The organism is Wylensekiella montiformis (genome assembly GCF_009697385.1).
GTDB lineage: Bacteria > Bacillota > Negativicutes > Selenomonadales > Selenomonadaceae > Selenomonas_A > Selenomonas_A montiformis.
On sequence record NZ_VUNL01000001.1, the window covers coordinates 115,344 to 230,686 of the forward strand.

Here is a 115,343-nt window from a genome sequence, read left to right on the forward strand (position 1 = left end):
ATCTCCTCCCATGACTTGAAGCTGAGATACCGGTGTTCCAAAAGCATCAGGCAGTTGGTATCCTGCACCTTGCTGAGTGTCTTCATGACATCCCGCTTCAAATCCACCAGATGGTCAATGTCATCGTTGATTTCATTCTCCAAGGCAATGATGTTGTCGATGGTATCTGCCATCCGCTGAACATTTCTCGTGCCGCTGACAGGCTCCGTTCCCAAGGTTGATGTGGCCTTTGTCGCCATGTCCTTAAGTGATGCCAGCTGATTCAGTTTGCTGTTTATCCGCTGGTCAGCCCAGTATGCCTGCTTCAGATATTCCTTTGCTGTCATTTCTGATTTCCTCCCATGTTCGCTTTTACTGCATCAATCAAGGCTGTCTGCGTCTTGTCCTTACGCTCCAGCGCCTTCATGACATCCTCATCAATCGTGCCTTCGGTGATGATGTGGATGATGCTGACGGTGTCTTTCTGCCCTTGGCGGTAGAGCCGGGCGTTGGTCTGCTGGTAGAGTTCCAAACTCCATGTCAGACTGAACCAAATGAGAATGGAACCGCCTGCCTGCAGGTTCAGTCCGTGCCCTGCCGAGGCTGGGTGGATAAGTGCCACAGGAATCTTCCCTGCGTTCCAGTCGGCGATGTCCTGACTGGTCTTTATCTCCCTGACCTTCAGACGTTCCTTGATGCGTTCGGCTTCATGCTTGAACCAGTAAGCCACCAGCACAGGCCTGCCGTTAGCACTCTCCACCAAGTCCTCTAAGGCATCCAGCTTTTTGGCATGGATATCATGAGCCGTCCCCTCGCCATCGTAGACAGCACCGCCAGCCATCTGCAGGAGCTTATTGGACAGAGCCGCTGCACTCACGGCATCAATCTCGGTGTCGCCCACGGACACCACCAAGTCCTTTTTAAGACTGTCGTAGGCGCGGCGCTCCTTTGCCGTCATGGCTACAGTCTTGGTGCTCACCACCAGCGGTGGCAGCTTGAGATAATCTGCCGACTTCATGGAGATGGTCACATCGCTTATCCGCCGATAGATTTCTTCCTCTGCCCCAACCTTGGGCTTGTAAGAAAAGACTATCTGCTGATTGCGCCTGTCCGGCAGGAAGAACTCATCGCGGTAGTGACCAATGAACCTGCCCAGCCGCTTGCCCATGTCCAGCAGGCGAAACTCTGCCCACAAGTCCATAAGCCCATTGGAACTTGGTGTTCCCGTCAGCCCCACAATTCTTTTCACCATAGGACGTACCCGCATAAGTGCCTTGAACCTCCGAGCCTGTCTGGACTTGAAGGAACTCAGCTCGTCAATGACCACCATGTCAAAGTCAAAGGTGTTGTGGCTCACCAGCCAGTCCACATTTTCTCTGTTGATGATGGTGATCTCGGCCTTCTGCCGAAGGGCAGCTATCCGCTTGGCGGTACTGCCCACAGCCACGGCATAGGTCAGATTGGACAGGTGACTCCACTTCTGTATTTCTGTCGGCCATGTGTCTCTTGCTACCCGAAGGGGGGCAATAATCAGCACCCTGCTGACCTCAAAACTATCATGCAAGAGTTCTTCAATCGCGGTCAGGGTGATTACCGTCTTGCCAAGACCGCAGTCAAGAAAAATGGCTGCGACCGGATTCTTCACAATGAAGTCAGTGGCAAAGTCCTGATACTGATGCGGTGAATAGTCCATCATGCCATCTCCTTCTTGTAAAGCGGCCAGCCGATGCCGTTCACCTTCTTGATGCTGTCCCAATGGACACATTCCCTTGCCACCTTCAGCTTTACCAGCACATAACGGGGATAGACCTTCAACACCGTGCCAACGGCAGGAATAGCAGAACTGCTGCTCCTGCCCAGTCTGATTGCGCTATCGCAGGCTCCGTAGCTGTTGAAATCAATCTTGTCACCGGGCTTAATGCCAGCCATCATTTTGTCTACATGGCTAAGTTCCATTTTGCTCACTCTCCAATCGCATCCAGCACAGAGCCAATCTGCTCTACGCCATCAATTACAAATACCTTAAAACCCATTTTTCTCATCTGCTGTATGCGGCGTACCTGTATCGGTCTGGGCTTTTTCCCAGGAGCCTTGAGTTCCACAAAGCCCATCTTGCCATCAGGCAGCATCACGATGCGGTCAGGAACTCCAATGCAACCCGGGCTGACAAACTTCAATGCCACACCTCTGCGCCGTACCGTTTCCACCACGAGTTTGCGTTCGATATCTCTTTCTTTCATAATGTCCTCCAAGCCACGTCATTGTATAATTTCTGGCCTAAGGGTGCAGGTCGATGAAGGTCGATACATAAACTTCTCTATATGGCTTTTTTATGCTAAAATTTCGCCCTAAAGGGGGTTTTATATACGACTTGCACCGACCTGCACCCTAATGCTCTTAGGCCAGGAATTCTCTGCCTTCCAGAAGCATCAGACCTTCTACTACCATTCCTTTCTTTGTCTTGCGTTTGATGAATCCACGCAGTTCTAACGCAGAATAAAAGTCTGTGGTGCTACGCACATACTCCCCAGTGCTAACGGCATAGGCCCGATATGCGTTATAGAGCTCACCAGACTTTTCCTTGTAACTCTTATCCACCAAGCAACAGTCATCAAGGAAATGTCCCAGCCAGTCATTATTGTCACGATAGGCATCTATGGCTCTCTCCACACAGGACGGCTTTGAGAGGTGGAATCCACTCTGAATGACCTTCTGCGCCCCTTCAACTACCCAGGCAAGCACCGCAGGCCCAGCCTCCTCAAAGAGGTAATCCGAATAGTTCTTGATGTCGCTATTCCCTTCAATGACAGCGTCAAAAGGAATTACCAACAGCCGCCGCCAAGTACCTGGGTCATTGGCACCTACCCTCGGCAGATGGTTAGTGTAGAGCACCAGGGTATGGCTCGGCGTAAAATGGAACGGGTCTTTGTACTTCTTCTCAGCCTGGACGGCATCCGTGGAACAAAGCTGCTTGATGAGTGATGTGTTGAGCCGCATACCCTCGTCAAGCTCTGCCGCAATCAGCATACGTTTCCCCTTGGCCTCGGCCAGTTCAGGCTTCACGTTACGCTTGCAGCCAACGGTCAAAGTGTCCGCTGAGATATTGCCACTGTACGTTCCCAGCACTCTGGCGATAGTGTTCCAGAATGTGGATTTGCCATTGCGACCATCACCATAGGCAATGATGAGAGACTCCACATACACCTTGCCCACTGCTGCCAGCCCAACAATCTGCTGCACGTAATCCATTAGTTCGATGTCACCACAGAAGAATGTTCCAAGGGCATCCTGCCAAATCTTCGCCCCCTGCTCCCCTGGTGCGACAGAAGTAACCTTGGTAGCATAGTCAGAAGGCGAATGTTCCTTTCTGCCAAACAGCCCCAGCCGCAGGTCGTATGCTCCATTCGGTGTATTCAGCAGAAAAGCGTCATGGTCAAGGTCATCCACCTTGATTTCCAGCATAGGTTTTGCCGCCTGCAGGGCAGACAGTACATACTTCATGTCCCGGCGTTTCTGTACAAAGGCAAGGTAACTCATAGCCGACTGATAACGGGCATATGCCTTCATCTGTGCTTCCGTGATTTCCTTTTCCAGCGTCCTGCCGCCCTTGGTCAGTTTTTCCTGTGCCACGCCCAAGTCTGTAAGTTCCTTGACTGCCGCCTTAACTTCATCCTGAGCATCAGCCAGTTGCAAATCCAGGAATTCCTCCATGGCACCAATGGCCTGTGCCCTTGATTCATTCCAGGTAACGCCGTCATAGCGAAGATAATCTGTGGCGGGCGTGTACTTGAGTTCATCTCGGTATTCCCTGGCCAGTACCTTGGCCTGTCCGATGTCGCTGTAATCAGCAGGTTTCAAAGAAACATGTTCATACTGCTCCGGCGGCACATATCCCGGCTGTTCCTGAACCCTCCTGGCAAAGCCCTCTGCACTATGCCAAATCTTGTCCAGTTCCTCATCGGACAGAGGCGGCTCACACTTGGCGGCTTTCTCAAGAAAAATCTCATGAGCCCGTTCCGTTGCTCCATAGCGTTTCACCAGTTTTCCGGCAAAATGGGAAAGGGTGCTGTTGCGCTGTCCCTGCGGTATGCTGCCCTCTGTCTGGCAGGCCAGCACCAGCTGCTCAATCGACTGTTCCCCTTCGTGCCAGACTACCTTTTCACAGGGATGTCCATAAATGAACCGCGCCGCATCAAGAGCGTTGCCATCAAAAAAGGGAAACCTTGCCTGAATGGCACGTTTCAGCCCGGCATATTCCCCTGCCTCCTCTATAGGTTCATGAGGAAAATACACATGGAACCTGGGGCGTGGTGACTTGCCGTCCTTTACTTCCCCATCATGCCGGCTGGGAGCCAGTACATAACTCACATCCGGCAACAACTCTGCCAGCTTTTCCGGCGTTATCCATTCAGCAGAAACATCTGAATGGTCATTATCGCAATCCATCACCAGCACATCCGCGCTCTGGAAATTTCCCACGCTGCGCCTCCCCCCTTGGAATGCAGCACAAACATGGTCAACCGCCACTGCTGACTGGAATTCTGCCATACTGCTAATCCGGCATTCATGCGGATAGCACACATTCTTCTCATTGCCACGGCAGTCAGCCGTATGTAACGTAAACCTCATACTCTTGTTACCTCCTTCAAATCACGGGTGAAATACCGCACCCGCTTGCCCTCATCTGCTGCCATCTCGATTTCCATGGACATCCCCTCGGTAATCTCGCCAAAGGCCCAGACTTCATCACATCTGCGCAGAAGCAGGCAGTCCATCTTCATTGCTAGTCCCCGCTCTGTTGCCTCAGTGACAAACTGTGGAAAGAGCAGATGCGGTGCTATCGGCACACGCTTCTTGCTCACCACAAACCGGCAGTAATTCCTTGCTCTCAGTACATTCACCCGCTCATTGCCGCGATAGGCAGAGCAGACATACACCACCGGCCATGCATTTTTCCGTTCTTCTGCCTCGACCTTTGCCAAAGCGAACTGGGCGGTGCGGTCTACATACCCCTCTGAATTAAAGCGTTCAATACACATATATCAACCCTCCCGTTCGATAAGTGGCAGAATGCCACGCGCCTTCAAAAAATCGTAAAGGAACAGTCTGCCTTTCTGCGTCCAGTACGTATGCGGCTTGGCATGCTGAGTGCCATCTTCGCCGGCATAGTTATGGGTCTTGGTGCTGGTATACCCCTGCTCTGCATATTGCTGGTACAAAAGCCAGATGCCACTCTGCTTGAACTGAATCCCCTGCTCGTGCAAATAGGCATTGAGCCGTTTTGCCGACCAGCCATAATCCTTGGCAATGGTTGTAATGGGCATCAAATCCGGGCACTGCAGGATAAGGTCGTAATAGCTGACTTTCGGCTGCATTTCGGCAATCTGCTGATTCTGCACGGCCACCGTTCCTTCCAGCGACCTGCGCTTTTCACGCTCGGACTTGAGTTCCTGTAAAGCCTTGATGGCAATATCCGGATTTGCCAGAATCTCATCCACTGCATAAAGACCATGCTTGCGGATAGACGGCAGCACCTCGGAGGTTACCCAACGTTTGAATGCCTTCGCCTTCGGCAGCTTGCTGGTAAGGATGAGACTATAAAGCCCAGACTCATTGATAAACCAACCACCACGCTGTCCCAAACTCAACGCCGTTTTGTCGTTGAGTTTATCTTCCTCATCCACATGCATGGCGATTGCTTTGTTGGTATCAGCGTATCCGAGGATTTCTGCCACATCCTTGCCCACGAAAAACGGCTCACCGTTGACCGCCATGGTACGCACCTTGCCGAACTCTTTGTTCTCGAAAACCTGAATCATAATGTTGTCCTCCTGCCCTATGGGCGATAGAATTGTTAACTCCTACATATAGAGGCGAAAAAATCAACCCCTTCATAGGTAAGAGGACAAAATAGGCCACCTTGGTCACCCAAAAATAAAAAAAGGAGCAGATTTTTCTGCCCCTGCATAACTCAGTCTTTTTTGTAATACCGGCACTCATAGCCATCTGCTCGAAGAATCAGCCCCGGTGCCCATGGCGGTGTGCGCCCCATTTTATCGCAGACTTCCTCCAATGAGGACTCCTGCTCTGCCTCAATAATCAGTTCATCATGGACGTGCATGACGATTCGCGCATCCCCAAGAGTCTGCATGGCATAGCAGAGCACATCTCTGGCTACTGCTTGAGTGATATTTTCCACCAGCTTACCAGCAAAAGTCTCGATGCGTTCCCACTTCTTGGCAGCACCACTGCCCATATAAGTGACGGAATCGCCACCGAACCGATTCTCACCTATCCGTGGCTGCACATAGGATAAATGCCTGCCGCTCGGCAGTTCAATGAACAGCATGCCACTCCGGCAGACAAACTGTATGCCATGAGTTTCCGTAGTGGTTTTCTTCTTCACAGCCTCCTTGGCGGCCCTGTCCACATCCCACCAAAACTTCACGATATTAGGATTGGCCTCCCGCCATGCGTCAACCAATGGCTGAAGTTCATCTTCCTTCATGCCAGCCTCCAGTGCTCCCATAGCCTTTAAGGCACCGACGGAGCCGCCATAGCCACAGGACAAAGTTGCCTGCTTTCCCTTTTGTCGAAGTTCACCGTTCTGGCCATGCTTTACCACTGGCACATGAAACATCTTTTCGGCACAAGCGCAGTAAATATCACCGTTATTGGCAAAAACATCCAGTACCCACTGCTCCCCTGCCAGCCATGCCAGTACCCGGCACTCAATGGCAGAGAAATCGGCCACAATGAATTTATAACCTGGTTTCGGCACAAAGGCTGTGCGGATAAGCTGGGAGAGCACATCCGGCACGGAATCATACAGAAGATGCAGCGCATCATAGTTTCCCCGCCTTACCAGCTGACGGGCTTCATCCAAATCTAGCATACTGTTTCGAGCAAGATTTTGTAACTGTACCAGCCGCCCTGCGAACCTGCCACTGCGATTGGCTCCGTAAAATTGGAAAAGGCCACGTGCCCTGTCATCTGCTCCAGCCACATTGACCATGGCGGTGTATTTCTTGACGCTGGATTTAGAGAGTTGCTGCCGCAAGGCAAGCAGTTCATGTACCTGCCCCGTAGTCTCCTTAAGCAGGCGTTCCACCTCTGATTTTGCCAGTGAATCCACGGATATGCCGTTACTTGCCAGCCATTCCTTGAGCTGGATTGGAGAGTTTGGATTTTCCAATCCTGTGATGGCCTGTGCACGTTTAAGATTCTCCTCCGTACACTTCTGACTGATAGCTATGGCATTTCGCACCAAAGCCATATCTACCAGAATGCCACAGTCATTGATTTCCTGATCCTGATGGTATTCCCGCCAAACTGAGTCTGGCACAGGAAACTTGGCCAGCCGTTCCTTGATGGCAAGTTCCACTTCCACATCGCGACAATTGTATTTTTTGAACAGCTCCCACTTATCTGGGGCATCGGCGGGCAAGTTACGTTTGCGGCCACCATTGGTCTTGGTCGGCTTGCAGGGACAACAAAAGTAGCGGATAAGGTCTTGTCCTTCTGCCATTTTCTGCTGCTCCAAGCCCAGCACCGCACCTACTGACTTCAGCGACAGCGGCAGTCCCATATAGGCAGACCACACCATAGAACAATACCACGATGCCGGGTCTAGAAACTTCCCCTCTGCCAGCAAGCCCTTATCCTGCAGGAACCTGGCAATACAGGTACGCTCAAAGGTACAATTAAATGCCCACTTTGGGGTCTTATCATCCAACAGCGCCGACAGAATTTCCTGCGGCAATTTCTCTCCATGGGTGAAGTCCACCACATGAACAGCACCGCCATCCACCGAATAGCCAAAGAGCAGGATTTCAAAATCCGAGCTTGCGGCGTATTTATACACCCCGGATTTTGATAAATCCACGCTGCTGAATGTTTCAATATCTATGCTTAAAACCATTTTGTGCCTCCTATGCAAAAGGCAGCGACCCTAAAGCCGCCGCCCTGCAAAACTTAATTACTTTTAGGACAGGAAGTCCTCATCTGCACCGTCCAAAGCGGTGAAATCATCCGTGGCACTGGTATGCCCGCCCAAAGGCTCACCATCCTTAACCTTCTGCAGATTATTCAGCCCACAGGCAACGCCCTTGTTGCCGTTGCTGTTAAATGCATAAAGGGAAATCGAGGCACGGACATAGCAGCCACTATAAACCTCGTTCCTATCCAGAATAGGACGCACGGCACGGTCGACAATCTGCGGAGCCGTTTTGCTATTGGCATTGATGAAGAAGGCATCCTTATATGCCTCATCCTCGCGCTCCGTATCCCCATCACGGAGAGGCAGTTTCAGTGCAGCTTTGTTTGGCTTCTTGCCGCCAAACTTGCCAATGCCTTCGGTGATAGCAGCCTCAACGGCCTCCTCAATAGCCTTTACGGTCTTCTTGTCGCTCTTAGGGATGATGAGCGATGCAGAATACTTAGGCTCCCCGCCATTGATGCTGGCAGGCTCCCACACATGCTCATAGCTGAGACGAACGATACCGGTAATAACCTTAGTTTTGCTGTTGTTAGCCATTTTCTTTTTCCTCCAAATTCGTAAACTCTGAACCTACATCTATTGCCGGACGCTTGTCGCTCTCAGGCACAAGCGTAGGCTTGCCTTGCGGCTTAATAACCAAGCCGCCTAAGACCTCGTTGAATGTTGCCTTGCCCATTAGCTTTTCCATACTGGTAAGGGTGATGAGCTTGTGCTCGAAGATATCCTTAAAACCTGCTGCCTGTGCGGCTTCGACCACCTTTTCTTCGTCAGCATATTTCCTGACTGAACGGCCTGCCACAAGTTTGTAACCCTGCCATTTCTTCCCATGGTTGACTGCTGCCTCAAGGGCATAGGCCGAAACTGCATTAGCCCACTTGACCAGCTCCGGCAGTCGAGGCAACAGGTCTGCTATCTCCTCATCTGTTAATAGTGGTGGCAGGCGAAACTCATCCTGCGCCACAGTCAGCTGGGCTTCGGCTCTTGCCCTGCAACGGGGAGACGCCCGGCAGAACTGACACCAAACACCTGCCGCAAACTCGCCTTCACCCTTAAATGCCATCTGTGCTCTGGGCTTTACCGTTTTCTCGGCCCAGGTCATAAGTTCATCAGCAGCGATAGACCAGGTGGACACGTTCTCACGACGGGGCTGGTAGATGGACATTCTGACCTCGGTTACATCATAGAGACTGCCAAACATGGTCAGTGCTCCCAGCGCATAAAGCATCATCTGCGGATTGTGCTCGGCATCCACCAGCACCCCAAGACCATATTTGAAGTCAATGACGTGGAGAATGCCATCACCTACAATAAGGCAATCTGCCGTACCAAACGCCTCCGGCACGAATTCCTGCAAATCCAGCCGCTGCTCGATGCACACCATAGCATTGGGTATTTCCTGCATCTGCTCCAGCACAAAGGCCACATAACCATCAGCGCATTCTTCCATCTCATCAGAATCAAAATCCGAGTGAGGCCGACGGCTCCGGCGTTTCAGTGCCTTCTTCAGCTTGTGCTCACAAAGAGCATGAGCAGCTGTTCCTTCTTCTGCCGCCTCCCCAGCAGAGTTAGGAAACTGCGTTTCAAGACTTGCTGACGGTGTACAGTGGATAAGCCATCGGTCTGCCCCGGAGGGAGACAATTTTGCATGTGCTCTTGCCGCCATCTCAAAGCACCTCCGCTTTGGCCTTGAGGGCTGCATAATCCTTAGGGTCTACTGCTGAAAGCTTTGCAGCACCAAAATACTGCAGGAGTTTACGCACCTCGTCTGTATGCCCAGCGCTGCTTTTCTCGGCCAAAACTGCCCGGACTTCTTCCAGCGTCACCTTAGGCTGAGCAGGCTCAGTTTCTTTTGCCGCCTTTGAGTCCGATACTGCCTGCTGTTCGCCAGCATCGCGCAACAGATAAATCGCCAGCGTTTCCAGCCCCTCGGCCAGTTTGTGCATGCTGTCCACTACGCTTGCCAGCGTTTGCATTTCATCTTGCTTCATCATTTGCGGTACCTCCTCAGAATTTTCCTTGCGGCGTTCCTTGCTATGAGGCTGATAACCAAAAGGACTGCCGCTGCATACTTGGAATTTTGCATTTCACATTCCTCCTTCACTATAAAGAGGACATTTTTGCCCCCTTTGGTCACCCTTCGAGCAATTTTTTCTTCAAATAATTTAAGATGCGCACTTTTCTCTTATGAATGCCTGTCTTTGAACGTCCTGTTCTAACAGCAGCATCGCGCTCTGTTTCGTCACCAATCAGTACGCCCAGCAGGTCATAGTCTTCATCATCCAGCTGGTCTATAGCTTCATGCAGTTCCTCTATTGCCACCTTTTTAAGGTAATCTTTCGCTAAATCCCTGTGACAGGGGACATCCTTGATACCATCCTCTTCCATACGATTCAGCGAATACTGCCTATACACTGGATTAGTACAACCATCACAAATGCCATCGCACTGAGAAGTTCCTTTATAGATGCAGTCCAAGCTACGCTGTTCAGCTTTTTCCTCACTCCACTGCGGACGCATGATCAGCTTGTAGAAATCTTCTGACACCGGCACATAGAGGCCACGCTCTTTAATGTAGTAAAATCTGTGATACTTGCGCTGCCAACGCTTAAACTGCTTTTTCTCCACCATGACGATTTTGTTGCTGACATAAATGCGAACCATATCCATGATGCTGTTCCTCCTTGCCGAGGAGCCCCCAGGCAAGGAAAACCAACGAAACAGCATCAGGGATGCACATACCCGTCCAGCATAAAAAGGCTGCAACAAAGGAAGGCTACCCCGGCAAATTTCACCTCACACTTCAACGTGATAAATGAAAATTCCGTCTGGTATCCCTGCCTAGGTTGCAACCTCTTTGACAGATGATTTATTTTCGATAATTCAATTGTAGCAAGAACTGTTTCATGGTGTCGGACAGCCCGTGTCCAACCGTCAACCCGTATAAATACACGGAAAAAGCGCCCTCCGACAATAATTCATATCGTCAAAGGGCGCTTTTTCGCCATTTTCAAGGACACGAAATGTCCCTATGCAGTTAGTTTTGAAATCCGCTCACGAATATAAGACATCTTATGTCCATAGAAATGTCTGAGCACTTCTCGCAAGGCACGGTGTTCCTTGTTACGCATATCAAAATTCCACGGAGAACGTTCTATCAGATATTCGCTGAGAACCGGATGAAGCTGCAGAGACAAGCAAAAATATGCCAAATTCTCTATACTGCCAGCTTCCCCATTCAAAATGCGATTAACTGTCTTAGGCGAAACACACATCTCATCAGCAATTTCGTCCTTAGTCATTCCACTTTTGTCAACAAGCACAGCTAATGCTTTTGCATAATTACCTGGCAATTCGTCAAGCATATCGTATGCCGCATTAAGTTCCCTAAGTTCTACTTCGTCCTGCGACATTTTTCCCGCATGGTCCAGACCAGCTGAAAATTCCAGATTGAACACCAATCCGTTATCCTCATCCCTGTTCAAATAGCATATAGAATGATACCTATCTTCTTCTATTTGCGAGTCAAGTTCCAAATTGAATACTAAACAGCATTCATCCATATGAGACAATGCATATGGTGTCATTTCCACACCATTATCTGTATGGTTAACATACTTTGGCCTATCATAAACCAAATGCGAATCTACATAGACATATTCAAGACTACGCTTATCTTCCCTCAAGTCATAATCCTGCAAACTCAATCGTAAAAAATCCTTGACACCAATTGAGAATGTTTGGTTATCTTGCAGGAATCCCGCCTTATAGCCGTAAGGCCGTACATACTTACCATCAATGTAAATGAATGCACCTCTGGCAACTTCATAGCCAAGTTCTATCATGCGTATTTTTGCCGACAGCTTGGACACCTCGAAAAATTCAGCCAACTGCTCTATTACTGTTTCAATTACATCCAACAGCGAATCTGTCTCGTAATCGTTTAATGCCTTCACAATAAGAGCATTCGCCTTCTTACGGAATGTCCGAGCGGGCATTTGAATCCTTGGTGTCAGTGCATTTGCCTGCCACTCAATCGTCCTTGCTGTCGACCACTTCCGTCCACGGATGCCGCCGGCAATAGCACAATCAATTTGCTTAAGGGAAGAATCTGATATCTTTTCAAGCACAAACAGCGGCCTATGAAATAACCAATGAATGCATTCATGTATGATGGTATTATTGACAGACCCCATATTCCTCAAAAAGAACACCATAGGGTCCACCATAATTGTCCCGGCCTTGACCGGCACCGTTTCCAGTCTTTCTGTATCATCATTGTAGAACGCAGATTCAGCATCTTCAAAGTATATACGCCCAAAAACAGAAGCATCCTTTGAAATCCTGCGCTCTATCTTGAAAAGCCCCATCCTTTTTAGGAGAATATCTGTATCTATTGCCATCGGCTGCTTAAGAGCCTCTGGATAGTACCTCGTCAGAACCCATTCTGCAACATTATCCAGATTCTCCTTTTTGATATCCGGAACAAAGGTATCCTTCAATGCACGAGCAGAATGGCGTTTTCCCTTGAGGTAAGGCGCGACATTTTGAATACTGAAATCCTCCAACAGGTTGTCCAAACTACCAGTTCCCTTGACAGTATACCATTTATATGTACTGCGCGTGTCATCGTAATGATGATTCCCCTCATCGCAGTCTACCGTAGCACACGCGGAAATTTCAAATTGTAACTCATTTTCAGAATTCCACTCCGTGTAAACATTCATTACCTTGACTTCTTCCAAGGTAAGTTCGCCCATGCGACGCAGTTTACTAAATTGTTCTTCAAGTTCTTCTGGATGCTCATCGATGCGACTGCAGATTGCATCATAAATTTCATCCTCATGTTCTTCTTGAAAATACAACTTCACTGACTGTGCCAAGTACAATTCCCCCTTGCCAATCCCCTATAATCAGTTTAATATTCATAGTCAATCTTTGTTAACCATGCATTAGTATACGCTTGCCGATGTACACTGTCAATAGACATAATTGATATTTGTAATCAAACAACACTATATCCCGCAAAATAAAAAATAAGCATAATCGCTGACACGATTATGCTTATTTTTTATTCATAACACACTAGTGAGTATTGCACTTGCAGCATTTCAAAATTGCTCTCTAATAACAGAATCAGCCTTTGGAAGTGCATATTTCAAAAGTTTATCGGATACAACTACTACACCATCTGTTGTAAGTCTTATATACTGTGTACTCCACATTGCTGGGTAGGCTATAATCTCACGCTTTTTCCCGCCTATGCTTATATAATGCTTTTTCCCATCAGCTTCAATAGAATACTCTGCTCCAAGGAAGTTCAGAGGATTCAAGAGCTCATGTTGCTTTGCATACGATAGTTTCCCTGGAAGCTTTGAGTGCTGACACCAATCAAGTAAATCCAATGCAGCGAATCGATCCAAAATTCCATGAACACGCTGATTCCAATAATGCATCAAACATTCATGACACGCACTATCACATTCAGCTGAACAAGAATTTAGAACATTTCTAGTTTCCTGCATCAATTCTTCTGTACGATCAGCCAACGCTGAACAATAACCTGCACCACTTGAAAGACTATCAAACAGGAACACATCTACAAATGTCTTTTTCTTTTCCTTATTGTAACGTAAACGATAACCACTCTTGATTTCATTGAATTCAATATCTAAAAGTCTGCCACCAGCTAAGGTCATAGCTTCCGCTAATGTTTGACCTGCTCTCTGAATCCACAATCCACTTGGCTCTACATTGATTTTGTCATTATCCAATGAAATTTCATAAACTACCATATCTGTTAAAAATTGATTACCTAAAAAGGTATTAACCCTACGAGATGATGGATGATGACAATTATAATCTTTATGCGGATGCCTATATGGTTTCCTGATTTTATCCAAAGCCGCAGGTTCATCCCCCGGCACCGCTGCTCCACAATCCTCGCAAACCATAAAACCTTTTCCTTTTGGCCCTTTATTCAATATAATCAACGGGTCATCAGAACGTTTTGAATATCTAAGATTATCATATGTTACTACATTGACCATTTCATCTTCAGCTGGCGTAATTGAATAACTCGGTGTCTCTGCGTAAGATAATTCAGCATTCTCATCTCCTGTCATCTGTTTACTTCCTGCTATAGGTGCAAATCCCCATGGCCTTAAAAGATATTTCTCTTGAATACTTTCTCCTCCACAAAATGGACATTTCTTAGTATAACTTAATCCCATCCAATTACATGACGGTTCATCACAATAATAGAGTGGCTTGTAATAATCTTTACTATCGAAATATGGTCTTGCTGGATGATCTTGCTCCTCTGGCTTAAATTTGGAGTGAAAACTATATATTCCACCAGACTTATATGTTTCCTTATTAATAACAATAATCCGACCAGGAGCATATTCACTTATTGCCATATCCAAAGAACGTTCTGGTTTTTGAACAATTCTCTTTCCATACTGATCCTCTACATAAAATCCAACAACATCTTTTGGGAAAGAGTATGTGGGAAAAATCCCCACTTCAAGCAAAGTATCTAATACCTTTTTATACGAATTATCATCCTCCTTATAGTTTTCTGGGAAACTCTTTACTTTCTCCTTCAATTCGTCCATTTCTGAAATAAATTCTTTCTTGTACGCTCCAAAGTCAAAAGATATCCCACTAGGAACTAGAGCCTTAATGTTAAAGTCTTCATGCCTTTTATCTTGTACAAATGTTTTAAACTGTCCATACCAATTCGCAAAAAAACTTTCTATTTCTTCACGATCTGCTCCCAATCCAATGCTATCAAAAAACTCTGTAACAAGAATAACATTAAAATGTCTAAATACTAATTTTAGATTATTAACATCAATCCATGGAGTTCTTGGTTCACCAGAAATAATTCTCTCGGGACTGTGAAAATAGTAACTGTCATGCGGACGATTATCTGCAAAAGTTACAATAGTTGATATAGCCGCACTTTTACGACCTGCACGACCTGCTCTTTGTTGATAATTCTCTCTCATAGGAGGGATATTCCTCAGTCCCACCGCAGTCAAAGAACCAATATCAATGCCAACTTCCATAGTCGTTGTACAACTTAGAATATCTACTGGGCGATCATTATTCACATGAACATTTTGAAATCGCATTTCAAAATCTTCAGTTGTTGACCAAGTATTGTCTCTTTGATCTTTATGTGACAATTGTGCTGTATGCTCTTCCGTATTAATTCTTGTCATAAGTGCCTGAGGGTCACCATCTATAGCTCTTAAAACAGGCCCTCTCCAAAAATCAATTCCTTTAAAATCATCCCCTATCATTAGATGCGGTTCACCTTTTCCACAATGAGCACACTTGCCCCATATAGTATACGGGAATATACCACTACACCGAGGACACTTATACCATTCGTGCTCCACACCATAACGAAGTACGACCGTTTCCATATTTAAATAGTAATTCGATGTAGATGTATCTGTACCCTTGGCAAGGAAATTTGACAACAATTTTGTAACGACTGTAATTTGTTCTGTCGAAAGCCCATGCTCAGATAGAAAATCTCTAATACGTGGAGGAAGCTTTGATATATCCTCTACCCCCATTCGCTGTCTGTATGCTGTAATATTTCGTCTTATTGAATCTGGAATATCTGAACCGATTGCATATTCTGAAGTCATTATTTCCATAGCCCACGCTGCGAACAGTATTTTAAACTCGCTAAGGGACATATCGACATCTTCAAGAGTTTCTTCTATTTCTTCAAAATCATCTTCATCAATATCGCACGGCTCTATCCAACACAATCCAGCATCTGTCAAAGAGCGAAAATTGCTACACAATTGACGCAAAAGATGTTCGCTATATTGTTCTGGCTTATGGTAAAAATATTTTTTTGCAATAGTAGTATATCGTAGTTTATCACCTTTCTTCTCATATCGCTGTGCCATTGTTTCAAGGTCTTCTAACAGATCTTTTTCGTTATTACCATAAAAGAAACGAAGCTTATTCAAATATGCAACTTTTAGGAAAAAAACATATAACAAGCTCATAGTTGGCTGCTCACCATGTGACGATGCCCATTCCTGCAACTCCTTAGCAGCAACAGTAAGTGCTTTCTTCATTGCATCCTCATCTGCTGCTTTTGTCAAATCACGTGCTAACACAGCCGCTCTTTGTCTACTATCAGAGAACAACAATACTTTCCTGCCTTGATTTATCAAATTTGAATACTTCGGAACAGATGGTTGTACATAAAATTGCTCAGATACAATATTAAAAAAAGGTTCATTTCCTTTAGTAACAAAATCAGTTGCAACAAAATTTCGTTTTTCACATTTTGGGCAAGTTTTAAATGTCCATTGGTTAGAACGCTCTTCTGTTTCATTAACACTAAAAGCTACTTGAATGAATCCCTCCTCATTTGCATGGTCATTACAAGTATCCAATCTCCCTGCAACTGTATTAAGCCATCCAATCTTTATATCCTTTTTACGTTTAAAACTACCATCATTTGGTATTATATAAAAAAACACTTCTTTTAGGTTATCAGATAACTGTGCCCCCATCTCACTCCATACAAAAGGATTATTGCCCTCAGATGGATCCACATACCCATGCAAAAATAAAGCACCACAAGAACGTTCATTGAATAATTCATATATCATACTGCCACAACTGCAGCGTATTCCTGGCCTTTTTAGATATATTCTTCCTAGCCCCATACTACCATCATGATTTTTACATTTGCAGGCAGGATTTGAACAAGCATATATACCTTGCAAACCACGAAACATCATATGTAATCTTGCCGGATATAAAACCTGATTGTCTTTATTTTTTGCCAACGGAGCAATAGCCAGCAACGTACTGGTAGCTTTCTGAGCAACATCAACCTCTACATCCGGAAAAGCTTTTTTAGCAAGCTGCTCAAAGCTTGTAGCATTCCCTCTCGTCTCCTTCATAATTCTTCTCATAGGATTTATGTCAGATAATTGTTTGTAGAGCCAAATTTCTACGTCCTTACTATCATTAAAATCACAATTTTCTTCCAGACGTAGCCGTTGAGCAAAATCTTTTATTGCAAGACCTTTTCTATCCCATTCTGACTGCAAAGCATCAATATTATAATCACTTAATTCTTCTGGATTTATCTCTTTTCCAGTCAGGTCAATAGGAGTGTCCTTCCCTCTAATAATTACAAAAGAATTATCCTTCACATCCTGTGCACTCAGCTCACATGCGAATTCATAAATGCTTTCTTCCGCGCCAGATGGGACACTAGCACTTGTCAGTATAAACTGTATTCTGTCACGTCCTATACCCAGTTTATGCAACACTCTGCGAATAAGCAAAGCAACTTCACCGCCAGCAGAGCCACGATACATATGTGCTTCATCGATAACAAAGAGTAACTTATTCTTTTCTGAACTATCCAACCACTCACGAGTTGACTCCCATATTGTTTTTTCAATAGGACGCATGAGCATATATTCAAGCATAGAATAGTTAGTTATCAATATATCCGGACATAAATTCTGCATTTCTTGCCGTGTAACCAATTCTGCATCCCGTGAATCTGTAATAACACTAGACTCTGACTCAAGACGATTTGCAAAATCTTCCAAACTGTATTTTGAAGGATATTTCCCCAATTCATGAAGTTTATTTTTCACCTCATCTGATTGTGCGAGGATATCCCTCCTTATTGTGTCTGCGTATTTAATATCCTCTTTCTTATCTCTTATACCGGGATAAGGTGTACGTCCTGTATACATACCAAATTGTGGAATTCTCGACCCAGGGGCTAATTCTTGAATAAGATCATGAAAACCATTTTCTCCATTTCCAATCATCTTCCTCAAACGCCCCATCTGATCAGAGACCAATGCATTCATAGGATACAACATTATTGTCCTTATACCACGCTTTTTCCATGTATCAGGCGAATGCATCTGCTCAATAACCAATTTTGTTGCCATTGGCCACATGAAACACTCAGTTTTACCAGAGCCAGTACCGGTTGAAACAAATAAATCATTGCCCTTATAATAGTTCTCCAAAGATTCTACCTGATGTAGATATGGATTTGCGAAAACACCAAGTTTTCGCTCCACCATCCCCTTTAGAATTCTTTTCACATCATCTGGAATATTAGCCGAATCTATACCATTGTGCATCTGCACATATGCATGATTGGCCTCAATATAAGGTTCTTGAAATAGCACCCCTGTTTTCTCTAACTCACTCATACACGCAGAACGGAGTGCATCATTCTTTCCTAGATAAACAGTGCTGATATAATCTACCAGTTTTTTCTTAATTGCCTCATGAGTACTTTTGACACCATACTTATCCATTTTTGCCCTCCTTAATTCGTATACCTAAACTCTCAATAAAAGGCTTTACAAAATCCCAGATGAATGGAGTCATAATCCAAGCCGATATGTCATTTACATGACGCAATGGCCAAGCGTATCTTTCCAGTAGAGAGTTCTCTTTTTCCGGAAGATGTGCATTAAGTCTCAAATATACATGTGAATCATACACTTTTATGGTTGCTTCAGAGGAATTATTTACACTATCTCTCAGCGCATACATAATCCTTTTATGATAACCTTGATTTTTAAGAAATGGATCTATCCTATGCAACAATTTCATCTTAGGTTTTAACAAATAATACTCATACTCTGATTTATTTATACAACTCCGACCAAGTATTATTCCACATACATCTTGTGGCAATGATTCCTGCCATGCAGAACTGTTATTTTTTACATAAGTCGCTGGATTAAAAAACTGCCATCCGTTTGTATTAGGGAACTCTTTCGACCACCATAATTCTTTTAAAAATTCATTTAGCCAGTCCTGAATTCTTATTAATTTTTCTGCCGGATTAACTATAGCGTTTCTTCTAATGGTAGCGACGCCAACGTACTCTATATCATCTCCTAACAATTCTCCGTATAAAGTTTCCACCCCTGTTGATAGTTGCTTTGAATATGAATGTGACAATGCTATATTTGTATTGAATCCTTCATTACGAAGGTCACCATGTTTCAACAGTCTTGTTCGAATTAAATTTACAGGATGGTGTTCTGTTTCTGATAAATTAAACCAAAAGGACAACTCAGGATATATTTTACATATATTCTCTAAAATTACTCGACTTCTTTCATATATATGTCTTCTACTTACACCTATAAAATTTGAGTCCCTATTACCGACTGGTCGATCCATTGCTATTGCTTTTATCCAACAAGACATTGCAGAATAAACAACTCTACTTCTATATTCAAGAGAAGATTCATCTTGAAATGGAATTATTCCCAAGTCCATTGCCATCTTATCTACTTCTTTTTCAGCCAATCAATTCACCTCAAAGAAATTTCTCGATTAACTTTTCACCATACGAAATTCCATTTTCGATAAAACAAGAATTTAACATTTCTTCCTTTCCTAAGGAAAGTGCGACAGCAATCATTTGTTTCAAAATTGTATAGCTTTCATTCAAATCAAGATTGTAATAAGATAAGTATAATGCATATAAATTTGCCTGCCTATTACCAATTATCGATGCAAATGGAGTTAATTCCTTCTTCTTTACCTTAAATTCCTTATCATTATTTTTACGTTTAAAACTCATTGAGATATCAAATGAATTAACAGTTTCGCAAGCCATCATATCTAGACCTTCATCGCCATTAATATAAAAAGAAGTTGACCAAACATTGGAAGGAATCATATTTAAAGATATCCCTTCAATAGAGAGAAATACCACGAGCTCTTCTTCCATGCATTTAAGTCGGTTAACTAAAACATTATAAACGCCGATACTATAACTATCAAAAACACCATGAATAAGAATTACTCGATTTTCATGTTCTTGTATTTCATTTCTTATAGTTTCAGTCAAGCTATCAACATTAATTTCTGGACTACTTATAAAGATTTCAGATAATTCCCCGCCCTTAATAGTGGCAGCAACACATTGACCTATAGATGTAGAATTATCACCAATAACTATAGGAATATGATTGCCAATTCCAAAAGAAATAGTTTGTGCCATCTCTATCGAAACTTCTTCTCGATACCCTATTATATTGAAATTTGCTATCAATTCTTCTTCAAAGGTATCTATGTCATCTATATTTCCACCGTTAACACATGGCATTAAACTTTTGTAAACATTAATTTTCTTTCCATTACTTTTCTCACTCGAGCTTTGTTCTCGTACAGGCGAAACGAATGCCATTTGACTGATAAATTCTGCAGCATTCTTTTTAGCCTCTTCAATGCGTATGGCAATCTTACTTTCTACTTCTAATGCCAGTCTCTTTTTCTCTTCTATTTTATTATTAATTCCATTTATTTCTTCAGCGAGTTCAGATTTTTGTTTTATAAGCACTTCTGCATCTTTCCGCTCTTTAACAGTTGCTTTTTCAGCTTCCTTTAATTTCTCTTGTGCCAATTCAAACATTGTTGAATTTTCTTTTCTCCATTCGTCAGTTAACTGTTCTTTACAACGCATAATCAAATCCGTGTTTCGTTCTAAAGCTACAGCTAAAATCTGCGTATCAAAATCAGATGATGTTAAATAGGAATCAACACTATTAAAGAATGAATCAACATATTCTTTTGCTTCTTGTTCTTTACATGCAAATGTTTCTGCCAATTCTTGCACAATTGTTTGCTTAGGAATATTTTCCAGATAATTCCTACACCTTTGAGCTTCTTTTTTTGACCATCCATTCTCCCGAAGATGCGTTATCGATGCTCTGGAAAGGAGCATTTCTTTTATAGCATCAAACGGTGTACGTACTCGGTAAACGGACTGGGGAATTCCTAAATTCATCTTACGGAAAACACGGATACCTGCTAACTTTATTGTATCAGTAAATCGCACAGTATAATGTGGCAACATAAAAACAGATTTATCCAGTCTCACCTTCGTCCCTGAACATTCTAAATTTCCCGGAGAACACAGTAATCCCTCTTTTATGCCACTAGACGTAGTACAAACGAACAAAACTTTGTCACTGATAAATGTTTTTTCGAACCATTGAGTTATATACTTTGCAATATCAGTCAGATTCTTACATTGAGGAAATTCAATAACCTCAGTAAATTTCGTATTCCGATTATATTCACTTTTAATATAATCCTTAGATGGATCAACATCACGAGGATCTGCTCTCCAACTCCAAATTGCAATTTCCCCATCTGTTGCTGGTCCATTTTTCCAATACAATCTATCTCTGTTCTCAAAATAATGTGGTGCATTATCATCAGGTATAAATAACTGTATTTCACCATCACTTATATCTGCCAATCTATTAATCCAAATTTGGCCATTATAATCGTGACTAATTTGTCCAATTGACACGTATTGGAATTGCCGAAATTCATCCTGTCTAAATTCATCATCCACATATTCACAAAGGCGCTTATAATGTTCAAGCTCGGATTGCATATTATATAAATTTTCTTCTGCTTTTTTAAGCTTCGAATTTATATTCTCAACTTCATCATTACATGTTTTAGTATGCAATTTTAGCTCTTTTATATTATTATTTAATATTTTTTCATGTTCTTTGTATCTTTCTATTTCAGCATTTAATTCATCAATTTTTACATTTGCCTCATTAAGCAAAATTGATGTACTTATGTTTTTTTCCTCAGAAGCACTTTTATTTTTTGATATTTTTTCAGCAAACGAAAGAGCATCTTTTAATAGTTGTATATAATCATTATTAACATCCCGATTTACTAATTTAAAGTATAAGCTAGGACAGTCTGCAAAAAAGCAATTAGGTATTGTCTTGAGTAATGCCTCTCCAGCAGAATATCCAGCATTTTCAAGTTCATTAATATTATCTTGAATTTGTTCTAACCATCTAGTAACAGTAGATTCTATAAACGCTGTGACAAACGGCTTATTGGCATTTTTTACAAACGTATCCAGGGTATCTCTATCCGATAACGTTTCTGGTCTAAACCCAGATTTTATTTTACCAAACTCTTTCGGATTTTTCTGAAAATAATTTCTTATTACATCAAGAGGTATTCGCTCACAGATATATTCTAGTTCCTTTTGCGACAAATCACCAAGATTTTTCATAACTATATATCCTTCCCTATTTGTATTTCCCATATATTTCTTTTTTTATCTCTAAATCAATCAATCGAAGTTGTCTCAACATTTCCAAGTGAATTTTTCCGTTTCTCATTGCGTTTAACATTAATTCATAAATCCTAGTTTCGTGATTTCGCTTAAACATCCTCAATAATGAATTAATCCAGTGAGGTATCGGAACCATCAATCCCTTATTCATCGATTTCATAAGTTTATAATAGAAATCATCATAGTCATAAGAACATATTTCTTTCTTAGGTATATAATATTCAAAAACTGTATTTTCTACTACACAGAGCAATTCTGTATAGCTATCATTTGATGGAATCATTGTGATACAATCCCTAATTGGCATATGCCTATAAATTCTATTATTTTCCTTTATATAAAAATCAAATTTAGCATTCGTTTCAATAAAAAAACCTTCTCTAAGTAATGAAGGATATATATCCTTCCAGAAAAAACTAACTCCTTGATTATTCGTAATTTTTATACTATGATGATATGTACTACTATGAACTTCTCTCGCTTCAAATATCACTTCTCTACCTACATATTTTCTATCAACAGATAGCGCTATTGGTTCTCTCCCTACTAGTACATTTATCATCTTGATACCGACAGGTAATATTTCTATCTCTTTATTTTTTACCCCTGTATTGGAATAAGTATACACCTTGGGGTCTGAGTTCCCACTTGATACAACACAACATAGTGCCGATTTCGTCTCTATCGGAATCATGACATCTCTTTGAATAACTGGTGGCCATATTGGAATTATTTCAGGCAAACATTCTAAAAGCCAAACACCAAATGTTTCTTTAAGATAATCATTTATTATCGAGAAATATTTTATATCATCTGCAGATACTTTTATGTTAAATCTATATACTTTATATAAAGTATTTCCTATTGCTAAATCCCCAACAAGTTCTTGTTTAATTGCTGAATATGAGTGCAACTTACTTCTTACTACAGCATAATAATCTCTATTTGTGGAAATACTATCTCCACAACGTATCTTTTTTCCTCCCATTTCGCTATAGGAAAAGATAGCTCCTCCCCTTCCGAATCCGTCAGCATAGTCAGACCACTTCCGTTGAAGCCCCACTATATTTCCTTCTCCATAAGCAAAAATTTCAAAATTTTTACTAGATGGTGGAGTGAAATCTACAGGTATTAAAGTCATTTCATCTTCAATAAAATTTGTCGGATTCAAACCTACCGTTCTAAAGCAATTACCTCCAGAGATTTTTACTTTGTATCCTAGCTTTGAGGCTCTCCCCAACATCTCAGCACCTAAAGCAGGAAAGCCAATGTTCAACTGAAACTGACCGGATACACTACTAGTCAAAAAGACAGGCAGGCCAACTCTCTGGCTCAGAGTTAACCCCGACCTGCCATCCACTCTTTTATCACATTCTGGTGCTTGTGCTGTCTTTTCTTGATGATAAAACTGACTTGGATGATTTCCCCCTCTATTTCTATAGAAAACCCGTTCGCCACATTCCGGGCAAAAGAAGCGATTTCGGCGCTCCGGTATATTTTTATCCTCAAATTCTACCGCAGTAACTTCCTTTTCTTTTCCTACTGCATAACGATCAACTGCATACTGCACGCCTTTCGCCTACCTTCTTATGGAAAATCAACTATTGTTAATCGCCAGAATTGAACTCAACCAAACTCTCCCAGTCAATACTGCCGTCTTCCTTGCAGAACTTGATGGAAAACTCTCTGACCAGCCGATTGAATGCTTTGTTGTAACTTTCCTTGTAGGAGGCCACATACTGTTCCGGCAAATCCCCCATGAACTGGATGATTTTCAGATAGAAGTCTTCCTCGCCGGTAAGTTCAGCCCAAAACTGCTTGCCTGCAATTTCCCTGTACATTTTCGGCTTTCCACGACCCGTTACTTTCTTTTTGCCATAGCCATAGCCGATAATTGCCTCATACCTGGCCTTTGCCTGCTGAGCCAGTTTAGATGCTGCCGTAAAATTCTGCTCTTGGCGTTTCTTGCTGTCTGCGTTGAAAACAGCTGGACCGCTCTTTACTGCCACGGCATAAATCGTATTGGTGGCGTTATCCTGAACCATTATATCAATCCCCTCGGCCAAAGCCTTGTTCCCGCCACTGGCAGCAATGGCCAGCGGCTCAAAGAAGCAGTTGCCGAAGATAGTTTCTTCGCTGGATGTAACAAAGGCACTAAGTACATTTTCCACGATTTCCGATGCGTTTTCCATCGCCTTGGCCCGATAGAGGTATGGATTCTTCCGCTTCATGATTTTCACAATATCCAGTCCGTCTATCTTTTCAATCAGGGTGCCATAAAAGTCTTCCATAGCCTTTGCAATAGCTTTTACGACTTCATCCTCATGATATTCTTTTCCAATCGCCATATCTTTCACTCCCGTTATAGCATAGCTGCTGCAATTTTTCCGGAATAGGTGCCCAGCTCAAGGGCATTGCGAATTCTGTTATGGATACTTGTCCCTCGGAAACGCTTCGTTTCCACAACAGCATTTTTGTCCGCCACGGCAATGACGGCTTCACCAATAGCCTTGGCCAGTCCCACGGGGACGGCATTTCCTATCTGCTTGTACTTGGCCGCAGTCGTGCCTGTGAAAATCCATCCCTCGGGGAACTGCTGGAGTCTCGCATATTCATGGACGCTTAACGGCCTGTCTTTTACTGGATGGCATAACATGGTAGCCTTTTGGGCTGGGGCTGTGGTTATGGTCGGCGACGGCTGGGCGTAGCTCAATCTGCGATAGAAACCCACTTTTCCGCCACCGGATTCATAGGCACCGCCCATAGCCACCGGAATAATATCCTTAGGTAAATCCTTCCAGTTACCGCCCTCGGGAACCATGCGCAGATACTTCTTGCGTTCCGGCGTCAGTTTTCCACATTCGCCATCTTCATCTTCCAAATCCTTTATAGCCTCGCCGACAGTTTTCCAACGATAATTTGGGTCTTGGTGCATTTGGAAGTGAGTAGGAACCGGCAGGAATACGTCTTCGTTATCTCTGCTGCCAATCAGGATGAACCGCTCCCGAAATTGGGGGACACCATAATTCACGGCATCCAGTATGCCATATACGGTTTTATAGCCCAGCTTGTTGAATTCGGAAAGAATGACATCCAGCACTGTTCCCAGCTGCTGTTCCGGATCATTGCCATCACGTTCATCCGCAGGTACATGTTTCAAAGGGGCCGAAACAATGCCCTTTACATTCTCCATAATAAAGAAGCGTGGCTTTATGTAGTCAATCATGCGGATAAAGTCCATGAATAAGCTGCCACGAGGGTCATTGATACCCAGTCTTTTTCCTGCCGTAGAGAAAGGCTGGCAGGGCGGGCCGCCGCATATCATAAATGGTTCCCCGACCTTCAAGCCAGTCATTTCCAAAAGCGTCTCCGGCTTGATTTCCCGAATATCGCCACCGAGCACGTTATGCCCATTGGCCTTCATGGTTTTTACGCAGGCAGGTTCAAAATCCTGGCCTATGGCCACATTAAGACCGGCCTCCTGCAATCCAATATCGAGCCCCATTGCACCGGAAAACAGGGAAATCACATCCCGATTATCATAGTATTTCTTGTAACTCATCATACAGTCTCCCCATTCCTCAGAACGAACTCCCTTTTAAAGGTTGTTCCTGTAACTTCTGCAATACGTTCCATATCAACAACAGAGAAGGACTCCCTGCGCATTTTTCCATTAAAGTTCTGAGGGGTTGTTCCGAGACGCCGAGCTAGTTCTGACACACTAATATTATTTCTGACGCACAGAACTTTAATCTGTTCGGAGATTGTCATCATGGTACTCCTTTCAATATTAAAACTTAGGTGTTCAATTATAAACTTTACAGTTTATAATGTCAACCACTCCTTACAGATTTTTTGTTATTGTTACCACTACTTTTCACTATGACATTTCGTCACTGATGGTATAATTCCTGCTTTTGCACCTATATTGCATACCATGCAAACACCCCTCTACTGCGTACCTGCACACTACAAACGGAGCATTTTCAGCCATGCAACCCCTCCAAGCCGCAAACTCTAAATTCCGGCATGCATTAGCCGCTCCTAGCCTATAATCCTCTGCCTCACAATACAAAAATCCCTCGAAGCCCTTATTTTATAGGGTTTCGAGGGATTTCTCTTTCCGTATGCTTGTATCAATTCTGCTATGATTTTGTCCACAATACCAAAATCCGGCCCGAAGTGGCCGCCGTGAATACTGGCCCGCTTCAACATAGCCTCCCGCATTTCACGGGCCAGTACCTTACGCTGCTCCGGGGAAAAACCTTTGATGTCCTGAGGACCATTGACTTTCTCTAAATACATGAATTTACTCCTTCGCTATATCTTACAAACATCTTTCGTTCAGCTGATGTCTGTAAGTCTATACCTTGGAGCGGACTCTAAGTCAATACCCCCTTCGAGAATTTTTTACTATGTAAATCCCCAAGAACGCAAGCCGCAGGCGCAGCGCGATTGGTTGGATTTACTGTAAGGGCGGGCGCACAATGTCCACGAAGTGAACGTTTGTGCGTTGAGTTTGCTATAAAAAGAAAAAGTGCGAACCGTTCCAGCCCGTGCCATTTCGGCAATTGTGATATTTATTACTGCATAGCTATGACAATCTTGTTAGCATGAAGCCAGATAAACAACGAGGAGGAATGGCTATGAGCGCGTTTTTAGGACCGATACACTTTTGGATGTATGATAAAATTCAGGTACAGGAGGAGATTATCCGCCGGCTGGCAGCTGCCGCGGAAAGAAATGGCTGGCTGACCGCTGAGGAAGCGGCAGCATATATAAACACGGAAACCCGTCCATTAGATGAACTGATTGACGAATCCAATATTCACGGCTGGTTATCCGCACGCATTGAACAGGTTGAAACCCGCTATGCAGCTTTGGCGACAAAACTGCTGACACAGCATGAAGACCGTCTGGATACGATGAAGGATATTCTGTTCCAGTTTGGCGCAGAAAAAAATACGGGAACGAATCTGACCGCGCAGGAGTGCTATAAACTCATCGACAGCTGCACGCTGGACGGCATGCCCTGCGACGGTGTCAACATCGTGACGGATAAACATGAGGATTCCTTCACCTGGGAGCGGCGTTCCGATGTCCACAGTATGTATTGGACAAAGGCAGGCGGCAAGCCGGAGTATTACGACAGCCTTCGAAATCGTTTCGTAGCAGGACTGCTGTCCAACACTTCTTTTTCGCTGGTTACAGAAGCCGGCCGTTACAAACTGCTTGCCTGAATCCCCATCCCTATCTCTGACAGGTAAAGCAGGCAAACGAACCGATATTCGTCACCTGTACCTCTTGATAAAGCAGCCGCAGTTTATCCTGCAGGCTGTCCAGAGTATCAAAAGGCGGGGTAAAATAACCGCGATAACTGCAGAACGTCTTGACAAACCAATCCGTTACGGCATTTTGACCGCTGATGTAAACGCAGCCGGTCAAAATGCCGTTTTTTTTCAGCACTCTCCGGGTTTCCCGAAAAGCAGCCGGCTTGTCGGGAAAGGCGTGGAATCCATTGATGGACAACACTAAATCAAAGGTATTATCCGCAAAGGGAAGGCGTCCCACATCCCCGGCTAAGAATTTCAGGCGGAACAAATTCATAGCCGCAGCTCTTTCCCGTGCTTTGGACAGCATCTCTTCGGAAAAATCCAGACAAGTGATGTCTGCGCCCGGCAGGTCACGATAGACAGGCAGGGACAGAGCGCCAGTTCCCACCGGCACTTCAAGCATTTTTCCGTCAAATCCTGCCGGTATACCGCGAAAAGCCTGTGTGATATATTTATGGTAATTCGCTTCGGACAAGCCCCAAAAGAGCCGCAATGCCATCCGTCCCAAAAATGAGCTATTGGTCATCATGCCATCATAACGGGAAGCACGAATCCCCACCCGCCGATAAGCCTTCCTTACCACTGCATCGCGCTGCACACTCATTCCCCCTTAAAAATCCTTTCTATCTGGTATTATAGAATAGAGCCCTCCTTTTCTCTGTAATTTTTTGCACAATGTATACGGCTTTTTCCCCTTTGCCCGGAGGAATGGAGATTACCCTCGTAAATTTTTCTTGACTTGGAGGGGACTCCAAATGCTACACTAGAGCCATTGATATACCGTTCTTCACAACGAGGTGAGAAAAATGACCATCAAAGAAGTAAGTGAAAAATACGATTTATCCGCTGACACCATCCGCTATTACGAACGGATCGGGCTCATCCCGCATGTCCCCCGCAAAGAAAACGGCATCCGGGATTTTGACGAGGCCTCCTGCGGCTGGATCGAATTTGCCAAATGTATGCGTGGCGCCGGAGTACAGGTCGAAGCCCTCATCGACTACGTTTCCCTGTTTTTCCAAGAAGGTACTGAAGAAGCCCGCAAGGATATTCTGGTTGAACAGCGTGCCCGTCTGCAAGAGCAACTGGAAGCCTTGCAAGCCACCATGGAGCGGCTGGACTACAAGATTTCCCATTACGATGAAATACTCAAGTGCTCGGAAAAACTAAAAGGATAATCTCTATATTTCCTATTGTCCATCATTTCTGCAGCTCATGGAACATAACCGATGCCAGAGCGGTCATGATGGCATGACAGCGCTCATCTGAAGGGCTATTGATGGCAAAATCGCCTTCTTCACTAATATACCCCTGAATCGGACGTTTTTGTTTCACCGTCCAATTCAGGGGTATTCCATCAAGACATATCGCTCTTTTGATCGTTCGTTCCGTCAGCGCAGGAAAACGACCTTCGTCTCATCGAGGAAATGCGCTGCGCCATTTTCGATCAGAACCCGGTTGGCATCGGCCATCGACAAAATCGGATTGCTGTGCTGTTTGTCCAGCGCCATGGCCCGGACGACTAGCGGATGGGAACCGGCACGTCCCGCCGTGCTCCAATCGTAGGCATAGCCCGCCATACCGTTTTCCACAACTTTATCATAATCCAGATTTTTATAGCCGTAAATCGGCTGTCCGATTTCATTTTTAATGACCGGACTCATAACGGGTTTTAAGCCAAATCCGCGGCAATCGACAATCAGCCCGGTAAATCCTCCGATAGCACGGCCGGCCGGAGTCTCCGCCGCAGACGACCCGGACGAAGAGGCCGCCGAGCCGGTTGTCGTCACCGGACGATTCACTGCCGGAGCACCCGTGTCTACGCGAACCTCTACGTTTACCGAGGACGGGGCAACGGAAGCATCCGGAGCCGGAAAGGACTGCACCGAATCCGGCCGGTCTAAAACCGCGCCGGCCAGAGAGGAGACGCCATACAGCGGTACTTCTACCGTCACCTCATAACCGCCGTCCGACGTCGCCTTTTCGGAAACGATCCGCGCCCCGCGCACCACGGCCTGAACCTTTGTTTTGACCACATCACTGCTCACCGAAGCCATATCTACCGTCGTTTCCGCATCGATGTTTACTCCTCCGGCGGATTCGGCCAGCTGCCGGTACGCGTTGACAATCGCGGCCCGCCGGGCCATCATTCTTGCCTGCGCAGCATTGCGCGCCCCGGCGGGAGCCACGCCGCCGCCTGTTGCGCGAATTACGTTTTTGTTCCAGTCTACCTTTTCTCCCGATGCGAACGCTGTCGTCATAGAAAAGATCAGCAGCGAAAGCACGGCGATAATCATTCGGAACGCTTTTCCTGTATTCCTCATTGTTCTCCCCCTCATTTCCGGGCATCTGATCGGACCCCGACAAATCTTTCCTTACCTGCCGCTATATTATTCCCTGCAGATTAAAATCCCCTGATAAACAGATTGAATTTCCGTTAAATAGTTGATATACTCAACGAATTAAGCCGGCACTATGCAGGTGGTACAGATTGCCAATCATCCCCGCCGCATTGCCCAGACGAGCAAATTCGATGCGCGTTCCCGAGCGCATGGCCGGAACCACCAGCTTTTCGATACGCTGAACAATCCGCGGACGCAGGTATTTCTCCTGCGCCATCACGCCGCCGCCCAGCACGATAACTTCCGGATTTAACAAACAGCAGATATTGGCCAGTCCCTCCGAAAGGTTATCGATCATGTGTTCAATGGCCAGAACCGCATCCGCATCGCCGTCCTCCGCCCAGGCAAAGACCGTGCTTCCTTTCAGTCCGGCCGGGGAAACATTATGCGACACGGCGGCTTCCTGAATCATCGACCGGGTGGACGCAGTCTCCTCAAACAGCCGATGTTCACCATGAACGCGCATAAATCCCGCTTCACCAGCGCTGAATCCGGCGCCATGCCATACCTTGCCATGGAGGAGAAAACACCCGCCGATGCCGGTTCCCACGGTCATGACAAAAACCGATTCCGCGCCCTTTGCCGCGCCCTGCCAATATTCGCCCAAAGCGGCCGCATTGACATCATTTTCAACCACACAGGGAATCCCGCAGGCTTCGCTGACCCGGCGGCCCAGCAAAATGCCGCTGTAGCCGGGAAAGCTGGTCTCTCCGGCAAAGACAATTTCGCCATCTAAGCCGGGACGCACGATGCCCGCCGTATCGATCCCGACAGCTCCCAGCGCATACCGCTTCTGATACTGCTGAACAATCTCCACTGCCTTGCGGACAATCCCTTCGCCGCCCTCCTCTTTGGCCAGTGTCGGGCGGGAGTCCCGTTCCAGCAAGCGGCCATCCGCATCCGCCAAACCGAACTTGATCGCCGTACCGCCAATATCAATGGTTGCATACTTTTGCTCGCTCATCATCCTGCCTCCTCCGCCCATGATGCCGGAACCCTTTGTCCGCGGCCACAAAACGCCCCATAGCCCGAATGCGCCCGCCCATACAGGCCCGGCAGTCGGCGGGCGTATCCGCTACGCAAATCTTCCCGGGATAAAGTGCATATTTCCGGCGAAAATCCCCCTCGGTCACATTAGGCATCACCACATTCGCACCGGAATTCAAAATGACCTCCCGGCCGTGGGGAACCATCGTCTCCATCGCCGTCGTCGCGGGAATATTGGCCTCGGGCAGAAGCAGGCGCAGCAGCGAAACCATCCGGCGCGTCAAATGCCAGTCGCCCGGCGCCGCTTTTCCCAGCGGCGTATCGCCGTTTGGGATCAGCGGGCCAATGCCGACCATATCCGCATCAATCTGCTGATACCACAAAATATCCCGGGCGATCATCGCCGGAGTCTGCCCCGGCAGGCCGACCAGCGTCCCCGTGCCGACCTCATAGCCCAGTTTCTTTAAATCCAGCGTACATTGTATTCGCCGCGCATGGCTCATCCCCGGGTCCCAGCGCTCGTACAACGCCGCATCCGTTGTTTCAATGCGAAGCAGGTACCGGTCAGCCCCCGCCTCGCGGAACGCCTGATACTCTTCATAGGAACGCTCGCCGACAGACAGCGTCACCGCCAGATCCATCGCCTTGATCCGCCGAATGATCCCGCAAAGTACCGGAGCGGTAAACTGCAAATCTTCACCGGACTGCAGGACTACGGTATGATAACCATACCCCCGGGCCTTGTCAGCCAGCTCCACGATCTCATCCGGAGATAACCGGTACCGCTCGATCTTGCTGTTATCGCACCGCAGCCCGCAGTACATACAATGACAGCGGCAGATATTGGAAAATTCGATCAGCCCGCGCAAATGCACGCCGTCGCCCACAAACTCCTGACGGACGCGATCCGCCGCCGCCGCCAGAGCTTTCTCCGCTTCGTCATCGGTCAGAAGGCTTTCGATTTCCGACGCGTTCAATACATGATCCCGCGCGGCCCGGTCAATAAGATCCTGCCGATATTCCCCCATGGTTCTCCCCTTTTCATCCGATACCTTCCGACAGTCAGTGCGCCGCCGAAGAGCGATGCCCCGCCGACGACTTTTTATGCGCTTTCCGCCCTTTCGCCGGCGCAGAGGAGCCGTTGCCGCCGGTATTTTCGGCCAGAACCGCTCCCTTCATCTTCTGCGTCCGCGTCAGGATCTCTTCCGCATGATCATCGGCATAGCGGAGGATGGCCCGGTAAAACCGACCGTCTACATCCTTCTCGGAAAGGTCTGCGATCCGGATCAGTTTTTGGGGCTCCGTCGTATCGAGCACCCCCCAGCCGCTGTCCAGATCCTGATGCTTCGTGACCTGAACCGTCTGCTCCTTCAGATGAAAGCACAAATACTCCGCCGCTCCGACCAGATCGCCGTAACCGCTCGTCGATTCCATCTTCCAGCGCCGCTTGGAAACCACATCCTGAATCTGAATCGAGTCGTATGTCTTGAGCACCGGAACCAGAAGAATATCCCGGTTAATATGTTTCTGCGCATCGACATCATAATAAATCTGCTGCTTATTGAAGTAATAATTTTGTCTGGAAGTCGACTGCACCCACTGATAAATATCCTCCGGAACCGCTTCTGCCGCTTCGGTCTGCGGCGCAGCAGCAAAAAACACCACTGCCGCCAGAAGCCCTGCGCCCCATCGCATCTTCATATACGAATTCCTCCTGCACTGCTTTCTCGTTTTTATTTAAACGTTATCATTTTATCATCAGCAAATGAAAATGGGATGAACAAATTCGGTTTTCAGTCCTCGGGCTCCTTGTACAAGGTATCCAGTTCATACGGCGTTTCCTGATAAACATAATAGTTCAGCCAGTTGGCAAAGAGCAGATGTGCCACACTTCGCCAGCGCACGATCGGCGGCTGGGATGGATCATCATCCGGATAATAATTCTGCGGGATCTTCGGATTCAGTCCGGCCTGCTTATCCCGGTCATATTCCTGTTTCAGCGTCGTCGGATCGTACTCCGCATGACCGGTGATAAAGAACTGGCGCCGGGGCAGATTCGCAATGATATAAGGGCCGGCCTCGGAATCCGATTCCGCCAGAATCGTAAGCTCCGGCACTTTTAGAATATCTTCCCGATGCTCTTCCGTATGGCGGGAATGCGGCACATAAAATTCATCATCAAAGCCGCGCAGCAGGCGCTCATGCTCGACACAGACATGATGCCGGAACACCCCGAATATCTTCTCGGACACCGGATATTTCGGAATCCCATAATGATAGTACAGGCCGGCCTGCGCCCCCCAGCAGATATGAAACGTCGAATAAACATGAGTCTTGCTCCACTCCATGATTTCGGCCACTTCATCCCAGTAAGCCACTTCTTCAAACGCCATATTTTCCACCGGAGCCCCGGTGATAATCATGCCATCGTATTTCTTGTGGCGCACCTCATCAAACGTTCCATAAAATTGCGCCAGATAATCCATCGGCGTATGGCTCGGCGTATAGGTTTCCGTATAGATAAAATCCACTTCGACCTGAAGCGGGCTGTTTCCCAGCAGGCGCAGCAGCTGCGTTTCCGTGATATACTTGATCGGCATCAGGTTCAGAATCAAAATCTTCAGCGGACGGATATCCTGACTGTACGCCCGGTCAGCATCCATCACAAAGATGTTCTCCCCTTCAAGAATATGCGCTGCCGGCAGCGCATTCGGTATTTTTATCGGCATAAATCCACTTCCTCCAATATTCCTCTGTCGGCCGCAGTGCGGCAAGCTCCGACGCGGCGGGATAATGTTTTTATTATACCATAAATCACCAATGCAAAGCGATTCCGTGCGCCGCAAAATCTTCACGCAAAAAAACCTTCCCGGCACAAAGGCGCGGGAAGGCTGGTACCGCTCACTCCAGACTGTAGCGGTTCACCCATTTGCTATTGGCCTGCACATAGCTGCGCAAAGCCCGGATCATCTTATATTCCGATGAGGTCTTGCTGATCATCCGGTACTGACCGTCCAGACTTTCGTCCATCGACTGCCAGCCCGTCTGCGCTGTCCATGACTTTCCACTGATGATCTTGGCGGTAGCCTGCGGCAGATTCACCGCCATTTTCAGGAACTGGATTTCAACGACTTTGCCGTTCGCATCCTTGGTTTCCTGCCAGGCCCAATACACCAGATTGTCTCCGCGCATACGCATCGTCGTCGTATCCGCGGTAATATGTACCCTCACTCCATCTGCCGACGCTTCATCGTAAATGGTAGTCCAGCGATCCTTGGCAGCGGCCCGCTCGGTCTCCGCTGACTGATGAAAGGCCTGATCGACAGCAGCATCATAAAACGCCTCATCAAACTGCTGGGACGTGATCTCCTTTTCTCGCTCCGTTCCGTCAGAACGGGACCAGATGACATTCCCGGCCGAATCATAAAACGATTCCTGTAAATAACGGACGGTACGGTACTGCGGACGGATCAGAAGCTGCGCTGTACTATATGCCAGCGAAGCCGGATTGGTGATTTTCCGATTCAGCCCGTAATTTTGCAGCGTTTCCTGCGCGCCGCCATAGCTGTAGGCTGTTTTCGTCCACACTTGAATCTCCGTCGGCACCAGTCCCCGCGCCGTATCCACCTGATTCGTCACCACGACGGATTCGGGATCAAAATACTTGCTGTAATGATCGTCAGAGCTCAGCCAGTACCAGCCCGCTTCGGCCCGGTCAGGCATCCCGCCCAAAAGGGGCAGCACCATAAGCAAGAAAAGGACAAAACCCGTTCGAAAAAAAACGTGTCGATTCATATTGTTCACCTCGTCATTTGAAACCGATGGACGTCCTTTTCATTGTAACGTATTTATCCGGGAACGGCAACCGGCAGACCTTTAAAAATCCGCCGCGCCGTCACATGCTTTCCCGTTGATCTGCATCCCCGTCAGATGGATATTTTCCGCCGGCGTCTCTTCCAGCCGGAAAACCCTTCCGCCCGATGATCCCGCACGGCGGACCACGCAATCCTTCCATGTGAAATCATACACCGGATTGCGCGCATAGGTCCGAATATCCGCCAATGGAGTACGGCAGGCATCCACGGTCAGATTTTCCAGATGCAGTCCGTGAATATCCGGCGTATATTCGCCGATGTCTCCGCCGTCGTATGCCATATCCACCGTCAGAACCGCCCGGCTGACACGGCGTATCTCATCGCCGAACGCCCAGAATCCCTCGACTCCGCCGCCGCGGCGGGAATTGGTCTTCAACCGGTAAGCCCAGCGCAGATCCGGACTGTCCATCACATTGTGCAGACTGTAAACCTGACTGATTCCTCCGGCCATTTCACTTCCCATGGTCACGCCGCCATGGCCGCCCCGGAACACATTGCGCTCAATAACAATGCGCTGCGACGGACGCCCTACGCGGCGTCCGTCGTTATCCCGCCCGGCTTTGATGGCGATGCAGTCATCTCCCGTCTGGAAAAAGCTGTCCTTGATCCAGACGTTTCGGCAGGCATCGGGATCCACGCCGTCCGTATTCGGGCCGGATGCCTCGATCGCAACATGATCTACCATGACATCCTCACAAAGCACCGGATTGATATGATACATCGGCGAATTTTTGACCCGGATTCCCCGGATAAGGACTCTCTTGCTCGCATACGGCTGAATCAGAACCGGACGCAAATAATGTCCCCTGCCGAAAATACGCTGTTCCACTGGCACATCATCGTTGCTCATCTCCTTCAACTCACTGCTGGCCTGCTGCTGGTTGGGATACGAGCCCTTCCACAGCCCGGCACCGACCCATGGCCACCAGGCGTCTCCATGACCGTCAATCACGCCCTGCTGCGGCGAGCCGCTCCCCGTCACGGCGATATCCTCACCGCCGTATACATAGAGAAAGGGCGAATAATTATAACATTCCGTACATTCGAACCGCGTCAATACCAGTTTCCCGGCATAATCATCCGGACGGTGGCTGAAATCCAGCACCGCGCCATCGTCCAGACGCAGTTCGACATGACTCCTAAGCGTCAGCGGCCCGGCCAAATAAAAATGTCCGGACGGTACCAGAACCACCCCGCCCTTTTGTGCGGCATGATCGAGTGCCTGCTGAAAGGCCGGCCGGTCATCCCGGCGGTCATCGGGGACCGCACCGTAATCCGTAACCCGGTAAATCCTGTCCTGCGGGATCTGCGGCAGGCAAAGCGAAGCCGTAATCGCCGCAGCCTGCCGCTCGATATCCGCTTCGGCCTGCGCCGGGACGGAACCCGCCAGCGCCAGAACGGCCATAGCCAGTACCGCTGCAAGAAGCTGTCTGCCTCTTCTGTGCTTCTGATGCGCTGTCATCCTATATCATCCTCCGGCAATTCCACTTCATCCAATATCCCCAGCAGCGCTGCGATCACAATCCCGTAATTCGACATGGGAACGCCCTGCTCCCGGCACTGCGCTACACGGCTCAGCACATACTTGCGATTAAACATACAAGCGCCGCAATGAATGACAAAATCGATTCCGGCAAGGTCCTGCGGGAAATCGCGTCCAGCCGTCACATCGATGCGAATCCCGTCGCCCAACTTGCTGCGCAGCAGACGCGGCAGCTTGATGCGGCCGATATCCTCGGTCAGAGGCCGATGCGTACATGCCTCGGCGATCAAAATATGCGCATCCGGCTTCAGCTTGCTCAGCCGGGCAGCGGATTCCGCGTAGTATCGGATATCGCCTTTATAGCCGGCAAACAGCACGGAAAAGGAGGTCAGACGGCTTTCGGCCGGCTTTTGCCGGCTGACTTCGCGAAAGGCCTGCGAATCCGTGATGATGAGATTCGGCGGTTCTTTCAGCGAAGCAATCGCCGCCGCCATTTCATCGGTCGTACAACAGACCGCGCGGCACTTCTTATCCAGCAGTTCCCGCAGTGTCTGTACCTGCGGCAGGATCAGCCGTCCTTTCGGCGCCTGAATATCCTGCGGCATAACCAGCAAAACCGTGTCCCCGGCATGGCATAGGTTTTGCGTAATGCTCGGCTGCTCAAAGTCCTCGGGAAGCTGACGAATCATCTCCGACCGCAGCGCATCGAGGCCGAATTTCTCCGCAGCACTGACGGGGACAGGGCGCAGACCAGTTTCCTTTGCCACGCGCTCAGCCAGACTGCGTCCTCCATCCGCCGACAAATCCGTCTGACTGATCACCGCGATCACCGGCGTTCCGCTCTGACGAAAGCGATGAACCCAGTCCAGCTCCTCCGCCATATCCTCATCGTGAAAAAGAACCAGCGCCAGATCCGTTTCCCGGGCTGCCCGCTCCGTCTTATCAACACGCAGCAGACCAAGCTCGCCCTCATCATCAAATCCGGCCGTATCGATAAATACCACCGGTCCGATTCCATGCAGCTCCATCGCCTTGTATACGGGGTCCGTCGTCGTCCCCGGCACAGCAGAAACCGTCGCCACCTGCTGACCGGTCAAAGCGTTGACCAGCGTCGACTTCCCGCTGTTGCGCCGCCCATACAAACCGATATGGAGCCGATTGGCCCGCGGGGTATCATTCAGGCTCATAGCCATCCCTCCATTCCTGCTTCTATGAACCATAGTATAGCACAGCCCCGATCAAATATGTTACACTATATTTATAGGAAAACCACGCAAAATATAAAGGAGTTTTTCATGAGCGATTATACCAATTTCCAAATCGGCGAAGCGTTTCCTCTGCCAATCCGCCATCAGCAGGACGGCGGATTGTTTCAGATCGACGTCAACGGCTGCATGTTCATCCTGCAGCTTTCCCGTACCGACATCATCGCCCGGGAGGCATTCCGCACCGGCCAAATGGAGATCGCCCTCTACGAACAGGACGGTCTGCTTTTCTTTCTCTATCAGATGGACGGCATTTTCAAAGACGGCTGGGGGGACGCGCCCATCTCGCTTTGCGGCGTCCGGCCGGAGTTTCTGCCGACGCCGCAGAGTCTGAAGGATCCCGTCCTGCACCTGTATCTGGTCGATACTACGCTGCAGATTCTGCTCGCACAGCGTCAGGTTACGCTCGATGAGCCCTTTATGGACATCCTGCGCCGCTATGTCTCTGCACAAAAAAAACAGCCGCTCTCCGAAGCGGCGTATGCACAAACCGTGCAAGACATTTGGCGCGGAAAAACCTCCGCACAGATGAGGGAAATGGCCAGCGCAGTACAGGAAATCCCTCTTGCCATCAAGCCGCCTTTGTCGTGACCTCCTGTGCCATCCAACCGGCATCCTTTGGGACGGCTGCCATCCCCGCAGAAAGAAAACACGGGGCTCAGCCCCGTCAGCATCGGATAACACAAAGCGCCCGCCGCACTTCTTCGTGCAGCGGGCGCTTTCCTCATAACCCCGTCACGCAACGCTTTCCGTCACGCTGTCATTCACACGGCTGTCGAGCCAATCTGCTACTACCTGACGCTCATCAGACTTGCGATCCTTACGGGACAGGTCGACCATGTCCTGACTCATGGCATAAGCCCGAAAATCCTTCTTGCCCATCAGCTTAGCCGCTTTCGTAAACTGCTTCACACGAACGGGGATATATACGCATTCCATCCACTGTGAATAAATCTGCACCTTCATGATTCTCTCTCCTTGTATCAAAAAACGATGATTGCAAAAAACAAATGGATTAAACCATCCACAGCATTCTCCTGTTCTCTGACAAACATGCCGGCAGCTCACTGCCTTTGTTTTTTGTTACAAGGTATATCGGATATCATCACGAAAGATTAAGCATTGCGCAACAAAACGTATGAAGAAACTTTTTTTGTACTTTCATTTTATCGCAGAAAAATCCTCTTTGTCAAGAAAATGTTAGAAGATTTTAATTATGATAAGTTTCATTTATTCGTCAGGACAAATCCATAACGTTTCTCTTACGGTTTACGAGCTGCAGCGTCGTCGTATAGCCAAATTTCCGGACATACTCCACGGCCTCATCATGGTAAGCACCGCAATCTTCCGGCCGGTGCGCATCCGAGTTCAGAATGACCGGCAGATCGTATTTCGCCGCTAGTTTCATGAAGTCCGGATAAGGGGAAATCTCCCGAATCGGATACCGGTAGAGCGTTCCTGTGTTCACGTCCACGATCATGTCCGCCCGTTTCAGCGCCCTGACGGCGCGTTCCAGATACGGCGTCACATCAAAATCCGGCAGGAAGCAGAACAGACGGATATTAAAGGGATGTCCCAGAATATCATACAGTCCGGAATCCGCCAGCTTTTCCACTTCCTCCGTATACCATTCGTAGATTTCCTGCAGCGAATGGCGTTCCCACTCCGCCTTGATTTCGGAAGAATCATACGCCCAGCCGTGCAGAAAATGAACCGAGCCAATGATATAGTCAAAATCATACGCACGAAAAATCTCTCCGACTTTCTTCTGATCCTGAAAATTGCAGACCTCGATCCCGGTGCGCACGGTATGCTTCCGGCGCAGCTTTTCCATAAAACGGAAATACTCATCCAATGTATATTTGAATTTGTTGGACTGCAGCCATTTCTGCTGAAAGGCGCCAATGAAAGAATCATCCAGAACCAGATCCTCGTAATAAAGATCGCGGAACTCCGGAAAGGTATGCGAGTGTTCCGAAATGCCGATTTCCGACAGTCCTCTGCGCCGCGCCGCTTCAAAAAAACCTTCCGCCCACGCCTCATCATAGGAGCCCTTTTCAAAATGCATATGATAATCCATCTTCACGGATCATTCCCCCTTAACCGCAGACCAACGCTTACAGATATAGATTATTATAGCACAAATCCGCCGAGTTCCCCGCTCTCTGCGTCAAGGATCACAAAGCCCGGCGTCAATCAGGCGGCGGATTCCCCGCAAAACGCCATGCTCCGCATTGCTTTCCGTCTCATAGCGGGCCAGCCGCTTGATGGAGGGATGCGCATTGGCCATGGCAAAACTGTACCCGACCGCTTCCATCAGCTCCGCGTCGTTTAAATAATCACCAAACGCCGCGCATTCCTCCGGCCGCACGCCAAGGCTGCGCTGCACATGACGCACGGCCACCCCCTTGTTGATATCCGCATTCATGACGTCGACCCAGCTGTCGCTCGACAACGCAACCTGAAGAGGCCCCCGAAACCGGCGCAGCGGATCATAGATGCGGCGGTCTGCCTGTCCGGTTGAATCCCAGAACGACGCCTTGATCATCTCATCATCGATTCCCTCAAAATCCTGGACTGTCGTACAATGCGTATAATATTTTCGCATTTCTGCCGCGAAAACCGCATCGTACTGGCACTCCAGCACATAGGCGTTCTTTTTCCCGCAATAAGCCGTATACACATGCGGCACATCCTCCAGCGCGCGGATCACCTGCATGCCCATACCATGGTCCATCGGGCTGGAAAAAAGCTCCTTTCCCCGGTACCTGACCATCGTACCGTTTTCCGCCAGAAACAAAAATTCCTCCCGATAATCCCGGAACGTATCCAGCAGAGAGAAATATTGCCGCCCGGAACAGGGCGCAAACATCACGCCTCGTTCACGCAGGCAGCGGGCCACCGAATCAAACCCGTCCGGCAACTGTCCCTGCTCATCCAGCAGCGTACCGTCCATATCCGAAAAAATCATTTTTATCATCCAAAGTTCCTCCGAAACGAAATAAAATCATTTCATTTGTAACAAAAATACTTTCATAATGTATATTCATTATATCAGGATCATCCGGAAGCAGCAACCAGAACTTCTGCCGGAAGTGCGGCAAGGACCGGGAAAACAGGGCCCGTTTCTCAGCAGTCAGCCCGCCATGAATTTTTCATTGGTTTTTGTTATAATGAAAGAAAAATCACCCTGACCGGTATTTCCCATCCTTCGAAAATCCTCCATCAAAGAAAGAAGGGGTTGCATGAAAAAGAATTTCTATCTCGATCTCCTGCTCTTCCTCAGCGGACTGATCTGTATCCTCACCGGCATCGTCCTCGACTTTCACCTCTTTGCCGGACATGGAAACGGGCGCGCGCTCAAGGGAATCATTACGGCCATTCATACCTACAGCGGCTACATCATGGCGGCCGGCCTGCTCTTCCATCTGATCTGGCATTGGAAATGGATCAAAGCGGCCGCCGGCAAATCCCTGACCCGGGCCAATGGCAAACAGGGATAACGCGAAACGAACCGCCCTGCGCAGAAAGAAACACACCTCTTCCTGCGCAGGGCGGTTTTTTAGTTCAGAAAAACGGATAATTTTCCGAAATTTTGGATTGTTTAAACGCGTTGTATCTTATAAAATAAAATTAAAGCAACAAAAGAGAAACATCAATACAAAAAAAGGAGGTGCCGTATATGAGTGTTGCCATCCATATCGACAACGTAATCAAGCGCTACGGCAATCTGACCATCATCCCCGGTCTGACGGAAGAAGTACACAATGGAGAATTTTTCACCCTGCTCGGACCATCCGGCTGCGGCAAGACGACGCTGCTGCGCATGATCGCCGGCTTCAACAGCATAGAAAGCGGCGAGATCCGATTTAATGACCAGTGCATCAACGATCTGCCTGCGCATCGGCGTAATATCGGCATGGTCTTTCAGAGCTATGCCATCTTCCCGCATCTCACCGTACGCGAAAACGTCGAATACGGCCTGAAGCTGCGCAAGATCCCGCGCGATGAGATGAAGAAAAAAACCGACCGCATTCTCGATGTCGTCCAAATCACCGAATATCAGGACCGGCTGCCGGAACGCCTTTCCGGCGGCCAGCAGCAGCGCGTGGCGCTCGCACGGGCCATTGTCATCCATCCGAGCGTACTGCTCATGGACGAACCGCTTTCGAATCTCGACGCGAAACTGCGCATCGAAATGCGCTCGGCGATACGCGAAGTGCAGAAACAAGTCGGCATCACGACGATTTATGTCACCCACGATCAGGAAGAAGCGCTTTCTATCTCCGACCGCATCGCCGTCATGAAAAAAGGCGAAATCCAGCAGACCGCCCGGCCGCATACCATCTACACACGCCCGTACAACGTCTTTGTCGCGACATTCATCGGCCACTCCAATCTCTTCCGCGGCCGGATCACCCGCACAGGCAGCAGCGCCGCCGTGGTTTTCAACGACGGATGGACGCTCCCGATGCAGGGGCTGTCATCCGAAGCAGCAGACGGACAGGAAGTCATCATCGCCGTCCGTCCGGAAGAATTCTCGATCCAGCCGGCAGGTCAGGGAATAACCTGTCAGGTGCATAGTCAGGTCTTCCTTGGAAAGTATATCAACTACGGTTTGACCTTCCCCTCAGAAATGCTCGTGGAGGGACAGGCCGCCATCGAATACAGTCAGGATCTCGGCCATGCCGAGCAGATTCTTTCCGTGGGAGATACCGTGACGCTCCGCCCCAATCCGGCCAAGATCAATGTCTTCTCGGCTGATGGCAGCCATAGTCTCATGGAAGGTGTGGTGCGCAATGAATAAAACAAGATTCCGCTGGGATTTTTGGAGCGGTATCACTCTTCTCTCCATCGCGGTCTTTGCGCTCTTTCTCATTTACCCGCTCTTTTCCCTGTTTCTCAGCGCGTTTCAGGATCCGACCACCGGCTCCTGGAGCATGGCAAATTTCGCTCATTTCTTCGAGCGGAAATATTATTATCAATCGATGATCAACAGCTTCTCGGTCACGACCTGCGTGACCCTTCTCGCCTGTATCATCGGAACGGCTCTCGCCTATTTTATGACGCTGTACCGTATACACGGACGGAGCATCGTCGAAATCTGCATTGTGATCTCGCTGCTCTCGCCGCCGTTCATCGGCGCGTATTCCTGGATTCTCATCGGCGGACGAAACGGCTACATCACGCGGTTTCTGGCCCAGTACGGCATCGATTTCCCCTCGATTTACGGCTTTGCAGGCATTCTGCTCGTGCTGACGCTGAAGCTTTATCCGTTCATCTACCTCTATGTCGCTGGCGCGATGAAAAACATTGACTCGGCGCTTATCGAAGCGGCAGAATCGCTCGGCTGCAGCGGCATGCGAAAGGTCGTGACCGTCATCCTGCCGCTTATCCTGCCGACTCTGCTCGCCGGCGCGCTCATGGTATTCATGAATGCGATGGCGGATTTCGGCACACCGATGCTCATCGGCGAAGGATTCAACGTCATGCCGGTCATGATCTATTCAGAGTTCATCAATGAAGTCGGCGATCAGGCGAACTTCGCCGCGGCAATGGCCGCCATCATGGTTCTCATCACCTCGACGATCTTTATGCTGCAAAAATATGTCGTCAACCGCAAATCGTTTACCATGAGTTCGCTGCGACCCATGCAGACGGGAGCCATGCACGGCGTCAAAAACGTGATTCTGCACGCGTCCATCTACTTTCTCGTTGCGCTTTCCATGATCCCGCAGCTCGTCGTCATCTACACATCCTTCCTGAATACCAGTGGATCGATTTTCGTAGACGGCTACTCGCTCGACAGCTACCGCACGATTTTCGAAAGTCTCGGCACGGCCATATCGAATACCTACCTGTTCAGTACAACGGCTATGCTCATCATTATCTTCCTCGGCATGACGATCGCTTACCTCACGACGCGAAAAAAAAGCTGGCTCACGGAAATCATCGATACCCTTTCGATGTTCCCCTATATCATTCCGGGCTCCGTACTCGGCATCACGCTGCTGCTCGCCTTCAATGAAGAGCCGCTCCTCCTCTCGGGCACGGCGATCATCATCATCATTTCCCTCGTGATCCGCCGCCTTCCCTACACGCTGCGATCCAGCTCGGCGATTCTCTATCAGCTCAGTCCGAGCATGGAAGAGGCTTCGATCAGTCTCGGCGCATCGCCGCTGCGGACGTTCTTTAAGATTACCGCGGTCATGATGCTTCCCGGCGTCATGAGCGGAGCGATCATATCCTGGATCACGGCCATCAATGAGCTCTCCAGCTCCATCATTTTGTTTACCGGCGCGACAAAGACCATGTCGGTCGCGATCTATACGGAGGTCATCCGCGCCAGCTACGGCACAGCCGCTGCGCTGTCAACCATCCTGACGCTCACGACCATCACGGCCATGGTGCTCTTCTTTAAAATATCCGGACGCCGTGATGTAACCCTTTAATCCACGCTCTATGAAAAAAAGGAGGAATTCTCATGCAATGGAAAAAAATTCTGGCCACCGCACTCAGCGCTGCCATGCTGACAGCCTGCTTCACAGGATGCGGCGGCGGAAGCGGACAAAAAAACACATCCGGCGGCAGTGATGAAAACAAGCTTGTCATCTATTGCCCGCATCCGCTTTCCTTTATCAATCCGCTCGTCGAAGAGTTTGAAAAACAAAGCGGTATAAAAGTCGAAGTGGTCGCCGCAGGTTCCGGCGAGCTTTTGAAACGCGTCGAGTCGGAAAAAGCCAATCCGCTTGGCGATATCTTCTGGGGCGGATCGCTTTCCACGATGAAACCAAAAGCCAACCTCTTTGAACCGTATACCTCCGCCAATGAAGACCATGTTCAGGCGGCATTCAAAAACACCGAGGGTTCCATGACGCGCTTCACGGACATTCCCAGCGTCATCATGGTCAACACGGATCTCATCGGAGACATCAAAGTAGAAGGCTACGAAGATCTGCTGAACCCGGCTCTCAAGGGAAAAATTGCCATGGCCGATCCCTCCAAGTCCTCTTCCGCCTACGAGCATCTCATCAATATGCTCTATGCTATGGGCAACGGGAACCCGGACAACGGCTGGGATTATGTGACGAAATTCTGCAAGAATCTCGACGGCAAGCTCCTCTCCGGCTCCTCCGCTGTCTATAAAGGCGTAGCGGACGGCGAATATGCCGTTGGCTGCACCTTCGAAGAAGGCGGCGCAAAATACGTCGCAGACGGCGCCCCGGTCAAGCTCATCTATATGAAGGAAGGCGTCATTTCCAAGCCGGACGGCATTTACATCATCAAAAACGCCAAGCACATGGAAAACGCCAAGAAGTTCATCGACTTCATCACCAGCAAAGAGGCACAAACCCTCATCACGCAGAAGCTGCATCGCCGCAGTGTCCGCGATGACGTCCCTGCGCCAAACGGTCTGCTGGAAAAGTCTCAGATCCATATCATCACGGATGATGAAACCGTCGTCAACCAGAACAAGAAATCCTGGCTCGACAAGTTTAAGGACATCTTCACCAGCGTACAATGATACAATAAATCCAATCCGATTGTTTCAAACGGCTGCAAGCGGCAAATCCCGTCTCTTGCAGCCGTTCTTTCTGTCCCGGCAGACAGAATCATGATATAATAAATAAGATTCAGAAGAAAGCAAAGAAAGGACGGACCTTTTTGACTCCATCAGACCAGACGTTTCAGCGCGACGTAAAGCGCACATTGCTTCGCTATACATTCGGACCTGTGCTCTTGCTCGTTGCACTCTTCTTTGCTCTGGTTGGTGCAAGCTGGAGCTACTATGTCGTCATGCGCAGCGATGAGGTGCGCCATCTCGCCGCCGAAGTGCTCGACGAAACAATTGCCGACTATTCTGCCCGCGCAGACCTTGCAGCCAGCCAGAACTATGACCCGGACATACTGCGCACGAATGCCTCGGCCCGCGCAGCCGTCTTTCAGTACCTCTATCATGAAGTCAATATCGACAAGCGCGGCACGCAATTTTTTCTGCTCGACAGGAAAAAACAGCTCGTTCTCGGCAGCGAAAAGGCGCTCCCGCCGGCATTGACCGACGTACCGGAGGGATGGGGCGTCCTCGCACGCTTCGAAGCACATCCGGAGACTGTGCATGCCGAATTTTTGCGAAGAGCGGCCGATGAGTCCTCCTCGCAGGATCTCGTCATCGGACGGTCCCTGCCGCACGGCAATGGCTATTTTCTCTTCCTGATTCCCCAGGAATCCCTGCAGCGCTCCATCCGCTCACCCTATCTCGATTTTGTGCTGACGGATAGCTACGGAGGCACCCCTCTGGCTACCGGTTCCTCCTATCATCCCGCGGCAGGCCATCCGCAGACAGAAAAACTATCTGCCGATATCGCCTCCGCAAACCGTCAGACGGTATCCTATGGAAAAGGCCTCTATTTTGTCACAGAGGAAGCCCTGCAGGAAGTCCCATGGACGCTGTACAGCATCCTGCCGGTCACAGACCTGATCGGCCGCTACCGGCTCGGCGCCCTGATCCTCGCCTCGCTGCTTCTCCTGCTGCTGCCCGTCCTTTACCACAGCGTCCGTCAGGAAAGCCTCGCGCGGGCCCATGCCGTAAAAGAAGAAGAGCAGCGTGCCACCGCGATGGCAGAAATTCGCCGGCTGGAAAGCCAGTTTCAGCCGCACTTTCTGTTCAACACACTGGAAAACATCCGCTACATGGTCTGTCTTGACCCGCAAGCTGCCTCGCGGATGCTCCTCGCACTATCCGGCTTGCTCCGCTACAGCATCCGGGGAACCTCGCGCCTCGTCCCCCTCGCGGAAGATCTTACCTATACCCATCATTATCTGGAAATCCAAACGTATCGTTTCGGACAGCGCCTCCGCTATCAGGAACAGATAGCCGATGAGCTGAGCCATGCACTCATACCACGTCTGCTGTTCCAGCCTTTGCTTGAAAATGCCATTCACTATGGCGAATCAGCCGACGGAACGCTCACCGTATCCCTGACTATCCGCCCGGACGGACCGAACAGACTGACCGTCATCGTAAAGGATGCCGGATGCGGCATGAGTGGAGAGCAGCTGGAAGAGATCCGGACGATGCTGCAAAGCGGGGACGACAGTTCCGCCCATACCGGACTATGCAACATCGCCCGCCGCCTGCGGCTGCTTTACGGAAAAAAAGCCGGTATGTCCATCGAAGCCCCGCCTGCGGGCGGCTTCTGTGTCACACTGCACCTGCCATTTCAGGAAGAAAGCGAGGAACGCATTCATGCTCAAAATCATCATTGCTGAAGATGAAGAAATCATTCGTCAGGGGCTTGTACGCACACTTCCCTGGTCAGACTACAACGCCGAAATCGTCGGCGAAGCAGCAGACGGAAAAGAAGCGCTTTCCCTCATCCGGCGCATTCATGCGGATGTCGTGATCACGGATATCCGCATGCCGCGGCTCTCGGGCCTTGAGCTTGCCCGCATCCTGCACGAATCCGGCTCTTCTCCCCGCATCATCTTCCTCACCAGCTACGCGGACTTCACCTATGCACAGCAGGCCATCCGGCTTGGCGCTGCAGACTACCTGCTTAAACCTGTGGATGAAGCCGAACTCGCCAAAGTTCTCGCCGGCATCAGCGCGGAAAAAGAAAAACGCAGCGGAACCGCATCCGAAGATACAGTCCCGCTGCTTATCGACTGGCAGGAGCTTCATCCGTCCAATCCCTATGTGCGCTCTGTACTCGCCTGCATCGCACAGAATTATCAAAAGCCGATCAGCGTCGAAGAACTTGCGATGCAGGAAGGCGTCTCCGCCAGCTACCTCTCCCGCAAGCTGAAAGAGGAAACCGGCCACACATTCTCCGGACTCATAACACGCTGCCGCCTGCAGAGCGCTCTTGGCCTGCTCCATGAGGGACGCTGGCGCGTTTACGAAATCGCTGAACAGACCGGCTTCGGCGACTACAAAAACTTCGTCCAGGCTTTCCGAAAATACCTTGGGCTGTCTCCAACGGAATATCAGAAACAGCGGAAACACATCCGCTGACTCATTCCCCGCGCCGTCCATGGTAAAGGCACCATGGTTCTTCGCTCATATAATCGCCGCCATGATAGCAGGCCGCACGCGCGCGGCAGCCGCCGCAGGCCATCTTGTAGCGGCACGCACCGCAGCCGCCGCTGTATTCCAGCGTGCGAAGCGTTTGAAGCACTTCATTTTTCTCCCAAATCTCATCAAATGGCGTCTGCCGCACATCCCCGAGTTCCATATTGAGATAAGCGCAGGGCTGAACCTTGCCGCGCGGGCTGATGATGCAGTAAGAAAGCCCGGCCAGACAGCCGCGGTGAAACCGCGTCTTATACCCCAGCTGATCTGCGATGCGAAGGAACTGCGGCGCACAGGTCGGCTTGAGTTCAATGTCCACCTCCTGCTGCTTCTTCATGATACGCGTCAGCACGTCTTCATATTGCTCGGCACGCAGCGACTCCTCCTCGATGGTCTGCGCTCTGCCGGTCGGAACGAGGAAAAAGAAATGATGCGCCTTGGCGCCGATCTCCACGGCAAAATCCGTCATGGCTTCCAGCTCCTCCTGATTCCAGTCCATAACGGTCGTATGAATCTGAAACGGCAGACCGACGGCGGCGCAGTTCTTCATGCCCTGCACCGCGCCTTCCCATCCGCCCGGAAAGCTGCGAAAGGTATCATGCTTCGCCGGATCCAGCGAATCAAGGGAAATCCCCATGGCTCGCGCACCGGCTTCCTTGAGCTTCTTTGCCATATCCAGCGTAATCAGCGTGCCGTTCGTGCCGAATACCGGAATCATATGCAGATCCGCCGCGTACCGGACCAGCTCGAGAATATCCGGGCGCATCAGGGGCTCGCCGCCCGAAAAGATCATGATTTTAAATCCTGCTTTCGCGATTTCGCTCAGCAGCTTCTTTGCCTCTTCCGTATTCAGTTCTTCCTCAGCCCTGCAGCCTGCATCACGATAGCAGTGAGCGCAGTACATATTGCAGGCATTTGTCGTATTCCAGGAAATGATTTTCATACCTGTTCCTCCGTCACGCCGATTTCTTCATCCGTCAGATAGCAGCTCGGATCCGATGCCCAGAAATCCCCCGTGCGCGCCTCTGCCCGCGTGCGGAAATTCCCGTTGCAGTTTTCCAGCCACTTGCACGCTGCGCAGCGTCCTTTGAGGAGCGGCTTGCGATCCTTAAGCCCAGCCATAATGGGATTTGAGGTATCCTGCCAAATGTCGCCGAATTTCCGCTCGCGCACATTGCCGAACGTATGATGCTGGGTAAACTGATCGGGATGCACGTACCCCTGCGGATCGACCTCGCCGAAGGCAATGCCCGAACGGTTCCCCCCGTTCATCGAAATGTATTTTTTGATCTGCGCGGCCGTCTCCCTATCTCCGGCTTCCAGCGCCTTAAGATACATATACGGGCCGTCGCAGTGGTTATCGACCGTCAGAATCTCCTTTTTCAACCCGCGCTCTTCGAAATCTTTCGTCCGGCGAATGATCGTGTCCATCGCCCGGCGCGACTCCTCCGGCGTGACATCCTGATCCATCATCTGTTCGCCGCGCCCCGAATAAACGAGATGGTAGAAGCAAACCCGGTTAATGCCCTCTTCCTCGATAAAATCGAAAATCCGGTCAAGCTCCTGAATGTTATGATGATTGATGGTAAAACGCAGGCCGACGCGCTGGCCGACGGCCACACAATTCTTAATGCCCTGCATGGCCTTCTCATAAGCGCCGTCCACCCCGCGGAATTTATCATTGACATCCCGCAGACCGTCAAGCGAAATGCCGACATAGCCCACGCCAATATCCTTGATCTTCTGCGCGACATCGCGCGTAATCAGCGTGCCGTTCGTCGACAGCGTCGGGCGCACGCCCTTTTCCTGCGCATAAGCCGCAAGCTCAAAAAAATCCGGACGGATCAGCGGCTCTCCGCCGGAAAAAAGCAAAACCGGCACATGAAAATCCGCCAGATCGTCAATAAACCGCTTTGCTTCTTCCGTTGACAATTCATCCTGATACTTCCGGGCATCCGACTGCATATAGCAGTGCATGCACCTGAGATTGCAAGTCTTCGTCGAATTCCATACGACGACAGGGCCGACGCCCTCTGCCGCACCGTTGCGCATGGCATGCGCATTTTTTGTATAGCGCAGACTATCGCCGAAATATTCTCTGGCAAATAAAAGCTTCGTTACACTGATCATAATCGATTACTACTCTCCTGTTCCTGATACGCCTGCTCATCTTGTCGGCGGCTTACTCTCCCTCTTTCCGTACGCAAATTCCATCCAACAGCAGCTTCGTCTTCATGGCCACATTCTCCTGAAACGGAATATCCAGATGGCTGAGGGCCGCTGCCTGATACACCGAATGGAACATCTCCGCAATCAATTCCGGCGGGACATCCCGGCGAAACTCCCCTGCAGACTGTCCTTCATACAGAATGATTTCAAAAATAGACTTGAATCCCGGCGCTGTGCCTCCTCCTTCTCCAGACGCGAAGCCTCCCGGCATCCCCGAACGGTCCGCAGCCGAAAGGAACAGAGGAAGGACATAACGGTTCTCATCGAGGAAGCGTGCCGTAATCCGGCATCCGGCCGCCAGCAGCTCACAGGCCGGGCGATGCGCGGCGCGCAGATCATCCAGCACCTGCTCCACTTCCTGTGCCATGCGGTGTAGCAGGCAAAACAAAATCTCCTCTTTGGATTGAAAATAATTGTAAAACGTACCGATACCTAAATCCGCTTCATGCATGATATCGGCGACCGAAGTATCCTTGAATCCCTTGCGGCTGAACTGCTCTACCGCCGCGTCAAGAATCGCCTTGCGGGACTGCAGCTTTTTCCGCTCCCGGCGGCCCATTTTTTCCTCCATATTATCGCCCCTAACTGCTATGCCGGACGCATATCCGTCTCCGGCCGTTGACTCTCTACTTATTATATCGGAAAAACAGCCGGCTGAAAAGATAAAAATGAATTATATTCATATTTTTAAACAGCAAAAGGCCGTCCCGTCAGCAAATCCATTCTGACGGTACGGCCTTTCTGGCGGGAAAGCAGGCGGCATTATTTCGCTGCTTTGCTGTCCTCCTGCCGGTATAGTTTAAAATTATCTACCGAGCCCCATTTATCAGGAGCTCCCTTCATATCGACGCCGACGACCGCTTTGCCGTTTTTGATTTCGACATCCGCGATCTTAACCGTGCGCCATTGGTTCCATCCCGTAGTAGAAATCTCCGCGGTCTTTTTCTCGCCATTGTCACCGATAAGGAACAGACAGAACTTCGAGGAATCTTCCTTGCCCTGCGCACTGACCTGCACCGTGTATTTCCCCGGCGTCAGTCCCATGACCTCCTGACTCATCGTAAACTGATACGGCGTGCCGCCCCAGTAATGCAAAGAACCTTCGCCCTTGGCGTCGCCTTTGCCGCTGGTCGGCTGTGCCGTCCATTTATCCCCCGTAACCGTCCATCCGTCCAACGACAAGGATTCAAAATCGCCGTTCTGCAAAAGATTGGCCTTCGGCTTGATCGTCACATCGCAGGAAATCGGCGCATCAATCTTCTCAACGGAGCCGCTGACGGAATAATCGCCGTCTTTATCATAGACCGGCGCAGAATCCTTCCATACAATCGGCAGCATCTCCTGATGTTCATCAGAGAATGTGACCAAAACGCTTTGAGGCAGCTTAACAGGGATTCCCGTACTGCCCTCTGCCTCCGGCTCATCCATCTCCGTCACCGTAACCGGCACAACGGGCGCTGTTTCATCCGAAACATCCCGGAACACATCCCAGGAATCCAGCGCCTTGCCGTTCTGATCGAACATCGAGAGATTCTCCCAGTTGTTGCCGGACCCTGCTTTCCAGCCGGCTCCCGGCACAGCATACCAGTCCGGCTCCCAATAAAAGAGTCCCAGACCACGGCCGTCCGGTACGGCGGCAAGATCCGACATGACGCCGCGAAGCCCGGACGCCTGCCCCTGCACGGTAGCGGTAAAGCCGGAACGGCGCGCTTCCGCCGGACCATAGTGATTCTTCTCCTGATCGTAGTTGTCCGTCGTAAAGCCGTAAGCGGTCTCCGCCACGACGACCTCTTTGCCATAACGGGCGCTCACATCATCGAGATTCTTTTGCAGATCCTGCAGAGAACCATGCCAGAACGGATAATAGGAAAAACCGATCACGTCAAAGTCATTGACGCCGTTATCCTTGACAAGCATATCAAAGAATTTCCGATAAACGTCATTGTCCCCGCCATCCGGCAAATGAATCATCAACTTGATCTTATGATCCGGATCGAGATCGCGGACCGCTTTCAGGCCGCTGGCCATCAGCCGGAAAAACGCCTTGCCGCCGTCCTTGGCCGGCAGCTTGCCGACGGGCCAGAGCATGCCGTTCTTTACCTCGTTGCCGATCTGCATCATATCCGGCAGCGTTCCCTGCTGCCGAAAATCCTGCACAATCTTCCTGGTGAAGTCATACACATCCTGTTCCAGCTTTTGCGGACTATCGTTTTTCCAGGCATGCGGCGTGTACTGCTGGCCCGGGTCAGCCCAGCCGTCACTGTAATGAAGGTCCACCAGCACCTTGAGCCCGATCGCCTTGGCCCGCTTGGCAAGTTCCAGCGCCCGCTGTTCATCCGTATATCCGCCGCCGCCAAGGACGCCGTACTTCGGATCGTTCCAGATTCGCACACGGATCCAGTTGACGCCATGATTCTTCATGATCTGAAGCTCATCCATCTTCGTGCCGTCCACATCATAAAACACAGCTCCGTTTTTCTCCATCTCCGGCAGCATCGAGACATCCGCGCCCTTGATGAAATCCTGACGCAGCCCCGGAACCGGGTTAACCTGCACCGCCGCTGAAGCAGGAACAGGAAAAGCGAATGAACCAACGGCCAAAGTGGAAAGAATCATGGATTTCCATATCGTTTTTCTCATGTCATTTCACCTCATCAAGCTCAGAAGCTGTACGAAATTGCTCCGAAAGCAGTATCCTTATAATCCGAAAAACCGGCCTGATTGCTATCATACGGTTTCAATTTATAGAATACGCCCTCAAAATTGACGTTAGAAGCCAGCATATAATTTACGCCAAGGCCCCATCCCCGCACACCGGCGCCGCCATAACCGTTACCGCCGGCAACGTTCAAATGATGCGTCCATGCGCTCGAATCGACGGCCAGACCGCCCAAGGCCATGTATTCGCCATAAACCTGCCAGGTATTGGCCTTATGCCAGTCCATTTTCCCATAGGAAAGACGCGTCCAAAAACCATTGCGTCCCTTGTTTGGCTCCGTTTCTCCATGTTCATAAGTAGCGGAAGGATCATAATCACCATCAATTGCCGGATGAACCTGCGCGCTGTTGTGAATGCCTTCCGCTGTCAGACTCCATTTCGGACTCATCTGTGCATGGACTCCATAGGCAAACTGCCGGAAATTCCGCTGTATCCTCGATGCGTAATATTTATCTTTCCACCAGTGCGCACCACCATCCCACGTGGCAGCTCCGCTGTACATCGCATACGACTCCGTATCATCGGAATTGGAATGGAAGTACGTCGCGGTAAAGGTAACTGCCGGACTGACCTTCAGACTAAGATCCGCAAGCTGCGCATAGCCCGAATGACTGCGATTGTCTGCTCCTGTAGAGGGGCTTGTATCTCCCGCACCGATGAGAATACTCGCCTTATTGCCAAAGTCTTTGCGCACCAGTACGCTGTCGAGGGGGTTTTCCCAGTAAATCAGCCCTTGTCCGAGTTTCAGCTCATTGCGTCCCACGGAAACAGTAACTTGATTCTTTGCATGCCAGTCCAGCTGAAGCCGGTTGACGCCAAGTTTATTCCAAGAATTGTTATCGTTATCGTAACCGTTGAAGTGGTTCCATTTCTGTCCATTATCGTAATCACGGCGCGCAATATTCGAAGATTCTGCTTTCAGCTGGCCTGTCACCGAGAGATGTTCCGTCGGCTCACCATAAAAGCCAAGCCGGAGACGGATTTCGCTCTGCCCTCTGGTTTTATATTGATTATACTCGGAATCCGCGCCATATCGATATCCCTTAACCGCATCGCTTTTCTTGTTTTGATAGTAACGAGCTCGCGCATCGCCGAACCATTTGAAACTGGGCTGGGTCTTCTTGAGGTCCTTGACATCGCTTTCGACAGCGGTCAGGCGATCGTCGATGTCGCTGAGCTCGCTGGCAAACTCACGCTTGAGCTTTTTGATCGCTCCGCGGTCAGCCGGGCGGGCCGTCGCATACTTTTCCATCGCCTTGCTGACCAGTTCCGCCATTTCATAGCGGTTCAGCCCGCGGTCGCCGCGGAACGTCCCGTCTCCATAACCTTCGATAACGCCGTCGCGCGCCAGCATGGTCACTGCGTCATAGGCCCAATGGCCCTCCGGCAGATCCTTGAACGGATTCTGCGCTGCATAGCCCGTAGCAGCCGGCACAGACAATGCGGCCAGTACAGCAGCAGTCATTGCTTTCTTATTCATTTTTCTCCTCCTAAATCCCTGAAACCTTAACCTCTTTATGAAAAAGTGAGACTCATTCCGAGATGGTTTTTACCCCCTCGGAATCCAGTCAAACAGATCCAACGCCTTCAGCATCGGACAAAATATCCCGCAGCTTCTCTTGTGGAGCGGAAGCTGCAGATATATCCTTATCCTCTTATAACCGGAACTGCCGGACATTTTCCTGCAGCTCTTCCGCCATCTTCGCCAGCGTCTGGCTGGCATCGGCAAGTTCATGGACGGCGGCCGTCTGCTCCTCCGTCGTAGCCGATACATTTTCCGCCTGCTGCGCGGTCTGCTGGCTGGATTTTTCCATCGTGCGGACGTTTTCATCAATCGTCTGCCCGCTCTCCGATACACGGCGGACGGCCTGATTGATACCGTCGAGCTGCGCCGAGACTTCTTCAACGATCGTTACAATGCTTTCAAAGGATTCGCCCGTAGACAAAATGGTCTCCGTGCCGGCTTTAACCGTTTCGCCGCCATGACGGATTCCCTCCACCACGGTCTGCGTATCCTTCTGAATCACGGCAATGAGATCGGCAATCCGGCTGGCGGATTCCTGACTGGACTCCGCCAGCTTGCGCACTTCATCCGCCACAACGGCAAACCCGCGTCCGGCCTCTCCGGCACGGGCGGCCTCGATAGCCGCATTGAGCGCCAGCAGATTGGTCTGGTCGGCAATATCGGAAATCGTTCCGACAATGTTGCCGATCTCATCTGAACGCTTGCCAAGCTCTGTAACCTTCCGCGTAGACTCCTCCGAAGACTCCGCGATGCGCTTGATCTGTTCGATGGCCTGCCAAAGTTTCTCGCCGCCGGCCTGTGCAACATCCGATGCCTCATGCCCCTTGTCGGCTGCATGATGCGTCAGGCGCGTAATATCTTCGATATCTCCGTTGAATTTCGCCATGGCTTCCGTGGTCCGATTGACCGCCTCAAGCTGATCGGACGCCCCGGCCGCAACCTCGGTAATGGACTCGGCAATCTGGCTCGAAGCCTGCGCCGACTGCGAGGTTGTCGCATTCATTTCCTCGACCGAAGCCGCCAGACTCGACGCGGAATCCCGCACCGTGACGATAACCTTTGCCACCGCCGCGCGCATCGACTGCATGGCGTCGGCCAGCCTTCCCAGCTCATCCTCCGAATGACGTTGGGAAGGACGCTCGCTGAAATCGCCTCCGGCCAAAAGATGCATTTCTTCCATCATGCCTTTCAGCGGCTTCGTGATATAATGGATCGCCAGAACGATGCCCAGCGAAATCAGGAGCAGCAGGAGCAGCGAAATCCCCGCCATAATCTTCAGGGCATTCATCGCCGGAGCAAACAGCTCGTCTTCATACGCAATCGTTGCGAGGCTCCAGCCCGTCCCCGGAACCGGATAATATATCGCGACCATTTTCTCTCCGGTCTGGCGGGTAAACCGCACCATGTCCGCCCGGCCGGAGAGCATCCGGCGGCCAAGATCCTGCATCGCCGGATCGGAAGAATCTTCGATATTCTTCTGCAGAATATCCGCCGCGTCCGGGCTGTATAGATAGGTGCCGTCGCCAGTCACCAGAATGCTGTATCCGTTGTCGCCGAAGTGCAGATTCTCCGCCCTTTCCTCGACCTCATCCAGCAGCACCCCGGCCGTAACCATGCCGGTACGATGACCATCCTGCGCTTTCAGCGCGGACGCCACAACAAAGGAAACCTTGCCCGCATCGTTAAAAGCCGGCTTCGTAACCAGCTGATCCTTATCTCCCTTGAGTACGTCTGCATACGCCGCATCAGACCGGATGGATCTGCTTCCCGCGCCGCTCTTGCCTTCCTGCCAGAGCGTCGCCGTCCCGTCCAGCGGTACATAGCCTACATAATCATAAGAACGGGCAAACTGCTCCTTCATCAGCTTCCAGCGCGGCACATTGGCCTGTACGACGGCGCCGCTGTCTCCGCCGCTTTGCGAATAGGCAGACGCAGCCTGCTGGGTTTCCAGCTTGCGTTCATTCATCCATGTGCCGATGGCATCGCTGGTGTCCTGCGTACTCACAATCGCGCTTTCCAGAATCTGCCGGTCCAGAACATCGCTCATATAGCGATAGATCACCACGGACAGCACCACCAGACCGATGGCTACGACCGGCAGAACCAGCATCAGCAGCTTCGCCCGGATCGACTGCGCGCCAACGACCGCTGTCTGCGGCAGCGCATTACGGATTTTCTCAAAATTCACGGTCACCGCCCCCTTACTTTTCCGCTTTCAATCCCGTTGCCTGCGCAATAGCCTGCGCGGCTTCCGCCAGCGCCTGATCGACATTGACCCCGGAAAGAACATGCTGTATCAGTTCTTTTGTCGCTTTACCGCTCTCCAGTGAAACCGGCCCGCGATGGAGCGGCTGAATCTCCGCCGCTATCTGTGCAAATAAGGGATAAATCGCTGTCCCGAAATATGCGTTCTCCTTCTGGAACTCCGCGCTGCTGTAAATCGGCGTATACGCAGGGAACAGCCCATGCTTCAGCGCGATCGTCTCGCCTTCCTCCGTATCTTCGCAGAATTTCAGGAACGCAACCGCAGCTTCCTTATGACGGGAATTTGACGCCACTACAGCGACGGAACCGCCCGAGTTTGCCGCCCGGGCACCGCCCTTATCCATGGCCGGCAGCGGTATGACCTTCCATTTGCCCTTCTGCTCCGGCAGTTCGGATGAAATCGTGCCCGCAAACCATACGCCATAGGGAACGGCTGCAATCTGATCCCGTTTCATCGCCAGCAGGCGGCCATCCCAGCTCTGAACATTTTTCAGCGTGCCCTCCTGCACCATGCGCTGCATCAACATCGTCGCTTTCTTTCCTTCCGCCGAGTTCAGGACAATGGTCTTATCATCCTGTGACGTATAATGGCCGCCCGCCTGATTCAGCAGCTGATCAAAGAAATCCGTATCCTCGGCCGTTCCCAGCATGGCCGTTTCCCCGTTCGTCGCGGCCGACAATTTCTTTCCCGCCTCGATCAAGTCATCCCATGTCTCAATCTTGTCTGCGTCGATGCCCGCTTTTTCAAAGAGGTCCGCCCGGTAAAAAAGCGCCGCCGGCCCCATGTCCGTCGGCACGCCGTAAATCTTTCCGTCTTTTGTCACGGCATCCCAGGAAGCCGGAACAAAATGGTCCTTACTGCCTTTAAAGTCGCTCGTCACGTCCAGGAACGCGTCCGCCTTCTGATTCAGGAAGGTCGGAAAGTCCCTGTTCTGAAACACCATGACATCCGGCAGATCCGTCCCCGCGCTCAGGCGCGGCATAATCCGCGTGTAATCGGAATCCACCGTCTGGACATCCACCTTGATGTCCGGATGCTGTCTCTCAAAAGCCTCCGCCTGCTCCCGAAAGTTATCCGCCATCGTATTCCAGCCGACTACGGTAATGCGCGTACTGCGCTCAGCCTGCCCGCCGCATCCGGCAGACAGCAAAGCCAGACCAGCCATCATCACCAGTACAACGCACGAAAAAATTCGTCTCATCATATCCCTCTCCTATAAATCCTCACATACTCTCATGCAAAATCCCTTACCAAAACCGAGACTATTTTACTACCTTCTTTCGTTTATGTAAACGAAACAATACACCATTTTGTAAAAAAAGGAAAATAAAAAAGAGCTACAGCACACGCTATAACTCTTCATCATTCAATATGGTGACCCAGGAGGGACTCGAACCCCCGACCCTTTGATTCGTAGTCAAATACTCTAATCCAACTGAGCTACTGAGTCAAGAACTGACTGCCTTCGCAATCAACAGATATTATGATATCACCAAACCGCAGCCGTGTCAACCCCTTTTTCCAAAACCGCAACATTTGACAGGCAGGCGGATTTTGCTACAATAGATGCTGTATATTATCGCTTTTCCGATTGGATGGAATACAGAAAGGAACGGTTATGCTGTACATCATCACAAAACTTATCACCGAGGGCCAGAAAAATACCTTCTCCATCATTGGCGCTGCAGAAAACATACAGCGCGCAGCTGAAATCGCGGCAGAAGTCTACAAAAATTATAATAAGAACGCTTCATTCCAAAACATCGAGATGATCACGGAATGGCTGTCCACACGACGCGCCTATTCCTTCCGGCCGGATAAAGAACACCGTCTGCAGCTGGCCATCACACAGCTGGAAGGCGAAATCCTGCCAGATGACCAACAGGTTGTCTTCTCGGCTGCCGCAGAAGAAGAGGAACTCATGCGCCGTGTCAGCCAAGCTCTGTTTGAGGGGAAACACACGGCAGAACACACGCCTTCCGCCGCCTCCTGCCCGATGGAGCAGAAATAATCTTGTCCATGATGCCCGCTGCATACCGCAACGGGCTTTTTGCTGCCCATTATGACAGCAAAAAAGCGCCGCTCTCGCGACGCTGCATGTCATGGTGGTGGGCAGGGATGGATTCGAACCATCGTAATCCGAAGATGACAGATTTACAGTCTGTTCCCTTTAACCACTCGGGCACCTACCCACTATGGTGACCCAGGAGGGACTCGAACCCCCGACCCTTTGATTCGTAGTCAAATACTCTAATCCAACTGAGCTACTGAGTCATGGAAAATATGTTGGAAATTGGTGGGCCCACTTGGACTCGAACCAAGGACCGACCGGTTATGAGCCGGTTGCTCTAACCAACTGAGCTATAGGCCCATTGTTATAGCACCGCATAGCGGAACTGTACAGAATGGAGCGGAAAACGAGGCTCGAACTCGCGACCCCCACCTTGGCAAGGTGGTGCTCTACCACTGAGCTATTTCCGCGGAATGGAGCGGAAAACGAGGCTCGAACTCGCGACCCCCACCTTGGCAAGGTGGTGCTCTACCACTGAGCTATTTCCGCATCCTGTCGCCGGGGTGAAATCTCCCACCCGCTGACTGACAAAATCTATTATACTCATATTGGGTTTCTTTGTCAAATCTTTTTTCTAAATCCGATACGCCGCCCCGACCGGGTTCAGGCGGACAGCGGAATATGCAACGCACCGGCGCCGGCCGGAGCCGTCACACAAGCATTATATTCGATGCTCCGGCGCGTCGCTTCCTCGACCTCCTCAGGCGTCGAGTCCGGGTTTCGGCGTATCTCATAAACCTCATGCGAAGCCTGTTTGACGGCAAACGACTGGGGCGTATGGAACTGCAGCTCCACCTTCATGCCGGAGGGACTTTTCAGATGCACATTGACGCCCTGATAAAATTTTCCGCCCCAGGCATTGCGGAATTTTTCTACCACATAACCCTTATCCGTAAGCAGCCTGACGGACTGCGGAACGACGCGGCTGTACGCCGCATCTTCAATGACCAGTGTGTAGCGCAGCGCATCGCCGATCCCGGCCGCCGCTTCCGGCAGGCTCACCTGATCTTCCTCTGCATCCGATAAAATCTTGCGCGTCAGGCTGTCCACGCTCTTCATCCGATACTCCAGCCCCTGCAGATGCGTACTCCCCTGCTCCAACGCTTTCATATCCTCTGTCACATCACGCTCAGCATCGCCGGCCCGCATAAGCAGCTGCATGGCCAGCATCCTCGCCTGACGGTCCCGGCTCAATCCCCCGCCAAAAAGCGTGCGGCGTTCACTGTAATCCGCCGCAACCAGAACCGGAGCCATGGCCATTTCGTCCGGCAGCGGGGCAGCATAGCTGCGGACCAGATGAACCGGTGCCAGCACGGCCATGAGCATCATCACCGCGGCGGTCAGGCTGCGAACCGCCCACCCCGCACGAATCACGCGGCAGCGGAAACGCTGCGGCTGATATTTATGGAACTTCTTCGTTTCTCGTTTCGTCATGATCATCCCTCCCGGATAATGCCGTTTTCTGCATTCTGATCCGACTGGATCTCCTTGTCTTATAGGATACGACATTCACCTTGAAAGAAAATGATTGATACTGGAAACAATCTGAAACCATTCAATACCGAAGGAAAAGCTCCTGTATTTCCGAACGATCCCGCCCCTGCAATAAAGCAAGCTGCAAAAGGATCCGGGCTTTCTGCGGATTCAGCGTTCCGCTGTACAGGATATGCGCCTGCTCGTAGGACGCCTCAGCCTGTGTCACGCTGCCGCCGCAGCCGCGCGAACTGCGAACCGCGACGATTCCCTGCCGGACAGCGGCAGCGAGCCTCTGCTCCACCGGCTGCGGCAGACTGCCATTGCCCATCCCCGCATAGATGATTCCCCTCGCACCGGAGCGGACCGCCGCCTCGACCAAAGCTCCGTCATCACCGCCATAGCCGTACAGAATACGAACCTGCGGCAAGGAAGCACCCTCGCCGGGCAGAGACTGGCTGTGCGGCAACGGCGTATGAACAGGGCGCCGGAAAAACGTAACCTCTCCATCGTTCACGCGGCCCAGCGCGCCGGAATCCGGCGAGCGGAACGTATCCACTGACATCGTATGCGTCTTGGTCACATCATGCGCACCGTCAATCTGATTGTTCATGACCACCAGCACGCCCATGCCTCCGGCCACATCGCTGGCAGCCACGCGGACTGCGTCCAAAAGATTCAGCGGTCCATCCGCGCTCAGCGCTGTCGCCGGCCGCATGGCTCCGGTCAGCACGATCGGCTTTTCCGTATCGACCAGCAAACTCAGAAAATACGCCGTTTCCTCCATCGTATCCGTCCCATGCGTAATGACAATGCCATCCGCGCCGCCGGCTGTCAGCAGTTCCCGGCAGCGCCGTACCAGCTCCCACTGGATTTGTTCCGTCATATCCTTACTATCTATTGCCGCAACCTGCTCACCGGACACCTCCGCGAGCTCCGACAACTCCGGCACCGCGGAAAGCAATGCGTCAACAGAAACCGCTCCAGCCCGGTAGCCGGTCGTCGCTACTCCGGATTCCGCCTGCCCCGCAATCGTCCCGCCGGTAGCAAGCACATAAATATGTTTCCTTTGTTTCATCGAGCATCGGCTCCTTCTATAATATGATCCAGAATCCAGCGCATCAGATGCTCCTCTGCCGCGCATCCCGTACAGTCGGCAGCAGCGCGGGTATCCGGATGCGCCTGTTCCGGGGCGATGCCGACGTCCGCCTCAGCCAGCATCTCATTGTCATTGAGATAATCGCCTGCCGCCAGAATGCGGTACCCCTGCCACTCCGGCCGCTGACGCAGCTCCCGGATCATCGTCCCCTTGGACACTCCCGCCGCCACAAACTCATAATAATTCACTTCGGAATAAAAACTGTTGCTGATCGCACGGACACCGAACTGATCCGCCAGACGTTCCAGCCGGTGCAGCGCCGCCGGCTCATCGCGGACAAAAAACTTAAGCCAGGGCGTTTTTTTCGTATCAGACAGCTTATCGAGCGAACAATGCTCATAACGATAATACTCCAGCGGCAGGCGCGGGTCATCGTAACGCTCCCTGCTGATGATATGGCAGTTGTCCGCCGTATAGATTTCAATGCAGGCATGCGGAAAGGATGCCAGACAGGCTGCGGCAAACCGCGGCCATATCTCATCATCGCCTGCTGCGGAAAGCGGGCGCGTCGACAGCACGCAGCGGCGCTCCCAATCATAAAGCATCGCTCCATTGAAAAAAATCGACGGCGCATTGATCGGAAGATCCCCAATATATCCGGCCGCAGCTTCAGGAGTCCGCCCCGTCGCAATGGCAAACCGGCCGCCCCCGTCGACAAACGCCTGAACGGCCTCCCGGTTCTCGGCAGAAATGATCCCGCCGCGCGGGATCAGGGTACCGTCCAAGTCTGAAACCAGCAAAAGATTCTCATATCGTTTCAATCCATGCCACCCTTTCCTTATACCATTCTCTTATTAGTATATCAAACGCCGACGGAAACAGCCAGCTGCAGACTGCGGCGCGACAGGAAACACTGGAATGCCTCATGCCTTTCTGCTATACTGATTCATGAAAAAGACAAACAGAAAGGAAGACGGTCAGGATGTCAGAAGAAGACTCACAATACAGTGCTTCGTCCCAATCGGAGGAAAATAAAAAAGACCCGCTCATCACACAGCCGCACGGGCAGCAACAGCAGGTCAAAATGGAAATTCTCAACATGATACACAGCGGCGAAAGCCCCTTTGATATCATCTATCACGTCGCCAAACGGCTGGAAAAGGAATCCGGCGAACCGGGCTACGCCCAGTACGTGGAAGATCAGATTCGGGCCGTCTACGGCTTCGCTCTGGAGCATGTAAAACCGATGAAGGATGAACTCCGCGACGTAGAAGAACGCCTCAGGCGCATCGAAGAATCCTATAAAAATCCGTCCTTCACCGAAGAAGAACACACCCGCATCGGCTTCGCGATCACCCGCCACAAAAAAAACATCGAACGGCTCAAAGACATGATACGAAAAGCCGAAGCCGACCACGAAGACATGACGATCACCAAAAACTGACCTTTCAGGAAGAAGGCCCGCAGCCCCCCGCGTTTCCTTGACGCTCCCCACGCCGACCGATATAATGAAAGCAAGAAAACACCGGCAGGGAGGCGATAGGAATGGTTACCATCAAACAGATTGCAGAGCTTTGCGGCGTATCGCGCGGCACGGTCGACCGCGTGCTGAACGGGCGCGGCAAGGTGCGCCCGGAGAAAGCAGCTCTCGTGCGCGCGATGGCGGAGAAGCTGAACTACCGGCCCAATCCTGCAGGCAAGGCGCTTTCGGCGCGCAGGACACAGCCCGTCGTCGGCGTGCTCATCGCCTCGGAGGGCGTCCATTTCTTCGACGAGGTGCTCGACGCCATGCACCACCGCGCGCAAAAATACGCGGAGTTCGGCCTGCAGGTACTCTGGCGCAGCACGCGCGGCTTCGATGCCACCGAGCAGTGCCGCATCCTCGACGAGCTCATGCCGAAGGTCAACGCGCTCATCGTGAGTCCGCTCTCGGAGCGCCGCGTGCTCGAGAAGCTCAACGCCTGCGTCCGCGCCGGCATTTTCGTCGTAACCATCAACAACGACGCGCCCGCCTCGAAACGCCATTGCTATGTCGGGCCGTCGTACCTGCAGGGCGGCCGCACGGCGGGCGCGCTTCTCAAGATGATCGGACCGCCTGAGATCCGCGCGGGCGTGCTCCTCGGCTCGCTCGACATGTACGGCCACCGCCAGCGGCTCGCGGGCTTCCTCGATGTGCTCGAAAAGGAGCCGGGTTTCCGCTATCTCGGCGTGCAGGAAACGAACGACGACGACATGATCGCCTACGAGGAGACGGCGCGCCTCCTCGACGAGCATCCTGAGACGAACGCGCTCTTCGTCGCCTCCTCCGGCGCCTACGGCGCATCGCGCGCCATCCTCGCGCGCGAACGCACCGACCTCACCGCCATTGTCTTCGACACGATCCCGACGACGATCGACATGATGAAGCGCGGCGTCATCCAGGCGGCCATTTACCAGCACCCGCGTACGCAGGGACACTGTGCGATGCAGATCGTATTCGACCAACTCGTCAACGGCATCGCACCCGAACACGAAAAATACATCATGCGCAACGAGATCCGCATCCTCGAGAACGTCACGGAATGCGACGACTGAGCGGCTGGCTGCTGCCCGTGCGAGGAAACGCACCGCACACGGACAAACGCAATGTTGTCTAAAAAGCGCAGAAACGAAGCACAGACAACGCGTCACACACGAATAAAAGCAAAGCATCCCGGAGCGACTGCTCCGGGATGCTTTGCTTTTGGGAACCGGGAGATGTTTCGCGTGCTGCCCGCCGCTCACCAGGAGAAACGAAGCGGCGGGCGTACGCTTGCCGCGTACCCGGCAGGAGGACGCCGCGCTCAGCAGATCTCGACAAGCTCCATGCCGAGCATGACGCCGAGGTCGTGGATCTGCGATTCCTTGAGGCGGAACGAGAGGACGGTATGGTGGCCGCCGCCCGCCTCGATCCAGGCCGTCGCGCCCTCTTTGAGGCCGACCTTCGGCGTCCAGAGCTGCTTGGCCACGGGGAGATGCGGCGTCTCGGCCTCGGCGCGCCGGCAGGTGACGGGATAGCTGATGAGGCGGAAGCCGTCGCGGAAGTCCGCGACGGTGCAGTCGATGCCCTCGCCGTCCGCGCCCGTGAATACGAGGCGTGCGGGGTCGTCCTTGCCGCCGATGTCGAGCGGATGCACCTCGACGCGCGGCTGATCGCTCGCGATGGTCGGGTCGACCTCGAGCATGTGCGCACCAAGGATGGCCTCGTGCCCCTTGCGCAGGTCGAGCGTGTAGTCCTCCATGAATACCGTGCGGTCGTTGTGCGCCATAATCTTGAGCAGGCGCGTGAGCGCGGCCGTCTTCCAGTCGCCCTCGGCACCGAAGCCGTAGCCGTCACGCATCAAAAGCTGCGACGCGAGGCCGGGCAGCTGCTTGAGGCCTTTGAGATCCTCAAAGTTCGTGCAGAACGCCGTGTAGCCGCGGTCGTCGAGGAATTTCTTGATGCCGAGGTACTCGCGGAGCTGGTAGCGCACGGAGCTCTCGAAGGCCTCCGCGCCGTTTTCCTGCGGGTTCAGGATGTACGCTTCCTTGAGCTTCGCGTACTCCGCGTCGATATCTTCCTCCGCGACGGCATCGACGACGGCCACGAGGTCGCCGACAGGCCAGTAGTCGACGGTCCAGCCGAGCTGGATCTCCGCCTGGACTTTGTCGCCCTCCGTGACGGCGACGTTGCGCATCGTGTCGCCGAAGCGGCAGACTTTGATGCGGAAGCTCTCGTTATAGGCGACGGCAACGTCCTCCCAGTCGGCGATCTCCTGCTGCACCTCCTCATCGCCCCACCAGCCGTAGACGATCTTGTTCCTGAGTCCGAGGCGGGCGTTGAGGTAGCCGTATTCGCGGTCGCCGTGCGCGCTCTGATTGAGGTTCATATAGTCGAAATCAATCGTGTCGTAGGGGATGCGGTCCAGGTACTGCGTCGCGAGGTGCAGCAGCGGCTTTTGCAGCAGCACCGTGCCGCGGATCCAGTTCTTCGCGGGAGAGAACGTGTGCATCCAGGTGATGACGCCCGCGACCTCGTCGTGGTAGTTGACGTCTTTCATGAACTGCGTGATGCCGTCCGCCGTCGTCATGACGCCCTTGCAGACGACCTTATACGGCAGCTTGCCGCTCTCGTTGAGCTTATCGACGACATCCTGCGCGTCGCGCGCGACGTTTCTGAGCTGCTCCTCGCCGTAGAGGAACTGCGAGCCGGCGACGAACCAAAATTCATAGTCTCTGATCTTTTCCATAACGGTGACTTCCTTTCTCTATAAGACACTATCCAGCCGCTGAGTCATGCGGCAGCGGTATTTCTCTATTTCTGCGCCTGCCCGTAGTAGGCATGGGCGCCGTGCTTGCGGTAATAATGCTTGTCGAGCAGGTACTGCGGCACGCGGCAATCGGCGCGCGTGAGCTGCAGCGCGTGGTAGTTCATCTCGGCGACGACGTCGAGCACCTTTGCATTTTCGACGGCCTTCTTCGGCGTCGGCCCCCAGGTGAATGGGCCGTGCTGGCGCACGAGGACGGCGGGGACGGCGTCGGGGTCGAGCCCCAGTTTGCTGAATGTGCGCACGATGACCTTGCCCGTGTTCTCCTCGTAGGCGCTCTCGATCTCCTCCCGCGTCAGCGCGTCCGTCACGGGCACGTCGCCGTAGAAGCTGTCGGCATGCGTCGTGCCGAGCGCCTCGACGGGGAGTCCCGCCTCGGCAAAAGCGACGGCCCACGAGGAATGCGTGTGGACGACGGCGCCGAGCGTCGGAAACTCCTGATAGAGCACGCGGTGCGTCGGCGTGTCGCTCGACGGGTTCAGCTCGCCCTCGACGACCTTTCCCGTCTCGAGATCGACCAGCACGATGTCCTCGGGCCGCAGCGTCTCGTAGGGAACGCCCGACGGCTTGATGGCGAAGATGCCGCGCTCGCGGTCGATTCCTGAGACGTTGCCCCATGTGAACGTCACGATGCCGTATTTCGGCAGGAGGAGATTGGCTTCATAGACTTCTTGCTTGAGGGATTCCAGCATAGAACTGCTCCTTTCGTCATAGCTTTTAGGGAACCACTGATTAATTCGACATTCCGTCTTCACGCGTCTGCACTGTCCTCCCGTCGTCGACAAATCCTCAGCGTAGCTCTGCTACGCCTCCGGTTTGTCTCCTAGGGAGATACAGCGCATCCACGCAAATCCGGAGCACCTCATTTAATCAGCGGTTCCTTAGAAAGTGCCGAATCAGTCAGTGGTTCCTTTATACATGATCCGGGATCACGGCCGCGCCGCGCTCCACGGCAAGACCCTTCTGGTAGACCGCGAGGAACGCCTGCGCGCCGCGCTTTCCCGCCTCGGTCGGCGCGAGCGTCGTCCGCTCCGCCTGCGGGAAGGCCGTCTCGTCGAGGAAGTCCGCGAGATTCTCGCCTGCGTGCCATTTCGCGAAGACCGCGAGCACCGCCATGCCCCAGGGGCCGCCCTCGCCCGCCGTCTTCATGACGGAGATGGGGAGATCGAGACAGTCGGCGAGCGCCTGCTGCGCGACGACCGGCGTCTTGAAGAGCCCTCCCTGCGCGATCATCACATCCGTCTCGACGCCTTCCTCGCCCGCGAGGATGTCCATGCCGAGCCTGAGCGGCGCAAAGCAGCCGTAAAGCTGCGCGCGCATGAAATTCGCGAGATTCATGCGGCTGTGCGGAGTGCGCACGAAAAGCGGCCGGCCCGCCTCGACCTCCGTAATGTTCTCGCCGGAAAGGCAGCTGTAGTTGAGCAGCCCGCCCGCGTCCGCGTCCGCCTGCTGCGAGGCGCCGAGCAGCGTCCCGTAGAGCTCCTTACCCTCAATCGGATGGCCGATGGCTGCGGCGAACTCGCCGAAGAGGTTCACCCATGCGTTGAGATCGCTCGTGCAGTTGTTCGTATGCACCATCGCGACGGGCGCGCCCGCGGGTGTCGTGACCACATCGATATCACGATGCACCTGCCGGAGCGGCGCATCGAGCACGTGCATCGAGAACGCCGATGTGCCGACGCTGATGTTGCCCGTGCGCTTGCGCACGGCGTTCGTGCTGACCATGCCCGTACCCGCGTCCCCCTCCGGCGGCGCCATGAGCGCGCCCGGCGCGAGCTGCCCGCTGAGATCGAGAAGACGCGCGCCTTCCTCTGTGAGATGGCCCGCGCACGCGCCAGCGCGCAGCACGCGTGGCAGGATTTCGAGAAGCTTCCACGGCTGCGCCTTGACGCGCGGCAACGCGTCGAACTTCGAGATTAGCGCCGCATCATAGTTGCCGCTCGCCTCATCGACAGGAAACATCCCCGACGCGTCGCCGATGCCGAGCACCCGCTCGCCCGAAAGCCGCCAGTGCACATAGCCCGCAAGCGTCGTGAGAAAATCGATCTCTTTGACCGACGCCTCGCCGTTCAGGATGGCCTGATAGAGATGCGCAATGCTCCAGCGCTGCGGTATATTGAAGGAAAACGCCGCCGTGAGCGCGTCGGCCGCTTCGCCCGTTATGTTGTTGCGCCACGTGCGAAAGGCCGCGAGCTGCCTTCCATCCTTTGCAAACGGCAGATAGCCGTGCATCATCGCGCTGACGCCGATGCTGCCGAGTTCCCTGAGCGGCGTTTGGAACTGCGCGGAGAATTGCGCCTTGATCTCCGTGAAGCAGGTCTGGATTCCAGCCCAAACCTGCTCGAGATCATACGTCCAGATCCCATCCTCAAGCCGATTCTCCCAGCCATAGCTCGCCGACGCGAGCGTCCGGCAGTCCTTGCCGACGAGCACCGCCTTAATATTCGTCGAGCCGAGCTCAATGCCGAGCGCCGTCTCGCCTGCACGGATCTCCTGCGCCCGGCGTGCTTCCTCCTGACGATTTTCTGCCATAAGACGTCCCTCCCTCATACGATAGGAATCGCTAAACATGCGACATATTGTGTTCGAGCACATATTTATATTTCCTAAGATACATCAGCCATCCTCTTTTGTCAATCTTTATCTTATTTTATCGCCAATAAACGAATTATCTCTGTTTTTCGCATTGTTCCCTTTTAATTCGATATATCCCCCATGTATTTCCTCATATTTTACAGATATTTTATCGAAGTGCCAGAATTTTCTATTGACATATATTGAAAAAGCGTTTATTATCGTAATCAGAAAATGTGCTCGGGAACATATCACTTGAAAAGAACAGACGATATGGCGAGAGCGCGGGAAAGACTCTTTGGAAGGTTTTTGCTTTATGAGTTAGGAGGTAGCAACATGAAGATGAATTGGCATGGTGCGAAACGCATCCTAAGTGCGATCGCAATGCTTCTGGTCTGCGTATTTGCCTTCGCGGGCTGCGGCACGCAGGCGACGAAGCAGCAGGGAGCGCCCGACAAGGTGAAGATCGGCGTCTCCATCTGGAGTTCGACGGATGTGCTCGGCTCGCAGTGCAAGCGCATCCTCGATGAAGCGGCGGACGCGCTCGGCGTAGAGCTCGTCTACGTCGACCAGGGTCACGTATCGGAGAAGGTCACGGCGTCCGTCGAAACCCTCGTCGCCTCGGGCTGCCAGGGTATCATTATCTGCAACTCATCGGACACCGAAATGGCCTCCGCCATCAAAACGGCCAACGATAACGGCGTCTATCTGGCCCAGTTCTTCCGCATCATCAACAAAGATAAGAACCCGGATATTTACGCGCAGGCCGTCAAGTCACAGTACTATATCGGCGCCGTGCATGAGAACGAGGTAGAAAACGGCAAGAAGCTCGTCAAGATCCTCCTCGACAAGGGCTGCCGCGACATCGGTCTCATCGGCTGGGAACAGGGCGACGCAACCTGGCTCGGCCGCTGGGAAGGCTACAAGGCCGGCATCGAAGACTGGAACACGAACCATCCGGACGACCAGGCGAAGCTCTCTGACCCGCAGTATGCCGGCACTTCCTCCGAAGGCGGCGCGAAGGCTGCCGAAGCTCTCATGAGCGCGGATCCGAAACTCGATGCCCTCATCCCCGCCGGCGGCGGCGGCGACCCGCTCCAGGGTGCGATCGCGGCGGTCGAGCGCGCGGGCAAGACGGGCACCATCAAGATCGTCTCCACGGACTTCCTGCCGGATCTCGGCACGCGCCTCGAGAACGGCTCCATCGCCGGCGAGTCCGGCGGCCACTACTGCGACCCGCTCTACGCATTCATGATGGTCTACAACGCCATCAAGGGCAACAACAAGGAAGTCGCGAACAACTTTGTCGATATGGAGTTCCCGTACCTCTACGTATCCTCCCCGCAGGACTACGGCGAATATGACAAGTATTTCGTCAAGAACCTCCCCTTCACGAAGGATGAACTCGTCGAAATGTCCAAGATGACGCTCGACCAGCTCAAGGAATCCGCTGCGAAGCTCTCCATCGCTGACGCCGCAGCCCGTTCCGGGAAGTAAGTAATTATCGCATCGAAACAGCTTGTCTGCGCTTCGCAGCAAGCGTATGAGGATAGGCAGTATCAGATGTGATACTGCCTATCGTACTATAAGGAGGAAACATGGACGCACGCACACAGAACATAAGCAAGAAAAAAATGTCGTCCACCGTCAAGGGCTACCTGATCCTGTGCCTGATGATCTTCGTGTCCTGGCTCGTGTTCAAACTTCTCACGCCAGACAACTTCGGCACGATGGACAACATGCTGAGTTACTTTCAGGCGAGCCTGATCGCCTCGGCCGGCGCCGTCGGCTTCTACCTCGTCATCGTCATGGGCATGTTCGATTTCTCCATCGGCGCAGCCATCATCCTCGCCAGCATCATCGGCTGCAAACTGGCGGCAACGGGCTACGGCTACCTTGGTCTCCTCGGCGGCTGCCTCCTGACGGGCGCGATCATCGGCGCCTGCAACGGCTTCTTTTACGTAAAGCTGCGCATCCCCTCGATGATCATCACGACGGGCCTCGCGCTCATCTACGAATCGCTCGCCAACATGATCGCGGGCGGTGCCGCGCAGACGCTGCCCGCCGATCTCCGCCTCTTCGGGCAGATGCCCGGCAACCTCATCCTCGCGCTTTTGACCTTTTTCGCGGCGTATGCCATCCTGAACTACACGAAGATCGGCACCTACACCTACGCTATCGGCAGCAACGAATTCATCGCGAAAAACATTGGCATCGACGTCGACCGCTACAAATTTCTCGCGTTCCTCATCAGCGGCATCTTCTTCGGCATCATGTCCGTGCTGACGATCTCCTACGGCTCCTCGATGGTCGCCGTCACGGGCATGGCCTCCATGAGCCGCAACTTCATCCCGACCATGGGCTGCTTCTTCGGCCTTGCCTTCAAGAAATATGGCATCCCCATCCAGGCCATCGTCCTCGGCGAGTTCATGATCAACATCATCTTCTACGGCTTCGTCGCGCTCGGTGCGCCGACAGCCATTCAGGATGTGATCACCGGCTTCGCACTGCTGATCATCGTCGCGCTGACGACGAAAACGGTGAGAAGCGCCATTGTCAAATAAGGGGGGTGTAGCAATGAGTGAAATCAGACTGCAAGTGCAGCATTTATCCAAATCCTTCGGTATCACAAAAGCCGTCCGCGACGTATCCTTCAACGTCAACAAAGGCGAGGTACACGCACTGATCGGCGAAAACGGCTCCGGCAAATCGACGCTGACCAACATGCTGACCGGCATTTACACGATCGACAGCGGGAAATTCATCCTCGACGGCAAGGAAGTACACCCGAAAAATCAAGTTGAAGCAAACGAGGAGGGCATCTCCATCATCGTGCAGGAACTCGGCACACTCTCGGGGCTCACCGTCGCGGAGAACATCTTCCTCGGCCACGAAAACCGTTTCGTGAAATACGGCATCAAGAACACGCGCGAGATGAACCGGCAGGCGAACGAGCTTTTGAAAAAATACGAGTTCTCCCACATCCGCGCGGAGGAGCAGATCGACGAGTACAATTTCGAGGACAGAAAGCTCATCGAGATCATCAAAGCGACCTACTTCTCCCCGAAAATCGTCGTCATCGACGAGACGACGACGGCGCTCTCGCAGGAGGGCCGCGAGGAACTCTACAAACAGATGGACCGCATCCGCGCGTCGGGGAACAGCGTCATCTTCATCTCGCACGACCTCGCCGAGGTGCTCGACAAATCCGACACCATCACCATCATGCGCGACGGCAGCTACATCGACACCGTGAAGAGCAGCGACGTCACCGAGGACGACCTCAAGCGCCTCATGGTCGGTCGCGAGGTCACGGGCGACTACTACCGCACGGACTACGGCGAAAAGGTGTCAGACGAAGTCGTCCTCTCCGTAAAGGACGTCTCCGTGCCGGGTCTCCTCAAAGACATCTCCTTCGACCTGCACAAGGGCGAGATCCTCGGCTTCGGCGGCCTCTCGGAGTCCGGCATGCACGAGATCGGCAAAGCCGTCTTCGGCGCCTCCTACGACCGCACGGGCAGCGTGCAGCTCGCCGACGGCACCGAGATTGATGACATCCCGACCGCCATCGCGCACAGCATCGCCTATACCTCCAAGGATCGCGACAACGAGTCCGTCATCCTCAACCAGAGCATCGAGGACAACATCACGCTCCCCTCGCTGCCGGATCTCGCCGCGGGCCCGCTGCAGTTCCTCAGCGACAAAAAGCTCCGCTCCTTCGCGGAAAAATACGCCGGGCAGATGTCCGTCAAAATGCAGGACGTCGACCAGTTCGTTTCCGACCTCTCCGGCGGCAACAAGCAGAAAGTCGTGCTCGCGCGCTGGATCGGCAAGGACTCCGACATCCTCGTCCTCGACTCGCCGACACGCGGCATCGACATCAAGGTCAAACAGGACATCTACCAACTGATGAACCGCATGCGCAAGAAAAACAAATCCGTCATCATGATCTCCGAGGAACTCATGGAGCTCATCGGCATGTGCGACCGCATCCTCATCATGAAGGACGGCGCCGTAAACGGCGAGCTCCCGCGCAGCCGGGAGCTCAGCGAGAACATGTTGATTTCCAAGATGGTATAAGGAGGGTGCATGATGAGTACGAATGAAATAAAACTTTCCATAGACGAGGAACGCGCCAAAGCAAGGCGCATGAACCAGATCCGGACGTATCTCCCCGTCGTCGGCCTCGTCGCCGTCTTCGTCCTGTTCATCTTTCTGACCAACGGCGCCATGATCGCCCCGAGGAACCTCGTCCTGCTGCTGAATCAGGTCTACGTCGTGATGATCGCCGCGATGGGCGTCTTCTTCATCATGACGATGGGCGGCCTCGACTTCTCCCAGGGGTCGATCCTCGGCATCTCCTCCATCGTGATCTGTATCCTCTCCCCGCACGGCATCGGCCTCGCCATCCTCGGCGGCATCGCAGCCGGTGCTGTCATCGGCGCGATCAACGCCTACTTCCACGTCTGCCGCAAAATCGCGTCCTTCATCGTCACGATCTGCACGATGTTCCTCTTCCGCGGGTTCATCAAATACTTCGCCTCCGACTCGCCGGTTCGCGCGAGCATGGACGTCTACGACTATGACAGCATCGAGTTCAAGCTTGCCTGCACCGTCCTCATCGTCCTCGTCGGCTTCCTCGTCTTCCGCTTCACGCCGTTCGGCACCTATCTCAAGGCCATCGGCGCCGGCGAGCGCGGCGCCATGTTCGCGGGCATCCGCACCGACCGCATGAAATTCTTCATCTATACGCTGGCGGGCGCGCTCACAGGCTTCGCCGCCTTCCTCAACATCGTCAAGAACGGCTCCGCCACCGCCAACGTCGGCAACCAGCTCGAGACGCAGATCCTCATCGCCCTCGTGCTCGGCGGCATGCCGATCTCCGGCGGCGCGAAGGTGCGCTTCGGCAACATCATCGTCGGCTCGCTCCTCTTCTACGTCCTCTACACCGGCCTCACGATGATCGGCCTCTCGCCGCAGACCCTCCAGCTCATCGAAGGCGTCATCTTCCTCATCTTCGTCGCCGTCTTCGCCGACAGGAAGGCCCTCAAAGTCATCAAGTAGGAGGGCAAGACGCTGTAGTTGACGAATAGCACCAGCCTCCGCTCGTGTGGGCGGAGGCTGGTGCTATTCCTGTTATCCGTGGATATCCTTGCCTTTTCGGGAAGAGCTCTCGCAAAAGATAGTTGGTATTCTCGTTAGTTCCTCGTTCCCATGAATGATGTATGAACTCTTATGCAATATCCATAGCATTATTGGTAATTTCCTTGACGGTATCCATTATCGATAGAATGTCGTCTTCACTATCCTGGCTATCGCCAAATAAATCAACGACATCGCCGAACTTATTGAACGGTTCTTGACCAAGTGTTTCCTGCATATTGTCAATATATCCATTCTTAACGATGTAGTTGATGACAGTGCGAAGAAAATCCATCTGCTTGGTGTTCAGACGATTGGACTGTAAGAACTTACTGAACAAGCCCTCTACCGTCCGAATGTCAACCCCAACGATTTTCCTGACCATCTTCTGGACGGGTAAGTCATGATAGACCTTGCGGTAATCTTCCTCAGAGCCAAGGTCCTGCCATAAAATACGTTCCAACTCCCGCAACTCTACAGCGGTCAGCTTCAGGTTGGTATACAGCTTATGAATGGCCAGTTGGTCCTTATGTTCCCGCAGATAGCTTTCAGCCTTTTCCTTGTAAGATTCTGATACCACCACTGGCTCTATATGCGGAGCAGGCTTCCCTGCCAACTCGTCATCCGTGAAATTGGTATAGTAGATGGGTTGTTCTTCCACCTCGATATATTTGACAATATCCCGCAACTTGCGGCGGGCTGCTTCGATACGCCCCAAGGGAATATTTTCCCAGAACGCTTCCGTAGCCACCCTGTCGATGTAGGGCCTAACTGCTCTGACCTCTGGGATATTGTTGTATCTAGGGGATTGGAGCTTTTTCACAGTTCTGATTACTGAGCCAACATGGAAGGTCGAATTCTTTTGCAGCAGGGAATCCAACAACACTGCCAGCATCATATGGTCAAAACGCCGCGTTGCCAATGCGTCGTTATCCGTGTTGCCCATCAGTGGAGCGATTTCTTTCCTTACTTCATTAGCCCCATCTTTGGTTAAGCTGGCCAAGACACCAATATCCTGATACTTGTTTACGACCTTTTGCCTCATCTTAACCCGATAGCTTTCGAAGTTCAGACCAGAAACCCCTTTATACAGGTCGGAAACAAATCGCCTGTAAACATTTTGTTCGTCAGGTTCGGAGTCTACCGTATATTCTCCAATCTTGGACTCTGCTGCCATCCATTCTTCGAAAGATGTTCCCTCGTCTGCAGAGACGTCCTTAACCTTACCAGATTCATGCAGAATGCTTACAACGTCAGCTTTCAACGCAAAGATCCGAGAGCTGATAGATGGGGTAGCACCTGGCTCGCTCCCACGGTGCTCCGGCATGCTGAAAAAGGCAAAATTCCCGCCCCAGTCAAAGATACGAAATTTCTCCTTATCCTTCCCTTTGCCAAGCAAATCCTTGCATTTACGTGTACCACGGCCAATCATCTGCCAGAACTTACTGTAGGACTGTACAACCTTGAAGAAGACAAGGTTGACAATAGGCGGAATATCTATACCCGTGTCCAGCTTATCTACCGAAACAGCAATCTGTGGCATCTTCTCAGGAGTGCCAAATTCCAATATCAGGTCATCGGCATAAGGGATGCGATAATCAATGATTTGGATAAAGCTATCTCCATATTCTGGATATAGCTTATGAAATCTCTCAACGATGGTCTCAGCATGGGTATGATTCTTGGCGAAGATGATGGTCTTTCCCAGCTTGTCCTCGTCCTCCACATATATGCCGTCGGACATTAGTCGCTGCAAAACTTTATCTATGGTGGGAGCATTGAACACTGTCTTGTTGAACAAATCCGGGCGTATGTCCTTTTTGTTGGTATTCGTACCGTCGTCCTCTTCGTCACCAAAGGTGCGCTCGTATTCTTCCTTATCCTCAGGGGACAGCTCATTATACTTCAGCCCCTCCGTCAATAGTCTGGTACTGCAATCTACCGCCTCATAATCAACCAGATAGCCCTGCTCCACAGCGTCCCTGTAGTCATAGTTATCAGTAGGCTCCCCTTGGGGCAAATCAAAGAAGCCATACGTATCATGGTCCATATCTGCCTTGGGCGTAGCCGTAAGCCCAAGAAGCATGGCATCAAAATAGGCAAATATATCCTGATACTTGTTGTAGATGCTTCGATGGCTCTCATCTAAGATGATAAGGTCAAAGTACCCCGGTGTAAAAAGACGGCTGCCATCGTCTTTACGTCGGCTGTCTATGGAATTCAGCATGGTGGGATAAGTAGAGAAGATAATCCGACTGTTTTCCGGGTTCTCCGCCATCTCACTGTTCTTGTCCTTGTTTGCCAGCACCAGATTGCACAAGGGATAAGTATTGCCGAAGATGTCAGTATAGCTGCTCTTTCCCTGTCGTACCAGTGGATTACGGTCAGCCAAGAACAAAATACGGTACGCCCAATCAGAACGAAGCATAATGTCCGAAATACCAGCAGACACACGAGTCTTGCCCGTTCCAGTAGCCTGCACAATAAGGAATTTCCTTATCTTTTTATCAGCAGCCTCTGCCACAGACTGTATGGCATGGAGCTGGTAAGGCCTGCCAGCTATCTCACTTTTCGGATGCACTGACGTAAGGGGCTGACGGTTCCGCTGACGCATACGCCTTCGCAGTTCCTCCGGGGTGAAAAACCCCGATACTTTCCGGCGTGGATAGCCGGAAAGATCATCCAGATAGCAAAACTCGTAGCCATTGGACAGCAAGATAATCGGTCTTCTTCCGTACTGTTTTTCCAGGCAGTCGGCATAAAGTCTGGCCTGTACGCTTCCATCTTCAACGCCCACGCTGGTTCGTTTTGCTTCCACCACAGCTAAAGGCACATGGGCATCATCATAGAGTACATAATCACAGTAGCCATTGCCCTTAGGGCTGCGTTCACTGATGGGCATACCCTGCACGGGCACTTCTACCTCCATGTTCTTGCCAAAGTGCCAGCCAACCTCTGCCAGTGCTTCATCTATCAGGTACTTGCGGGTTTCTGCCTCAGTAGCTTTATCCAGACTGTAACGACGATGACTCTGATTCTGACTCTTTTGCTTGGCCAGTTCCCGGCGAAGGGCCTCTATCTCAGCATCCTTAGCCGACAACTCCTGACTTTGTTTCTTTAACTTTGTTTGAATCTTAGCCAGTTCCTTCTCCTGCTGGAGCATATTATCTGCCGTCTTGACCATTTTACGCTCCAAGGCAGCCAGTTTTTGCTGTTCTGTATGGCTCAGGTCTGAAACACTGTCCGGGTTCGGCACCAATGATTCATCAAAGGCACGATGTTCGGCGTAGTCATCATCTTCGCCATATAGATAGTCCACCCAGTTGCCCACTTGCAAGAGCTGCTTCAGGGCCAGCATACCCTCTGCCTTGGTGGCCTCTCCTGTATGCACAGCCTTATTGCCGATTTTGGTAATAGCCCACATTTGCTCATATACATCATGATCGGTCACTTCGGCCTTAAACTCCCTGTCCTTCAGTAAATCCGACAGCTTGGGGTTATATTCCTTGCCATTGTCACCATATATAACGGGCTGACGAATGCCCATAATATTGTAGAGCCATTTTACCGTAACTTCCAGTGCAGCCCGTGCTTGGGTAGCAGCCAGCATAGGTGATATGCTCATAGCTCGCTCAGCCTGAAGCATAAGGGGAGCGAAGGGTTTGAAGTTATTTTCCTTTTGCAAGAACGAAAAATTTGAAGTCATAATCAGTCCTCCTCTCCGCACATAAATATCATATTCGCCTATTAGCCGAAATACTCCTGCAACAAAGAGTCTCGCAGCTCCTGAAGGTTATCCATCGACTTTTGGATGGTCAATTTCGATTTGTCGGCCTGTGCTGCGAAGTCGGCGAATTGTTTTTGAAGGTCGATTGGTGGAAATACGAACTCTATTTCAGAAAGTTGCCCCTTGCTCAAAATTCCTTTTAGTGCCATATTGACACCACTACAAATATAGTCTTTGGATAATCTGAATTGCTCGTACATGAAATGTGTATTTTGCTCATTAGGAATTATGGCGTTAATCTGTTGGTTGAATGCTACTTTTCGGTCAGCTATGGCAACATTACCGATGGAACGCAAACTACCTGCAATACAAGTCATCAAAATACTTCCAGCCTCCACGGTACGTCCGACTTCCTCACCTTTTTCAGAAAGGTATTCTGTGGCAGTAGTCAAAATCTTAGCATCCGTGATATTGTCCGATTTTATCCATTCGATATTGCTTCCATAGTATTCCTTCACTTTGCGTGATGGCGTATTACCAGTTACAATATCACACTTGTCTGCTAATCGAGTTTTCTCCCATCCATGCGTATTAACCACCGGGTCTCCAAACATCTCTACAAATCGTGATTTGACAAGCTCATCATACCTGTCGAGTAGAAGTTGATGTTTATTCATCATGCTTGTCAGCAAATCCAGCTGACCAACAATCTCATTCTGTTTATTTACATCATGAACGACAATATCGGCTTCTTTCAACCATTTGAAATGTCTGTTATATCCCGTATCAGGAACGTAGACTTTCTGCAAGGCATAATACAAATATTTACAATTTGCTCCAGCCAGCTTAGGAGCCAAGATTTTAACACCATCAGCACCGATAAAAAAAGGTGTATCCACATATTTCAAAATTCTAGTATGGTCGCCAAATATGATAGCTGGAACATCATTAAATATTCCATCATAATTATCAGTATAGCCGCCTATAAACTCCTTCCCTTGGTCAATAACAGGGTATTTCCCTTCAGCTAAATATTCCATACGAGGAATCTTGGTGCCCTTTTTTGTCACATCCTCAAATACATCTCCAAAACTATATTTCATCATTTTAGCATCTCCATAATCTTGGCCAAGTCTATAGCCATTTCCTTCTGCAACATTTCGATATCTGCTGTAATAACCTTGGACGGGCGATATACTTTTTGCTCGAAGGCAATCTCCTTGTATTTGTTTATGGAAATATCATAATTATTATTTCTAATCTCCTCTACTGGAACAAAGAAGCTCTTATCCTTGCGTGTCCTGTTTTCTTCATCATCTAAATTCTGCCATCTTGCCAAAATATCAGGAATGTCATTTTCTTCCACTTCTGTCCTCTTCACATCAAGAGACAAGCCATCTGCTTCCATATTGTAGAACCAAACCTTATCTGTACCGCCGTGGCCAGTCTTGGTAAACAATAATATAGCCGTTGCAACTCCAGAGTAGGGCTGAAAGATACCACTTGGCATAGAAATAACCGCCTCTAGCCTATTTTCATCAATAATAGCCTTGCGTATCTGTAAAAAATCCCTGTTGGTGCTGAAAGTTACCCCTGCGGGTACAATGACAACGGCTCTGCCACCAATAGACAGGCTACGCAGGAACCAAGCCAGGAACAGCAGCTCTGTATGCTTTGATTTGGTAATCTTCAGCAGTTCTGGATTCACCTGAGCGTTATCAAGTGTTCCCTTGAAGGGAGGATTTGCAAGAACAAGCGTATACTTTTCCTTATCCTCATCCACATTGTCTTTATCTCCGTCTTTGCTTACCCCAAGGCTGTTCTTATAGGCAATATCAGCACTGCCCAAGCCATGCAGCATCATGTTCATGGCCCCGATGCGTAGCATGGTGGTGTCGTTGTCAAAACCATGGAACATTTCGTGCTTGTAGTGACGCAGAAATCCTTCATCATAGAATGAGTCTTTGAATTTGGCATGCATATACTCCGAGGCAGCAACCAGGAAGCCAGCACTGCCCATAGCCGGGTCTACGATAATATCCGTAGGCTGAGGATTCGCCATGGCCACCATCATCTTGATAATCTGCCTTGGGGTGCGGAACTGGCCATTGATCTTGGAAGCCCCCATCTTTGAAAGCATATATTCGTAGAGGTCGCCTTTGCTGTCCTCATCTTTCAGCTCCAAATCGTTAATGTCCCGCATGATTATTTCAAAAGCCAAAGCTGTTGGTATCTTGAACACGGCTTTCTTCATGTAACGAGCATAAGCCGAATCTTCATCATCATTCAGAGCAATAAGCCAGGGAAAAACCTTTTCTTGAAATAATTTGAACCGGTCTTCCGTATTACTCATATCCATCAGCTTTTGCCAGCGATAATCCTGTTCTTCTTTCGTAACAAACACCTTTGGTACATAGTTTTCTCCTACCATGCGGGCCCTTTTCTCCCGTCTTGTTTCCAGTTCATCCAGCTGACGCAGGAAAACCAGATAGTTGAACTGTTCCATGACATCAGAAGGAATGGCTATACCATTGCTATGAAAATCCAGCCAAATTTTATCAACCTTACTTCTCTGCTCTGTAGTAATCATTCTATTATCTCCTTCCGCAACCGTTCATCAATACGGTCATCTTCTCCATAACGGCATTTTCCTGCGTCCGGATCTGCCGCAGCTTTTTGGACAACTCCTCATACTGCTTGACCATTTCCCGTTGCTTTTCCATCGATATAACGGGAATCTCAATATCGGCCAAGTCTTTCAAAGAAAGCATGCTAAGTGTCATACCTTTAGAAAAGGCATCCAGAGCCTGCCTGCCTCGTTCGCTGTTCAAGAACATCATGGCATAAGTCGGATTCACCTTGTCCGACTTGAATCGCAAATAGTACAGATTCCCGTTAGCCAGAACTTTCGTGCCGGTTTCAGGCATGATGGCTACCTTGAATGGGGCCGTTCGGGAAATCAGCAGATCACCGGCCTGCAGCAGAGACTTTTGATGCTTCTCGTCTATTTCTTTCAGGTACGGCAGGTTATCAGATACTTCGTTATTTTCGATATGCTTGAGCATAATATATTGATATTCTGTTGGCTCGTCACTTGCCCAATCTTCCAGCTGTGATGATTTTATATTGCCGCCACGGCAAACCTCAGCCAAATCGCCCAGCTTTTCAGGATTTTCCAAAACGGACAATTTTCCCCGGAAATAGGCCGACGGCATCCATGTATAATCCTTTTGCTCCATCTGTCCCAAATCAACGATTTTATTGTGTTCAGAATCGGACTTCTGCCCGTACCAGAATACAATCTGGTCGATATCAGCCAGACTCAGCTTGGTACGTCCTTTCATCCGTACGCCCATTTCGCTAGCATCCACCATATTGACATTCCAGTTGTTCTCACTAAATACCAGCAGACTAATTTTGACGCCAGTTCCTGCAAGGATACCCGACGGAAGTGAAATAACGGCTTCCAGACGACCTTCATCGGTCAGTTGTTTTCGAAGCATGATGTCGCGTCCTATAGAAAACAGCATCCCGTCAGGAACGACAACTACTGTCTTTCCTCCTTCCCGTTGGCTGCAAAGAGCCGAAAGCGTATATTCCCAATCCAGCCGCTGAGAAGGACGGGTTCTGGCCAATCGTTCTTTTAATCGGGGATAGAGTTTTTCAGAAACACCTGCTCTTCTTACCCCCATGGGCGGGTGAGAAAATACTTTATTCGCTTCCAAGCCTTTATAATCTTGCGTTAAAACATCGCCCTGCTCTACCTCAAAGGCATTGTTGGCAATGAATGCACGAACATTAGCGACGACCTGATTCTCCCTGTTATATTCGATACCAATGGCTCTGGCTACCTGTTTCTCAGCTGCAACAACAGCTAAAAAACCGCCTATTCCTGCACAATGTTCTAATAAGGTATCTTCTGCATTGAGGTCCAGGATTTTAGTTCCCAACATGGATAGTTCGTATGGTGTGCTATTCTCACAGCTACGGTAGTTAAGTTCTGCAGGGTCAAGATACTGCGAAACAGCTTTTAATTCTTTCTGTCCTGCCGCATTACTAAAATCTTTGATGACGTCCCAATTCTTGCCAACGAAGTCCAGCAATCTGGCCTTGACTGAATAGTTCTTCACACTGTCATCAACATCCTTTTGCAATTCTTCCGCGGAATCGATATCCTTTTCTCTGGTGATATACGACAAACTTCCTAATAGAATATAATCCGCAGCCTGTTCCATCTCCTTGCCATGTCGGATAGCTATGTCTCGGCCGATACCTGCTACCTGTGCAGTATCTACATCTGTTAAGTGATTGAATTTCTTTGCTGCCATGATCAGGACACATCCCTTCTTATGCTGCTATATACATGCGTATTTCCATTGTGTTGTCTACAACATTTTATGTTTACGGTTCTTATTATATATATCGATACGATTTTTGTCAAATGCTGGTAAAAACATTTATAAAACATTTTGTTGTCGATAACATTTTATAATAAAAAGGAGGTTCGCAAACTCTTTTAGGTCTGCAAACCTCCTTATTGTTTGGCTGGGCGTTATTTCACAGCCTCTTTTCTCTCATTTTCCTGCTTCATCTGCGCTTCCAGCTCAGCGACCTGAGCGGGAGCAATATCCCTTACCTTCCGGAGCAGGTTCTGAAGGTATTCTCTCTCCCTTGCCAGCGGGGTGATGTCTTCCATGATCAGATACAGCAGAGTCCGCATGTGCTCCGCATAGATGATACTGACCCGGACCCGCAGCCAGAGGCGTCTGCCTTCTGCGCAGTCGCGCCGCAGTTCACATTCCTTCGTCTTGCCGGATTCCCGGGCCGCATGGATGGTTTGCCAGAATACCGGCTGGTCTTCTTTTGCAATGTGGTCGAGGACCGTGTGCTCCGGACCATACACGGTTTCCCGCGAATCGCCGAAAAGCTGGAAATATCCATCGTTCGCTCTCAGGATCTCAAGATGGTCTCCCACCAGCTCATAGAGGCCGATCGCTCCGCCGGAGCTGTTAAACAGGACGGTCAGCTGAGCGGAAAGATTCATCATATCTGTCGTATCCTCCGGCCCCAGATGCACCTTGGCCGGCGCATGCTGGTGTCCTTTGCTGACCAGCTCTTCATAGACGTCCACTGGCACAGGCTTGGAGAAAAAATAGCCCTGTACACATTCGCAGCCGATCGTGCGCAGGAAATCCACCTGCTGCTGGGTTTCAACGCCTTCGACAATCACGGGAATGTGAAGCCATTTGGCCATGCGAACCACGGAATTCAGGATATTTCCGCCGCGGCCGTGGTCTTCTTCGCCCGAATCCGCGAGGAATTTCAGATCAATTTTCAAAATGTCCACCGGCATATCCTTCAGCATGTTCAGCGAAGAATACCCGCTGCCAAAATCGTCCATAAGGATGGGAAATCCCTTTGCCTGCAGTTTCTTGGTGATCTCTATGATCTGCTGCGGATTTTCCACATAGGCGCTTTCCGTAAGCTCCAGCTCCAAAAGGCGCGGCGGGATATCGTATTTGCGGATCAGGGATTCAAAAACCTGAACAATGTTCGGGCTATAAAAATCAATGCGCGAAACATTGATCGATATCGGCAGGACAGGACGTCCCTCGTCAATATCCTTGCGCAGCTGTTGGCAGGTACGCTCCCAGACATACTTGTCCAGCTGATAAATAAATCCATTGCGCTCAAAAATCGGAACAAACTTGATCGGTGAGATGAATCCAAGCTGCGGGTGAAGCCAGCGAACCAGCGCCTCCGCGCCGACAATCTTCTCGCTCATGAGATCGTACTTCGGCTGAAAATAAACGACGAACTCTCCCCGTTTCAGGGAGCCGTGCATATTATTGACAATAACCTGTTCATTGACGATACAGTCCCGCATATCTTCATCGTATTCGCCGCATACGACCAGTCCGTTGCGCGCCGCCTTGGACAGCCCCATCGCCGCCCGATCCAGCATGGTAGTCACGGACATTTCCGGATCATGAACCGTATAGACGCCAAAATAAAAGTCGATGCGATAATCCAGTGCAAAGGACTCGGCCAGCATCTGCAGAGAATGAATCAGATGACTGCGCACTTCCCCTTCCGTCGGATAGCAGAGCAAAAAGTTGTCCGCATACAGCCTTCCATAAACACAGGGCTCCAGACGTATGCTCTTGAGAAAATGCGCGACATATTTCAGAAGGCGGTCCCCTGTCTCCTCGCCGAATAAATCATTAATTACCTTGAAGCGAGCGATGTTGAAGCGCATAATCTCAAACTCCCGGTCCGGTTCCTGCGCAATCACCTCAGCCGCCCGACGGCAAAAGGCCTTTTTATTGTACAGGTTGGTCAGACGGTCATGACGGAGATTGTGCAGGAAAGAAGCATGCGTCTGCTTGAGAGGCGAAAGATTGGTAATGACGGCATTAAACGCTCCAACTCCCGTCGTCTTATCAAACAAATATCGCCCGCATTCCATGCACCAAATATAGCTGCCATCCTGACGGCACATCCGGTACTCGACCTGATAACTGTCCGAATTCATCAGATGGCGCTTGATCTCTGCCTGACTGGCCTCAAAATCGCAGGGATGAATCAGATTCGCCAGCCGGTCTTTCAGCCGCAGACTGAAGGATTCGCCATCGGGATAGCCCAGCATACGCCAGAGCTCATCACTGAAATAATCGATCGGCAGCTGGCTGCCCGTATGATACTGAACATACGCGCAGTTCACATAAGAAGCCACCATATCCATAACTTCATCCATGGAGGACTCTTCGCCTTCGCCGCGGTTCATCAGATGGGCGCTCACCACCTGATAAGTAAGCTCCCGCCGGACATCGCGCTGAAAGTGAAGTCCGCAGATTCTGCGCCCATCCGGCGTGTCGCGGAACATAACCAACACCTGCTGCATATTGCGCATGCGATCCGTCGTCGAGTACACTACACTGACCCGCACCGTCATACCGGACGGCGACGGCTTCGCTACGCCGCTCATCTTCGTCACCCGGCATGCTTCAATAATATGGTGCATGCGGCGCAGGAAGTGCTCCGCTTCCTGCGGTCCCCGTGCATAATGCTCCGACTTAATGCCGAATACAATCACATCCTCCGTGAAGAGCTGCCGGAGTTTCACGACATTTCCAAACTCATAATATTCCCGTAACAACGTTTTCGCCAAGACGACTGTCTTGCTTGACTCCATGAACCTTCGTCCTTTCAGGAAAGGTGCTGCATTGACACCCTTTCCCATTCCTGCTTGTTATCCATTACATACAATTATAGCATAATCGTTCCCTAAAATGTTGTGGAAATTTTTCCGATAACAGAAAAAGGATTTTGTTGCAAAAGCCCGTTCTTTTATCCGATGATAAGGGGCTAAGACTCCCGCCACAGAAAAAAAGAACCACCGCACATCGTGTGCAGTGGTTCTTTCCTTAATATATCCCCGCTCAGTCGAGCACATAAACCTCGACATTGCGCCGGCCAAAATTCATGGCCTCGCCGTAGCTTTCCATGCAGAGATCGATACGGTCGCCGACAATGGCTCCGCCTGTATCCGCAGCAATGGCAATGCCGTAGCCGGGGATATAAACGCGGGATCCCAGCGGAATGACCTGCGGATCCACGGCAACAACGCCGCGGGCAGCCATGATTCCCATAGCCGTGAGTCCGCTTCCGCTCCCATCTGTCGGCAGATAAGCTGTAGCTTCCATCATATATACAGCACGATAACGCATCATGCCACTTTCGGTCTGTACAGATGGTTTTCTTTGTTCTTCACGCTGAATCGCCAGCACCTGCTGTTTTGCAGCGCTGTCTCTGACTTCTATATCCAAGTTTTCCTGAATTTTCGCATCCAGTCCCGGAGCCGCTTCCACGTCCTCCAGATTATAGCCCTGCTCAATCAGGGCATCGCCTACGGTCTGTTTACTGGTCATGAACTCCTTCTTCTGACCATGATACGATACGGTTACCGGGACCGCGCGGTAAACCGTGATTTCCGTTTTCTTATCGTCCACCTTCTGCAGATGGAATTCATCGTTGGCGCTGAGTTTCACGCCTGCCCGGGCAAGAACAAATTCCGGACTCGTGTGCGTAGTATTCGTAGTGATTGTGCGCCCATCGACATGGATGGACACCTGGTGCATATTGGTTGGAATGCTGGTACGTGTAAAGCCTGTCGTCAGCAGCATCATCAATGCCAGCATCAGACAGAGAATCAGCTTTTTTTCTTTGGTGTTTCCTATAATCCATTTCGTCAAACTCATTAAAAGCCCCCTTCTAAGCTTTCGTGAAGAACTTCAAGAAGTATACCATGCGGAAAACCTCTTGTCAAATTCATCGCGACTATTCTCCCACTTCAGGCTGAAAAAAAGATGAAAAATGGGAAACGCAAAGTGGTGGACCACTCTTTTTCGAGTTTGTCCACCACTTTTTCAAAATTTATGTCATTCAGTCCGAAGTAAGGCCATATAAATTCTCCGCATTGCGTGTCGTCTGTTCAGCCACTTCTCCCAGCGGAATCCCCTTAATTTCGGCGACTTTCTCCGCTATGAAGCGCACGAAAGCCGGTTCATTCTGTTTGCCGCGCATCGGGGCCGGCGCCATATACGGGGCATCTGTCTCAAGCAGCAGACGCTCCAACGGCATCTGCCGGACGATTTCGGGCAGGCGGGCCGCATGTTTAAACGTCAAAGGGCCGTCAACCCCCAAATACCATCCCATTTTCAAAAGGTCCTGCGCCATCTCCCAGCTTCCGGAGAAGCAGTGCAGAACACCGGAAAGCCCCCGCCCCTCCCGCTTCAGGATAGCCAGCGTGTCGCCATGTGCCTCCCGGTCGTGGATACATACGGGAAGATGAAGCTGACGGGCCAGATCCAGCTGACGGATAAAAATCTGCTGCTGGAGGCTGCGTTTGTCCGAATCCTTTTCCCAATAATAATCCAGCCCGATTTCACCGATAGCTACAACGTGCGGCATATCCGTCCAGGCCGCCAAAACATCATCATCCTGTCCGGTCATGGGAAACGCCTCTTCCGGATGAATACCGACGCCGGCGTAAACACCATCAAATGCCCCTGCCAGCTCCACAGCGCGTTCCGAGGATTCCAGCGTATCGCCCATGTTGATCAGGCGTGTGACTCCTGCTGCTCTCGCCCGCTCCACTGCATCCTTTTCCTGTCCGCGAAACTTCGCGTCATTCAGATGCGTATGCGTATCGACCCATTCCATCAGCGCACCTCTGTGCCGGCAGGCATGTCTACCTCAACCAGACGCAGCTGATTGCCGTCGGCAGCTGCCAACACCATACCTTCCGAGCGCACTCCGCGCAGTTTGGCCGGCTTGAGATTGGCAACGAGGACGACATGACGGCCGATGAGCTCCTCGGGCCGATAATACGGCGCAATTCCCGATACGACCTGACGCGTTTCCGCGCCCAGTGAAACGGTCAGTTTCAGCAGCTTATCTGCTTTCGGCACAGGCTCAGCCGTCAGAATCTCCGCCACACGGAGCTTCACCTTGCCAAACTCCTCCATGCCGATCACGCCGTCCGGCAGCCTGGAAGCAGGCTCAGCTGTCTTTTTTCCACTCTTTCGGACAGGTTCCGGTGACGCCGGCGCTTCTTTTTCCACCTCGATGCGCGGGAACAGCTGCTCCGGCTTACCGACACGGAGATCATTCGGCGTACCGCCCCATTCCCGGATATCCGCAAGCTGAACGGCGCTAAATTCCTGCGGCAGATTCAACTGCTTCCAGATCCGCTCCGCTGTCACCGGCATAAACGGCGAGATCATGATACCGATATGGCGCAGAGACTCGACAAGATTATACAGGACATTCGATAACTCCTGTTTTTTATCCGGATCTTTGGCCAATGCCCACGGAGCCGTTTCATCGATGTATTTATTGGCCCGGCTGATGAATGCCCATACTTTCTTTATCGTCAGGGACAACTCCATCTTTTCCATGTTTTCTTCAAAGAAACGAACCGTCTCGGCTGCATCAGCTTTCAGCGAGCGATCCGTTTCCGTCTCGCCCTGCGGTGCAAAAACCACGCCCTGCTGGAATTTGCCGACCATGTTCAGCGTCCGGTGAAGCAGGTTGCCCAGATCGTTGGCCAGATCGCTGTTGATACGCTGGATCAGTGCATCCCGGGAGAAGTTTCCATCCTGCCCCAGGTTAATCTCGCGCAGCAGGAAATAACGGATCGCGTCGGCACCAAATTCCTCAATAAGTCCAATCGGATCTACGACATTGCCCTTGGATTTCGACATTTTATCCCCATCGACAATCAGCCAGCCGTGACCGTAAACTTTTTTCGGCAGCGGCAGATCCAGTGCCATAAGGATGCACGGCCAGATGATCGTATGGAACCGGACGATTTCCTTGCCGACCAGATGAAGATCTGCCGGCCAATATTTCTGAAACTTTTCCGGATCGTCAAGGAAGCCAATCGGCGTCAGGTAATTTGTGAGCGCATCAAACCAGACATAAATAACGTGCTTCGGATCAATAGGGACAGGGATCCCCCAATCAAAGGAAGTACGTGAAATGCAGAGATCATCCAAGCCCTGCTTGATGAAATTGATCATCTCATTGCGGCGCGAAACCGGCTGGATAAAATCCGGATGTTCCTCAATATAAGCGAGTACGCGATCCGCATACTTGCTCATTTTAAAGAAATACGCCTCTTCCGAAACCTCCTGCACCGGGCGGTGACAATCCGGGCAGCATCCATTTTCATCGAGCTGATGCTCCGTCCAATAGCTCTCACACGGCGTGCAGTAAAGTCCTTTATAGGAGCCTTTGTAAATGTCGCCCTTCGCATAGATACGACGGAATACCTCCTGAACCACCTGCTCATGCCGTTTCTGTGTCGTGCGAATAAAATCATCATTGCTGATGTGAAGAAGTTTCCAGAGATTCTGAAAGCCGGCAACAATTTTGTCCGTATATTCAATCGGGCGGATTCCCGCTTCTTCCGCTTTCTGCTGAATCTTCTGCCCATGTTCATCCGAACCGGTCAGAAAAAATACATCATAGCCGGCCAGCCGCTTAAAACGGGCGATGGAATCCGCAATGGTCGTGCAGTACGCATGGCCGATATGCAGTTTGGCACTCGGATAGTAAATGGGCGTCGTGATGTAAAACGGTTTTTTCTCTGTCATGAAACATGATCCTCCTTAATACGCAACCCCGCTAAACTACATGCAGCAACGATTTTCTTCATGAATGCCGCTGCATCGCCCTTACATGAAAAATAACCAATCGGTCTCCGCTGACGCTTGTCCTCCTGGATTTTCATCGTAATGATTCGGGTATGAGTCTGTTTTTCATTATATACCAATCCTTACACGAAAAAAAGACCTCACTGCGGGGCCTTTTCTCCCTTATGGGCCAGCAAAGCCTGATATACATCCCGCCGGCTGACGGCAAGCTGCCGGGCGGTCTGCCGCATGGCTTCCTTTTTGTCCATTCCCTGCTCCATAAGACGAAGGCAGAATCGGGCGGGGTCCTCCGTCACTTCCGCTGAGTCCTGCGCACCGTCAGATTGTTCCGCCGGCCCGGCACCTTCCACCACAAGGACAAACTCTCCGCGCGGATTATTTTCCTGATAATAATGAAGCAAATCTTCCAGCCTGCCGCGGCGAAACTCTTCAAACCGCTTGGTCAGTTCGCGGCCGAGTGCAGCCCGGCGGTTCCCGAGGCAGGACAGCAGCTGCTTCAGGGTATCCCTCAGATGATGCGGCGCTTCATAAAAGATCAATGTCCCCTCGCAGGTATGAAGCGAGGACAGGACTTCCTGCTGTTTCCGGGATGTCCGCGGCAAAAAGCCCACAAAGGTAAACCGCGTCGTATCCAGCCCCGAACAGATCAATGCGGACAGCCCGGCATTGCATCCCGGCAGAGGGGATACGCGAATCCCGGCCTCAATGGCCAGCGATGCCAGATGGCTTCCCGGATCGCAGATGCCGGGCAGTCCGGCATCGCTGACGCAAAGGAGATCCTCTCCCTGCAGGATATAGCGGATAAGCTCCGGCCCCTTCGTGTATTTATTGTGTTCATGATAGCTGGTAAGCCTTGTGTGAATATCAAAATGCGTCAGCAGCTGGCGCGTATGGCGCGTATCTTCCGCAGCGATCAGGCTGACCTCTCCCATCATGCGCACGGCCCGATACGTCATGTCTTCCAGATTGCCGATCGGCGTCGCGCAGAGATACAGCGTTCCCGGTTTCGTTTGTTCTTCCATTTCTTTCCGCCTTTCCACTTCCCTGCATCATCGGATGAATACCTTCTATGCCATACCATAAATCTGCAGAATTTCCCGGGTATACCCTCCATCGGCTTCATGAACGATCAGCGGCGGCTGCACCCGCAGACCTCCGGGCGCAGCTCCGACTACAGCTTCAATGAGCATCATATTCGGAGCGCGGTTTTCACGCGGCTGCACCATGCAAAGGCGTTTCGGTTCCATCTGATGCGCATGCATTGCCGTGATGATTTCCCCCAGACGCTCCGGCAGATGCACCATAGCAAAATGCCCGCCAAAGCGCAAAGCATAGCGGGCTGCCGTGACAACATCCTCCAGTGACGCCGTAAATTCATGTCGCGCTCTCGCCACGCCTGACATACGGTTCACCTGGCCATGCCGCACAGGCCGATAGGGAGGATTGGCCAAAACCACATCAAAGGACTCTCGCGGATACAGGCTGTCGATCTGACGAAAGTCTCCCTCGCGGACGAAAATTTTTTGTTCTAATTCATTGATCCAGACATTGCGGGCCGCCAGTTTCGCCATAACCGGATTCAATTCCACAGCATCCACTCTGGCTGCCATATCCGCAATGAGCAGCGGAATGACGCCGGTCCCTGTGCCAAGCTCCAACACCCGCTGGCTGCGTTTCAGCTTCACAAAATGAGCAAGCAGAACGGCATCGAGCGAAAAGCAGAACTCCTGCGTATTTTGAATGATTTGCCGGCCGCTCCGCATGAGGTCGTCCAAACGTTCATGTTCATTCAGGCGAATTTCCCTCATTCGTCGGACTCCCTGCTTTCTGCACCAGACATATTGCGACGCTCCCGCCGCGGCCGCTTCTCGCGGACCGGACGCCCCGTCTCACGCCCTGTATGCTCACGGTTTTCCCGCGGACGGCGGCTGGCACTGCGATGACTGCGGCGCGAACCGCGGCCTTCCTGGTCTTCACGATGCGGCCTGCCCTCCCGGGCTGAGGAACGGTCATTATTCCTCTTTTCCCCGCGCGGCCTGCGAATCCGCTCGCGTCGGCCTGTTTCCGGCCGGCGTTCCTCCGGCTTGTGCTCTGCTGAATCATGCTCAAAAGCAGCATCGGCGGGCATGACGTCCTCCTCATCCTTCTCGATGACATCTTCCCAGGATGCTACAATGGTCCGGCTGTTATCCAGCAAAATGGTCGCGGTACGGCGCTGCGGATTGAGGGAAATAACCTTGCCCTCTCCCTCGACGGAAATAACCCGGCTGCCCTGCGCAGGCGGCTGGATTTTTTTCGGCTTTTTATGACACTCTCCGCAATAACAATCATTTTCATATTTCAGGCAGCACATCAGCCGTCCGCAGATTCCTGAAATCTTTGTCGGATTCAGCGACAGATTCTGTTCCTTGGCCATGCGAATGGATACCGGCTCGAAATCCCCGAGGAACGTCGCACAGCAAAGCGGCCGACCGCAACAGCCGATGCCGCCCATGAGTTTGGCCTCATCCCGCACGCCGATCTGACGCAGCTCAATGCGGGTACGGAAAACCGAAGCCAGGTCTTTAACCAGTTCCCGGAAATCAATCCGCCCGTCGGCGGTAAAATAAAAAATGATTTTATTCATGTCGAAGGTGTATTCCACCTCGACCAGTTTCATCGGCAGTCCATGCTCCTGAATCTTTTTCTCGCAGATACCGAAGGCTTCTTTTTCCCGTTTCTTATTTTCTTCCAGACGCTGCATATCGGCCTCGCCGGCAATACGCTGAACGACCTTCAGCGGCTGGGTAATCTCGCTTTCTTCCACCTCGCGCGGGCCGATTACCATCAGTCCGCATTCCATCCCGCGCGCGGTCTCCACGATGACGCGCTGGCCCGTCCGGATCTCCAGACTGCCGGGGCTGAAATAATATATTTTTCCCGCTTTCTTGAAGCGGACTCCGATTATCGTTTGCAAAATGTTCCTCCTGTGTTTAGGTCAAGTCGCGCATGCGTATCAGAAATCCTTCCGTCTGCAGACGCAGATTAACGTTTGCCTGCAGACGCCGCTGCAGCCCGCGTACCTCTGCCAGCAAGGAAAAAATCCGATGCTCCGCAAAGCGCGGCAGCAGATCCAAAAGCCGCTGACGGCAATCCTGATGATAGATCAGCGGGCTTCCGCCGTCTTCGTGAAGCACAAGCAGATCCCGCAGCAGCATGTTGAGATACAGAAGCCACTCCAGCAGCCTTTCGCGATCCATCTCGCCCTTTTCCTTTCCCTGACGCCAGACTTCCTCCATGTCCATCGTGTCAAGCTGTTCCAGAAAAGACAACGCATCATTGCGCAGGGAAAGGCCGCCGTGTTCGCAAAGGACCTCAGCGCGCCCCAGACTCCCATCCGACAAGACGGCCAGTTCATCCGCCTCGTCCGGCTGGATGCCCTTTGCCCGCAGCGCCGCTGCCATATCGCCGCGCGGCAGCATCCCGAAGGCGACCGGCATGCAGCGCGAGACAATCGTATCCGGCAGGGATCCGCGGGCGCTCGTGATCAGAATAAACGTCACGGGGCCTTCCGGCTCTTCCAGCGTCTTGAGCAGGCTGTTGGCTGCCGCTTCATTCATCCGTTCCGCCTCATCGATAAGCACAACACGACTCCCGGACAGGATCGGATAACGGGAGGCAATCGTCTGCATGGCCCGAATCTGATCGATGCGGATCACCGATGCCGATTTTCCCCGCGACTCCGGCAGAATCTCATAATAATCCGGATGGCTGCCGGCCTGCATGGCCCGGCAGGACTCACAGCGGCCGCAGGGATCGTTTCCCGCTCCGCACAGGATCGCCGCCGCCAGCGCCCGGGCCATTCGCTTCTTGCCAATACCATCGGGGCCGGTAAACAGCAGGGCATGCGGCAGCCGTCCCTCCTGCATCATCGTGCGCAGCTGTTCTTTCTGAGACGAATGCCCGATGATGGTTTTCCAGTCCGTCTCCATCACATATAAAGGTCGACCAGCAGGCCGCGGATGACATCATGACTGGCGGCAACATCCAGCTGGTCGGCCTGCCCCAGACGAATTTTTTCCGCCATCTCTTCCAATTTTTTATCGATTTTCCGCACCGTCGTATATACCTTCTGACGCCCCATGCGATCCCATCCGGCCTGCGTATGCAGTTCATACATGCTGTTGACGGCTTCCCCGACAAAATTGCGGATCAACGTCCGGTATGACTTCAGTTCATCATACGTCGGCGTCCTGGACAAGCGGGCCCCCTGTTCATCAATCTGCCGGAGCAGTTTATCCATCTGCTCGCTTGTGACCCGGCCGTTTTGTTCCAGCAGCTCCGTGCTGAAATCCGTCTCCGTATCATGCACATGTTCTTCCTCTGCACTGCGGGTCATCGAAAGGGAGGTTCCGTGTGCAGTCGTCGTATCGATCTTCATCGGCATAATCTGTCACCTGCTTTTGCCCTGACTCGTTCTATTCCCAATCGGCACGTTTGGGAGCATGCTGAGAAAAAGAGGGCTTCCTTGCCATCATTCCTTCTTCGAATCGCCTGCGCCGTACGAATCGTTCACGCTCCCTGTCCGATAAAAGCTCCAAGATAAATTATACCGTTTCAGCCCCCAATATGCAATCAATACACCTGCGAAATATTCGTGACCGCTCCCGTATCACCGCTGAAAAACAGGATTTCCGCTGCGCCGAAGCCAGAAGAATGCCCCCACGCAAATCAGGACGGACAACAGTGAGCCGGCCGCGGTCGCAAGCCCCATCGGGAAAAGAGTAGAAGAATACCAGACCGAAGCCAGATAGGCGAGCGGTATGCGCGCCGCAATGATGGAAATAACGTTGTGAAGAAAAGAAAATTCCGAGCGTCCGCAGGCACAGAAATACCCGCTGAAACAGAAATGTATCCCGGCAAAGATGCAGTCCAGAATATAGCCCTTGAGATAGGCAGCACCCGCAGCGATGAGCAGGGAATCAAAGGTAAACAGCGCGACCATCCCTTCCGCGGCATATTGAGTAAACACGGAAACAAACAGCCCGAAGCACACGGCGATACACAGCGCATACCCCAGCGTCTGCTGCGCCCGGCCGACTTTTCCGGCGCCGATATTCTGTGCGCCGAGCGCCGATACCGTCGACAGCATCGAGGACGGAACGAGAAAAATGAAGCTGATGATTTTTTCGACAATGCCGACGGCGGCCGCATCCGTCAGACCACGCATATTGGCGATGACCGTGATGACCAGAAAAGCAATCTGTATCAATCCATCCTGCAGCGAGATCGGCACGCCGATGCGCAGAATACGGCGCATCATCGGAACATCCAGATGAAAATCCGAACGGCGAAGAGAAAAACCCGCCCCACCGCGCCGGACAAAGTTCAGCGCCAACACGACGCTGAACGCCTGCGAAACCACTGTGCCAAGCGCCGCGCCGGCCGGCCCCATCGCCAGCCAGCCCATAAACAAATAGTCCAGCGCAATATTGCAGACACAGGCCGCCGCGACGAAATACATGGGATGTCTGGCATCGCCCAGACCACGAAATACCGCCGCAATCATATTGTATGCGGCAACGAACGGCATGCCGAGAAAACAGATCAGCAAATACCGCTCCGTTTCCGCGGCAGCTTCGGCCGGCGTCTCCATCAGTCCGACAATCCATCCGCTGGTCATCCCTCCGGCTGCTGTCAGCAGCAGCGAGATCAACAGGAATACCATCATCGCCGTACCGGCCGCCGTTTGGATGCACGCCCGCTTTCCGGCGCCGACGAACTGAGCCGTCACTACGGTCGCTCCCATGGACAGCCCGACGAGCATGACGGTCAGCATGTGCATCACCTGACTGCCTATCGATACCGCCGTGATCCCCGCCGCACCCTCAAACTGGCCGATGATGAAAAGGTCCGCCATGCCATAAAGCGTCTGCAGAAAATAGGAAAGAAAATAGGGCAGCGAAAACGCCCCCATCGCGCGCAGAACACTGCCGCTCGTCAGATTGTTCACGAAAACGCCTCCATCCCAGTCAAAGGACGTGGGCCAGCTTCATCCTCACGATTCGCCGGACGGATTCATTTACCCGTTCCTCGCTGATCTCCCCGCTCTTTACCGCATCCAGCAATCCCAAATATACATCCGTCTCATGCGCGTATTCATGACAAATCAGCACCATATCAGCGCCGGCCTGAACAGCCCTTTTCCCCAGCTCGCGATAGGGCGCATGATTGGCCACCGCGCCCATTTCCAGATCATCGGTAATCACGACGCCGGAGAAGCCGAGCTTCTTGCGCAAAAGTCCCGTCATAACCGCCTCAGACTGGCTCGCCGGATGTTCAGCATCCAGCGCGGGATAAATAAGATGAGAAACCAGCACGAAATAATTTTCCGGCGATTTATGTCCAATCACAGCGCGAAACGGCACGAGCTCTTCCTGCTCCAAACCGGCCTCCGTCACATCGACGCGGGACACTTCCCGATGAGAATCCACCCGGCTCCGGCCAATACCGGGAAAATGCTTGAGCGCATAGATCATCCCCGCTTTTTCATATCCGTCCGCCGCCCGCGATACAAAAGCTGCCGCCGTCTGCGCATCGCCGGAATAATCGCGGGAATCGCCGCCGTTTATATCCGCAACCGGAGCAAAGTTGACCTGTATCCCGTACTGCTGCAGTATGGCGGCGGTCGTCCCCGCACTCTCCTCTGCCTGTGCGGGATCGCCGCCCATGCCGATCTCCCGCTCCGAAAGGGGAGCGGGAATCACCGCCCGCCCGCGCGACACACGGCCTCCCTCTTCATCCAGCCCGATAAAGAGCGGCAGCTTCTGCCCGGCCTCTTTCCCCTGCGCATATTCCTGCAGCTGCGCAGTGAGGGACTTCAGCTGATCCCCCGATTCGATATTGCGGTCGAAGAGCAGGATGCCGCCGATATGAAACTGGCGCAGCATATACCGGCTGTCCTCATCCAGCTGCTTTCCATGAATGCCGATCATGACCATCTGCCCCACCTTCTCGGACATCGTCATCGACGCCACCAGACGATCGGCCTGCTCATCCAGCGTCAAAGGAGGGATTTGCTCCTCCGCGGTCCGGTCCGAGAGAAGATCGGGCCGGCATCCGGCGGAAAAAGAAAGAACCAGCAGGAGCAGGCCGATGAAAACGCCCAGCCTGCACCGCAGGGACAAAAATGCCCCGGCACTCCGTTTATCCATGAACCTTTCCTCCGTTCTATACCTTGCAAAAGCGCTCCGGCAAACTGCACGGAAAACGCAGACAGATTTAGTCTATCACAAATCAGCAGTACCGAAAAGCCATCCCGATGAACACGCGCACGAGAAAATGGCCGCCGGATAAAGCCGGCGGCCATTTTTCATCGATGCCGTTATTTGCTTTTGTGCGGGTTGTGCGCTTCATACTCGCTCTTGATATTCTGCATTTCCCGATCGTGGCGCTTCTGTTCCTCTTTCATACGCTTGTTGTATTCTTTGTCGCTGATCTCGCCTTTCCGGTGCTGATAGCGAAGCGCGCGCAGATTCATCCGGTGCGTCGTTTCCTCTTCGTGCATGCGATGACTGTATTTGTTCGTCGTGCCATCGGCATAAGTTTCCTGCCTGTGTTCGCGATGATGTGCCTCGGATACATTCGTCATTGCTGCCGCGGCAGAGCCAAAGGCCATCATACCGACAAGGAGCAGCGCCATCGTTTTTTTGCGATTCATCTTCATATCTTTTCCTCTTTTCTCCTGAGCCTCTTCCAGCCTGAAAATCCCTTTCTGGCAGATAGTATAAAGCCAGTGGATTGGAATACGCTTAGATCGCGCTGACAGCCCGGTTATAATCTCATTAGTCCGGTCTTAGTCTTTCATGCTGAAAATCCCTCAGCAAAGCCCCTGATCCAGAAGCTGCCCGATCTGCCACATGACGCCATGCTCATCATTGCTGCGAGTCGTAAACCGGGCCGTCTTCCGGATCTCCGGATAGGCATTTTCCATCGCATAGCTGTAGTAAACGGATTCCAGCATTTCTTTATCGTTCATATAATCGCCGAACGCCGCGCACTCTTCGGGACAAAGGCCCATACGCTCCTGTATTTTCCGAACGGCCATCCCTTTATTGGCCCCCTGATTTGTCACGTCCACCCAGTAAGCGCTGGCGAGCACGACCTGCATCGAATCCGCGTACGGCCGCATCAAAGGATACAGTTTCTCCGCCGCGTCGGCAGCGGGAGTAAAAAACGATGTCTTGATCGGTTCATCCTCTACGGCGGCAAAACAGTCGGTCAGCCGAATCTCCCGAAAATACTTCGACAATTCGTCCATATAGCGCTCCGGCTTCTCCGAACGAAGCAGATACGCCGCCTTCTTGCCGCAGAAAACGCTGATGGTGTCCGTCCGGCCCCCGGCATGATCCAAAATCTCCAGAGCGCGCCGCCTGTCCATGACATTCGAAAAAAGCTCCTGCCCGCGGCGGCGGACCATCGTTCCGTTATCGCTGAGAAACAGGAACGTATCCACATATCGCGCAAAGGTCGCCGCCAAAGAGTCATACTGCCTGCCGCTGGCCGGGGCAAACAATACCCCCCGCTCCCTGAGCCGGGCCATAACCGCATCAAATTCCGGCGGCAGCTTTCCTTCACTGTCCAGCAACGTCCCGTCCATATCCGATAGAATCAGCTTAATCATCGCACACCCCTTGTTTTCGCCGTAAAGCTTCTGACGCTATGGATTCTACCACAGACCCGCGCCATCGCGCAACAAAATCTGCAGCTGCAGTCACGCCTGTTTCTGACGGAGGTACCGGATGGCCGACAGGCCGGCTTCCGCCCCCTGCCAGACGGCCTTGGCGATCTGAAGCAGTCCGCCTGTGCAGTCGCCGGCCGCAAAAAGGCCCGGCACATTGGTCGCCATATGCTCATCCACCCGTATGCTGCTGCCATCGGTCAGCGCTCCGATCTTGCGGGCGAGGTCTGTGCTCCCCGCCGTTCCAAGGGCCAGGAACACGCCATCGGCAGCCAGCGCCGTACCATCATCCAGGCGGACGCTCCGCACCCGCTGCTCTCCTTCCACAGCGGACACAGGCTCCCGATGGACCTCGATCGTCTCAGGAATGCGCACCGCCGGCTCCGCCCCATTCGTCAGCATCATCACCTTTGCTGCATGCGGAAGAAGCACCTGCGCCTCGTGCAGGGCATATTCGCCGGCGCCGATCACCGCCGCCGTTTTTCCCCGGTAAAAAAAGGCATCGCAGACGGCGCAGTAGCTCACACCGCGGCCTTCATACTCCCGGATCCCGGGAACATTCAGGCTCTGCCTCGATGCCCCTGCCGCCAAAATGACGCTGTCGGCCTCCCAGGTCTGATCCGCTGTCTCAGCCAAAAAACCGGAAAGCGTATCCGGAAAGGACAGCGCCAGCACCTCCTGCTCGATAAACGTCACGCCCAGCCGCTTCGCTCCCTCCACGCCGCGGCGCGCCAGCTCCGCACCGGAAATCGGCTCAGCAAACCCATAATAATTTTCAATGGACTCCGCCTTTGCCAGCCCGCCTGTCTGCGGACCGCGCGTCAGCACCACGACATCGGCTCCGCCGCGCCGCGCATAAAGCGCCGCCGACACGCCTGCCGGCCCTGCCCCGATAATCAAAACCTTAGCCATTTGACCTCATCCCCTGCCATCAAAATCCTGCTGTCTTATTCCACTGCCAGCACATTGAGTATAGACCATAACCAGACTATAACAAAAAAAGACCGGCTCTTCCGTGAGCCGGTCACAGGACAGACCTTTTCCCCAGAAACCTGCCCCGAAAAAATCGTGTTTCTGACATCACCCTCACTGCAGAACCGATGGCAGCCAAGTGGCAATCTGCGGCGCCAGACAGAGCAAAACAATCTCCAGCGCCATAATGGCGGCAAACGGTACAGAACCCCGGATGATCTGCCCAATCGTGCTGTCCGGACTGATCCCCTTAATGACGAAAAGATTCATGCCGACCGGCGGCGTGATGAGCGCCAGCTCCATGTTGATGAGCATGACGACGTTAAACCAGATAAGATCAAAAACAAGCGACTTGACAATCGGATAGAGCATCGGCAGTGTAATCAGGATGATGGACACCGTCTCAAGGACACAGCCGAGGGCCAAGAGCACCAGATTGATGCCGATAAAGATGAGCCAGCGATTGACCTGCGCATCCGTCACCAGCGACATAAGGGCCTGCGGCGCCTGCAGTGCCGTCAGGATGAAGCCGAAAAGCATGGCTCCGACCATGATGGCAAAGATCATGGAAGTCGTCTTGACCGTATCAGCCAGAACCTCGCCCATATCCCGCAGATGCACGGTATGATAGATAAAAAACGTAATCACAAGACTGTAGAAGGTACCGACCGCTGCCGCCTCAGTCGGAGTGAAAAGCCCTGTATAAATGCCGCCGACGACCAGTACCGGCAGCAGCAGCCCCCAGATATTTTCCCGCAAAACCGCCCATCGTTCCTGCCAGCTCGCGGCGCTCCGGCGCTTCATGTGGCGGCAGCGGAAGATGAGATAACCGATGAACAGCACCGTCATAAGAGCGCCCGGCACGATACCCGAAAGAAAGAGCTTGCCGACGGATTCGCCGGTGATGGAACCGTACAAGATCATCGGAATGCTCGGCGGGATCAGGATGCCAAGCGTACCGCCCGCGGCGACGGCGCCGAGAACCGTTGTGCGCGCATAGCCGCGCCGGAGCATTTCGGGGATGGCCATGGCGCCAATTGTCACAGCCGTGGCCACGCTTGACCCCGAAATGGCCGCGAAAATCGCGCAGGCAAAAATCGTCGCGATGCCGATACCGCCCGGCAGATGGCCGAGCCATTTGCTGCCGAGCTCAAAGAGTCCGTTTCCAACCCGCCCCTTGAGCAGGATCTCACTCATGAGGATATAAAGGGGCACGGCAACGAGCACGAAATCATCGAGTGTTTTATACGCGATAACGGGGATTTGCGTAAAGGCAGCCGGCCCGCCGAGAAACAGCAGCAGACCGAGCACACCGGCCAGCATGAGCACAAAGGCCACCGGCATGCCGAGAGCAAAAAGAGCCAGAATGATGATGGTATAAACTGCAGACATTCAGCGCACCTTCCCTTCCTGATTCTCTTCCGGACCGAGCGGCAGGCGCAGCAGCTCAAACAAAAAGCGCCGCGCTATCTCGCCGAGCAGCAAAAAGGAGCCGAGGACCAGCGCAAACTGCGGAATAAAAAGCGGAAACCGCAGAATCGAAGGCGACAATTTATGATACACGTAGGATGCCGTAACCAGATCCATGCTTTCCGTCATAAAAATCAAAAAGAGCAGAAAGGAAATCAGATTCAGCGCCATATCCAGTCTGCGCTTCGTTTCCGGTGCAAACCGGCCCGCAAAAATATCGACGCGCACATGCGCATTGCCGCGAAAGGCAACGGCCAGGCCGAGGAACCCCGCAATAATGACGGCATACGTCGCCGCCTCCAGCACCCATTCTGTCGGTGAATGGAACACATCCCTCATCACAATCTCATAGCAGATAATCAGAGCGGTAAACAGCAGCAGACATCCCGCAAGAACAGCGGCGAAACGCGTGACCCTGCCGAGAATACGATCATAGAGCAAAACCATGTCTTTACTTTTCATTGTCCTCCGCATCCTTTCTCAATTCCGATTCGCAGCCAGGCACTGATCGACAAGCTGTCGGCCAAGATCCCCCATTTTGCGGATGAAGTTCTCCCGGACCTGCATCGTGGCCTCCTGCCAGAGCGGCAGGTCCTCAGGCGGAATCTCATAGACCTCCATCCCGGCAGCGCGAAGCTTTTCCATACATTCGCGGTCCTGCTGACGAGTCTGCTCGCGCAGTTCATCACGCGTCTCTCTGGCACATTCCTCAACAATCCGCTTCTGTTCCTCGGTCAGCCGTTCCCAGGAACCGCCGTTGAGAGCCAGCACAAATTCGCAGTACGCGTGATTGGTCATCGTGAGATATTTCGCCACCTCATAAATCTTCCGCTGATACATGGCGGTAGTCCCGGAAGTCTGTCCGTCAATCGTACCCCGCTGCATGGCCATATAGACCTCGCTGGAGCTCATTGTAACCGGCGAAGCGCCCAGCGCCTTGATGGTCTCCGCCGGAATCTGCCCATACCCGCGCAGCTGCAGCCCTTTGAAATCCTCCGGTTCCTTCAATGGACGCTGGTTGTTGCAGAATTGCACATAACCGTAATCCACCCAGATCAACGGATGAACCCCTTTGCGCTCCATCTCACTCGTCAGCGTACGGCCCAGACTGCCGTCCATGGCGCGTCCTACCGCATCATAGCTGTTCAGAAGGAACGGCACGTCGAGCACGTTGAGCGCCGGCACGACCGTCGTCCACATCGCGGTGGAATTAAGCCCCATATCCAACCCGCCGGACATAATGGCATCGTTCATGCTCTTATCCGTATAAAGCTGGCCAGCCGGATAGGTTGTAATCTTTATCGTACCGCCTGAACGCTCATTAACCCGCTGCGCAAACCGCTCCATCCCCTGCGACAAATAATGATTCTGCGGCAAATGATAAGCAAGTTTCAGCTCAACAGGTCCTCCCTGAGAAGCCTGATGTTCACGAGCCATTTTCCCCAATCCGCAGCCAGACAGCAGCAGCATGGAAGAAACCGCCAATGCCATCACGAATATCAGCCGTTTTCTTTTTCCTGTCATCATTATTTTTGTACACCTCCAAAATCCATTTGTATCTTCATAATGTATGCAAATAAAAATACATGTGATTCACTGTAATGTTTAACGGTCCTTAGTGTACACCACTTGCATACAAAATGCAAGAATACCGAAAGAAAAATTTCGTTCTGCCGTTTTCCGGGCAAAACAAAAAGGACGAGAACCCCAAAAGCGGGATCCTCGTCCTTATAACAAGACCTTGGCACGATTCCGGACGCTGCCGGCAAAGAATCATGTTCTCTTTTTCGCCGGCAGCAAAAACGCCGCACCGGCGCAAAGCGCGGAAAGAAGCACCAGCAGGCCCATGACGGAAGCGATGCCATAAAAATCGGCATAGCGTCCGAGCAATGGCGCAACAATGCCACCGACGCTCATCGAAATGCCGAGCGTAACGCCGGAAGCAAATCCGATATTCTTCGCCAGATATTCCTGACCGATAACGACAAAAGAGGAATACGGCGCAAGCATAGCCAGACTCATCGGCAGCAGCATCGCGTAAACCGCGTAAATGCTGCCGGAGAATACGGCGATGGCCAAAAACGGGACAAGCAAAAGACTGCCCAGACGCAAGGTCCGGCGATACCCGTAACGATCCGCAAACCAGCCGCCGAAAAGCGTCGCCGCAACACCGGCAATGCTGATAACCGAAAGCGTCATGGCTCCCGCCGCTTCATTGGTGCCGAGCACCTGAATGCAGAACAGCGGCAGAAAACTCGAAATGCCCGTAAAAACCGTCGAACGAAAAAGAATCACGACAAAAAGCCGACCAAAAGCGGACCAGTCATTGTCTGCCGGGTTCCCAGCCTCTTCCGGCCCCGCGTCGGAACCTTTCGCGGCAGCGGCCTGACTGGCCGCAACAGCACGGCGCAAATGCGGGATCGCAAGGAGAAGCAGGATACTCATACCCGCCGCGGTAACGCCATAAAAAGCCAGTCCATGCATCCCAAAGGCCGTAACAAGGAAAACGGCGAGCAGCGGCCCAAAGCCGAATCCTGCATTGCCGCCGACGCTGAAAATACTCATGCCCTTGCCGCGCGCTCCCTGTGAAACGCTGTTGACACAGCGCGCAGCTTCCGGGTGGAATACCGAACTCGCAATCCCCATGATCGTGACCGCCGCAAAAATCAGCCAGTAATCGGACACGAATCCGGTCAGCGCCAGCGACGTCCCCGCAAAAAACACGCCGAGGGCCATAAACCACTGGCGTGAGCCCCGGTCCGCCATCCAGCCGAACAGCGGCTGGATGATGGAGCTCAGAAACGACGACGCAAACATCAGACCCGCTACCGCCGTATAGTCCATCCCATAATACCGGACAAAAAAAGGCAGCAGAGCCGGCAAAGACCCTGTATTGATATCATTGCTCAGATGACCTGCCGCAAGCAGGTAAAGATATTTCTTATTCAGATCAATCATTCCTTTCCGCCATGAATGACACGGTTTGGATTATACCACATTCCACCCAAAAATACACCGGCATATTCCCGCCCGCTTCCATCAGCAGCAGAAAAAACTCCGCACCCGCAGACAGGAAAATCTGCCTGCGGGTGCGGAGCACCTGAATGTTTATATCATCAGCCCAGTTTCAGCTTTTCTTGTGCCGAAACATGACGGTTAAAGCCGACTTCCTCCTTGCTCATCCCCATGGCAAAGCCGATGAGCTGCTGAAGATGAAGGACCGGAATCTCTGCGCGGGAGCCCACGGCATCACGGCCTTCCGGCTCATACATATCCAGCTGCATCTGGCAGAGCGGACACGGCGTCACGATGGCTGCCGCGCCGGCGCGGTCCGCGCTGTCAACGATCTGTCCGGTCACCGTCAAGACATCATGCTCGGCAGCCAGCTGCGCATGAAACCCGCAGCACTTGCGGTTTGCGTCAAACCAGACGGCATCGCCGCCCAGACGGCGGATCAGACGTTCCAGATATTCCGGATGCTTGCCGTCGCCATGATCCATAATCTCCTGCGGGCGCAGGATATGGCAGCCATAATAACCGGCTACTTTCATCCCATCAAGCGGCCGCGTGATCCGGCCTTCCAAAAGCTCCGGATGGTCGTCAAGGACCCAGAGAAAATGCGTGATTTTACTCGTTCCCTTATACTCATAGGGATGACCGGAATCCCGTAAGATCCCGTTGACCTTTTCCCTGAGCTCCTTGTCTTTGTCCAGCCGCTGCTTTGCGGTGCGGAGCTGCAAGGTACAGGTATTGCAGACGGTCATGATATCCAGCCCCATATGCTCGGCAATGGAAATATTGCGGGCATTGACGGCCAGCGCCGCCAGATCATCGACGCCCTGAGCATGCGACGCACCGCAGCAGGTCCAGTTCGGAATCTCCTCCAGCTCAATATCCAGCTTCCCGCAGACCTTTTTCAAAGAGGTATACGCCTCCGCTGCCGCTCCTTCCAGGACACATCCCGGGAATAATGCAAACTTCATGGTTATTCCTCCTCCTTCGATGCCGCTTCCGCATGTTTGACGATACTACGGATCGTGTCAATCTCCGGATTGACCGGATGCTTGTCCAGCGGATTCATCTTGCCGACATGCATAAGGCGCAGGGCCATCGGCGCCCGCAGGCCGGCGGCAAAGAACCCTTCGGATTTGATATTCAGCTTGGATTCATCGAGCGTGCCGGACTCGCTGATGTCATCGTAAATGGCCTTGGCGTGGCGGGCGCCGACATTGTCGTCTAGCTTATAGCGGAAGGTCGCAGCCTTGAGCTTTTCAATCGCTCCGGCAGGATCCAGTCCCTTCGGGCATTTTGCCGTGCACTCCTGACAGTTGAAGCAGCGCCAGAGTCCCGCATCCACCACCGCTTTGAGATGCTCCTCGGGACTGCGGTCGCGGGAATCAGCTACCAGCTTCTCCGCCTTGACGAATACAAACGGATCCAAAAAATCCTTCTGATTCAAGGTATTCTTATTGCATTCGGACACGCAGGAGCCGCAAAGAATGCAGCCCGCATATTTCTTGTATTTATTGAAATCTGCCGGCGACTGAAGGCAGCCGGTCTCCGCCGAAAATTCCTGTTTGGGCTGAACCGTCGGCTTGATTTTCTTGATGCGGGCATATTTGGGATCCCAGTCGACGATGAGATCACGGATCACGCGGAAATTCCCCAGCGGTTCAATCGTGAGCTCCGTCGTATCGTATCGTTTGACCAGATTTTCGACCAGCATCTCGCAGGACAGTTCCGCATTGCCGTTGACACGCACCGCGCAGGCACCGCAAATGCTGGAACGGCAGGAGCAAGTGAAGGAAAGCGTCGGATCCTGCTTTTCCTTGATCTGAGTCAGGGCTTCCAGCACCGTCATGCCGGTCGTCAGCGGAACGGTATAATCCTGGATCCATTTACGTCCCTCGACGAAGCGATGGATTCTGAGTTTCACATCCATGATCAATACTTCCTTTCTTTCGGCTGATATTTCGTGATGACAACATCTTTATACTCGGTACGGTATTCGCCGGTCTTTTTGTCCTTGAAAATCAGCGTATGCTTTAAGAAATTCTTGTCGTCACGCTTCGGGAAGTCACGGCGCGTATGGCCGCCGCGGCTTTCTTTGCGAGCCAGCGCCCCCTGAACAATGGCATGAGAGATCTGCAGCAGATTGCCGAGCTCGACATACTGCTCAAACGCCGTATTGTAGACATGCGACGGATCGCCGACATAGCAATGGGCATATTCCTCCTCCAAGGCCCGCAGCTCCTGCGTCGCCTGATTCAGCTGATTTTCCTCGCGGAACACGCCCGCCTTAAACCACATGGTATTGACCATGGCATCGCGGATCTCCGGCACCGTTTTTCCGCACCCTTCCGGACGGTTCGTCACCTCATCAAACCGGTCCTTCCACTTCTGGCAGTCCTGTGTCAGCTTATCCTGACTGCCGGCATAGGAATTGGCACGAGCATAATCCGCAGCCCCGTCTCCTGCCGTATGTCCGAATACCAGCACCTCGGACAGGGAGTTCGCCCCCAGACGATTGGCCCCATGGACAGAGACACAGCTGCATTCTCCGGCGACATAAACGCCCGGCACACGGGAGGCTCCGGTATGGAAGTCCGCCATCTCCAGTCCGCCCATCGAATAATGGCAGGTCGGACTGATGGGAACCGGCTCCTTCGTGATGTCGACACCGGCAAAACGGCGGGACAAGTCGAATACCTGCCCCAGACGCTCATGTACGCGCTCCGGCGGAATCTTCGTAAAGTCCAGATAGACGCCGGCATGGATGCCCTCGCCGACGCCGCGGCCCTGTTCAATCTCTGTGGCAATGGCACGGGCTACGATATCGCGCGTCGCCAGCTCCATCTTTTCGGGCGCATATTTTGACATGAAGCGCTCGCCGTTCTTATTGATGAGCAGCGCTCCTTCCGAGCGGCTGGATTCCGAAAGCAGGACGCCGTTGGCCGACAAACCGGTCGGATGAAACTGCACCATTTCCGGATCCTTGAACGGAATGCCGATATTCATGCCGGCTACAATGCCGTCGCCTGTCGAGCTGTACGGATTCGAGGTACGAATCCAGTAAGCACGTCCGTAGCCGCCGGTTGCAATGATGATCGATTTGGCCGGAATGCCAAGGAGATTGCCAGTGCGCATATCGATAGCCACCACGCCGTTCAGCTGATCCTCTTTCTCCCCGCTCATGCTGATTTCCAGCATCTGACACTCGGAAATGAAATCAATATCGTGGGCCAGACACTGCTCAAAAAGCGTATGCACCATGGCATGACCGGCGCGGTCCTCAAAGTAAGAGGCCCTTGCATGGGAGTGACCGCCCATCTTGCGCTGGTGGAAATGTCCGTCCGCCTGCCGGTTATACGGATAGCCCATATAATCCATTTCGTAAATGTTGGCGCCGGCCCGCTCGGCAAAATACTCAACAGCATCCTGATCGCAGAGGTAATCGCCGCCCTTAATCGTATCAAACGTATGGGATTCCACGCTGTCATTCGGATCCGTAACGCCCGTGACGCCGTTCATTCCGCCCTGCGCCATGGTCGAGGCCGAACGCGTTGGAATCAGCTTCGTCATGACGGCCACCTTCAGATTCTTATCTTCAGCCGCTGCCAGCGCCGCGCGCATCCCGGCGCCGCCGCTGCCGATGATCAGCACATCATACGTTACATCACCGCGCTGCACCTTTTCGGGAATATTCCTCCCGTTCCAGGTGAAGTAAGAACCTGCAGCCAGCACCACACCGGCCGCTGCCGCACCTTTGATAAAGGTACGACGCGAAATCTCTCTGGACATAATATCCCCTCCTGAAACTTACCATTTCGTCTCAATTTTTATCATTCATTATATAAATCTATTTTACATAACAAAAAACTATCAGGGAAATACATCCTGCTTATGACAGGTATTGAAAAAACGAATAAACGAAATCGGAGCCGCGGACAAAATGAACCAACATTTTGTCCGCGGCTCCGACCGCAAAAGAGAAACCGCATCGGATAAGCCCGGAGAAATTCAAAGGGAGCAAAAACTCTCTCTGAACAAGCCTCACTTTATTACCTCCGGCGGTAAACGATATGACTGCGCAAGAGATATTCAAACGGCAGACTCAGACAGTGAACGAGACGCGTAAACGGAAAGAGAATCGCTGTCATCATCCACATAAACATGTGGAACTGAAAGATGGCAGGGACGTTCTTCATGAGGCTGACATCCGGCGAGAGCATGAGCACGGAGCGGAACCACGGCGAAATGCTCTCACGGTAATCGAATCCGGCCGTTATATTGGAAAGCGTCGCAGCCGTTCCCGAAAGAATCGTCAGCAGCAAAACGAGATACAAAAGCCTGTCCATGCCGCTCGTGTTGACTTTCATACGGCTGCTGCCGAAAAAGCGGCGCTTCATGAGCCAGAGAAAACCGCCGAGGAACAGGACGGCGGCCGGGATGCCGCCCGCGAGCGAGATCATGTGATACGTCGCTTCATCCGTCCCAGCCGCCTCCGTGACGAATTTCGGCACAAGGATGCCGACAAAGTGTCCGCCAAAGGCCATCAAAAGGCCGAGGTGGAAAACAGGGTTCGCCCACTTGAGGCTCTTCTTCGAGAGGAACTCGCTGGACTTCGTCGTCCAGCCCCGCTCGAAAAACACGTAGCGGACGATCGTGCCGCCGACGAAGATCGTCAGGGCGATGTACGGCAGGACGCCGTAGAAAAATGTATTCATGGCTTTACCTCCAATCCTGCCGTTTCTGTCAAGACAATATCCAGCAAAAAAGCATGCGGCAGCTTCGCTTCAATGAAGCGCGTGCGCAAAAGCTCGACGCGCGGCCGGATGCTCTGCAGCACCTTGCCCGCCTTCCCGGGCGGCAGCGATGCGGCAAGCTCCAGCAGAGCCGGCAGATAGTCCGGCAGCTGGTTCGGCATGTCGAGACCATTTTCAAGAAAGAACGCCTTGTAGCGGTGCATCTCCTGAGACTGCTTGCCGAAGTCCGTGCGCTCCTGCGTCGTCAGATAAAGATTCGTATTCTGCGAGAAGTCGAAGGACCGCACATAGAGATCTTCGTACTCCTTTGCGCCGGTCTCTTCCACAAAGCTCAGAAAATCGCCGAAAACAGCGGATGCCCGGCTGTCCCCGATTTCCCGCAAGGCCCTGCGGCAGTCCGGCAGCTCCTGCCACCAGACGGCGTCCGGATATTCAAAGAGATGCGCGGTAAGCAGCAGCACCTTCTGATAGTCCTGCATATTCCTCTCATCCATCCTGTCAGCCATTATCAGCACCTCCCGCCCGGGCAGGTATAAAGGCCGCCGCCCTGCGCCTCACGCATCTCCGCATTGCTTTTTCCCTGAATCCCCGCCGGGATGTTGAAGCGGTCCTTGTACTTGGCGATGCCGAGCAGGCGGAACATCTTCTCGTAGACCTCCGGCGCGAACTCGAGGCGAGAAGGCAGGTCGTCGCCCGTCGTCTTGGCGCGCATGACGGCGCGCATGTCCAAGAGGCGCTGCAGTGTGCGCGTCATGACGGCCGTATTTCCGGCCGCGAGGATCTCGGCGAGGTACGCAATGGGGATGCGCATCTCATCGGCTTCCGGCAGGTAGCAGTTCGCCTCCATGCGGCGCGTGATTGGCGAGAGAGGCGGCACGTACCAGACCATCGGCAATGTGCGGAACTCCGGATGGAGCGGCAGGCCGAGCTGCCATTCCTTGACGATCTTGTAGACGGGCGACTCCTGAGCCGCCTTGATCCACGATTCCTGGATGCCCTCTCTGCGCGCAGCCTCGATGACCTCCGGGTCATGGGGGTCGGCGATGACATCGAGCACCTGATGGTAGATCTCGCCCTTATCGCGCGTCGAAGCGGCGGCGACGACCTTGTCCATGTCGTAGAGCAGGACGCCCATGTAGCGCAGGCGTCCGACGCACGTGTCGGAGCAGACGGTCGGCAGGCCGTTCTCAAGGCGCGGGAAGCAGAAGATGCACTTCTCGGCCTTGTTCGTCTTCCAATTGAAGTAGACCTTCTTGTAGGGGCAGGCCGGCACGCAGTGGCGCCAGCCGCGGCAGCCATCCTGCGAGACGAGTACGACGCCGTCCTCCTCGCGCTTGTAGATGGCACCCGACGGGCACGCGGCGACACAGGCCGGATTCAGGCAGTGGTTGCAGACGCGCGGCAGGTACTTCATGAAGATGTCGTGGAACTCGAGCGTGATGTCCTCCGAGATCTTCTTGAGGTTGACGTCCTGGCGGGCCGACTCGCCGTTGGCGAGGTCGTCCTCCCAGTTCGGGCCCCACTTGATCTCCATGCGCTCACCCGTGATGAGCGAGCGCGGGCGGGCAATCGGCTGATGGTTGCGGCGCTTGGAGTGGATGAGCGTCTCGTAGTCGTACGTCCACGGCTCGTAGTAATCGTCCATCTCCGGCTGGTCCGGATGATAGAAGAGCTTCAGCAGGCGCTCCGGCTTCGAGCCGGTGCGCAGCGAGAGCTTGCCATCCTTGCCGAGCTTCCAGCCGCCCTTCCATTTCTCCTGGTCTTCCCAGTTCTTCGGATAGCCGATGCCCGGCTTCGTCTCGACATTGTTGAAATACATGTATTCCGCGCCTTCGCGGTTGGTCCAGACATTCTTGCAAGTGATGGAGCACGTATGGCAGCCAATGCACTTATCAAGATTCATGACCATGGAAATCTGTGCTTTAATCTTCAAGCCAGTCAACCTCCCCCTGCATCTTGCGCGCGACGACGTACATGTCGCGCTGGTTGCCCGTCGGGCCGTAGTAGTTGAAGCCATAGCTGAGCTGGCCATAGCCGCCGATCATGTGCGTCGGCTTCATGTGGATGCGCGTCGGCGTGTTGTGCGTGCCGCTGCGCGTGCCCGTGATCTTCGAGGCCGGCACATTGATGTGGCGGTCCTGGGCATGGTGCATGAATACCGTGCCCTGCGGGATGCGCGGCGAGACGGCCACGCGGGACGTCACGACGCCGTTGTGGTTGTAGAGCTCGATCCAGTCGTTGTCGCGCACGCCGATCTCCTTGGCATCCTTCTCACTCATCCAGACCGTCTGGCCGCCGCGGAACAGCGTCAGGAGCTGCTGGCTGTCGAAGTACATCGAATGCGTCGACCACTTGTTGTGCGGCGTCAGGTACTTGAGCGTGATCTCCTTCGTGCCGCCCAAGAGATTCTTGATGGGGCGGTAGTCGAGGATCGGCTTGAACGTCGCCATGGCCTCGCCGTACTCGCGCATCATCTCGTGGTCGAGATAGAAGGACTGGCGGCCCGTGACGGTGCGGAACGGCACGAGCTCCTCGATGTTCGTCGTGAATGGCGTGTAGCGACGGCCCTGATTGCTGCCCGTGAATGTCGGCGATGTGATCGTCTCCTTCGGCTGCGCAGCGATCTCATCGAACGTGAAGCGCTCGCTCTCGCGGTCCTTGGCCAGATGTTCGAGGTTCTTGAGGCCCGTCTTTTCGTTGAGGCTCTGGAAGGCCTTGACGGCCACCTTGCCATTCGTCGTCGTCGAGAGGCCCATGACGGCCTCGACGGCCTGACGCGCGTCGTAGATGGACGGCATGCCGTACGAGACAAAGTCCTCGTTCTCGATGACGCCGTTGCGCGTGCGAATCTCCTCGTACTCATCGGAGGAATCCCACGTCATCGTCAGCGATCCCATCTTCTTGGAGACATTCGGTCCGAGCGCGATCCACTTCTCATACGTCTTCGTGTAGTCGCGCTTGACCGGCACGAGATTCGGCATCGTCTTGCCCGGGATGGGCTCGCACTCGCCCTTGCTCCAGTCGCGCACGCGGCCCTCCGGCTGAGCCGTCTCGCCCTCGCTGTCGTGGCCGATCGGCACGGCGACGAGATCCTCATACGGCTTGAGGTCGGCTTCCTTGGCGACCTTCGAGACGGCCTCTGCGAGCGTGCGGAAGACATCCCAGTCGCTCTTAGCTTCCCAGAGCGGATCGACCGCGGCCTGGAACGGGTGGACAAACGGATGCATGTCCGTCGAAGAGATATCGTCCTTCTCGTACCATGTGGCCGTCGGCAGCACGACATCGGAGTAGAGTGCCGTGCCCGCCATGCGGAAGTCGATGTCGATGAGCAGGTCGAGCTTGCCCTCGGCAGCGCCGCCCGGCTTCTGGAGCTCCTCCTGCTCGCGCCACTTGATCTCCGTCGGGCGCGTCGGGCCCTCTTCCTCGGCAAAGACCGTGTGCTCCGTGCCGAGCAGATACTTGTTGAAGAAGTCGTTGCCCTTGGCAGACGAGCCGAGCAGGTTCGCCGTCCAGACAAAGAGGTTGCGCGGGAAGTTCTCCGGAGCATCCGGGTCCTCTGCCGCGAACTGCAGGCTCTTGTCCTTGAGGGAACGCACGACGTACTTCTTGAGGTCCTCGCCCTTCGCCTTCGCTTCGTCCGTCAGCTGCTGGCCGCCCTTGTTGAACGTCGGGTAAGACGGCAGCCAGCCGAGGCGGGCGGCCATGACGTTGTAGTCGGCCGCATGGCGGTAGCGCGGGCTCGTCAGTGGCGAGACGAGATCCTTCATGTCGACCTCGTCGCTGCGCCACTGGTCCGTCGCGAAGTAGTAGAACGACGTCGAGTTCTGCAGGCGCGGCGGTGCCTGCCAGTCCGTGGCCGTCATGATGCGCGCCCAGCCCTCTGCCGGACGCAGCTTCTCCTGGCCGACGTAATGAGCCCAGCCGCCGCCATTGCGGCCCTCCGAGCCCGTGAAGAGCAGGAGGTTGAGGATCGTGCGGTAGACGATGTCGGCGTGGAACCAGTGGTTGATGCCGCCGCCCATGATGACCATCGTCTTGCCCTTCGTCTTGATGGCGTTGTCGGCGAATTCACGGGCCGTGTGGATGCAGGTCTCAGCCGGGACCCCGGTGTATTTCTCCTGCCACTTCGGCGTGTACGGCACATCCTCGTCGTACGAGGAAGCGCACGCGCCGCCGAGGCCGCGGTCGACGGCGTAGTTGGCGAGCATCAGGTCGTAAACCGTCGTGACGAGGATCTCGCCGTCCTTCGTCTTGACGCGCTTGGCCGGCACCATGCGGCGAATGACGCGCTCCTCGCGCTCATTGCCGAAGTACGGGAACTCGACCTCGACGACTTCGTCGAACTGGCCGAGTACCGAGAGCTGCGGCACGATCTTCGCGCCCGTGTCGCGGTCTTCCTCGCGCAGGTTCCACTTCTTCTCGTTGTCCCAGCGGTCGCCCATCGTGCCGTTCGGCACGACGAGCTTGCCCGTGATCTCGTCGATGACATAATGCTTGAACTCCGCGTGCTTGTCCGTGCGGCCCATGTCCTTGCCGTTTAAAAAGCGGCCCGACTCATAGCTGCCGTCGGCGCGCTTATGAAGCTGCACAAGGAACGGGAAGTCCGTGTAATGGCGCGTGTATTCCGTGAAGAACTCGGCCGGCTCACCCCAGTAGTACTCGTTGAGGATGACATGGCCCATCGCCATGGCAAAGGCCGCATCGCTGCCGACCTTGAGTGAGATCCACGTATCGGCCACGGCTGTCGACTCCGCGTAGTCCGGCGCAATCGAGACGACCTTCGTGCCCTTGTAGCGCGCTTCTACCAGGAAGTGGGCATCCGGCGTGCGCGTCAATGGCACGTTCGATCCCCAGGTCAAGATGTAGCCGGCATTGAACCAGTCCGAGGACTCCGGCACATCCGTCTGGTCGCCCCAGACCTGCGGGCTTGCAGGCGGCAGGTCGGCATACCAGTCGTAGAACGACAGCGAAGCGCCGCCCATGAGCTGCATGAAGCGCGCGCCGGCCGCGTACGACAGCATGGACTTCGCCGGGATGACGGCGAAGGCGAAGTTGCGGTCCGGGCCGTACTTCATCGCCGTGTGCAGAAGCGACGAGGCGACGAGCTCCGAGACTTCATCCCAGCTCGAGCGCACGAAGCCGCCCTTGCCGCGCGCTTCCTTATAGAGCTTCGTCTTGGCGGGATCATTGGCGATGCTCTGCCAGGCTTCAAGAGCCGTCTTGTGCTCCTTGCGCGCCTCGCGCCAGAGCGCAGCGAGCTCGCCGCGCAGATACGGATACTTGATGCGGTGCGGATTGTAGAGATACCACGAGAACGTCGCTCCGCGCGGGCAGCCGCGCGGCTCGAAGTCCGGCATGTCCGGGCTCGTCTCCGGATAATTGTGCTCCTGGTTCTCCCAAGCCACGAGCCCGTTCTTGACATAGATGTTCCAGCAGCACGAACCCGTGCAGTTGACGCCGTGCGTCGAGTGAACGCACTTGTCAAACGACCAGCGGTCGCGGTAAGTGTTTTCCCACGCGCGGCCGCCTTCAAAGAACTGCTGATGTCCCGTCGCTGATGTTTCAACCGGGATCAGATGCTTCCATTTCGAAAAGATATTGCTCACGTCATCACCCTCCTATTGCCTATTATTTTATCCGAATTTTATCCTGACTCATGTGAAAAAGATCACTGTGCTGGTTTTTTTGCAAAAAAAATCGGCCAGGGAAACCTTTTCCCTGACCAAGGAGTCCGATCTTCTTATCGCAGCGCAAGATCATTCGATATTGCAGATTTCCCGGCCGCAGTTTTCGCATTGGATGGCATCCCGGAGATAATCCATATCCTTGATAAAGATAAAATGACCGCGATACTCTATGACGTCAGCCCGGCGCAACTCACTGAGCATGCGGTTGAGACTTTCGCGCGCCGTCGCCGAATAATTGGCCAATTCCTGATTCGTCAGCGGAACGGAGATCAGGATTCCGCCGTCTATTTCCTTGCCATAGCTGTTGGCCAGCCGGATCAGGGTCGAATAAAGCGCCCCTTTCTTGCCATAAAGCAGGAGATCGCGGAATTTGGAATGCTGTTTGCGCATATGTGCGCCCATGACCTTCAGCAGATTGACCGCAAGCACCGGCTTCTTTTCCAAATAGCTCTGCAGTATAGGAAATTCGATAGCATAAACCTCCGAGGCGCTCTGGGCAACCGCGTTGAAAATATACACCGGATTTTTTTCATAAAGAGGCAGCTCTCCTATCAGGCTGCCCCGGGCGGCAAGGCGCAGGGACAGCACCTTGCCGGACATCGCGTATTTGGTGATAAAAATCTGTCCGGAACGCACAATGTAAAAATATCTGGCCTTATCCCCCTCATGAAAAAGGTATTCTCCATCATGAAGCATGACCACCTTTCCCGGTACCTCGTAAAAGGGACGTACCAGTGACTCCGTTTGCGCCTGACCCTCTGCCCTGTTCCTATCCTCCATGATACGCACAACTTCCCCCTTCTATCTATCCGATGCCAACGGGCGCCAACGCCCTGAATGTATTTACGGTTCTTTATTTTTTATTTCGCTGCCCGGAGGATATATTCCTGTTCGCTCTGGATAAAGTTTCTTCTCTTCGGCACGATATTATGATATATATTACATATAGCGTGATTTTTTTTACAGATTATTTGAGGTATCTCCTCTATAATGTGACAAAGAGTTTATCGTTCCTTATTGCTTAGAAAGGTTTCATACCAAATTCAACGAAAAGGAGAGTCAACGTATGGCAGAATCAGCTGTGACAAAAAAATTGGGGGCAAATCCCACGCGCAAGGAAATCCTTGCGAACTGGACACCGGAGGACCCCGTCTTCTGGAAGAAGTTCGGCGAGAGGATCGCGAAGCAGAACCTCTACACTTCAACATGGGCCCTTGTCCTCTCCTTTGTCGTCTGGACACTCTGGGCCACGATCGCCGCAAAGCTCAATGCAGCAGGCTTCCACTTTAGCGACGAGCAGCTTTTCACGCTGGCCGCGCTTCCGGGACTTGTCGGCGCCACAGGACGCCTCTTCTACACCTATCTTCCCGGACTCATCGGCGGCCGCAACTCGGCCTTCATCACGACGGCCCTGCTGCTCTTCCCTCTCTTCGGCCTCGGCCGCGCGCTGCAGGACACGACGACATCGTATGACACGTTCGTCCTGCTCGTCTCCTTCATCGGCATCGCCGGCGCCAACTTCTCCGCTTCGATGGCCAACATCGGCTTCTTCTTCCCGAAGGCGCACAAAGGGCTCGCACTCGGCATCAACGCCGGCATCGGCAACCTCGGCGTCTCGCTGATCTACCTGACGGCGCCGCTGCTCATCGGGTGGAACCTCACCTCGTTCTTCGGCCCCGGCGTCGCCACATCAAACGGCATGATGTGCCTGCAGAATGTCTGCTACTTCTGGATCGTGCCGACCGCTCTGACGCTCATACTCATCTGGCTGTTCATGGACAATCTGCCGCTGCCGAAGCAGAGCCCGAAGAGCATGCTCTCGATCTTCGGCAACAAGCACACCTGGCTCATGTGCTGGATCTACACCTGCGGCTTCGGCTCCTTCATCGGCTTCTCTGCCGCACTCGGCCTGCTCGTCTCGAAAGAATTCCCGGAAGTCTCCTTCTCGATGGCCGCCTTCCTCGGACCGTTCATCGGAGCCGGAATCCGCCCGGTCGGCGGCTGGCTTTCCGACCGCCTCAACAGCGGGTCCAAGGTCACGCTCGTCTCGCTCTTCATCATGCTCGCTGCCAGCATCGCCGTACTCTTCGGCATTCAGACGCACGCCTTCGCGCTGTTCTTCGGCGCATTCCTCCTGCTCTTCCTGACGACGGGCTTTGTCAACGGCGCCTCGTTCCGCATGATTCCCTACATCTTCGACAATCCGTTCCACGCCTCGCTTGTCACTGGATTTACCGCAGCCATCGCCGCTTACGGCGCTTTCCTGATCCCGAAAATTTTCGGCTGGTCCTACGCCAGCTTCCAGAATGTCGCGCCTGCCTTCTATATCCTCATCGGGTTCACCATCCTCACCATCGTAATCACCTGGTACTTCTATGACAGAAAGGGATCCGGGATCAAGTGCTGAACGAATCCCGGAAAAAGATTCTCTGACAAAAATAACAATCCCCATAAGCCAGATTTTTGGGTCTGCTTATGGGGATTGTTTTATTTCTTCAACAGCCCGATAAACTCACGCGCCGCTTCGGATAAATGCTGATGGCGGCCATAAGCCGCTATCAGCTGCCGCGGCGGCACCTCTTCCTCCAGTTCGAAAAAACAGGGGGCCTGACGGCGCTGCCAGCTGCGCGCCAGCATATCCGTGACCAATGTCGCTCCCATGCCGGCCGCGCAGAGCTCCGCCGCATCGATGATGCTGTTCGCCTCAAAAACGACATCGGGCTCGCACTGCGTTTCCAGACACAAGGTGTCATAAATGGATGTCATCTGCCGCTTTTTCTGCAGGCAGATAA

Annotated in this window: 93 protein-coding genes, 6 tRNA genes and 1 pseudogene (2 of these 100 cut by a window edge); 17 read left to right on the plus strand and 83 right to left on the minus strand. The window is 52.3% G+C overall.

Translation table 11 applies throughout. The features are described from left to right. The 20 genes and pseudogenes from FYJ78_RS00630 to FYJ78_RS13150 form a co-directional block, all read right to left on the minus strand. A protein-coding gene (locus tag FYJ78_RS00630) for a hypothetical protein (protein ID WP_154619468.1) crosses the window boundary here: on the minus strand, positions 1-326 show its 5' portion. 112 nt of this gene lie to the left of the window's left edge; only the first 326 of its 438 coding nucleotides appear in the window; the start codon lies at positions 324-326; its stop codon lies beyond the left edge, outside the window. Next, entirely contained in the window at positions 323-1,672 is a 1,350-nt protein-coding gene (locus FYJ78_RS00635; RefSeq protein ID WP_154619634.1) for a DEAD/DEAH box helicase, read from the minus strand. The genes FYJ78_RS00630 and FYJ78_RS00635 overlap by 4 nt, the downstream gene beginning before the upstream one ends. Then, positions 1,672-1,908: a hypothetical protein gene (locus FYJ78_RS00640; RefSeq protein WP_195847816.1), complete on the minus strand. Its 237-nt coding sequence runs from the start codon at positions 1,906-1,908 to the stop codon at positions 1,672-1,674. The genes FYJ78_RS00635 and FYJ78_RS00640 overlap by 1 nt, the downstream gene beginning before the upstream one ends. Before the next feature lie 32 nt (positions 1,909-1,940). Then, on the minus strand, positions 1,941-2,219 hold the full coding sequence (locus FYJ78_RS00645; protein WP_154619470.1) for a VRR-NUC domain-containing protein: 279 nt from the start codon (positions 2,217-2,219) through the stop codon (positions 1,941-1,943). A gap of 157 nt (positions 2,220-2,376) precedes the next feature. After that, the gene (locus FYJ78_RS00650) at positions 2,377-4,608 is read right to left on the minus strand and encodes a phage/plasmid primase, P4 family (RefSeq protein ID WP_154619471.1); all 2,232 of its coding nucleotides are present in this window, start codon (positions 4,606-4,608) and stop codon (positions 2,377-2,379) included. Continuing rightward, on the minus strand, positions 4,605-5,018 hold the full coding sequence (locus FYJ78_RS00655) for a DUF7768 domain-containing protein (protein WP_154619472.1): 414 nt from the start codon (positions 5,016-5,018) through the stop codon (positions 4,605-4,607). The genes FYJ78_RS00650 and FYJ78_RS00655 overlap by 4 nt, the downstream gene beginning before the upstream one ends. 3 nt (positions 5,019-5,021) lie before the next feature. Further along, a complete protein-coding gene (locus FYJ78_RS00660) occupies positions 5,022-5,798 on the minus strand; it encodes a phage antirepressor (protein ID WP_154619473.1) in 777 nt (258 codons plus the stop codon). Positions 5,799-5,950: 152 nt separating this feature from the next. Further along, positions 5,951-7,900, minus strand: coding sequence for a DNA polymerase (locus FYJ78_RS00665; protein WP_154619474.1), 1,950 nt, complete (start codon positions 7,898-7,900; stop codon positions 5,951-5,953). A 63-nt stretch (positions 7,901-7,963) separates the two neighbouring features. Further along, on the minus strand, positions 7,964-8,515 hold the full coding sequence (locus tag FYJ78_RS00670) for a DUF2815 family protein (RefSeq protein ID WP_154619475.1): 552 nt from the start codon (positions 8,513-8,515) through the stop codon (positions 7,964-7,966). Then, entirely contained in the window at positions 8,508-9,641 is a 1,134-nt protein-coding gene (locus FYJ78_RS00675; RefSeq protein WP_154619476.1) for a DUF2800 domain-containing protein, read from the minus strand. The genes FYJ78_RS00670 and FYJ78_RS00675 overlap by 8 nt, the downstream gene beginning before the upstream one ends. A 1-nt stretch (position 9,642) precedes the next feature. Continuing rightward, positions 9,643-9,969: a DNA ligase gene (locus FYJ78_RS00680; RefSeq protein ID WP_154619477.1), complete on the minus strand. Its 327-nt coding sequence runs from the start codon at positions 9,967-9,969 to the stop codon at positions 9,643-9,645. 139 nt (positions 9,970-10,108) lie between these two features. Beyond that, positions 10,109-10,645 carry a hypothetical protein gene (locus FYJ78_RS00685; RefSeq protein ID WP_154619478.1) on the minus strand — a complete coding sequence of 179 codons (537 nt, stop codon included), beginning with the start codon at positions 10,643-10,645 and terminating at the stop codon, positions 10,109-10,111. Positions 10,646-11,004: 359 nt separating this feature from the next. Next, a complete protein-coding gene (locus tag FYJ78_RS00690) occupies positions 11,005-12,858 on the minus strand; it encodes an ImmA/IrrE family metallo-endopeptidase (RefSeq protein WP_154619479.1) in 1,854 nt (617 codons plus the stop codon). A 228-nt stretch (positions 12,859-13,086) separates the two neighbouring features. Further along, positions 13,087-18,324 (minus strand): DEAD/DEAH box helicase, encoded by a 5,238-nt coding sequence (locus FYJ78_RS00695; protein ID WP_154619480.1) that lies wholly within the window; start codon positions 18,322-18,324, stop codon positions 13,087-13,089. After that, the gene (locus FYJ78_RS00700) at positions 18,317-19,333 is read right to left on the minus strand and encodes a hypothetical protein (protein ID WP_154619481.1); all 1,017 of its coding nucleotides are present in this window, start codon (positions 19,331-19,333) and stop codon (positions 18,317-18,319) included. The genes FYJ78_RS00695 and FYJ78_RS00700 overlap by 8 nt, the downstream gene beginning before the upstream one ends. 10 nt (positions 19,334-19,343) lie before the next feature. Continuing rightward, the gene (locus FYJ78_RS00705; protein ID WP_154619482.1) at positions 19,344-22,085 is read right to left on the minus strand and encodes a hypothetical protein; all 2,742 of its coding nucleotides are present in this window, start codon (positions 22,083-22,085) and stop codon (positions 19,344-19,346) included. Between the two features lie 16 nt (positions 22,086-22,101). Continuing rightward, a complete protein-coding gene (locus FYJ78_RS00710; protein WP_154619483.1) occupies positions 22,102-23,718 on the minus strand; it encodes a competence protein CoiA family protein in 1,617 nt (538 codons plus the stop codon). A 37-nt stretch (positions 23,719-23,755) separates the two neighbouring features. Then, positions 23,756-24,496, minus strand: coding sequence for a PmeII family type II restriction endonuclease (locus FYJ78_RS00715; protein WP_154619484.1), 741 nt, complete (start codon positions 24,494-24,496; stop codon positions 23,756-23,758). Between the two features lie 14 nt (positions 24,497-24,510). Continuing rightward, positions 24,511-25,710: a DNA cytosine methyltransferase gene (locus FYJ78_RS00720; protein ID WP_154619635.1), complete on the minus strand. Its 1,200-nt coding sequence runs from the start codon at positions 25,708-25,710 to the stop codon at positions 24,511-24,513. A 581-nt stretch (positions 25,711-26,291) separates the two neighbouring features. Continuing rightward, positions 26,292-26,453: pseudogene (locus FYJ78_RS13150) on the minus strand (1-deoxy-D-xylulose-5-phosphate synthase N-terminal domain-containing protein); the annotation flags it as partial. 341 nt (positions 26,454-26,794) lie between these two features. Here FYJ78_RS13150 and FYJ78_RS00730 point away from each other — a divergent pair. Further along, positions 26,795-27,388: a hypothetical protein gene (locus FYJ78_RS00730; protein WP_154619486.1), complete on the plus strand. Its 594-nt coding sequence runs from the start codon at positions 26,795-26,797 to the stop codon at positions 27,386-27,388. Positions 27,389-27,398: 10 nt separating this feature from the next. On the opposite strand, the gene FYJ78_RS00735 is transcribed toward FYJ78_RS00730, so the two are convergent. Next, on the minus strand, positions 27,399-28,079 hold the full coding sequence (locus FYJ78_RS00735; RefSeq protein ID WP_408014400.1) for a class I SAM-dependent methyltransferase: 681 nt from the start codon (positions 28,077-28,079) through the stop codon (positions 27,399-27,401). 208 nt (positions 28,080-28,287) lie between these two features. On the opposite strand from FYJ78_RS00735, the gene FYJ78_RS00740 reads away from it, so the two are divergent. After that, on the plus strand, positions 28,288-28,659 hold the full coding sequence (locus FYJ78_RS00740; protein ID WP_154619488.1) for a MerR family transcriptional regulator: 372 nt from the start codon (positions 28,288-28,290) through the stop codon (positions 28,657-28,659). A gap of 22 nt (positions 28,660-28,681) precedes the next feature. Here FYJ78_RS00740 and FYJ78_RS13060 read toward each other — a convergent pair whose 3' ends face one another. The 9 genes from FYJ78_RS13060 to hydF form a co-directional block, all read right to left on the minus strand. Then, on the minus strand, positions 28,682-28,816 hold the full coding sequence (locus tag FYJ78_RS13060) for a hypothetical protein (RefSeq protein ID WP_268878410.1): 135 nt from the start codon (positions 28,814-28,816) through the stop codon (positions 28,682-28,684). A 56-nt stretch (positions 28,817-28,872) separates the two neighbouring features. Next, on the minus strand, positions 28,873-29,805 hold the full coding sequence (locus FYJ78_RS00745) for an LPP20 family lipoprotein (RefSeq protein WP_154619489.1): 933 nt from the start codon (positions 29,803-29,805) through the stop codon (positions 28,873-28,875). Between the two features lie 130 nt (positions 29,806-29,935). After that, positions 29,936-30,847: an ROK family protein gene (locus tag FYJ78_RS00750; RefSeq protein ID WP_195847817.1), complete on the minus strand. Its 912-nt coding sequence runs from the start codon at positions 30,845-30,847 to the stop codon at positions 29,936-29,938. Continuing rightward, complete coding sequence (gene hydE / locus FYJ78_RS00755; RefSeq protein WP_154619491.1) at positions 30,819-31,898, minus strand: [FeFe] hydrogenase H-cluster radical SAM maturase HydE; 1,080 nt, start codon at positions 31,896-31,898, stop codon at positions 30,819-30,821. Before hydE ends, FYJ78_RS00750 begins: the two co-directional genes overlap by 29 nt. A 34-nt stretch (positions 31,899-31,932) precedes the next feature. After that, positions 31,933-32,571 carry a hypothetical protein gene (locus tag FYJ78_RS00760; protein ID WP_154619492.1) on the minus strand — a complete coding sequence of 213 codons (639 nt, stop codon included), beginning with the start codon at positions 32,569-32,571 and terminating at the stop codon, positions 31,933-31,935. A gap of 92 nt (positions 32,572-32,663) precedes the next feature. Further along, positions 32,664-33,599 carry a homoserine O-acetyltransferase MetA gene (gene metA / locus FYJ78_RS00765; RefSeq protein ID WP_154619493.1) on the minus strand — a complete coding sequence of 312 codons (936 nt, stop codon included), beginning with the start codon at positions 33,597-33,599 and terminating at the stop codon, positions 32,664-32,666. Positions 33,600-33,771: 172 nt separating this feature from the next. Further along, positions 33,772-34,665 carry a hypothetical protein gene (locus FYJ78_RS00770; RefSeq protein WP_235899740.1) on the minus strand — a complete coding sequence of 298 codons (894 nt, stop codon included), beginning with the start codon at positions 34,663-34,665 and terminating at the stop codon, positions 33,772-33,774. A gap of 81 nt (positions 34,666-34,746) precedes the next feature. Beyond that, the gene (locus FYJ78_RS00775) at positions 34,747-36,207 is read right to left on the minus strand and encodes a glycoside hydrolase family 28 protein (RefSeq protein ID WP_154619494.1); all 1,461 of its coding nucleotides are present in this window, start codon (positions 36,205-36,207) and stop codon (positions 34,747-34,749) included. Beyond that, positions 36,204-37,415, minus strand: a complete 1,212-nt coding sequence (gene hydF / locus FYJ78_RS00780) for a [FeFe] hydrogenase H-cluster maturation GTPase HydF (RefSeq protein ID WP_154619495.1) — start codon at positions 37,413-37,415, stop codon at positions 36,204-36,206. The genes FYJ78_RS00775 and hydF overlap by 4 nt, the downstream gene beginning before the upstream one ends. Before the next feature lie 108 nt (positions 37,416-37,523). Between hydF and FYJ78_RS00785 the strand changes: the two genes are divergently transcribed. After that, positions 37,524-38,084: a hypothetical protein gene (locus FYJ78_RS00785; protein ID WP_154619496.1), complete on the plus strand. Its 561-nt coding sequence runs from the start codon at positions 37,524-37,526 to the stop codon at positions 38,082-38,084. 144 nt (positions 38,085-38,228) lie between these two features. Here FYJ78_RS00785 and FYJ78_RS00790 read toward each other — a convergent pair whose 3' ends face one another. The 3 genes from FYJ78_RS00790 to FYJ78_RS00800 form a co-directional block, all read right to left on the minus strand. Then, positions 38,229-38,459 carry a hypothetical protein gene (locus FYJ78_RS00790; RefSeq protein ID WP_154619497.1) on the minus strand — a complete coding sequence of 77 codons (231 nt, stop codon included), beginning with the start codon at positions 38,457-38,459 and terminating at the stop codon, positions 38,229-38,231. 271 nt (positions 38,460-38,730) lie between these two features. After that, positions 38,731-39,579: a histidinol-phosphatase gene (locus tag FYJ78_RS00795; protein WP_328597596.1), complete on the minus strand. Its 849-nt coding sequence runs from the start codon at positions 39,577-39,579 to the stop codon at positions 38,731-38,733. 84 nt (positions 39,580-39,663) lie between these two features. Next, complete coding sequence (locus FYJ78_RS00800) at positions 39,664-40,473, minus strand: HAD family hydrolase (protein ID WP_154619498.1); 810 nt, start codon at positions 40,471-40,473, stop codon at positions 39,664-39,666. A 265-nt stretch (positions 40,474-40,738) separates the two neighbouring features. On the opposite strand from FYJ78_RS00800, the gene FYJ78_RS00805 reads away from it, so the two are divergent. The 6 genes from FYJ78_RS00805 (at position 40,739) to FYJ78_RS00830 (ending at position 47,508) form a co-directional block, all read left to right on the plus strand. Beyond that, entirely contained in the window at positions 40,739-40,996 is a 258-nt protein-coding gene (locus FYJ78_RS00805; RefSeq protein WP_154619499.1) for a DUF4405 domain-containing protein, read from the plus strand. A 179-nt stretch (positions 40,997-41,175) separates the two neighbouring features. Then, positions 41,176-42,300: an ABC transporter ATP-binding protein gene (locus FYJ78_RS00810; protein ID WP_154619500.1), complete on the plus strand. Its 1,125-nt coding sequence runs from the start codon at positions 41,176-41,178 to the stop codon at positions 42,298-42,300. Next, positions 42,293-43,945 carry an ABC transporter permease gene (locus FYJ78_RS00815; protein ID WP_154619501.1) on the plus strand — a complete coding sequence of 551 codons (1,653 nt, stop codon included), beginning with the start codon at positions 42,293-42,295 and terminating at the stop codon, positions 43,943-43,945. Before FYJ78_RS00810 ends, FYJ78_RS00815 begins: the two co-directional genes overlap by 8 nt. Before the next feature lie 32 nt (positions 43,946-43,977). Then, a complete protein-coding gene (locus FYJ78_RS00820) occupies positions 43,978-45,018 on the plus strand; it encodes an ABC transporter substrate-binding protein (protein ID WP_154619502.1) in 1,041 nt (346 codons plus the stop codon). Positions 45,019-45,158: 140 nt separating this feature from the next. Then, positions 45,159-46,763, plus strand: coding sequence for a sensor histidine kinase (locus tag FYJ78_RS00825; RefSeq protein ID WP_154619503.1), 1,605 nt, complete (start codon positions 45,159-45,161; stop codon positions 46,761-46,763). Further along, positions 46,741-47,508: a response regulator transcription factor gene (locus FYJ78_RS00830; protein ID WP_154619504.1), complete on the plus strand. Its 768-nt coding sequence runs from the start codon at positions 46,741-46,743 to the stop codon at positions 47,506-47,508. Before FYJ78_RS00825 ends, FYJ78_RS00830 begins: the two co-directional genes overlap by 23 nt. A 1-nt stretch (position 47,509) precedes the next feature. Here FYJ78_RS00830 and nirJ2 read toward each other — a convergent pair whose 3' ends face one another. From nirJ2 to FYJ78_RS00870, 8 genes are all read right to left on the minus strand, one after another. Further along, positions 47,510-48,508: a putative heme d1 biosynthesis radical SAM protein NirJ2 gene (gene nirJ2, locus FYJ78_RS00835; RefSeq protein WP_154619505.1), complete on the minus strand. Its 999-nt coding sequence runs from the start codon at positions 48,506-48,508 to the stop codon at positions 47,510-47,512. Continuing rightward, positions 48,505-49,695 carry a putative heme d1 biosynthesis radical SAM protein NirJ1 gene (gene nirJ1, locus FYJ78_RS00840; protein WP_154619506.1) on the minus strand — a complete coding sequence of 397 codons (1,191 nt, stop codon included), beginning with the start codon at positions 49,693-49,695 and terminating at the stop codon, positions 48,505-48,507. The genes nirJ2 and nirJ1 overlap by 4 nt, the downstream gene beginning before the upstream one ends. Before the next feature lie 52 nt (positions 49,696-49,747). Then, entirely contained in the window at positions 49,748-50,365 is a 618-nt protein-coding gene (locus tag FYJ78_RS00845; protein ID WP_154619507.1) for a TetR/AcrR family transcriptional regulator, read from the minus strand. A gap of 191 nt (positions 50,366-50,556) precedes the next feature. Next, positions 50,557-52,434, minus strand: coding sequence for a glycosyl hydrolase 53 family protein (locus FYJ78_RS00850; protein WP_154619508.1), 1,878 nt, complete (start codon positions 52,432-52,434; stop codon positions 50,557-50,559). 20 nt (positions 52,435-52,454) lie between these two features. Beyond that, positions 52,455-53,993 (minus strand): S-layer homology domain-containing protein, encoded by a 1,539-nt coding sequence (locus tag FYJ78_RS00855; RefSeq protein ID WP_154619509.1) that lies wholly within the window; start codon positions 53,991-53,993, stop codon positions 52,455-52,457. Between the two features lie 175 nt (positions 53,994-54,168). Next, the gene (locus tag FYJ78_RS00860; RefSeq protein ID WP_154619510.1) at positions 54,169-56,226 is read right to left on the minus strand and encodes a methyl-accepting chemotaxis protein; all 2,058 of its coding nucleotides are present in this window, start codon (positions 56,224-56,226) and stop codon (positions 54,169-54,171) included. Positions 56,227-56,239: 13 nt separating this feature from the next. Next, on the minus strand, positions 56,240-57,505 hold the full coding sequence (locus tag FYJ78_RS00865; protein ID WP_195847818.1) for an ABC transporter substrate-binding protein: 1,266 nt from the start codon (positions 57,503-57,505) through the stop codon (positions 56,240-56,242). Positions 57,506-57,676: 171 nt separating this feature from the next. After that, positions 57,677-57,754 (minus strand) — tRNA-Arg (locus FYJ78_RS00870). Positions 57,755-57,895: 141 nt separating this feature from the next. Between FYJ78_RS00870 and FYJ78_RS00875 the strand changes: the two genes are divergently transcribed. Next, positions 57,896-58,315 carry a hypothetical protein gene (locus FYJ78_RS00875; RefSeq protein WP_235899742.1) on the plus strand — a complete coding sequence of 140 codons (420 nt, stop codon included), beginning with the start codon at positions 57,896-57,898 and terminating at the stop codon, positions 58,313-58,315. 95 nt (positions 58,316-58,410) lie between these two features. Here the strand turns inward: FYJ78_RS00875 and FYJ78_RS00880 are convergent. From FYJ78_RS00880 to FYJ78_RS00915, 8 genes are all read right to left on the minus strand, one after another. After that, positions 58,411-58,496 (minus strand) — tRNA-Tyr (locus FYJ78_RS00880). Between the two features lie 4 nt (positions 58,497-58,500). Beyond that, positions 58,501-58,578, minus strand: a tRNA-Arg gene (locus FYJ78_RS00885). 20 nt (positions 58,579-58,598) lie between these two features. Next, positions 58,599-58,675 (minus strand) — tRNA-Ile (locus tag FYJ78_RS00890). Between the two features lie 35 nt (positions 58,676-58,710). Further along, positions 58,711-58,785: transfer RNA gene (locus tag FYJ78_RS00895), tRNA-Gly, on the minus strand. Positions 58,786-58,789: 4 nt separating this feature from the next. Beyond that, positions 58,790-58,864, minus strand: a tRNA-Gly gene (locus FYJ78_RS00900). A 114-nt stretch (positions 58,865-58,978) separates the two neighbouring features. Beyond that, on the minus strand, positions 58,979-59,809 hold the full coding sequence (locus tag FYJ78_RS00905) for a hypothetical protein (RefSeq protein WP_154619513.1): 831 nt from the start codon (positions 59,807-59,809) through the stop codon (positions 58,979-58,981). 121 nt (positions 59,810-59,930) lie between these two features. Further along, positions 59,931-60,926 (minus strand): asparaginase, encoded by a 996-nt coding sequence (locus FYJ78_RS00910; protein ID WP_154619514.1) that lies wholly within the window; start codon positions 60,924-60,926, stop codon positions 59,931-59,933. Then, positions 60,923-61,768 (minus strand): HAD hydrolase family protein, encoded by an 846-nt coding sequence (locus FYJ78_RS00915; protein WP_154619515.1) that lies wholly within the window; start codon positions 61,766-61,768, stop codon positions 60,923-60,925. Before FYJ78_RS00915 ends, FYJ78_RS00910 begins: the two co-directional genes overlap by 4 nt. Positions 61,769-61,929: 161 nt before the next feature. Between FYJ78_RS00915 and FYJ78_RS00920 the strand changes: the two genes are divergently transcribed. Both FYJ78_RS00920 and FYJ78_RS00925 read left to right on the plus strand, forming a co-directional pair. Beyond that, the gene (locus FYJ78_RS00920) at positions 61,930-62,391 is read left to right on the plus strand and encodes a hypothetical protein (protein WP_408014401.1); all 462 of its coding nucleotides are present in this window, start codon (positions 61,930-61,932) and stop codon (positions 62,389-62,391) included. 101 nt (positions 62,392-62,492) lie between these two features. Continuing rightward, positions 62,493-63,521: a LacI family DNA-binding transcriptional regulator gene (locus FYJ78_RS00925; RefSeq protein ID WP_154619516.1), complete on the plus strand. Its 1,029-nt coding sequence runs from the start codon at positions 62,493-62,495 to the stop codon at positions 63,519-63,521. A gap of 248 nt (positions 63,522-63,769) precedes the next feature. On the opposite strand, the gene araA is transcribed toward FYJ78_RS00925, so the two are convergent. The 3 genes from araA to FYJ78_RS00940 all read right to left on the minus strand — a co-directional run bounded on the left by araA (position 63,770) and on the right by FYJ78_RS00940 (position 67,804). Beyond that, positions 63,770-65,194: an L-arabinose isomerase gene (gene araA / locus FYJ78_RS00930; RefSeq protein ID WP_154619517.1), complete on the minus strand. Its 1,425-nt coding sequence runs from the start codon at positions 65,192-65,194 to the stop codon at positions 63,770-63,772. 65 nt (positions 65,195-65,259) lie between these two features. After that, entirely contained in the window at positions 65,260-65,964 is a 705-nt protein-coding gene (locus FYJ78_RS00935) for an L-ribulose-5-phosphate 4-epimerase (RefSeq protein WP_154619518.1), read from the minus strand. Positions 65,965-66,184: 220 nt separating this feature from the next. Further along, entirely contained in the window at positions 66,185-67,804 is a 1,620-nt protein-coding gene (locus FYJ78_RS00940) for a xylulokinase (RefSeq protein ID WP_154619519.1), read from the minus strand. 378 nt (positions 67,805-68,182) lie between these two features. On the opposite strand from FYJ78_RS00940, the gene FYJ78_RS00945 reads away from it, so the two are divergent. The 4 genes from FYJ78_RS00945 (at position 68,183) to FYJ78_RS00960 (ending at position 72,910) form a co-directional block, all read left to right on the plus strand. Continuing rightward, on the plus strand, positions 68,183-69,343 hold the full coding sequence (locus tag FYJ78_RS00945; RefSeq protein WP_154619520.1) for a sugar ABC transporter substrate-binding protein: 1,161 nt from the start codon (positions 68,183-68,185) through the stop codon (positions 69,341-69,343). Positions 69,344-69,444: 101 nt separating this feature from the next. Beyond that, a complete protein-coding gene (locus tag FYJ78_RS00950) occupies positions 69,445-70,410 on the plus strand; it encodes an ABC transporter permease (protein WP_154619521.1) in 966 nt (321 codons plus the stop codon). Between the two features lie 13 nt (positions 70,411-70,423). Beyond that, positions 70,424-71,926 carry a sugar ABC transporter ATP-binding protein gene (locus tag FYJ78_RS00955; RefSeq protein ID WP_154619522.1) on the plus strand — a complete coding sequence of 501 codons (1,503 nt, stop codon included), beginning with the start codon at positions 70,424-70,426 and terminating at the stop codon, positions 71,924-71,926. Positions 71,927-71,938: 12 nt separating this feature from the next. Continuing rightward, complete coding sequence (locus tag FYJ78_RS00960; protein WP_154619523.1) at positions 71,939-72,910, plus strand: ABC transporter permease; 972 nt, start codon at positions 71,939-71,941, stop codon at positions 72,908-72,910. 169 nt (positions 72,911-73,079) lie between these two features. On the opposite strand, the gene FYJ78_RS00965 is transcribed toward FYJ78_RS00960, so the two are convergent. The 30 genes from FYJ78_RS00965 to FYJ78_RS01110 form a co-directional block, all read right to left on the minus strand. Beyond that, positions 73,080-76,694, minus strand: coding sequence for a DEAD/DEAH box helicase family protein (locus FYJ78_RS00965; RefSeq protein WP_154619524.1), 3,615 nt, complete (start codon positions 76,692-76,694; stop codon positions 73,080-73,082). A 41-nt stretch (positions 76,695-76,735) separates the two neighbouring features. After that, a complete protein-coding gene (locus tag FYJ78_RS12880) occupies positions 76,736-77,821 on the minus strand; it encodes a restriction endonuclease subunit S (RefSeq protein ID WP_235899743.1) in 1,086 nt (361 codons plus the stop codon). After that, complete coding sequence (locus FYJ78_RS00975; protein ID WP_154619525.1) at positions 77,818-79,305, minus strand: class I SAM-dependent DNA methyltransferase; 1,488 nt, start codon at positions 79,303-79,305, stop codon at positions 77,818-77,820. The genes FYJ78_RS12880 and FYJ78_RS00975 overlap by 4 nt, the downstream gene beginning before the upstream one ends. A gap of 4 nt (positions 79,306-79,309) precedes the next feature. After that, the gene (locus tag FYJ78_RS00980) at positions 79,310-81,043 is read right to left on the minus strand and encodes an N-6 DNA methylase (protein ID WP_154619526.1); all 1,734 of its coding nucleotides are present in this window, start codon (positions 81,041-81,043) and stop codon (positions 79,310-79,312) included. 224 nt (positions 81,044-81,267) lie between these two features. Next, positions 81,268-83,910 carry an EAL domain-containing protein gene (locus tag FYJ78_RS00985; protein WP_195847819.1) on the minus strand — a complete coding sequence of 881 codons (2,643 nt, stop codon included), beginning with the start codon at positions 83,908-83,910 and terminating at the stop codon, positions 81,268-81,270. A 247-nt stretch (positions 83,911-84,157) separates the two neighbouring features. Beyond that, complete coding sequence (locus FYJ78_RS00990; RefSeq protein WP_154619528.1) at positions 84,158-84,976, minus strand: G5 and 3D domain-containing protein; 819 nt, start codon at positions 84,974-84,976, stop codon at positions 84,158-84,160. A 184-nt stretch (positions 84,977-85,160) separates the two neighbouring features. Beyond that, entirely contained in the window at positions 85,161-85,940 is a 780-nt protein-coding gene (locus FYJ78_RS00995) for a TatD family hydrolase (RefSeq protein ID WP_154619529.1), read from the minus strand. After that, positions 85,940-87,877 carry a methionine--tRNA ligase gene (metG, locus tag FYJ78_RS01000; RefSeq protein WP_154619530.1) on the minus strand — a complete coding sequence of 646 codons (1,938 nt, stop codon included), beginning with the start codon at positions 87,875-87,877 and terminating at the stop codon, positions 85,940-85,942. The genes FYJ78_RS00995 and metG overlap by 1 nt, the downstream gene beginning before the upstream one ends. A 200-nt stretch (positions 87,878-88,077) precedes the next feature. Beyond that, the gene (rsmI, locus tag FYJ78_RS01005) at positions 88,078-88,959 is read right to left on the minus strand and encodes a 16S rRNA (cytidine(1402)-2'-O)-methyltransferase (protein WP_154619531.1); all 882 of its coding nucleotides are present in this window, start codon (positions 88,957-88,959) and stop codon (positions 88,078-88,080) included. Positions 88,960-89,004: 45 nt separating this feature from the next. Continuing rightward, positions 89,005-89,745, minus strand: a complete 741-nt coding sequence (locus tag FYJ78_RS01010; protein ID WP_154619532.1) for a tRNA1(Val) (adenine(37)-N6)-methyltransferase — start codon at positions 89,743-89,745, stop codon at positions 89,005-89,007. Further along, the gene (locus tag FYJ78_RS01015; protein ID WP_154619533.1) at positions 89,742-90,893 is read right to left on the minus strand and encodes a PSP1 domain-containing protein; all 1,152 of its coding nucleotides are present in this window, start codon (positions 90,891-90,893) and stop codon (positions 89,742-89,744) included. Before FYJ78_RS01015 ends, FYJ78_RS01010 begins: the two co-directional genes overlap by 4 nt. 16 nt (positions 90,894-90,909) lie before the next feature. Then, positions 90,910-91,908, minus strand: a complete 999-nt coding sequence (holB, locus tag FYJ78_RS01020) for a DNA polymerase III subunit delta' (protein ID WP_154619639.1) — start codon at positions 91,906-91,908, stop codon at positions 90,910-90,912. Further along, positions 91,908-92,363 (minus strand): YaaR family protein, encoded by a 456-nt coding sequence (locus FYJ78_RS01025; RefSeq protein WP_154619534.1) that lies wholly within the window; start codon positions 92,361-92,363, stop codon positions 91,908-91,910. Before FYJ78_RS01025 ends, holB begins: the two co-directional genes overlap by 1 nt. 225 nt (positions 92,364-92,588) lie before the next feature. After that, positions 92,589-93,929, minus strand: coding sequence for an MATE family efflux transporter (locus FYJ78_RS01030; protein WP_328597597.1), 1,341 nt, complete (start codon positions 93,927-93,929; stop codon positions 92,589-92,591). A gap of 19 nt (positions 93,930-93,948) precedes the next feature. After that, positions 93,949-95,130 (minus strand): glycoside hydrolase family 3 N-terminal domain-containing protein, encoded by a 1,182-nt coding sequence (locus FYJ78_RS01035; RefSeq protein ID WP_154619535.1) that lies wholly within the window; start codon positions 95,128-95,130, stop codon positions 93,949-93,951. 170 nt (positions 95,131-95,300) lie between these two features. Then, positions 95,301-95,642, minus strand: coding sequence for a hypothetical protein (locus tag FYJ78_RS01040; protein WP_154619536.1), 342 nt, complete (start codon positions 95,640-95,642; stop codon positions 95,301-95,303). Between the two features lie 153 nt (positions 95,643-95,795). Continuing rightward, positions 95,796-96,599 (minus strand): HAD family hydrolase, encoded by an 804-nt coding sequence (locus tag FYJ78_RS01045; protein ID WP_154619537.1) that lies wholly within the window; start codon positions 96,597-96,599, stop codon positions 95,796-95,798. Positions 96,600-96,689: 90 nt separating this feature from the next. Beyond that, on the minus strand, positions 96,690-97,568 hold the full coding sequence (locus tag FYJ78_RS01050) for an NAD(P)/FAD-dependent oxidoreductase (protein ID WP_154619538.1): 879 nt from the start codon (positions 97,566-97,568) through the stop codon (positions 96,690-96,692). A 174-nt stretch (positions 97,569-97,742) separates the two neighbouring features. Beyond that, a complete protein-coding gene (locus FYJ78_RS01055) occupies positions 97,743-99,020 on the minus strand; it encodes a TRAP transporter large permease (protein ID WP_154619539.1) in 1,278 nt (425 codons plus the stop codon). Further along, a complete protein-coding gene (locus tag FYJ78_RS01060) occupies positions 99,021-99,560 on the minus strand; it encodes a TRAP transporter small permease subunit (protein WP_154619540.1) in 540 nt (179 codons plus the stop codon). An 18-nt stretch (positions 99,561-99,578) separates the two neighbouring features. Then, on the minus strand, positions 99,579-100,589 hold the full coding sequence (locus FYJ78_RS01065; protein ID WP_154619641.1) for a TRAP transporter substrate-binding protein: 1,011 nt from the start codon (positions 100,587-100,589) through the stop codon (positions 99,579-99,581). 282 nt (positions 100,590-100,871) lie between these two features. Next, positions 100,872-102,056: an MFS transporter gene (locus tag FYJ78_RS01070; RefSeq protein ID WP_154619541.1), complete on the minus strand. Its 1,185-nt coding sequence runs from the start codon at positions 102,054-102,056 to the stop codon at positions 100,872-100,874. Between the two features lie 158 nt (positions 102,057-102,214). Continuing rightward, positions 102,215-103,081: a CoB--CoM heterodisulfide reductase iron-sulfur subunit B family protein gene (locus FYJ78_RS01075; protein ID WP_154619542.1), complete on the minus strand. Its 867-nt coding sequence runs from the start codon at positions 103,079-103,081 to the stop codon at positions 102,215-102,217. A gap of 2 nt (positions 103,082-103,083) precedes the next feature. Beyond that, positions 103,084-104,040 carry a succinate dehydrogenase/fumarate reductase iron-sulfur subunit gene (locus FYJ78_RS01080; protein ID WP_154619543.1) on the minus strand — a complete coding sequence of 319 codons (957 nt, stop codon included), beginning with the start codon at positions 104,038-104,040 and terminating at the stop codon, positions 103,084-103,086. Between the two features lie 2 nt (positions 104,041-104,042). After that, positions 104,043-105,899, minus strand: a complete 1,857-nt coding sequence (locus FYJ78_RS01085; protein ID WP_154619544.1) for an FAD-binding protein — start codon at positions 105,897-105,899, stop codon at positions 104,043-104,045. A gap of 260 nt (positions 105,900-106,159) precedes the next feature. Then, a complete protein-coding gene (gene narI / locus FYJ78_RS01090; protein ID WP_154619545.1) occupies positions 106,160-106,825 on the minus strand; it encodes a respiratory nitrate reductase subunit gamma in 666 nt (221 codons plus the stop codon). Beyond that, positions 106,822-107,370 (minus strand): nitrate reductase molybdenum cofactor assembly chaperone, encoded by a 549-nt coding sequence (narJ, locus tag FYJ78_RS01095; RefSeq protein WP_235899745.1) that lies wholly within the window; start codon positions 107,368-107,370, stop codon positions 106,822-106,824. The genes narI and narJ overlap by 4 nt, the downstream gene beginning before the upstream one ends. 2 nt (positions 107,371-107,372) lie before the next feature. Continuing rightward, on the minus strand, positions 107,373-108,797 hold the full coding sequence (narH, locus tag FYJ78_RS01100; RefSeq protein WP_154619546.1) for a nitrate reductase subunit beta: 1,425 nt from the start codon (positions 108,795-108,797) through the stop codon (positions 107,373-107,375). Then, a complete protein-coding gene (locus FYJ78_RS01105) occupies positions 108,787-112,470 on the minus strand; it encodes a nitrate reductase subunit alpha (protein ID WP_328597598.1) in 3,684 nt (1,227 codons plus the stop codon). Before FYJ78_RS01105 ends, narH begins: the two co-directional genes overlap by 11 nt. Positions 112,471-112,620: 150 nt before the next feature. After that, positions 112,621-113,247: a Crp/Fnr family transcriptional regulator gene (locus FYJ78_RS01110; protein ID WP_408014406.1), complete on the minus strand. Its 627-nt coding sequence runs from the start codon at positions 113,245-113,247 to the stop codon at positions 112,621-112,623. 370 nt (positions 113,248-113,617) lie between these two features. Between FYJ78_RS01110 and FYJ78_RS01115 the strand changes: the two genes are divergently transcribed. Then, entirely contained in the window at positions 113,618-114,958 is a 1,341-nt protein-coding gene (locus tag FYJ78_RS01115) for an MFS transporter (RefSeq protein WP_154619548.1), read from the plus strand. An 80-nt stretch (positions 114,959-115,038) separates the two neighbouring features. On the opposite strand, the gene FYJ78_RS01120 is transcribed toward FYJ78_RS01115, so the two are convergent. Continuing rightward, positions 115,039-115,343, minus strand: the end of a protein-coding gene (locus tag FYJ78_RS01120; RefSeq protein WP_154619549.1) for a LysR family transcriptional regulator. 601 nt of this gene lie beyond the right edge of the window; 305 of the gene's 906 nt are visible here — the last part of the coding sequence; its start codon lies off the right edge, out of view — the gene reads right to left on this strand; its stop codon occupies positions 115,039-115,041.

Coding starts and splice junctions, on each gene's coding strand:
- FYJ78_RS00635 (WP_154619634.1), bottom strand. CDS start 1,672: ATGGACTATTCACCGCATCAGTATCAGGACTTTGCCACTGACTTCATT.
- FYJ78_RS00640 (WP_195847816.1), bottom strand. CDS start 1,908: ATGGCTGGCATTAAGCCCGGTGACAAGATTGATTTCAACAGCTACGGA.
- FYJ78_RS00645 (WP_154619470.1), bottom strand. CDS start 2,219: ATGAAAGAAAGAGATATCGAACGCAAACTCGTGGTGGAAACGGTACGG.
- FYJ78_RS00650 (WP_154619471.1), bottom strand. CDS start 4,608: ATGAGGTTTACGTTACATACGGCTGACTGCCGTGGCAATGAGAAGAAT.
- FYJ78_RS00655 (WP_154619472.1), bottom strand. CDS start 5,018: ATGTGTATTGAACGCTTTAATTCAGAGGGGTATGTAGACCGCACCGCC.
- FYJ78_RS00660 (WP_154619473.1), bottom strand. CDS start 5,798: ATGATTCAGGTTTTCGAGAACAAAGAGTTCGGCAAGGTGCGTACCATG.
- FYJ78_RS00665 (WP_154619474.1), bottom strand. CDS start 7,900: ATGGTTTTAAGCATAGATATTGAAACATTCAGCAGCGTGGATTTATCA.
- FYJ78_RS00670 (WP_154619475.1), bottom strand. CDS start 8,515: ATGGCTAACAACAGCAAAACTAAGGTTATTACCGGTATCGTTCGTCTC.
- FYJ78_RS00675 (WP_154619476.1), bottom strand. CDS start 9,641: ATGGCGGCAAGAGCACATGCAAAATTGTCTCCCTCCGGGGCAGACCGA.
- FYJ78_RS00680 (WP_154619477.1), bottom strand. CDS start 9,969: ATGATGAAGCAAGATGAAATGCAAACGCTGGCAAGCGTAGTGGACAGC.
- FYJ78_RS00685 (WP_154619478.1), bottom strand. CDS start 10,645: ATGGATATGGTTCGCATTTATGTCAGCAACAAAATCGTCATGGTGGAG.
- FYJ78_RS00695 (WP_154619480.1), bottom strand. CDS start 18,324: ATGGATAAGTATGGTGTCAAAAGTACTCATGAGGCAATTAAGAAAAAA.
- FYJ78_RS00705 (WP_154619482.1), bottom strand. CDS start 22,085: ATGAAAAATCTTGGTGATTTGTCGCAAAAGGAACTAGAATATATCTGT.
- FYJ78_RS00715 (WP_154619484.1), bottom strand. CDS start 24,496: ATGGCGATTGGAAAAGAATATCATGAGGATGAAGTCGTAAAAGCTATT.
- FYJ78_RS00720 (WP_154619635.1), bottom strand. CDS start 25,710: ATGAGTTACAAGAAATACTATGATAATCGGGATGTGATTTCCCTGTTT.
- FYJ78_RS00730 (WP_154619486.1), top strand. CDS start 26,795: ATGAGCGCGTTTTTAGGACCGATACACTTTTGGATGTATGATAAAATT.
- FYJ78_RS00740 (WP_154619488.1), top strand. CDS start 28,288: ATGACCATCAAAGAAGTAAGTGAAAAATACGATTTATCCGCTGACACC.
- FYJ78_RS00745 (WP_154619489.1), bottom strand. CDS start 29,805: ATGAGGAATACAGGAAAAGCGTTCCGAATGATTATCGCCGTGCTTTCG.
- FYJ78_RS00750 (WP_195847817.1), bottom strand. CDS start 30,847: ATGAGCGAGCAAAAGTATGCAACCATTGATATTGGCGGTACGGCGATC.
- hydE (WP_154619491.1), bottom strand. CDS start 31,898: ATGGGGGAATATCGGCAGGATCTTATTGACCGGGCCGCGCGGGATCAT.
- FYJ78_RS00760 (WP_154619492.1), bottom strand. CDS start 32,571: ATGAAGATGCGATGGGGCGCAGGGCTTCTGGCGGCAGTGGTGTTTTTT.
- metA (WP_154619493.1), bottom strand. CDS start 33,599: ATGCCGATAAAAATACCGAATGCGCTGCCGGCAGCGCATATTCTTGAA.
- FYJ78_RS00770 (WP_235899740.1), bottom strand. CDS start 34,665: ATGAATCGACACGTTTTTTTTCGAACGGGTTTTGTCCTTTTCTTGCTT.
- FYJ78_RS00775 (WP_154619494.1), bottom strand. CDS start 36,207: ATGACAGCGCATCAGAAGCACAGAAGAGGCAGACAGCTTCTTGCAGCG.
- hydF (WP_154619495.1), bottom strand. CDS start 37,415: ATGAGCCTGAATGATACCCCGCGGGCCAATCGGCTCCATATCGGTTTG.
- FYJ78_RS00785 (WP_154619496.1), top strand. CDS start 37,524: ATGAGCGATTATACCAATTTCCAAATCGGCGAAGCGTTTCCTCTGCCA.
- FYJ78_RS00790 (WP_154619497.1), bottom strand. CDS start 38,459: ATGAAGGTGCAGATTTATTCACAGTGGATGGAATGCGTATATATCCCC.
- FYJ78_RS00800 (WP_154619498.1), bottom strand. CDS start 40,473: ATGATAAAAATGATTTTTTCGGATATGGACGGTACGCTGCTGGATGAG.
- FYJ78_RS00805 (WP_154619499.1), top strand. CDS start 40,739: ATGAAAAAGAATTTCTATCTCGATCTCCTGCTCTTCCTCAGCGGACTG.
- FYJ78_RS00810 (WP_154619500.1), top strand. CDS start 41,176: ATGAGTGTTGCCATCCATATCGACAACGTAATCAAGCGCTACGGCAAT.
- FYJ78_RS00815 (WP_154619501.1), top strand. CDS start 42,293: ATGAATAAAACAAGATTCCGCTGGGATTTTTGGAGCGGTATCACTCTT.
- FYJ78_RS00820 (WP_154619502.1), top strand. CDS start 43,978: ATGCAATGGAAAAAAATTCTGGCCACCGCACTCAGCGCTGCCATGCTG.
- FYJ78_RS00830 (WP_154619504.1), top strand. CDS start 46,741: ATGCTCAAAATCATCATTGCTGAAGATGAAGAAATCATTCGTCAGGGG.
- nirJ2 (WP_154619505.1), bottom strand. CDS start 48,508: ATGAAAATCATTTCCTGGAATACGACAAATGCCTGCAATATGTACTGC.
- nirJ1 (WP_154619506.1), bottom strand. CDS start 49,695: ATGATCAGTGTAACGAAGCTTTTATTTGCCAGAGAATATTTCGGCGAT.
- FYJ78_RS00845 (WP_154619507.1), bottom strand. CDS start 50,365: ATGGAGGAAAAAATGGGCCGCCGGGAGCGGAAAAAGCTGCAGTCCCGC.
- FYJ78_RS00850 (WP_154619508.1), bottom strand. CDS start 52,434: ATGAGAAAAACGATATGGAAATCCATGATTCTTTCCACTTTGGCCGTT.
- FYJ78_RS00855 (WP_154619509.1), bottom strand. CDS start 53,993: ATGAATAAGAAAGCAATGACTGCTGCTGTACTGGCCGCATTGTCTGTG.
- FYJ78_RS00865 (WP_195847818.1), bottom strand. CDS start 57,505: ATGAGACGAATTTTTTCGTGCGTTGTACTGGTGATGATGGCTGGTCTG.
- FYJ78_RS00905 (WP_154619513.1), bottom strand. CDS start 59,809: ATGACGAAACGAGAAACGAAGAAGTTCCATAAATATCAGCCGCAGCGT.
- FYJ78_RS00910 (WP_154619514.1), bottom strand. CDS start 60,926: ATGAAACAAAGGAAACATATTTATGTGCTTGCTACCGGCGGGACGATT.
- FYJ78_RS00920 (WP_408014401.1), top strand. CDS start 61,930: ATGTCAGAAGAAGACTCACAATACAGTGCTTCGTCCCAATCGGAGGAA.
- FYJ78_RS00925 (WP_154619516.1), top strand. CDS start 62,493: ATGGTTACCATCAAACAGATTGCAGAGCTTTGCGGCGTATCGCGCGGC.
- araA (WP_154619517.1), bottom strand. CDS start 65,194: ATGGAAAAGATCAGAGACTATGAATTTTGGTTCGTCGCCGGCTCGCAG.
- FYJ78_RS00935 (WP_154619518.1), bottom strand. CDS start 65,964: ATGCTGGAATCCCTCAAGCAAGAAGTCTATGAAGCCAATCTCCTCCTG.
- FYJ78_RS00940 (WP_154619519.1), bottom strand. CDS start 67,804: ATGGCAGAAAATCGTCAGGAGGAAGCACGCCGGGCGCAGGAGATCCGT.
- FYJ78_RS00945 (WP_154619520.1), top strand. CDS start 68,183: ATGAAGATGAATTGGCATGGTGCGAAACGCATCCTAAGTGCGATCGCA.
- FYJ78_RS00950 (WP_154619521.1), top strand. CDS start 69,445: ATGGACGCACGCACACAGAACATAAGCAAGAAAAAAATGTCGTCCACC.
- FYJ78_RS00955 (WP_154619522.1), top strand. CDS start 70,424: ATGAGTGAAATCAGACTGCAAGTGCAGCATTTATCCAAATCCTTCGGT.
- FYJ78_RS00960 (WP_154619523.1), top strand. CDS start 71,939: ATGAGTACGAATGAAATAAAACTTTCCATAGACGAGGAACGCGCCAAA.
- FYJ78_RS00965 (WP_154619524.1), bottom strand. CDS start 76,694: ATGACTTCAAATTTTTCGTTCTTGCAAAAGGAAAATAACTTCAAACCC.
- FYJ78_RS12880 (WP_235899743.1), bottom strand. CDS start 77,821: ATGATGAAATATAGTTTTGGAGATGTATTTGAGGATGTGACAAAAAAG.
- FYJ78_RS00975 (WP_154619525.1), bottom strand. CDS start 79,305: ATGATTACTACAGAGCAGAGAAGTAAGGTTGATAAAATTTGGCTGGAT.
- FYJ78_RS00980 (WP_154619526.1), bottom strand. CDS start 81,043: ATGGCAGCAAAGAAATTCAATCACTTAACAGATGTAGATACTGCACAG.
- FYJ78_RS00985 (WP_195847819.1), bottom strand. CDS start 83,910: ATGGAGTCAAGCAAGACAGTCGTCTTGGCGAAAACGTTGTTACGGGAA.
- FYJ78_RS00990 (WP_154619528.1), bottom strand. CDS start 84,976: ATGAGTTTGACGAAATGGATTATAGGAAACACCAAAGAAAAAAAGCTG.
- FYJ78_RS00995 (WP_154619529.1), bottom strand. CDS start 85,940: ATGGAATGGGTCGATACGCATACGCATCTGAATGACGCGAAGTTTCGC.
- metG (WP_154619530.1), bottom strand. CDS start 87,877: ATGACAGAGAAAAAACCGTTTTACATCACGACGCCCATTTACTATCCG.
- rsmI (WP_154619531.1), bottom strand. CDS start 88,959: ATGGAAGAACAAACGAAACCGGGAACGCTGTATCTCTGCGCGACGCCG.
- FYJ78_RS01010 (WP_154619532.1), bottom strand. CDS start 89,745: ATGAGGGAAATTCGCCTGAATGAACATGAACGTTTGGACGACCTCATG.
- holB (WP_154619639.1), bottom strand. CDS start 91,908: ATGGAGACGGACTGGAAAACCATCATCGGGCATTCGTCTCAGAAAGAA.
- FYJ78_RS01025 (WP_154619534.1), bottom strand. CDS start 92,363: ATGCCGATGAAGATCGATACGACGACTGCACACGGAACCTCCCTTTCG.
- FYJ78_RS01035 (WP_154619535.1), bottom strand. CDS start 95,130: ATGGATAAACGGAGTGCCGGGGCATTTTTGTCCCTGCGGTGCAGGCTG.
- FYJ78_RS01040 (WP_154619536.1), bottom strand. CDS start 95,642: ATGAAGATGAATCGCAAAAAAACGATGGCGCTGCTCCTTGTCGGTATG.
- FYJ78_RS01045 (WP_154619537.1), bottom strand. CDS start 96,599: ATGATTAAGCTGATTCTATCGGATATGGACGGGACGTTGCTGGACAGT.
- FYJ78_RS01050 (WP_154619538.1), bottom strand. CDS start 97,568: ATGGCTAAGGTTTTGATTATCGGGGCAGGGCCGGCAGGCGTGTCGGCG.
- FYJ78_RS01055 (WP_154619539.1), bottom strand. CDS start 99,020: ATGTCTGCAGTTTATACCATCATCATTCTGGCTCTTTTTGCTCTCGGC.
- FYJ78_RS01060 (WP_154619540.1), bottom strand. CDS start 99,560: ATGAAAAGTAAAGACATGGTTTTGCTCTATGATCGTATTCTCGGCAGG.
- FYJ78_RS01065 (WP_154619641.1), bottom strand. CDS start 100,589: ATGGCATTGGCGGTTTCTTCCATGCTGCTGCTGTCTGGCTGCGGATTG.
- FYJ78_RS01070 (WP_154619541.1), bottom strand. CDS start 102,056: ATGATTGATCTGAATAAGAAATATCTTTACCTGCTTGCGGCAGGTCAT.
- FYJ78_RS01075 (WP_154619542.1), bottom strand. CDS start 103,081: ATGAAGTTTGCATTATTCCCGGGATGTGTCCTGGAAGGAGCGGCAGCG.
- FYJ78_RS01080 (WP_154619543.1), bottom strand. CDS start 104,040: ATGGATGTGAAACTCAGAATCCATCGCTTCGTCGAGGGACGTAAATGG.
- FYJ78_RS01085 (WP_154619544.1), bottom strand. CDS start 105,899: ATGTCCAGAGAGATTTCGCGTCGTACCTTTATCAAAGGTGCGGCAGCG.
- narI (WP_154619545.1), bottom strand. CDS start 106,825: ATGAATACATTTTTCTACGGCGTCCTGCCGTACATCGCCCTGACGATC.
- narJ (WP_235899745.1), bottom strand. CDS start 107,370: ATGGCTGACAGGATGGATGAGAGGAATATGCAGGACTATCAGAAGGTG.
- FYJ78_RS01110 (WP_408014406.1), bottom strand. CDS start 113,247: ATGCTTCATGATGGAGAATACCTTTTTCATGAGGGGGATAAGGCCAGA.
- FYJ78_RS01115 (WP_154619548.1), top strand. CDS start 113,618: ATGGCAGAATCAGCTGTGACAAAAAAATTGGGGGCAAATCCCACGCGC.